The sequence below is a fragment of the Nocardia coffeae genome (assembly GCF_019890715.1).
GTDB lineage: Bacteria > Actinomycetota > Actinomycetes > Mycobacteriales > Mycobacteriaceae > Nocardia > Nocardia jiangxiensis.
In genome coordinates, this window is record NZ_JAINZY010000001.1 from 1,264,356 (window position 1) to 1,379,698 (window position 115,343).

Annotated in this window: 95 protein-coding genes, 1 tRNA gene, 1 other RNA gene and 1 pseudogene (2 of these 98 cut by a window edge); 46 read left to right on the plus strand and 52 right to left on the minus strand. The window is 67.1% G+C overall.

Going from position 1 to position 115,343, the window contains the following annotated elements:
- On the minus strand, nucleotides 1–14 hold the 5' portion of the coding sequence (locus tag K7711_RS05400) for a DUF6194 family protein (protein ID WP_222965346.1). The gene continues 448 nt to the left of window position 1, outside the view; the window shows 14 of its 462 coding nt (coding positions 1–14); its start codon is at nucleotides 12–14; its stop codon lies beyond the left edge, outside the window.
- A 184-nt stretch (nucleotides 15–198) separates the two neighbouring features.
- Between K7711_RS05400 and cyp51 the strand changes: the two genes are divergently transcribed.
- Nucleotides 199–1,551, plus strand: coding sequence for a lanosterol 14-alpha demethylase (gene cyp51 / locus K7711_RS05405; RefSeq protein WP_222965348.1), 1,353 nt, complete (start codon nucleotides 199–201; stop codon nucleotides 1,549–1,551).
- A gap of 67 nt (nucleotides 1,552–1,618) precedes the next feature.
- Here cyp51 and K7711_RS05410 read toward each other — a convergent pair whose 3' ends face one another.
- Together K7711_RS05410 and K7711_RS05415 are read right to left on the minus strand one after the other, a co-directional pair.
- The gene (locus tag K7711_RS05410) at nucleotides 1,619–2,095 is read right to left on the minus strand and encodes a glutathione peroxidase (RefSeq protein ID WP_372460116.1); all 477 of its coding nucleotides are present in this window, start codon (nucleotides 2,093–2,095) and stop codon (nucleotides 1,619–1,621) included.
- Between the two features lie 156 nt (nucleotides 2,096–2,251).
- Nucleotides 2,252–3,478, minus strand: a complete 1,227-nt coding sequence (locus tag K7711_RS05415) for a cytochrome P450 (RefSeq protein ID WP_222965353.1) — start codon at nucleotides 3,476–3,478, stop codon at nucleotides 2,252–2,254.
- Between the two features lie 253 nt (nucleotides 3,479–3,731).
- Here K7711_RS05415 and K7711_RS05420 point away from each other — a divergent pair, with 253 nt between their 5' ends.
- The 6 genes from K7711_RS05420 (at nucleotide 3,732) to K7711_RS05445 (ending at nucleotide 11,032) form a co-directional block, all read left to right on the plus strand.
- On the plus strand, nucleotides 3,732–5,372 hold the full coding sequence (locus tag K7711_RS05420) for a GMC family oxidoreductase (protein WP_222965355.1): 1,641 nt from the start codon (nucleotides 3,732–3,734) through the stop codon (nucleotides 5,370–5,372).
- A 162-nt stretch (nucleotides 5,373–5,534) separates the two neighbouring features.
- Nucleotides 5,535–6,011 carry a MarR family winged helix-turn-helix transcriptional regulator gene (locus K7711_RS05425; RefSeq protein ID WP_222965357.1) on the plus strand — a complete coding sequence of 159 codons (477 nt, stop codon included), beginning with the start codon at nucleotides 5,535–5,537 and terminating at the stop codon, nucleotides 6,009–6,011.
- Nucleotides 6,008–7,858, plus strand: coding sequence for a chloride channel protein (locus K7711_RS05430; protein ID WP_222965359.1), 1,851 nt, complete (start codon nucleotides 6,008–6,010; stop codon nucleotides 7,856–7,858). Before K7711_RS05425 ends, K7711_RS05430 begins: the two co-directional genes overlap by 4 nt.
- 362 nt (nucleotides 7,859–8,220) lie before the next feature.
- Nucleotides 8,221–9,360, plus strand: a complete 1,140-nt coding sequence (locus tag K7711_RS05435) for a transcription termination factor Rho, short form (protein WP_222965361.1) — start codon at nucleotides 8,221–8,223, stop codon at nucleotides 9,358–9,360.
- 307 nt (nucleotides 9,361–9,667) lie between these two features.
- Nucleotides 9,668–10,327 carry an LUD domain-containing protein gene (locus K7711_RS05440; RefSeq protein ID WP_222965363.1) on the plus strand — a complete coding sequence of 220 codons (660 nt, stop codon included), beginning with the start codon at nucleotides 9,668–9,670 and terminating at the stop codon, nucleotides 10,325–10,327.
- Nucleotides 10,328–10,594: 267 nt separating this feature from the next.
- On the plus strand, nucleotides 10,595–11,032 hold the full coding sequence (locus K7711_RS05445; RefSeq protein ID WP_235746571.1) for a hypothetical protein: 438 nt from the start codon (nucleotides 10,595–10,597) through the stop codon (nucleotides 11,030–11,032).
- 27 nt (nucleotides 11,033–11,059) lie between these two features.
- Here K7711_RS05445 and K7711_RS05450 read toward each other — a convergent pair whose 3' ends face one another.
- Complete coding sequence (locus K7711_RS05450) at nucleotides 11,060–12,394, minus strand: tetratricopeptide repeat protein (RefSeq protein WP_222965365.1); 1,335 nt, start codon at nucleotides 12,392–12,394, stop codon at nucleotides 11,060–11,062.
- A 24-nt stretch (nucleotides 12,395–12,418) separates the two neighbouring features.
- Nucleotides 12,419–13,750, minus strand: coding sequence for an ATP-binding protein (locus tag K7711_RS05455; protein WP_235746835.1), 1,332 nt, complete (start codon nucleotides 13,748–13,750; stop codon nucleotides 12,419–12,421).
- Between the two features lie 395 nt (nucleotides 13,751–14,145).
- On the opposite strand from K7711_RS05455, the gene K7711_RS05460 reads away from it, so the two are divergent.
- A complete protein-coding gene (locus K7711_RS05460; RefSeq protein ID WP_222965369.1) occupies nucleotides 14,146–15,486 on the plus strand; it encodes a serine hydrolase domain-containing protein in 1,341 nt (446 codons plus the stop codon).
- A 40-nt stretch (nucleotides 15,487–15,526) separates the two neighbouring features.
- Here K7711_RS05460 and K7711_RS05465 read toward each other — a convergent pair whose 3' ends face one another.
- Nucleotides 15,527–15,946 carry a nuclear transport factor 2 family protein gene (locus tag K7711_RS05465; protein ID WP_222965371.1) on the minus strand — a complete coding sequence of 140 codons (420 nt, stop codon included), beginning with the start codon at nucleotides 15,944–15,946 and terminating at the stop codon, nucleotides 15,527–15,529.
- A 90-nt stretch (nucleotides 15,947–16,036) separates the two neighbouring features.
- Between K7711_RS05465 and K7711_RS05470 the strand changes: the two genes are divergently transcribed.
- The gene (locus K7711_RS05470) at nucleotides 16,037–16,627 is read left to right on the plus strand and encodes a TetR/AcrR family transcriptional regulator (protein WP_222965373.1); all 591 of its coding nucleotides are present in this window, start codon (nucleotides 16,037–16,039) and stop codon (nucleotides 16,625–16,627) included.
- Between the two features lie 97 nt (nucleotides 16,628–16,724).
- Here the strand turns inward: K7711_RS05470 and K7711_RS05475 are convergent, their stop codons facing one another.
- Nucleotides 16,725–17,759, minus strand: a complete 1,035-nt coding sequence (locus K7711_RS05475; RefSeq protein ID WP_222965375.1) for an aspartate-semialdehyde dehydrogenase — start codon at nucleotides 17,757–17,759, stop codon at nucleotides 16,725–16,727.
- 2 nt (nucleotides 17,760–17,761) lie between these two features.
- Nucleotides 17,762–19,027, minus strand: coding sequence for an aspartate kinase (locus K7711_RS05480; RefSeq protein ID WP_040817650.1), 1,266 nt, complete (start codon nucleotides 19,025–19,027; stop codon nucleotides 17,762–17,764).
- 281 nt (nucleotides 19,028–19,308) lie between these two features.
- Here K7711_RS05480 and K7711_RS05485 point away from each other — a divergent pair, with 281 nt between their 5' ends.
- From K7711_RS05485 to K7711_RS05500, 4 genes are all read left to right on the plus strand, one after another.
- A complete protein-coding gene (locus K7711_RS05485) occupies nucleotides 19,309–19,854 on the plus strand; it encodes a MarR family winged helix-turn-helix transcriptional regulator (RefSeq protein ID WP_222965377.1) in 546 nt (181 codons plus the stop codon).
- Nucleotides 19,855–19,905: 51 nt separating this feature from the next.
- Entirely contained in the window at nucleotides 19,906–20,088 is a 183-nt protein-coding gene (locus K7711_RS05490; protein WP_222965379.1) for a DUF1918 domain-containing protein, read from the plus strand.
- 201 nt (nucleotides 20,089–20,289) lie between these two features.
- On the plus strand, nucleotides 20,290–20,748 hold the full coding sequence (locus K7711_RS05495) for an SRPBCC family protein (protein ID WP_222965381.1): 459 nt from the start codon (nucleotides 20,290–20,292) through the stop codon (nucleotides 20,746–20,748).
- A gap of 93 nt (nucleotides 20,749–20,841) precedes the next feature.
- On the plus strand, nucleotides 20,842–22,029 hold the full coding sequence (locus K7711_RS05500; RefSeq protein ID WP_235746572.1) for a low temperature requirement protein A: 1,188 nt from the start codon (nucleotides 20,842–20,844) through the stop codon (nucleotides 22,027–22,029).
- 7 nt (nucleotides 22,030–22,036) lie between these two features.
- On the opposite strand, the gene K7711_RS05505 is transcribed toward K7711_RS05500, so the two are convergent.
- From K7711_RS05505 to K7711_RS05530, 6 genes are all read right to left on the minus strand, one after another.
- Nucleotides 22,037–22,816, minus strand: coding sequence for an ion transporter (locus tag K7711_RS05505; protein ID WP_222965385.1), 780 nt, complete (start codon nucleotides 22,814–22,816; stop codon nucleotides 22,037–22,039).
- A 61-nt stretch (nucleotides 22,817–22,877) separates the two neighbouring features.
- On the minus strand, nucleotides 22,878–24,509 hold the full coding sequence (locus K7711_RS05510; protein ID WP_308014477.1) for a GMC oxidoreductase: 1,632 nt from the start codon (nucleotides 24,507–24,509) through the stop codon (nucleotides 22,878–22,880).
- A gap of 164 nt (nucleotides 24,510–24,673) precedes the next feature.
- Nucleotides 24,674–25,384: a type 1 glutamine amidotransferase gene (locus K7711_RS05515; RefSeq protein ID WP_222965386.1), complete on the minus strand. Its 711-nt coding sequence runs from the start codon at nucleotides 25,382–25,384 to the stop codon at nucleotides 24,674–24,676.
- Nucleotides 25,381–26,601 (minus strand): Mur ligase family protein, encoded by a 1,221-nt coding sequence (locus K7711_RS05520; protein WP_222966720.1) that lies wholly within the window; start codon nucleotides 26,599–26,601, stop codon nucleotides 25,381–25,383. Before K7711_RS05520 ends, K7711_RS05515 begins: the two co-directional genes overlap by 4 nt.
- A 435-nt stretch (nucleotides 26,602–27,036) precedes the next feature.
- Nucleotides 27,037–28,794, minus strand: coding sequence for a hydroxysqualene dehydroxylase (locus K7711_RS05525; protein ID WP_222965388.1), 1,758 nt, complete (start codon nucleotides 28,792–28,794; stop codon nucleotides 27,037–27,039).
- A gap of 126 nt (nucleotides 28,795–28,920) precedes the next feature.
- Nucleotides 28,921–29,928 (minus strand): EamA family transporter, encoded by a 1,008-nt coding sequence (locus K7711_RS05530; RefSeq protein WP_222965390.1) that lies wholly within the window; start codon nucleotides 29,926–29,928, stop codon nucleotides 28,921–28,923.
- Nucleotides 29,929–30,003: 75 nt separating this feature from the next.
- Between K7711_RS05530 and K7711_RS05535 the strand changes: the two genes are divergently transcribed.
- Complete coding sequence (locus tag K7711_RS05535) at nucleotides 30,004–30,972, plus strand: LysR family transcriptional regulator (protein ID WP_372460095.1); 969 nt, start codon at nucleotides 30,004–30,006, stop codon at nucleotides 30,970–30,972.
- A gap of 206 nt (nucleotides 30,973–31,178) precedes the next feature.
- On the opposite strand, the gene K7711_RS05540 is transcribed toward K7711_RS05535, so the two are convergent.
- The 3 genes from K7711_RS05540 to K7711_RS05550 all read right to left on the minus strand — a co-directional run bounded on the left by K7711_RS05540 (nucleotide 31,179) and on the right by K7711_RS05550 (nucleotide 36,698).
- A complete protein-coding gene (locus tag K7711_RS05540) occupies nucleotides 31,179–32,849 on the minus strand; it encodes a MinD/ParA family ATP-binding protein (protein WP_235746839.1) in 1,671 nt (556 codons plus the stop codon).
- Nucleotides 32,850–33,433: 584 nt separating this feature from the next.
- On the minus strand, nucleotides 33,434–35,233 hold the full coding sequence (gene leuA / locus K7711_RS05545) for a 2-isopropylmalate synthase (protein WP_222965392.1): 1,800 nt from the start codon (nucleotides 35,231–35,233) through the stop codon (nucleotides 33,434–33,436).
- Between the two features lie 349 nt (nucleotides 35,234–35,582).
- Nucleotides 35,583–36,698, minus strand: a complete 1,116-nt coding sequence (locus K7711_RS05550; RefSeq protein WP_222966726.1) for a PLP-dependent cysteine synthase family protein — start codon at nucleotides 36,696–36,698, stop codon at nucleotides 35,583–35,585.
- Nucleotides 36,699–37,042: 344 nt separating this feature from the next.
- Between K7711_RS05550 and K7711_RS05555 the strand changes: the two genes are divergently transcribed.
- Nucleotides 37,043–38,143, plus strand: a complete 1,101-nt coding sequence (locus K7711_RS05555; RefSeq protein ID WP_235746575.1) for a DUF5685 family protein — start codon at nucleotides 37,043–37,045, stop codon at nucleotides 38,141–38,143.
- A 25-nt stretch (nucleotides 38,144–38,168) separates the two neighbouring features.
- Here K7711_RS05555 and K7711_RS05560 read toward each other — a convergent pair whose 3' ends face one another.
- From K7711_RS05560 to K7711_RS05570, 3 genes are read right to left on the minus strand one after another with little or no spacing between them, the layout of a single operon-like run.
- A complete protein-coding gene (locus K7711_RS05560; protein ID WP_222965396.1) occupies nucleotides 38,169–38,807 on the minus strand; it encodes a hypothetical protein in 639 nt (212 codons plus the stop codon).
- 44 nt (nucleotides 38,808–38,851) lie between these two features.
- On the minus strand, nucleotides 38,852–39,460 hold the full coding sequence (gene recR, locus K7711_RS05565) for a recombination mediator RecR (RefSeq protein ID WP_040817631.1): 609 nt from the start codon (nucleotides 39,458–39,460) through the stop codon (nucleotides 38,852–38,854).
- A gap of 15 nt (nucleotides 39,461–39,475) precedes the next feature.
- On the minus strand, nucleotides 39,476–39,814 hold the full coding sequence (locus K7711_RS05570) for a YbaB/EbfC family nucleoid-associated protein (RefSeq protein ID WP_083895339.1): 339 nt from the start codon (nucleotides 39,812–39,814) through the stop codon (nucleotides 39,476–39,478).
- Nucleotides 39,815–39,936: 122 nt separating this feature from the next.
- On the opposite strand from K7711_RS05570, the gene K7711_RS05575 reads away from it, so the two are divergent.
- The gene (locus tag K7711_RS05575) at nucleotides 39,937–40,524 is read left to right on the plus strand and encodes a hypothetical protein (protein WP_222965398.1); all 588 of its coding nucleotides are present in this window, start codon (nucleotides 39,937–39,939) and stop codon (nucleotides 40,522–40,524) included.
- A 157-nt stretch (nucleotides 40,525–40,681) separates the two neighbouring features.
- Here K7711_RS05575 and K7711_RS05580 read toward each other — a convergent pair whose 3' ends face one another.
- The gene (locus K7711_RS05580) at nucleotides 40,682–41,116 is read right to left on the minus strand and encodes an SRPBCC family protein (RefSeq protein WP_222965400.1); all 435 of its coding nucleotides are present in this window, start codon (nucleotides 41,114–41,116) and stop codon (nucleotides 40,682–40,684) included.
- 586 nt (nucleotides 41,117–41,702) lie between these two features.
- Here K7711_RS05580 and K7711_RS05585 point away from each other — a divergent pair.
- Entirely contained in the window at nucleotides 41,703–43,133 is a 1,431-nt protein-coding gene (locus tag K7711_RS05585; RefSeq protein WP_222966728.1) for an FAD-binding oxidoreductase, read from the plus strand.
- Nucleotides 43,130–44,446 carry a class I SAM-dependent methyltransferase gene (locus K7711_RS05590; RefSeq protein ID WP_222965402.1) on the plus strand — a complete coding sequence of 439 codons (1,317 nt, stop codon included), beginning with the start codon at nucleotides 43,130–43,132 and terminating at the stop codon, nucleotides 44,444–44,446. Before K7711_RS05585 ends, K7711_RS05590 begins: the two co-directional genes overlap by 4 nt.
- 73 nt (nucleotides 44,447–44,519) lie before the next feature.
- Here K7711_RS05590 and K7711_RS05595 read toward each other — a convergent pair whose 3' ends face one another.
- The 4 genes and pseudogenes from K7711_RS05595 to K7711_RS49570 form a co-directional block, all read right to left on the minus strand.
- Entirely contained in the window at nucleotides 44,520–48,137 is a 3,618-nt protein-coding gene (locus K7711_RS05595) for a serine/threonine-protein kinase (protein ID WP_222965404.1), read from the minus strand.
- 208 nt (nucleotides 48,138–48,345) lie between these two features.
- Entirely contained in the window at nucleotides 48,346–50,490 is a 2,145-nt protein-coding gene (locus K7711_RS05600) for a 3-hydroxyacyl-CoA dehydrogenase NAD-binding domain-containing protein (RefSeq protein WP_222965406.1), read from the minus strand.
- Nucleotides 50,491–50,600: 110 nt separating this feature from the next.
- A complete protein-coding gene (locus K7711_RS05605) occupies nucleotides 50,601–51,812 on the minus strand; it encodes an acetyl-CoA C-acetyltransferase (RefSeq protein WP_040817613.1) in 1,212 nt (403 codons plus the stop codon).
- Between the two features lie 1,872 nt (nucleotides 51,813–53,684).
- Nucleotides 53,685–55,313 (minus strand): annotated as a pseudogene (locus K7711_RS49570) (DNA polymerase III subunit gamma and tau); the annotation flags it as partial.
- A gap of 909 nt (nucleotides 55,314–56,222) precedes the next feature.
- Here K7711_RS49570 and K7711_RS05615 point away from each other — a divergent pair.
- The 4 genes from K7711_RS05615 to K7711_RS05630 all read left to right on the plus strand — a co-directional run bounded on the left by K7711_RS05615 (nucleotide 56,223) and on the right by K7711_RS05630 (nucleotide 61,462).
- Nucleotides 56,223–57,050: a hypothetical protein gene (locus tag K7711_RS05615; protein ID WP_222965410.1), complete on the plus strand. Its 828-nt coding sequence runs from the start codon at nucleotides 56,223–56,225 to the stop codon at nucleotides 57,048–57,050.
- Between the two features lie 93 nt (nucleotides 57,051–57,143).
- On the plus strand, nucleotides 57,144–58,451 hold the full coding sequence (locus K7711_RS05620) for an ammonium transporter (protein WP_222965412.1): 1,308 nt from the start codon (nucleotides 57,144–57,146) through the stop codon (nucleotides 58,449–58,451).
- 69 nt (nucleotides 58,452–58,520) lie between these two features.
- On the plus strand, nucleotides 58,521–60,761 hold the full coding sequence (locus K7711_RS05625) for an MMPL family transporter (RefSeq protein WP_222965414.1): 2,241 nt from the start codon (nucleotides 58,521–58,523) through the stop codon (nucleotides 60,759–60,761).
- Complete coding sequence (locus K7711_RS05630; RefSeq protein WP_222965416.1) at nucleotides 60,758–61,462, plus strand: TetR/AcrR family transcriptional regulator; 705 nt, start codon at nucleotides 60,758–60,760, stop codon at nucleotides 61,460–61,462. Before K7711_RS05625 ends, K7711_RS05630 begins: the two co-directional genes overlap by 4 nt.
- Here K7711_RS05630 and K7711_RS05635 read toward each other — a convergent pair whose 3' ends face one another.
- On the minus strand, nucleotides 61,463–62,575 hold the full coding sequence (locus K7711_RS05635) for a neutral zinc metallopeptidase (protein ID WP_222965418.1): 1,113 nt from the start codon (nucleotides 62,573–62,575) through the stop codon (nucleotides 61,463–61,465). It lies immediately after the preceding gene.
- A gap of 57 nt (nucleotides 62,576–62,632) precedes the next feature.
- Nucleotides 62,633–63,607: a neutral zinc metallopeptidase gene (locus K7711_RS05640; RefSeq protein ID WP_222965420.1), complete on the minus strand. Its 975-nt coding sequence runs from the start codon at nucleotides 63,605–63,607 to the stop codon at nucleotides 62,633–62,635.
- 333 nt (nucleotides 63,608–63,940) lie between these two features.
- Here K7711_RS05640 and K7711_RS05645 point away from each other — a divergent pair, with 333 nt between their 5' ends.
- Together K7711_RS05645 and K7711_RS47355 are read left to right on the plus strand one after the other, a co-directional pair.
- Entirely contained in the window at nucleotides 63,941–65,563 is a 1,623-nt protein-coding gene (locus tag K7711_RS05645; protein ID WP_222965422.1) for a DUF2207 family protein, read from the plus strand.
- 79 nt (nucleotides 65,564–65,642) lie between these two features.
- On the plus strand, nucleotides 65,643–65,948 hold the full coding sequence (locus tag K7711_RS47355) for a phosphotransferase (RefSeq protein WP_372460097.1): 306 nt from the start codon (nucleotides 65,643–65,645) through the stop codon (nucleotides 65,946–65,948).
- Between the two features lie 25 nt (nucleotides 65,949–65,973).
- Here the strand turns inward: K7711_RS47355 and K7711_RS05655 are convergent, their stop codons facing one another.
- The gene (locus K7711_RS05655; protein WP_222965424.1) at nucleotides 65,974–66,525 is read right to left on the minus strand and encodes a TetR/AcrR family transcriptional regulator; all 552 of its coding nucleotides are present in this window, start codon (nucleotides 66,523–66,525) and stop codon (nucleotides 65,974–65,976) included.
- Between the two features lie 97 nt (nucleotides 66,526–66,622).
- On the opposite strand from K7711_RS05655, the gene K7711_RS05660 reads away from it, so the two are divergent.
- The gene (locus tag K7711_RS05660; protein ID WP_222965426.1) at nucleotides 66,623–67,735 is read left to right on the plus strand and encodes an FAD-dependent monooxygenase; all 1,113 of its coding nucleotides are present in this window, start codon (nucleotides 66,623–66,625) and stop codon (nucleotides 67,733–67,735) included.
- A 131-nt stretch (nucleotides 67,736–67,866) separates the two neighbouring features.
- Here K7711_RS05660 and K7711_RS05665 read toward each other — a convergent pair whose 3' ends face one another.
- A complete protein-coding gene (locus tag K7711_RS05665) occupies nucleotides 67,867–69,123 on the minus strand; it encodes an ROK family protein (RefSeq protein ID WP_222965428.1) in 1,257 nt (418 codons plus the stop codon).
- Between the two features lie 482 nt (nucleotides 69,124–69,605).
- On the opposite strand from K7711_RS05665, the gene K7711_RS05670 reads away from it, so the two are divergent.
- From K7711_RS05670 to K7711_RS05700, 7 genes are all read left to right on the plus strand, one after another.
- Nucleotides 69,606–70,373 carry a GntR family transcriptional regulator gene (locus tag K7711_RS05670; protein ID WP_222965430.1) on the plus strand — a complete coding sequence of 256 codons (768 nt, stop codon included), beginning with the start codon at nucleotides 69,606–69,608 and terminating at the stop codon, nucleotides 70,371–70,373.
- On the plus strand, nucleotides 70,374–70,601 hold the full coding sequence (locus K7711_RS05675) for a 4Fe-4S dicluster domain-containing protein (protein ID WP_153407949.1): 228 nt from the start codon (nucleotides 70,374–70,376) through the stop codon (nucleotides 70,599–70,601).
- Between the two features lie 48 nt (nucleotides 70,602–70,649).
- A complete protein-coding gene (locus tag K7711_RS05680) occupies nucleotides 70,650–72,077 on the plus strand; it encodes an ABC transporter substrate-binding protein (protein ID WP_222965431.1) in 1,428 nt (475 codons plus the stop codon).
- A complete protein-coding gene (locus K7711_RS05685) occupies nucleotides 72,074–72,976 on the plus strand; it encodes an ABC transporter permease (RefSeq protein WP_308014483.1) in 903 nt (300 codons plus the stop codon). Before K7711_RS05680 ends, K7711_RS05685 begins: the two co-directional genes overlap by 4 nt.
- Complete coding sequence (locus tag K7711_RS05690) at nucleotides 72,973–73,743, plus strand: ABC transporter ATP-binding protein (RefSeq protein ID WP_222965433.1); 771 nt, start codon at nucleotides 72,973–72,975, stop codon at nucleotides 73,741–73,743. The genes K7711_RS05685 and K7711_RS05690 overlap by 4 nt, the downstream gene beginning before the upstream one ends.
- Before the next feature lie 24 nt (nucleotides 73,744–73,767).
- The gene (locus K7711_RS05695; protein WP_222965435.1) at nucleotides 73,768–76,464 is read left to right on the plus strand and encodes a fumarate reductase/succinate dehydrogenase flavoprotein subunit; all 2,697 of its coding nucleotides are present in this window, start codon (nucleotides 73,768–73,770) and stop codon (nucleotides 76,462–76,464) included.
- Between the two features lie 196 nt (nucleotides 76,465–76,660).
- Nucleotides 76,661–77,881 carry an arylsulfotransferase family protein gene (locus K7711_RS05700; protein WP_222965437.1) on the plus strand — a complete coding sequence of 407 codons (1,221 nt, stop codon included), beginning with the start codon at nucleotides 76,661–76,663 and terminating at the stop codon, nucleotides 77,879–77,881.
- 69 nt (nucleotides 77,882–77,950) lie between these two features.
- Here the strand turns inward: K7711_RS05700 and K7711_RS05705 are convergent, their stop codons facing one another.
- From K7711_RS05705 to K7711_RS05740, 8 genes are all read right to left on the minus strand, one after another.
- Nucleotides 77,951–79,099, minus strand: a complete 1,149-nt coding sequence (locus tag K7711_RS05705) for an LLM class flavin-dependent oxidoreductase (protein WP_222965439.1) — start codon at nucleotides 79,097–79,099, stop codon at nucleotides 77,951–77,953.
- A complete protein-coding gene (locus tag K7711_RS05710) occupies nucleotides 79,096–79,902 on the minus strand; it encodes a DUF1684 domain-containing protein (protein WP_222965441.1) in 807 nt (268 codons plus the stop codon). The genes K7711_RS05705 and K7711_RS05710 overlap by 4 nt, the downstream gene beginning before the upstream one ends.
- A complete protein-coding gene (locus K7711_RS05715; RefSeq protein ID WP_222965443.1) occupies nucleotides 79,899–81,533 on the minus strand; it encodes a dipeptide ABC transporter ATP-binding protein in 1,635 nt (544 codons plus the stop codon). Before K7711_RS05715 ends, K7711_RS05710 begins: the two co-directional genes overlap by 4 nt.
- 4 nt (nucleotides 81,534–81,537) lie before the next feature.
- Nucleotides 81,538–82,428, minus strand: a complete 891-nt coding sequence (locus K7711_RS05720) for an ABC transporter permease (protein WP_222965445.1) — start codon at nucleotides 82,426–82,428, stop codon at nucleotides 81,538–81,540.
- Between the two features lie 100 nt (nucleotides 82,429–82,528).
- Entirely contained in the window at nucleotides 82,529–83,539 is a 1,011-nt protein-coding gene (locus K7711_RS05725; protein ID WP_222965447.1) for an ABC transporter permease, read from the minus strand.
- Complete coding sequence (locus K7711_RS05730; RefSeq protein ID WP_222965449.1) at nucleotides 83,536–84,609, minus strand: LLM class flavin-dependent oxidoreductase; 1,074 nt, start codon at nucleotides 84,607–84,609, stop codon at nucleotides 83,536–83,538. Before K7711_RS05730 ends, K7711_RS05725 begins: the two co-directional genes overlap by 4 nt.
- Before the next feature lie 33 nt (nucleotides 84,610–84,642).
- Nucleotides 84,643–85,392, minus strand: coding sequence for an amino acid ABC transporter ATP-binding protein (locus K7711_RS05735; RefSeq protein ID WP_222966734.1), 750 nt, complete (start codon nucleotides 85,390–85,392; stop codon nucleotides 84,643–84,645).
- Between the two features lie 74 nt (nucleotides 85,393–85,466).
- Nucleotides 85,467–86,408 carry an amino acid ABC transporter permease gene (locus K7711_RS05740; RefSeq protein ID WP_222965451.1) on the minus strand — a complete coding sequence of 314 codons (942 nt, stop codon included), beginning with the start codon at nucleotides 86,406–86,408 and terminating at the stop codon, nucleotides 85,467–85,469.
- Nucleotides 86,409–86,663: 255 nt separating this feature from the next.
- Between K7711_RS05740 and K7711_RS05745 the strand changes: the two genes are divergently transcribed.
- Entirely contained in the window at nucleotides 86,664–87,527 is an 864-nt protein-coding gene (locus K7711_RS05745) for an SDR family oxidoreductase (protein ID WP_222965453.1), read from the plus strand.
- Nucleotides 87,528–87,543: 16 nt separating this feature from the next.
- On the opposite strand, the gene K7711_RS05750 is transcribed toward K7711_RS05745, so the two are convergent.
- The gene (locus K7711_RS05750; protein WP_222965455.1) at nucleotides 87,544–88,275 is read right to left on the minus strand and encodes an LppU/SCO3897 family protein; all 732 of its coding nucleotides are present in this window, start codon (nucleotides 88,273–88,275) and stop codon (nucleotides 87,544–87,546) included.
- A 290-nt stretch (nucleotides 88,276–88,565) separates the two neighbouring features.
- Between K7711_RS05750 and K7711_RS05755 the strand changes: the two genes are divergently transcribed.
- Both K7711_RS05755 and K7711_RS05760 read left to right on the plus strand, forming a co-directional pair.
- Entirely contained in the window at nucleotides 88,566–89,192 is a 627-nt protein-coding gene (locus K7711_RS05755; RefSeq protein WP_222965457.1) for a DUF8020 domain-containing protein, read from the plus strand.
- Between the two features lie 140 nt (nucleotides 89,193–89,332).
- Nucleotides 89,333–89,980: a hypothetical protein gene (locus tag K7711_RS05760; protein WP_222965459.1), complete on the plus strand. Its 648-nt coding sequence runs from the start codon at nucleotides 89,333–89,335 to the stop codon at nucleotides 89,978–89,980.
- Nucleotides 89,981–90,116: 136 nt separating this feature from the next.
- Here K7711_RS05760 and K7711_RS05765 read toward each other — a convergent pair whose 3' ends face one another.
- From K7711_RS05765 to K7711_RS05800, 8 genes are all read right to left on the minus strand, one after another.
- Nucleotides 90,117–90,632: a flavin reductase family protein gene (locus K7711_RS05765; protein ID WP_222965461.1), complete on the minus strand. Its 516-nt coding sequence runs from the start codon at nucleotides 90,630–90,632 to the stop codon at nucleotides 90,117–90,119.
- Nucleotides 90,633–90,718: 86 nt separating this feature from the next.
- Nucleotides 90,719–91,939 carry an SfnB family sulfur acquisition oxidoreductase gene (locus tag K7711_RS05770; RefSeq protein ID WP_222965462.1) on the minus strand — a complete coding sequence of 407 codons (1,221 nt, stop codon included), beginning with the start codon at nucleotides 91,937–91,939 and terminating at the stop codon, nucleotides 90,719–90,721.
- Nucleotides 91,939–93,054, minus strand: coding sequence for a dimethylsulfone monooxygenase SfnG (gene sfnG, locus K7711_RS05775; RefSeq protein ID WP_222965464.1), 1,116 nt, complete (start codon nucleotides 93,052–93,054; stop codon nucleotides 91,939–91,941). The genes K7711_RS05770 and sfnG overlap by 1 nt, the downstream gene beginning before the upstream one ends.
- Nucleotides 93,055–93,389: 335 nt before the next feature.
- A complete protein-coding gene (locus K7711_RS05780) occupies nucleotides 93,390–94,763 on the minus strand; it encodes a styrene monooxygenase/indole monooxygenase family protein (protein WP_222965466.1) in 1,374 nt (457 codons plus the stop codon).
- A gap of 142 nt (nucleotides 94,764–94,905) precedes the next feature.
- Nucleotides 94,906–96,339 (minus strand): LLM class flavin-dependent oxidoreductase, encoded by a 1,434-nt coding sequence (locus K7711_RS05785; protein WP_222965468.1) that lies wholly within the window; start codon nucleotides 96,337–96,339, stop codon nucleotides 94,906–94,908.
- Nucleotides 96,336–97,556, minus strand: coding sequence for an acyl-CoA dehydrogenase family protein (locus K7711_RS05790; RefSeq protein ID WP_222965470.1), 1,221 nt, complete (start codon nucleotides 97,554–97,556; stop codon nucleotides 96,336–96,338). Before K7711_RS05790 ends, K7711_RS05785 begins: the two co-directional genes overlap by 4 nt.
- A gap of 125 nt (nucleotides 97,557–97,681) precedes the next feature.
- The gene (locus K7711_RS05795; RefSeq protein WP_222965472.1) at nucleotides 97,682–98,389 is read right to left on the minus strand and encodes a DUF8020 domain-containing protein; all 708 of its coding nucleotides are present in this window, start codon (nucleotides 98,387–98,389) and stop codon (nucleotides 97,682–97,684) included.
- A 256-nt stretch (nucleotides 98,390–98,645) separates the two neighbouring features.
- On the minus strand, nucleotides 98,646–99,350 hold the full coding sequence (locus tag K7711_RS05800; RefSeq protein WP_222965474.1) for a DUF8020 domain-containing protein: 705 nt from the start codon (nucleotides 99,348–99,350) through the stop codon (nucleotides 98,646–98,648).
- Between the two features lie 280 nt (nucleotides 99,351–99,630).
- On the opposite strand from K7711_RS05800, the gene K7711_RS05805 reads away from it, so the two are divergent.
- Complete coding sequence (locus K7711_RS05805) at nucleotides 99,631–100,782, plus strand: LLM class flavin-dependent oxidoreductase (protein WP_222965476.1); 1,152 nt, start codon at nucleotides 99,631–99,633, stop codon at nucleotides 100,780–100,782.
- Nucleotides 100,783–101,311: 529 nt separating this feature from the next.
- A complete protein-coding gene (locus K7711_RS05810) occupies nucleotides 101,312–102,070 on the plus strand; it encodes a hypothetical protein (protein ID WP_222965478.1) in 759 nt (252 codons plus the stop codon).
- A 3-nt stretch (nucleotides 102,071–102,073) separates the two neighbouring features.
- Here the strand turns inward: K7711_RS05810 and K7711_RS05815 are convergent, their stop codons facing one another.
- Nucleotides 102,074–102,652 carry an HhH-GPD-type base excision DNA repair protein gene (locus K7711_RS05815; RefSeq protein ID WP_222965480.1) on the minus strand — a complete coding sequence of 193 codons (579 nt, stop codon included), beginning with the start codon at nucleotides 102,650–102,652 and terminating at the stop codon, nucleotides 102,074–102,076.
- A 133-nt stretch (nucleotides 102,653–102,785) separates the two neighbouring features.
- On the opposite strand from K7711_RS05815, the gene K7711_RS05820 reads away from it, so the two are divergent.
- Complete coding sequence (locus K7711_RS05820; protein ID WP_222966736.1) at nucleotides 102,786–103,607, plus strand: methyltransferase domain-containing protein; 822 nt, start codon at nucleotides 102,786–102,788, stop codon at nucleotides 103,605–103,607.
- A 202-nt stretch (nucleotides 103,608–103,809) separates the two neighbouring features.
- Here the strand turns inward: K7711_RS05820 and K7711_RS05825 are convergent, their stop codons facing one another.
- Both K7711_RS05825 and ffs read right to left on the minus strand, forming a co-directional pair.
- Nucleotides 103,810–105,087, minus strand: a complete 1,278-nt coding sequence (locus K7711_RS05825) for an aspartate aminotransferase type Ic (RefSeq protein ID WP_222965482.1) — start codon at nucleotides 105,085–105,087, stop codon at nucleotides 103,810–103,812.
- Nucleotides 105,088–105,221: 134 nt separating this feature from the next.
- An RNA gene (ffs, locus tag K7711_RS05830) (signal recognition particle sRNA small type) lies at nucleotides 105,222–105,316 on the minus strand.
- A gap of 138 nt (nucleotides 105,317–105,454) precedes the next feature.
- On the opposite strand from ffs, the gene K7711_RS05835 reads away from it, so the two are divergent.
- Both K7711_RS05835 and K7711_RS05840 read left to right on the plus strand, forming a co-directional pair.
- Nucleotides 105,455–106,459, plus strand: coding sequence for a hypothetical protein (locus K7711_RS05835; RefSeq protein WP_222965484.1), 1,005 nt, complete (start codon nucleotides 105,455–105,457; stop codon nucleotides 106,457–106,459).
- A gap of 64 nt (nucleotides 106,460–106,523) precedes the next feature.
- A tRNA-Ser gene (locus K7711_RS05840) sits at nucleotides 106,524–106,611 on the plus strand.
- A gap of 177 nt (nucleotides 106,612–106,788) precedes the next feature.
- Here K7711_RS05840 and K7711_RS05845 read toward each other — a convergent pair.
- A complete protein-coding gene (locus K7711_RS05845) occupies nucleotides 106,789–108,198 on the minus strand; it encodes a WS/DGAT domain-containing protein (protein ID WP_222965486.1) in 1,410 nt (469 codons plus the stop codon).
- 120 nt (nucleotides 108,199–108,318) lie between these two features.
- On the opposite strand from K7711_RS05845, the gene qcrB reads away from it, so the two are divergent.
- Nucleotides 108,319–109,962, plus strand: a complete 1,644-nt coding sequence (qcrB, locus tag K7711_RS05850; RefSeq protein ID WP_222965488.1) for a cytochrome bc1 complex cytochrome b subunit — start codon at nucleotides 108,319–108,321, stop codon at nucleotides 109,960–109,962.
- 65 nt (nucleotides 109,963–110,027) lie between these two features.
- On the opposite strand, the gene K7711_RS05855 is transcribed toward qcrB, so the two are convergent.
- Complete coding sequence (locus tag K7711_RS05855; protein WP_040817468.1) at nucleotides 110,028–110,237, minus strand: DUF397 domain-containing protein; 210 nt, start codon at nucleotides 110,235–110,237, stop codon at nucleotides 110,028–110,030.
- Between the two features lie 397 nt (nucleotides 110,238–110,634).
- Here K7711_RS05855 and K7711_RS05860 point away from each other — a divergent pair, with 397 nt between their 5' ends.
- The 3 genes from K7711_RS05860 to K7711_RS05870 are packed head-to-tail and all read left to right on the plus strand — an operon-like array spanning nucleotide 110,635 to nucleotide 112,939.
- The gene (locus K7711_RS05860; RefSeq protein ID WP_222965490.1) at nucleotides 110,635–111,105 is read left to right on the plus strand and encodes a DUF309 domain-containing protein; all 471 of its coding nucleotides are present in this window, start codon (nucleotides 110,635–110,637) and stop codon (nucleotides 111,103–111,105) included.
- Nucleotides 111,106–111,107: 2 nt separating this feature from the next.
- On the plus strand, nucleotides 111,108–112,028 hold the full coding sequence (gene gluQRS, locus K7711_RS05865) for a tRNA glutamyl-Q(34) synthetase GluQRS (RefSeq protein ID WP_222965492.1): 921 nt from the start codon (nucleotides 111,108–111,110) through the stop codon (nucleotides 112,026–112,028).
- A 50-nt stretch (nucleotides 112,029–112,078) separates the two neighbouring features.
- Entirely contained in the window at nucleotides 112,079–112,939 is an 861-nt protein-coding gene (locus tag K7711_RS05870; RefSeq protein ID WP_222965494.1) for an RDD family protein, read from the plus strand.
- Nucleotides 112,940–113,017: 78 nt separating this feature from the next.
- On the opposite strand, the gene K7711_RS05875 is transcribed toward K7711_RS05870, so the two are convergent.
- Nucleotides 113,018–113,518: a DUF4190 domain-containing protein gene (locus K7711_RS05875; RefSeq protein ID WP_222965496.1), complete on the minus strand. Its 501-nt coding sequence runs from the start codon at nucleotides 113,516–113,518 to the stop codon at nucleotides 113,018–113,020.
- A gap of 49 nt (nucleotides 113,519–113,567) precedes the next feature.
- On the opposite strand from K7711_RS05875, the gene K7711_RS05880 reads away from it, so the two are divergent.
- Both K7711_RS05880 and K7711_RS05885 read left to right on the plus strand, forming a co-directional pair.
- Nucleotides 113,568–114,341 (plus strand): queuosine precursor transporter, encoded by a 774-nt coding sequence (locus K7711_RS05880; RefSeq protein WP_222965498.1) that lies wholly within the window; start codon nucleotides 113,568–113,570, stop codon nucleotides 114,339–114,341.
- Nucleotides 114,342–114,626: 285 nt separating this feature from the next.
- Nucleotides 114,627–115,343: the 5' portion of a Fic family protein gene (locus K7711_RS05885; RefSeq protein WP_222965500.1), read on the plus strand. Its footprint extends 465 nt past the window's final position; 717 of the gene's 1,182 nt are visible here — the first part of the coding sequence; the start codon lies at nucleotides 114,627–114,629; the stop codon falls past the right edge of the window.

A 115,343-nucleotide genomic window follows, 5' to 3' on the forward strand; every position in this document is an offset into this window, starting at 1 on the left:
CCATCCGGAGTCATACCTTTGACCCTGCCATTGAGGTTCCCAGTGAGGATTCGGCGCTAGATACCCAGGAAAAACAACCCTGAAAGATCAAAGCGGCTCGCGGCGATCCGAGCCGGGGTTGTCCCGCTCACAGTTCTGTAGTAGCGTCCAGACACGTGTCCATGAGGATGGGCTCGGTACGTCGGAAGGGTGTTGACGATGACGTTGGTCAAGCCGCGGCAGGTGTCCGGTGGCGAGCATGAACACGGGCATCTCGAGGAGTTCCGCACCGACCCGATCGCCCTGATGCGGCGCGTGCGCTCGGAGTGCGGGGATGTCGGATCGTTCCGGCTCGCGGACAAGCACGTCATCCTGCTGTCGGGGTCCGAGGCGAACGAATTCTTCTTCCGCTCCAGCGATACCGACCTCGACCAGGGTGCGGCCTACCCGTTCATGAAGCCGATCTTCGGCGAGGGCGTGGTCTTCGATGCGAGCCCCGAACGCCGCAAGGAGATGCTGCACAATCAGGCCCTGCGCGGTGAACATATGCGCGGCCACGCGGAAACCATTGCGCGCGAAGTGAATGCGATCGTCGAGCGGTGGGACGACGAGGGCGAGATCGACCTGCTGGAGTTCTTCGCCGAGCTGACCATCTACACCTCCTCGGCGTGCCTGATCGGCAAGAAGTTCCGCAACGAACTCGACGGCCGCTTCGCGCATCTGTACCACGAACTCGAGCAGGGCACCGACGCCCTGTGCTACGTCGATCCCTACGCCCCGATCGACAGCTTCCGCCGCCGCGACGAGGCGCGCGCACAACTGGTCGAGCTGGTGCAGGGCATCATGGACGGCCGGATCGCGAATCCGCCTGAGGGCAAAGAGGATCGGGACATGCTCGACGTCCTGGTCTCGATCAAGGACGAGGAGGGCAATCTGCGCTTCTCGGCCAGCGAGATCACCGGCATCTTCATCTCGATGATGTTCGCCGGACACCACACCACCTCGGGCACCGCGGCGTGGACGGTCATCGAACTGCTGCGCCACCCCGAACACCTCGACCGCGTGGTCACCGAACTCGACGAGCTCTACGCCGACGGCAAGGACGTGAGTTTCCATGCGCTGCGCCAGATTCCGCAGCTCGAGGCGACGCTGAAGGAGACGCTGCGGCTGCACCCGCCGCTGATCATCCTGATGCGCGTGGCCCGCGACGAATTCGACGTGTGCGGAAACCTCATCGCCCCGGGCGATCTGGTGGCCGCGACCCCGGCGGTGTCCAACCGGATCGCCGAGGACTTCCCGAATCCGGACGACTTCGATCCGGGCCGCTACATCGACCCGAACCAGCAGGATCTGATCAATCGCTGGACCTGGATCCCGTTCGGCGCGGGCCGCCACCGCTGCGTGGGTGCGGCGTTCGCGACCATGCAGTTGCAGGCGATCTTCTCGATCCTGTTGCGGGACTGGGAATTCGAGATGGCCCAGCCCTCGGACAGCTACCGCAACGACCATTCCAAGATGGTCGTGCAGCTCCAGCAGCCCTGCGCGGTGCGCTACCGCCGCCGACGTCGCTGACGCGCACAACTGAAACGACAGCGGGCCACACCGAATCCGGTGTGGCCCGCGCTGTATTTACTGAACGTTACTGCGGCAGAACAGCTTCGATCGCCGACACGACCGCAGGATCCTTCGGCTCGGTCCGCGGCCGGAACCGGCCCACGATCTTGCCCTGCGCATCGACGAGGAACTTCTCGAAGTTCCACTGGATATCACCGGCCTCGCCCTCGGCATCGGCGGTCTGCACCAGCTCCTGATACAGCGGATGCCGCGCCTCGCCATTGACGTCGGCCTTCTCCAACAGCGGAAAATCGACCCCGTAGGTGGTGGAGCAGAACTCGGCGATCTCCTCGGCCGTACCGGGCTCCTGACCCATGAACTGGTTACACGGCACGCCGACCACGCTGAATCCGCGCGGACCGTAGGTCTGCTGGAGTTCGACCAGGCCCGTGTACTGCGGGGTCAGCCCGCACTTCGAGGCCACGTTGACGACCAGCAGCGCCTTGCCCCCGGCCAGTGCGGCCAAGGTGGTGGGCTCGTCGGCAAGGGTTTTGACGGAAATCTCTCGAATGCTCACAACACCCGAGGCTACCTGCGGATCACCCCGTTCCGCCGAGTACGCGAACCCCCGACCACAGACATCCCCGCTGAATACGCCCCGTTCCGCCAGCCTCGGACAACGCCGACGCCGCGAACAGCCGCAGCGAAGCGGAGGCCATCAATACCGCACAGCCCAATGTTTGATTCCGTTGATCCAACCGGACCGCAGACGCACCGGTTCCTCGACTTCCCGCAGCTCCGGCATGGTGTCGGCGATCGCGTTGAACATCAGATCGATCTCCAGCCGGGCCAGATTCGCCCCGACGCAGTAGTGCGTGCCGGTCCCGCCGAAACCCAGATGCGGATTCGGGTCGCGCAGGATGTCGAAGGTGAACGGATCAGCGAAGGCGGATTCGTCGAAATTGGCTGAGCTGTAGAACAATCCGAGCCGCTGACCGGCGGCGATCCGCTGACCGGCCAGCTCCACGTCGTGGGTCGCGGTGCGCTGGAACACGCTGACCGGAGTCGCCCAGCGCACGATCTCGTCGGGCGCGGTGACCGGACGCTGCTCCCGGTACAGCTCCCACTGCTCGGGATGATCCACGAACGCCTTCATCCCGTGCGTGATCGCGTTGCGGGTGGTCTCGTTCCCCGCGACGGTCAGCAGCATCATGAAGAATCCGAATTCGTCCGAACTCAACGACTCCCCGTCGACATCGGCCGTGACGAGCCGGCTGACGATGTCGTCGAGCGGATGCCCCCGCCGCTGATCGGCCATGCCGTACGCGTAGCCGATCAGCTCCACGGTGGCCAGCTTGCCGTCGCGGTACTCCGGATCGTCGGCGCTGAGCAGCTCGTTGGACCAGGTGAACAGCTTGAACCGGTCCTCCTGCGGCACTCCGAGCAGTTCGGCGATGGCCTGCAGCGGCAGCTCGCACGCCACCTGCTGTACGAAATCACCGCCGCCGAGTTGTTTGGCGGCGTGCACGATGCGCTCGGCACGCTCGGTCAGCACCGCTCGCAGGTTCTCGACCGCGCGCGGGGTGAATCCCTGGGAGATGATCCGGCGCAGTTTGGTGTGCCGCGGCGGATCCATGTTCAGCATCAGCGAGGTGTTCGCCACCTCGCGCTCCTCGGGCGTGCCGTTCGGGTCGATCCGGATGAGCGCACCGTTGGCCTGCGAGGAGTAGGTCTCCGGATGACGCGAGATCTCCCGGATGTCCTCGTGACGGCTCACCACCCAGTAGCCGCCGTCGTCGAACGGGGCCGCGTATTCCGGCGACTGGGCGTTCCACCAGACCGGGGCCGTGCGCCGGAGTTCGGCGAACTCCGCGACGGGGCTGCGCACTTCCCACAGGGCCGGGTCGGTGAAGTCGAATCCCGCCGGAATCGAAGGCTCGGGCATGGCCCCTCCTCACCGTTCGCGACCGCGCGAACCGGGGTGGAAATGTAACGAGTTCTACGATTGAAGCACTTCGCGGGCCTTCTTCGCAGGCATCCGGGCAGGTTTCCCCAACAGTGATCACGCTCCCCGGATCGATCCCGTCTCGATGAATTCGACAAACCGGATCTTCACCGGAACTAGAACTTGTTCTACAGTGGCCTCAGGCGGGTGCCCTGATATGCCCACGACTACTTCGAGGATGAGGTAACGAACCATGACCGACTCTCCGCACAGCGCGGGAACCAGCGAGGCCGATTACATCGTCGTGGGCGCGGGCAGCTCCGGTGCCGTGGTCGCGAGCCGCCTGGCCGAGAACGGCGCTCGCGTGATCCTGCTGGAGGCCGGGCGCAAGGACAACACCCGACTGGTGACCAGCCCGGGCATGATCACGATGGTGCACACCGTCCCCCAGCTCAAGCATCGGGTGACCTGGAGTCAGTACTCGATTCCGCAGAAGTACGCCAATGATCGCAAGGTCCCGATGACCCGCGGCAAGGTGCTCGGCGGCTCCAGCTCGGTCAACGGCATGCTGTTCGTGCGCGGCAACCGGGCCAACTTCGACTCCTGGGCGGCCGAGGGCTGTGCGGGCTGGGAGTACGAGAACGTCCTGGCCGCATACAAGAAGCTGGAGAACTGGGAGGAGGGCGCGAGCGAGTACCGCGGTTCGGGTGGCCCCATCCAGGTCACCCGGCAGCAGGATCTGACCCCGATCTCGCAGCAGTTCATGCAGGCCGCATCGGAGACCCTGGACGTCCCGCGCATCGCCGACTACAACGGCGAATCGCAGGAGGGCATCAGCATCTTCCAGCAGAGCGTGCGAAACGGCTTGCGCTACAGCTCTTCTCGCGGATTCATCACCGAGCGGCCGAATTCGAACCTGACCGTGCTGACCCATACCCACGTGGCGCGGGTGGTGATCGAGAAGGGCCGGGCGACCGGTGTCGAGGTCATCGACAAGAACGGCAGCCGCCGGATCATCCGTGCCGCCAAGGAGGTCGTGATCTCCGGCGGCGTGATGGCCTCGGCACAGATCCTGATGCTCTCCGGCATCGGCCCGGCCGGGCACCTGCGCGATGTCGGCATCGACGTCAATGCCGATCTGCCGGTCGGCCAAAACCTGCACGACCACTTGTTCGTGCCGATGACGTTCGTCTCGAAGAAGGCCATCCACCACGGCACCCCGGCCTATTTCGCCCGCGGCATCATGCGCGAGCTGATGAAACCGGGCAGTTCCTGGATGGGCCGCACGGTGTTCGAGGTGGCCGGATTCGTCAAGACCAAGTTCGCCACCGGCGATGTGCCCGATATGCAGATCCACGCCCTGCCCTGGAGCTATCCGGTGCCGAACCAGGACGAGGACAAGCTGCACATGGTGGACAAGCGCTCCGCGCTCACCGTGTTCCCGACGCTCATCTACCCGAAGAGCCGCGGTGAGGTGCGGCTGGCCTCGAACGATCCGCTGGCCTCGCCGCTGATCGACCCGGGCTACCTGTCCGATTCGGCCGATACCGAATTCCTGATCGAGGCCATCCGGCTGATCCGCGAGATCATGGCGAACAAGACCATCGCCGGGGACATCACCGAGGAGTACTCGCCCGGCCGGGACCTGATGGACGAGACCGCGCTGCGCGCCGAGCTGCCCAACCGCATCCACTCGGTGTACCACCCGGTCGGCACCTGCCGGATGGGTGTGGACGAGCGCGCGGTCGTGGATCCGACGCTGAAGGTCAACGGCATCGAGGGTCTGCGCGTCGCGGACGCCTCGATCATGCCGAGCATCACCGGCGGCAACACCAACGCCCCGTGCTACATGATCGGCGAGATGGCGGCCCAGTTCATCACCGCCGGAAAGTAATTCGCGCAACCACGGACCCGGGCCCGCACTACTCGCGAGCCCGGGTCCGCTGCTGTCTGCCGGACGAATGCACGCCGGTGGCCGACCCCGCACACGTGTGACTACCCGCACAATCCGGCAACTTTCCTTGACCGAACATTTGCTGTTGGCAACTCTTGTTGAGTGCAAGTTGACGAGGAACCAGCTGGCGAACCGCGCCCGGACGTGGCGGCGTTGGAGATCCTGACGCGGACTCTGGTCGGAATCGCCTGGGACAGCGCACATGTCGCCCCACCCGGAGTCACCTTCCCGCAGATGCGGCTGCTGCTGGTTCTGCAAACCCTGGGCCGGGTGCCGTGCTCACGTCTGGCAACGGCGCTGGGCGTCAACGCCTCGTCGGTGACCCGGCTGGCGGACAAGCTCGAGAGCCGCGGCTTTCTGAGTCGCGGCGCCGATGCGCACAACCGCAGCGTGGTCACCGTCGAGGTGACCGAGGCGGGTCAGCAGGTCGTGGACGAGGTGCTCGAAGCCCGCCACGCCGCATTCCGCACCATCCTCGATCAGCTGCCCGAGGAGAAACGGCAGTCGGTCACGGCGGCCGCGCACGATCTGGTGCGTGCCGCCGCCGAGACCTCGGTGAGTCTGGTGGGTGCGTTGTGAATTTCCGGCAAGGTTCCGCACGTCGCGCGACGCGCGAGCACGCGGCGCATCTGGGCGACTTCAACGTCAGACCGCGGATGCTGGCGATCGCCGGTCTGGCGATCCCGGTCGGCGCGGCCGCGGCGCTGGCGGCCTACGGACTGCTGAAGCTGATCGGGCTGATCACGAATCTCGTGTTCTACCAACGCATCAGCACCGAGATGGTCGCGCCCGGCGCACAGCATCACCCGTGGTGGCTGGTCCTGATCGCACCGATCCTCGGCGGTCTGATCATCGGGTTCATGGCCCGCTACGGATCGGAGAAGATCCGCGGCCACGGCATGCCCGAGGCGATCGAGGCCATTCTCACCGGCGGCAGCCGGGTGGCTCCGCGCGTCGCGATCCTCAAACCGGTGTCCTCGGCGATCAGCATCGGTTCGGGTGGGCCGTTCGGCGCCGAAGGACCGATCATCATGACCGGCGGCGCGATCGGCTCGATCCTTGCACAGCTGCTGAAACTGACCGCCGACGAACGCAAGGCCCTGCTGGTGGCCGGCGCGGCGGGCGGCATGGCCGCCACCTTCAACGCGCCGCTGGCCTCGATTCTGCTCGCGGTGGAACTGCTGCTGTTCGAATGGCGGCCGCGCAGTTTCGTTCCCGTGGCCACGGCGGTCGTGATCGCCACGATGTGCCGCTGGCTGCTGCTGGGCAACAGCCCGGTGTTCGCCGTGCCCACATCGGCCACCACACCCGGCGCGCTGGCCGACGGCCTGGCCCTGATTCCCGGCGTCACCGGCGGTCTGCTGGCCATCGCCGCGACCGCGCTGGTCTATCTCGCCGAGGACGGTTTCGGGCGGCTGCCGGTGCACTGGATGTGGTGGCCCGCGATCGGCGGAGTGATCATCGGCGTGGGCGGTCTGATCGAACCGCGTGCGCTCGGTGTGGGATACGACGTCATCGACCAGTTGCTCACCGGGCGGGGCACGGTCTCGCTGATCATCGGAATCCTGGTGGTCAAGACGCTGATCTGGTCGATCTCGCTGGGGTCGGGCACATCCGGCGGCGTGCTCGCGCCGGTGTTCATGATCGGTGCGGCACTGGGTGCGGCCGAGGGCGGTCTGCTGCCGCACGTCACCGCCGGGCTCTGGGCGATGTGCGGTCTGGCCGCGGTGGTCGGCGGCGTGATGCGCTCGCCGCTGACCGGCATCGTGTTCACCTGCGAGCTGACCCACGCCTGGAACGATCTGATGCCGCTGGTGGTGGCCTCGGTCTCGGCCTACGCGGTGTCGGTGCTGCTGCTCAAACGTTCGGTGCTGACCGAGAAGATCGCTCGCCGGCGGCTGCATCTGACCCGCGAATACACCACCGATCCACTGGAGACGTTCTTCGCCTACGAGGTGATGCACACCGATCCGGTGGTGCTCGCGGCCGACGATCCGATCGAGGAAGCGTTGCCGCGCACCCGTTTCGCGACGTTGTATCCGGTGCTCGACCCATCCGAGCAACTGGTCGGCGTCACCACTCGCAACCGGCTGGCATCGTGTGCGGACGGGAACGTCGGGGCGGCAGCGGTACCCGCGCTCGCGGTCGTGCATCCGGACGACACCCTGCGCGAGGTGGCCAACAAACTGGCCACCGCCGATGTCACCTACGCGCCGGTGGTCGATCGCGGCAGACCCACGCGCCTGCTCGGGGTGATCGCGTTCGAACAGCTGCTGCACGCCCGTCGCCGGGATCTGCACGAGGAACATCACCGCGAACGAGTGCTGACACTGCGTGATCAGCGTCCCACCTCGCGTCGTCGCCCACCCCGCTTCCGGCACACCGCGCCGGAGCGGACCGCCAACTCCGCGACGTCGAATACCTAACGGCTGCAAGGCAATACAACCACACCCCGATTCGAAGGGCCCGGACTCGAAACATCGCGAGTCCGGGCCCTTCGTCGTTCCCGCGATCCGATCCGCCACACCGGGAACAACGACGGACCATTGCGTGTTGTGCAGGGTGCGGCTATGGTTGGCATCGTTCGCAGCTTGTGGATGTAGGTGGACACGGTCCCTCCCACAAGAATTCTCGACCCCCGCACCCTCACCGAATTCATGCCGATCGGAACGCATACCGATCCGCCACATTCGAACCGGTACGGGCTCTCTCGGCGAAGCGCTGCCCGCACGATGCGTGCATCGGCCGCCACCAGACCACGCATTCCTTCCTTCAGGAGTAGAAGACCATGAAAGACAACACGACTCATACCCAGGAGCCGGGCACATCGGTGACCGGCATCCTCGACATCACCGGAAATCACGCGGCATTGCGGGTCGAAGGCTATCTGCCCGGCCCGAACGACATCCACGTCCCGCCGCGCCTGATCCGCGAATACGACCTGCGCCGCGGCGACACCGTCAGCGGAACCGCGGGCCCGATGCGCGAGGGCGCCAAATTCGCCCCGCTCACCGGCATCGATCGAATCAACGGCCTGCCGCCCGACAATGCCCGGCGGCGTCCGCATTTCGCCGATCTGACCCCGATCTATCCACAGGATCGCCTGCGCCTCGAGACCGAGCCGCACGAGATGACCACGCGGATAACGGATCTGATCATGCCGATCGGCAAGGGCCAGCGAGCCCTGATCGTCGCACCGCCCAAGGCGGGCAAAACCTCTGTGCTGCAATCGATTGCACACGGCATCGCGAAGAATCACCCGGAATGTCAGCTGATGCTGGTACTCGTGGGCGAACGTCCGGAGGAGGTCACCGACCTGTCCCGCGCGGTGCCCGCCGACATCGCCGCGGCCACGTTCGACCTGCCCGCCCGCGATCACATCGCCCTGGCCGAACTGGCCATCGAACATTCCAAACGTCTCGTCGAAACCGGCCGCGACGTCGTCGTGCTGCTGGATTCGCTGACCCGGCTGGCGCGCGCCTACAACCTCGCGGCCGCGGGATCGGGCCGCATCCTGTCCGGCGGCGTGGACGCCGGAGCCCTGGCCCCGCCGAAGAAGTTCCTCGGCGCTGCCCGCAATATCGAGAACGGCGGATCGCTCACCATCATCGCCACCACCCTGGTCGAAACCGGTTCGACCGCTGACACCGTCATCTTCGAGGAGTACAAGAGCACCGGTAACGCCGAGCTCAAACTCGACCGGCACATCGCCGATCGACGCACCTTCCCCGCGGTCGACATCGAGCGCTCCAGCACCCGCAAGGAGGAGCTGCTGCTGACCCCGGACGAACTCGTCGCGACCCGTTCGCTGCGCCAGACCCTCGCCGGACGCGATCCGGGCCAGGCCGTCGACCTGTTGCTGACCGGCCTGCGGCAGACCGAGACGAACACCGAATTCCTCACCCAGATCCGCGCCGCCGCGCACTGATCGCGACCAGCGGATTCAGGTACACCAGCATTTCGGAACCGATCCGCCGAGCGTCCCTCGGGCAAACGCGTCGCCCCTCCCGGGTAGCCTGTGGGCAAGATCTTCACCAGAGCGCCCGCCCACACGGGTGTGCGCCCAGCACCACCCGCTCAGCTCTTCACGCCCCGGATCCCGGTGCAGCAGGATGCTGCGCAGCCGGTCAGAAAGGGGGCCGCCACATGCGCACGGCGCTCGTCATCCGTGGCACCGATCCGCAGTCCACGCCCAGCGATACGACCGGCCGATGCGCCCCTGGTGGGTGCCGCTGATGTCACGGGAGGAATTCCTGCGCCGAGTCCGCGACGGCCTCAAGGCGCTGCCCGACGACGATCGCACCGTCACCCTCTTCCCCGGCAATCGGCGCGGCATGGCCGATCTCTCCCCCGCCGACAGCACGGTCGTCGAACTGTTCGTCGAACGTCTCGAACACCACGGCGCACGCATCGCCCGGGTGAGCGAATCCGGAATTCCCGAGGCCGTGGACGCGGCCCTGCGCGCCCAGCGGGCCACCACCGTCGTCGCACCGCACGGCCTGCCCGAGGAGTGGCTCGAGCTCTGGGCGAAGAACCAGGACAATCAGATCCTGACCGACGACTCCCACTTCACCAGCACCGAACTGGACGACGCCGACGCGATGGTGACGACCTGCGCCGGCGCGGTCGCCGACGCCGGCGCGGTAGTGCTGGACGGCGGACCCGGTCAGGGGTTCCGCGATCGCACCCTCGCGCCCCAATGCCATATCTGCGTGGTCCGCACCGCGCAGATCGATTCCTCGCTGCCCGACGTGCTCGACAAGCTCGACGCCCGCCGCCCGATCACCTGGTGTGGCGGGCCCACCGCGCCTGCGGATGCCAAGAACCGCAATCACGGCCGTCATCGCCAGCGGCAGCTGATCGTGCTCATCGTGGACTCCCCCGAACTTCCCTGACCCGGCTTGCCCTGGGGTGACAGGCTCGGGCGGGCGTATCCGTTGCTCCCTTGTGATCTTGGTCCTCGGCACGTCGCCGTACCCTGGGGAATGATGGGTGATGACGACGCCGACTAGATTGGGAGCGACGATGGAAACTGCGGTCGTCTTCGCGCTGGCCTGCCTGGTGTATTGGTGGGGCCTGCTCTAACTCGAACGGGCCCGCTGCCGCGACACTTCTACTACACTGCATAGTAGAACTATCGGCCCTGCCGACGGGAGCAGCCCATGATCGAATCCACGACCCGGCGGCCCGGTTCGGCGCTGTCCGCGCCGACAACTCTGCGCCTGGTCACCGCGATCTTCACCGTCGCACTGCTCGTACACGCCGCCGACCATCTGCGCCGCGGGATGAGCACCGTCTCGCCCCTGGTGATGACGCTCGGCTTCATCCAACTGGTCCTGGCACTGGCGACGGTCGCCCTGGTCGTCCTGCGCCACCGCTGGGCCCCCACCGCCGCCATGGTCGTCGGCTTCGCCAGCGCCGCCGGATTCCTCGTTGTCCACCTGCTACCGGATTGGTTCGGCCCGCTCAGCGACAGTTTCATCAACCCGCCCGCGTCGGCGAACGTCACCGGATTCTCCTGGTTCGCAGCGCTGTTCGAAATCGCGGCCGACCTGGCCTTCGGTATCGCCGCCGTTCGGGCCCGTCACAGCTGGCCCTGAGTCCGGCCCCGAGCGGCAGAGCCGACCTCAGGCGATACGACGCAGGATGATCCCGAGGGCCAGCAGCGCGGGCTCCGCCACGCTGAGGAATACGCGCAGCCCGGTCGCGACACCCAGCACGCACATGAGCATTCCGACGCCGAACACCACCAGTCGCAGGGCCGTGGGCGGACTCGACCACGCCGCCCGCAGCACGAACCGCCACCGGCGCCGCGGCACCACACCCAGCCACCACAGCGAAACCACCACGATCAGCCCCAGCCCGATCGCGCCGAGATCTCGGCCCACCGTCCCCAGCCGTCTCGAATCGGACGTCGTCGAAGAATTTGCAGCGCTGTGCGTCGACGGGGCCGTGGTTGTCGTCGGATTACCCTGCCCACCAGGCGCATTCGTCATCACGAGGTTCCCCGGAGCCGGTGCCACCGAGGTTTCCGGACCGGTCCCGGCCGAAATGGCGACATCGGGACTCGATGGCGGTGCGGCGGCCGGAACCTCGGTAGCCGATTGTGCAGCAGGCACCCCGGAACCTACCGGAACCAATTGTGGCGCAGGGGAATCATGCCACTCGCGGACAGCCTGCGCCTGGCTCGAATCCAGCGGGACAGCGGTTTGCGGACCATGGAATTCACCGATGATCAGCGCCACGAAGGCAACCACGACGAGCACCCAGTGCATGCGGCGGATCGCGTGCCGGATGACCGTCGCGACGTTGGTGCGCACCAGATTTCCCAAGCCGGGATCCATGGTTGCGGCGTTCAGGACACCGCGCAGGGCGCTGCGCAGACGACGGCCGTTGAGTTCGACGATCGCGAGATCGTGGACCGCATAGGCACTCTCGGGTTCCAGACGCAGTGCCGTGTGATACGCCTCGGCTGCGGGCCCCTGCCGGAACCGGTTGCCGCAGTGTCCCATTCGGCGCAGGATCGAACCCCGCGCGACGTGGATGTCGGCCTCGTCGGGGTCGAGTTCCACGGCCCGATCGATGGCCGCCAACGCCTCGGGCAGATGGCCGCATTCGCGCAGCACGATCGCCAGAATCCGGTGGTTCTCGGCGAATTCGGGTCCCAGCGCCACCACCTGTCGGGCCACCTGCTGCGCGTGCCGGCGCCCGGCGTCGCCCGTGTTGAGCAGCGCCAGGGCGTGAATGCGCATGGCGAACTGGTTGCGCGGCTGGATCCGCAGAGCCGCGGCGCTCTGGTCGGCGGCCTCGCGATACCGCTGATCCAGATAGGCCGCCTGTGCGAGATAGGTTGCGGCCTCGGCATTATCGGGTTCGGCGGCCAGTACCGCGGCCAGTTGCTCCCGGGCCTCGCTCAGCCGACGCAGCTCGATGAGGACCTTCGCCCGCTCGAGATCAGCCATGATCGCGCCGGTGATCCCGGCGGCTCACCGGAGCTTCTTCTCGCGCATGTACTTGGCAAGTTCGTCGTAGGTGCCGTCGTTGTTGGCGAATTCCACGACGTTGCGGGCGGATTCGAACCAGGCCCCCGCGCTGGGCTTGACCTGCGCGAGCGCGCCCTCGATATCGCGCATGGTGACCGGACGCACGGTCCCGCTGCGAATCGAGTCGGCCATGGCCAGCTGGGTCGCCGAGGTGCACACGTGCGCCAGATCCGCCCCGGAGAAACCGTCGGTGCGCTTGGCGATCGCGGCCAGATCGATGCCGCTGACCGGGCGATCCTTCAGGTGGTGCCGCAGAATCGCGCGACGCGCCTCGCGGTCGGGCAGGGTCACCAGGATCATCCGGTCGAAGCGGCCGGGGCGGCGCAGCGCGACGTCGATATCCCACGGATGGTTCGTCGCGCCCAGCAGATACACGCCGTCGTTGTCGGCGGTGGCCGAATCCATCTCGGTGAGCAGCTGATTCACCACCGTGCGCATGGTCGCCGAACCCGACATCTGACTTCGCTTGTGCCCCAGCGCATCCACCTCGTCGATGAACAGCACGCACGGTGCGTTGCGCCGGGCGACCTCGAAGACCTGATGCAGATTGCGTTCGCTCGAGCCGGTGTAGATGTCGAGGATGTCGGCGATCTCGATCGGGTAGAAGTTCGCGCCCAGCTCACCGGCGACCGCCGCGGCGATGAACGTCTTGCCGCATCCCGGCGGCCCGTACAGCAACAGTCCGCCGCGCGCGCTGGTGCCGAATGCCTTGGCCAGATCCGGATTCCGCAGCGGACCCAGCAGCGACAGCTCGAGCTGCTGCTTGACGTTCTCCATCCCGCCCACATCGGCCAGCGCGACGCTCGGGCGCTCGAACAGCCCGACATCGCCCTCGGCGTGGGCGACCGGCTCACCGTCTTCGTTCAGGGACAGCTCGGCGTCGGCGCGTTCGCCCTCGTCCACGAAGGCCGGAGCGATGATGTCGCCGACCTCGCGCTCGGCCGCGGCCCAGTCGAAGTGGGCGGGCGGTGCGGGGTCCGGTGTGGTCTCCTCGGCGCTCGTCTCGTTCGCGCTCGTCTCGTCCGCGACGCTGCCCGACGGTGTGCCGGGAATTTGCCCGGATTGCGTTTTCGCCTGCGCCGTACCGGCACCCGCGGCGAGTGCGGCGGTACAGCGTTGCAGCAGTTCGAGCACCACGGCATTTCCGGGATCGATACCGAGCGCGGCGGCGCAGTGCGGAAGTGCCTCGGCGTGCCGCGATCGGTCCGCGAGCAACTCGATCACCCGGATCCGCACCGGCAGCAGTTCCGGATTGGTCTCGAGTATGCGCAGCATCTCGCTCAGAACCGGATCGTCGGTCACAACTCCCCCTCGCTCGGCAGACTCCTGCGATGCTATCCCGTGGCACCACGGCATGACCAGGCGTTATGCCTGATCGGTCGGCCTGCGGCAGTATGCGCTAGCTCACATCCCCGAACCCGGAATAGATCCCGTCCCAGCGCGGTTGACCCCTATTGCCGATGCCGGGACAGCCCCGGGCCGCACAATTCGTCGCTACGAGCGACCACTCGCCGAGAGGCGCATGTTGGGCATCGGCACCCTGGTTCGCGAGGCTGGCGTGGCGTTCGCGAACGTGTTGCAGTAGTGCTGCAGAACGAACGCCGCCGGATTCCTCGGAACCGGCGGCGTTCTGCGTTCCGGGTCGCCGGTCAACCGCTAGCCTCACAACCATGTGCCGCATTCTGGGGTGGTTTGCGACGATTGCGATCCTGGCGACGATCGGTGTAGCGCCCGGATACGCCCACGCGACGACCGATACCCAACTCCACTGCGGGGTGAGCTCCGGGCGGGACTTCCCGCGGGCCACCCCCGAACAGGCCGGATTCGATCCAGCCAGACTGTCCGACGCACTCGCCTTCGCGATGAGCCGAAACCGCCTGAACGTCCAGGTCTTCCGGCACAACTGTCTCGTGGGCGCCGCCCCGGCCGGCGACGGGTCCGGCCGCACCCCGTGGAACGTCTGGAGCGTCACCAAGAGCGTGGTGTCGCTGATCGTCGGAATCGCTTCGGACAAGGGGAAACTCGACCTGAGCGCACCCATCGGCCGCTATCTGCCGCCCGGTCTGGGCGATGCGGAACATCGCTCGATCACCGTCACCGATCTGCTCACCGAAACCTCCGGGCTGCACGTGGGCGCGGTGAACGAGGGCGCCACCGGCGTCATCCCGATCGACCCCGACAGCGCGGTGCAGGCGCTGGGCGTGCCGTTCGACACTCCGCCCGGTACCGCGTTCGCGTACAGCCAGCGCAATGTGGATCTGCTGACCTATATCGTGGAACTTGCTGTGCGGGAACCACTTCAGCAGTTCGCCCAGCGCGAGCTGTTCGACCCGCTGGGCATCGAACGCGACGACTACTACTGGGCGCGGGACCGCTCCGGACACACCTACGGCTATGCGCATCTGCTGATTCCGCCCGATGATCTGGCCAAACTCGGTCTGCTGCTGAATAATTCGGGCCGGTGGGGCAACCGGCAGATCGTTTCCGCCAACTATCTGCACACCGCGCGGCGGCCCTCGGCGACCAATCCCTGTTACGGATATCTGTTCTGGGTCGGTCCCGGATGTGCGGAGGTGCCCCGATTCCTGCCCGGCAGTTATCAGATGTCCGGCATCGGGTTGCAGGACGTGTTCGTCGTTCCGAACCTGGATCTGACGGTGGAGTGGACCGGAGCGTTCGGCAATCACAGCACCGAGGGGCTGCCCGGCACCCTGCAGAACATGGGTGAGCTGTCCCACGAGTTCTTCCGCAAGCTGCTCGCGGCCTTCGTTCATCCGCCGATCCCCGATCCGGGACCCTACGTGGAGCCGCCGCTGCCGTTGGATCCGCGCGCGTACTTCGACCCGAACATCACCCTGGCCCTGTTCGGTATCGGACCCGATGCCTATCCGGGCTGTAATGTGCTGTCCTGCTTGAACACTCCGCTGCGGCCACCGTTCTCCGACGCGCCGCCCGGCTGCGTGATCCTGACCTGCCTCGGACCCGATCCGCGTACGCCCGGCATCCGCTGACCGCCCTGTCCGGCGCGATGACCGGACAGGGCGGCGGATCTCACTGCTCGACCAGGGCCACGAGCCGTCCGGTGTCCATGTAGTCGCGGAACAGCACGATCTGCCCGTCCCGGACGCGAACGATGTTGACCGAGGTCCGCCCGCGCGAGCGCACGCCGTCGGGCCGGGTCATGTCGACCTCGTTCTCCACGAAGAACAGTTCCGGATCCGAGGTCTCGTACACCTCCGGATAGACCCCGTGCACCTGGAGGCGGGTCAGATTCGACCAACGCTGGGCGAGATGTTCGCGAACGGCCTCCCGGCCCTCGAGTCGTTCGGGCATGCCGGGAACGGTCCACGGAATTTCGAACACCACGTCCGGGGCCAGTACGTCGGCGAAGGCGTCGGCGTCGGGTGTGCCCAGGCCGGTGAACAACTGCTCGACCACCGAGCGTGGTGTGAGGTCCTGATCTGCTGTCATGATTACCCCTAAAGAATCGGAACGTATGCCCCGTTTATGATCCGGAACGCACGCCCCGTTTGTCAATGGCGTTCCGGGTAGACTCGCGCCGTGACCGAAACACAGGCGAAGGCGGCCACGACCTCCGGGACGGGCCGCGCACTGCGCGCCGACGCCCGCCGCAACCGTGAACGCGTATTGGCCGCGGCCCAGGAGGCATTCGCCGCCGAGGGCATCTCGGTCCCGCTGGACGAGATCGCCCGGCGTGCCGGAGTCGGCCCCGGCACGGTCTATCGGCATTTCCCCACCAAGGAGGCGCTGTTCCACGCGGCGATGCTGGACCGCGTCGAACGGATGGTCGCGCACGCGAGCGCCCTGGCCGACGCCGCGGATCCCGGCCGCGCCTTCTACGACTACCTGGACGTGATGGTCGTCGAGGCCGGGGTCAAACGCGACCTCGCCGAGGCGGTCGGCGGCCACGAGAGCCTCGAAAACCCGGGCCCCACAGTCGAACTGCTCGCCGCCATCGACGTCCTGCTGCGCCGCGCCCAGGGCGCCGGCGCAACCCGCGCGGACATCGATATCGACGACCTCATGCGAATTCTCAAGGGCGGCTTCCTGGCCACCCACACCACCGGCGCGAACGCCGAACAACGCCGCCGCACCTTCGCCGTCCTGTTCGACGGCCTGCGCCCTCGCTGAACCGGGGCGGACCGCACGAACCGCGACCCGGTCCCGAATGCCGAACGGGCCGTGGGATTCCCATCAGGAATCCCACGGCCCGTTGCGAGCGATCGACTCAGCGGTCGGCGAGCAGAACCTCGGCGATCTGAATCGTGTTGAGCGCCGCGCCCTTTCGGAGGTTGTCACCGGAGACGAACAGGGCCAGGCCGCGGCCGTCCGGGACGCCCGGGTCCTGGCGGATGCGGCCGACGAGAGATTCGTCGACACCGGCGGCCTGCAAGGGGGTGGGCACCTCGACCAACTTCACGCCGGGGGCGTCGGCCAGGAGTTTGCGGGCCTCCTCGACCGACAGCGACCGGGCGAACTCGGCATTGATCGACAGCGAGTGACCGCTGAAAACCGGCACGCGCACACAGGTGCCGCTCACCAGCAGCTCGGGAAGGCCGAGGATCTTGCGGCTCTCGTTGCGCAGCTTCTGATCCTCGTCGGTCTCCCCGGAGCCGTCGTCCACCAGCGAACCGGCCAGCGGCAGCACGTTGAACGCGATCGGCGCGACGTACTTGTTCGGCGCGGGGAACTCCACGGCCGAACCGTCGTGGGTGAGTTTCTCGGCGTCGTCGATCACCGCACGCGCCTGCGAGGCCAGCTCGTCCACACCGGCCAGCCCGCTGCCGGAGACGGCCTGATAGGTCGACACGATCAGGCGCTGCAGGCCCGCGGCGTCGTGCAGCGGCTTGAGCACCGGCATCGCGGCCATGGTCGTGCAGTTGGGGTTGGCGATGATGCCCTTGACCAGGTTGCGGGTCCGCTCCGGGTTGACCTCGCTGACCACCAGCGGCACCTCGGGATCCTTGCGCCAGGCCGAGGAATTGTCGATGACGGTCACCCCGGCCGCGGCGAACCGCGGCGCCTGCACCCGCGACATGGTGGCGCCGGCCGAGAACAACGCGATGTCCAGGCCACTGGGATCGGCGGTCTCGGCATCCTCGACCACGATCTCACCGTCGCGCCACGGCAGCGTCTTGCCCGCCGACCGCGAGGACGCGAAGAAGCGCACCTCGTCGGCGGGGAAGTTCCGCTCCTGCAACAGTTTTCGCATGACGGCGCCGACCTGTCCGGTCGCGCCGACGACTCCTACGCGTACACCCATGCTTACCGCCCCGTTCCCGCGTGCACGACCGCGACCTCGTCGCCGCCGAGATCGAAGGCCCGGTGCAGCACCTGCACGGCCTGGTCCAGTTCGTCGTCCTTGACCAGCACCGAGATCCGGATCTCCGAGGTGGAGATGAGGTCGATGTTGATTCCCGCGTCGGCCAGCGCCTCACAGAAGGTCGCGGTGACGCCCGGGTGACTCTTCATACCGGCGCCGACCAGCGACACCTTGCCGATGTGATCGTCGTAGAGAACCTGGGAGAAGCCGATCTCGCTCTGCCGGTTGGTGAGCATCTCCACCGCGCGGGCGCTGTCGGTCTTGGGCATGGTGAAGGTGATGTCGGTCTTGCCGGTCTCCACCTTCGAGATGTTCTGCAGGACCATATCGATGTTGATCTCGGCATCGGCGACCGCGCGGAACACCTTGGCGGCGTAGCCCGGTTCGTCCGGTATCGCGACGACGGTCACCTTGGCCTCGCTGCGGTCGTGCGCGACGCCGGTGAGGATTGCTTGCTCCAAGGGGATGTCCTCCATCGATCCGTAAACGTAGGTGCCCGGCTTGTCGGTGTAGGACGAGCGCACATGCACGGGCACGTTGTAACTGCGCGCGTACTCCACACAACGCAGCATCAGCACTTTGGAACCGCAGGCCGCCATCTCCAGCATCTCCTCGTAGGAGACCTGTTCCAGGCGCTGCGCGTCCGAGACGATCCGCGGGTCGGCGGTGAACACGCCGTCCACGTCGGTGTAGATCTCACACACGTCGGCCTCGAGCGCCGCGGCCAGCGCGACCGCGGTGGTGTCCGAGCCGCCGCGACCGAGCGTGGTCACGTCCTTGCTGTCCTGGGACACGCCCTGGAAGCCGGCGACCAGCACGATCGTGCCCTCGTCCAACGCCTCACGCAGGCGCGACGGGGTCACGTCGATGATCTTCGCCTTACCGTGCGCACCGGTCGTGATGACGCCTGCCTGTGAGCCGGTGAACGAACGCGCTTCGGCGCCCAGCGAATGAATCGCCATGGCCACCAGTGCGTTCGAGATGCGCTCACCCGAGGTCAGCAGCATGTCCATCTCGCGCGCCGGTGCGGCGGGCGAGACCTGCTGCGCCAGGTCCATCAACTCATCGGTGGTATCGCCCATCGCCGAGCAGACCACGACCACGTCGTGGCCCTGCTTCTTCGTCTCGACGATCCGCTCAGCGACGCGCCGGATGCGCTCGGCGGTGGCCACCGAGGATCCTCCGTACTTCTGGACGACGAGAGCCACGAGGGATCCTCCAAAATCGACTTACTTGCTGTTACCAGCACCCCACAGTACCGACTCGAGCCAGGAAGTTAACGGGACACCGCCGATCCGACGCAGCGGTCGAGACGCCGTCCGTGCATCGAATCGGGCGGTCAGCGGCGCGCGACATGCCTGAATGACCTCGCGGCCCCGGCGCTGAGAAGCCAGGAATGTCACATTATCCGCGTCGAGGTTTGAAGCGGCATTAGTTGTGTCACACAACAGTTGCACGAGTAAGGCGACGAGACGGGAGTGCAGCGCCGATGACACGACATGCCACCGCAACAGCAACCGATCCGGGGCGGCAACTCTCGATCGCCGCACAGCGCAACGCCACCGACGCGGTGATGCTGCATCAGGCCGTAGCCGACCGGCTGGGACTGCACGTTACCGATCTGCGCTGTCTCAACCTGTTGCGCCTGGGCGGCCCGGCCACTCCCGGCGAACTCGCCGCCCGCACCGGACTGACCACCGGAGCGGTCACCCGGATGATCGACCGACTGATCAAGAGCGGCTTCGTCAGCCGAGCACACGACGAACACGATCGCCGCCGGGTGATCATCTCGCTGTCCGCGGCCCGCACCGCCGAGATCGCCCGGCACTACGAGCCGCTGGCCCGTGAATTCGGCAGGGTCATGGGTGAATACAGCGCCGAACAACTCGAATTGATACTGGGCGTGTTCGATCGGCTGCACGACACGTCCCTGCGGGTGACGGCCATGCTCCGGGAAGCGGGCTGGACAGCCGCTTCGGCAGAGCCACCGGAGTACCCCCGAAAGGGTCGCACCCCACGCGATCGGGTAATCTGAAACGTTCATATACCTTGTGACGTTCATCACGTCCGACGGATAATTCGAATCATGCAGGCAAAGGTCGGAGATCGATTATCTGTGCACAGCCACATGGTCGGGATGCCGGATCGGATGGGCGAAATCCTCGAGGTACGCGGGGCCGATGGCGCGCCGCCGTACATCGTCCGATTCGACGACGGCCACGAGAGCCTGGTGTTCCCCGGCCCTGACTGGGTCGTTCAGCACCACTGAGCACAACTCGCGCACCCCGTACCGCACAGCCGGGCTGCGCCACCGACCGAACCGACGCGAGCGGCGGACGCTTCCGGCGGTTCGATAGCCAGCTGTGCATACTGGACGGTCTGTGACATCCGAAGCCCGCGCCATGGTTGACGACCGCATGTGACCACGGAGACAATCGTGCGAGTATTTCGGGGGGTGGAGGGCAAGGCTATGCGCACGAAGACCGACCACCGATTCATCGTCGATGTCGATCCAGACCAAGTGATGGAGGCACTGCTCGCGGTCGAGCGGATCCCCGACTGGTCCCCCTCGCACAAGGATGTGCGCGTGGCAACCCACGACGCGTACGGGCGCCCACAGCGTGTGTACGCCACGGTGAGCCCGATGGGCAACTCCGACCGACAAGTGCTCGAATACGACTGCACCAGCGAACGCGTCTCCTGGAAGGTCGTCGAGAGCGGTGCGGGCGGCGGCGGTAAGGGCTGGTTCGAACTCGAACAGTCCCCAGAGGGCACCGAGGTCTGGTACCACTCCGAGGTCTATCTGCCGATTCCGGTTCCGGGCATCCTGATGAAACGCAGTTTGGCCAAGGTCAACGAGGAAGCGGTTCAGAATCTCATCGAGTTCATCGAGAAGTTCCAGTTCGGTGAGAACTACGAGGTGAGCTGACTTCCCATCGCGCCCGGAGGATTCGGGCGACATGGTCGATGACCTGTCACGATGGTGCTCATGATTCGCGTGACTCGCGGCAGAGTATCCCGCATGCAGGCCGTCACCGAGCAGTCCTCGGTGACGCAGCTGGAACTGTTCTTCGACCTGGTGCTGGTCTTCGCCTTCACCCAGGTCGACGAGTTGGCCGCCCACGAGGCCACCGCACTGAACATGCTGCGCGCCTTCCTGGTGCTGGCCATCATGTGGTGGGTCTGGATCGCCTACGCCTGGCTCGGCAACGTCGTGAAGGCCGACGAGGGCATCGCCCGGCTCGCGATGTTCGGGGCGATGGGTGCGGCGTTGATCGTGGCCATCACCATCCCCGAGGCGTTCCACGATATGCCCGGCGGCTGGTACGGACCGCTGGTCTTCGCCCTGGCGTACCTGTTCATCCGGCTGGTGCACCTGGTGATGTTCTGGTGCGCGAGTGCGCAGGACCCGCAGTTGCGCGGACAGGTGACGCGCTGGGCGGTCGGGTCGATCACGATCGGTACGACACTGCTGATCATCGCGGCGCTCAACCACGGGACCGCGCAACTGTGGCTGTGGATCGCGGCCGTCGCCGGCGATATGGCCTGGACCCTGTTCTCCGGCAACGAATGGCGGGTCAACTCGACCTCGCACTTCGCCGAGCGGCACGGCCTGATCGTCATCATCGCGCTGGGCGAATCGGTCGTCTCCATCGGCGTCGGCGTGGCCGGGCTGCCGATCTCCTGGCCCATCACGGTGGGATCGATTCTGGGACTTGCCGTTTCGGGTCTGCTGTGGTGGGCGTACTTCGACGTCGGCGCGGCCGTGGTGGAGGAGCACCTGGCCCGCGCGAGCGGACAGCAGCAGATCAAGATCGCCCGAAACTGCTACACCTACTGGCATTTCCCGATGGTCGTCGCGATCATCGCGATGTCGCTGGGTCTGAAGAACGTGCTCGAGTATGTCGGCGGGGCCGAGGAACACACGTTGCACGATGCGCTGCACGGGATTCCGCTGTTCGCGCTGTACGGGGGTGCGGCCGGATATCTGCTCGCACTGGTCGGATTCCGGCACTACGCGACGAGAGTCGTGCTGTGGCCGCGCCTGGCGGCGGCGGTGGTCGTTCTCGCGCTCATCCCGCTGGCCTCGATCCTGCCCGCGATGGCCGCGCTCGCGCTGCTGTGCGCGGTACTCGGTGTGCTGATCGCTTGGGAGACAGTGCGTTACGCGGAACCGCGCGATGCCGTGCGGCACGGCACAGCGCACTGAACCGAAATTACTCCGCTTTGTTGTCCACCGTCTCCTCGACGCGCACGCCCTCGTGCACCGCGCGACGCATCTGATGGACGTTCTCGCGCAACACATCTCCCACCAGTTCGTCGGTGCGCGGATCGGCCAGCACCTGGAACACGATGCGGAAACTGGTGCTGGCGATACCGCGGATGATGTCCTCGTGGAACGGCAGGTAGCGCACCCGCCCCAGCGCCGGATCCTTCTCGATCAGATCCAGGATCATCTCGTCCATCTCGGCGCGATTCTCCTCGAGCGCCAAGGCGATGTTGCGGGTGTACTGGCCGACGCGCAGCACCTCGGAGACCTCCTCGAGCACCGCCATCGTCACCGGGCGCTTGATCGCCTCCACGATCGCGTTCAGCGCCCGATTCACGATCGCCACGGTGACCCGGTCGCCGAGCGCGCGATCGGCCACGCGCAGCAGCCGGACCAGCAACACCAGGACCCGCACCACATGGGAGTCGGCGAAATACGTTGCGGTCGCGGGGATCAGGCACAGGATCTCGTACCAGTACAGGAACGGATAGTTCCAGGACCAGTCCTCGCGCCGCCAGCGCCACAGGAATTCCAGCGCGAAGATGCCGCAGGTCGCGTAGTCCGCGATGACGATCGGCTGCACCGCCGGATGCGGCACCGGCAGGATGTCCACCCAGAAGATCAGCGCCGCCGAGACCAACGCCACGACGAGCATGAGGTAATCGGTCCACAGAACCGGTGGTTTGCGCGGATACTCCTGCGCCGACACGACGATGTTCTTCGGCACAACGGACCCCTTCTGGCGGCGAAATGATCCCGCCGAGACTAACCCGTCGGTGTCCGGGGAATCAGTGACCTGCGCGAATGATGTTCTCGATATTGCGTTCGGCCAGCGCAGAAATGGTCAACGACGGATTCACCGTACCGGTGCTGCCCGGCACCGCCGCGCCGTCCATCACGTACAGCCCGCGATGCCCGATCACCCGGCCGTAGTTGTCGGTGGCTCGGCCCAGCACCGCGCCACCGAGCGGGTGCGCGGTGAATACGGCGTTCGCGTCGTAGCCCAGAGCGGTGTACTCGACCATCGAACCGCCGCGTTCGGCGATGCGGTGATCGACCGCGCGAGCGGCCGCGGTGACCCGATCCTGCGCCTGCTTGGGCCAGCGCAGCCCGACCGCGTCGCGGGCCTTGTCATAGCCGAAGCGGGCCCGGGTCGGATCGAAGACCAGACCGAGCGAGGCCAGTGCACCGGTCTCCACCGGAATGCCCGGGATGTACCAGCTCTCCAGGCTCAGCGGCATCCCGGAGTCGTCGAAGATGCGGCTGGCGCTGGGCACGCCCGTGCCCAGCCCGCACAGCGAACTCTCGCCGCGGGCGAGCACCACGTCGCCGTTGGTGCCCCAGCCGTCGCCGATGTGCTCGTTCAGGTGCGGCAGCGCGCCGGTGGCCTGAGCGCGCACCAGCAGTTCGGAGGTGCCCACCGAACCCGCGCCCAGGAACAGCCGATCGCAGGTGAGGGTGCGTCTGCGCAGGACCGCACCGGTCGGGTCGATCTTGGTGACGGTCACCGCATAGCGGCCGCCGGATTCCTGGGCGATGGACTCGACCCGGTGCCCGGCGAACACCTTCGACTTACCGGACGCCTGCGCGTATTTCAGATAGTTCTGGTTGAGATCGAACTTCGCGCCGTTGGAGTTGCCCAGGTTACTGCGGGCGGCAGTGGCCGAAGCCTTGGATCTCCCGGCCAGTTCGGCGCGCAGGACATCCCAGGTGAAGACCGAGTCGTTGCGTATAGGGGTGTATCCGGCCTTGCGCGCCTGGGCATCCCAGCATCGCGAATGGGTGAACGGCGCGGAGTTGTAGATGTCCCCGGGCATCGTGTCCAACCGCAGCATCTGCCGCACCCGCGGATAGTAGACCCGATCCATCTCATCGAAAGCGACTGTGCCGCGGAAGATCTGGTCGAAGAATCGACGTTCGGGCGCAATCATCGCGCCGGTGTACACCACTGAACCGCCGCCGACCGCCGCACCGCGCCACACGTCGATACCGTCGAACGAGGTCACGTCCAGCACGCCGCCGAAATCCGCGAAATGCATGGGCACCTTGGTGACCCCGGTGAATTCGGTGCGATGCCAGAAACCACGCCCGTCGGGCAGGTCGTCGCCGGTGAAGATCTCCCGGTGCGGATCGTTGGGCCAGCGCGAACCGCGTTCGAGCACGGTGTTGGTGACTCCGGCCTGGGCCAGGCGCAGCGCGGTGATCGACGCGCCGAAACCGGAGCCGACGATGATCGCCTCGGTGTGATCCGGCGGATCGGGAAGTGGCGCAAAGATTTCCGAAACCCAGTGCCGGAACAGATCGTCCCATATCGGCCCGGCTGACGCGCGAGTGGAACCACTCACGCCCGCGGTGGCAGAGCCCGCCGCCCCCAGCAGCATCGCCGCACCCGCAGCCTTCATGAACGCACGCCTGTACACGCGGCCACCTCCTCATCACGCATGGCCGCGCGCGAGATTACCCGCTCAGAGAGGTTGCCTCAACTGAACGATCTTCCCGCCCTTGACATCTAGTGCAATCGGCCGCAATGAGCTACTCTCTTCGGCCGGTTGTGCAGAGCGGCGATCGCCGAGGACCGGAGCGCCTAGACGCGCAGGCGTTCTCGGCGGAGCTGATCGACCTCGGGAAGGTCCAGCGGCGCGAGTTCGTCCACACCGAGCGCGTGGCGCAGCAGGTGGTCGGCGAGTTCGGGATTGCGGGCCAGCGCGGGGCCGTGCATGTAGGTGCCGATGACCGAACCCTGGACCACGCCCTCGAGGCCGTCGCCCACGCCGTTGCCGACGCCGCGAGTGACGCGGGCCAGTCCGGTGGCGGCGGGACCCAGAGTTGTTCCGCCACGGTGGTTTTCGAATCCGGTCAGCGGCTCGGACAGGCCCGGGATCAGCGGGACGGTGGCCACCTCGCCGATCGCGCGCTCGGCCCGGGGCGAGGTGGTGAGGTCGAACATGCCGACGCCGTCGACGCGCTCGCCGCCGGAGGTCTCGTACCAGTGACCCAGCACCTGGATGGCCGCGCAGATCGCCAGCACCGGCGCACCGCGCTCGGCCGCGGCCTGCATGCCCGGATAACGCTGCAGGTGGCGGGTGGCCAGTCGCTGCGCGGAATCCTCGGCCCCGCCGAGCAGGTAGACGTCCAGGGAGTCCGGAACCGGGTCGTTCAGGGTGATCTCGACGATCTCTGCGTCGTAGCCGCGCATCCGCAGCCGCTGCCGCAGCACGACCGCATTGCCGCCGTCACCGTAGGTGCCCATCACATCGGGCAGCACCAGCCCGATCCGCACGGTCGACTCGCTCATCCCTGGGCCTCCAGATCGCGGTTCAGATCGCGGAACGCGGTGTAATTGGCCAGCACCTCGACCTGCCCCGGCGGACAGGAAGCAATGGCGCGCAACGGATTCGACACCGTGGTGTGCTCCACACCGGCATAGGTCAGGCGGACCGCCAGATCGGTGGCGCGCTCACCCGCGGCCACCACCTGGGTGCCCTCGAAATGTTCGAAACGCACGTCCCACAGCCAGGACAGATCCTCGCCGTCGGGCACCTGGCCGTTCACCGCGATCACCAAACCCGTTGCGGCAGGGTCGATCATGGACAACGCCTCCTGCCAGCCCGCCGGATTCTTGGCCAGCAGCAGGCGCGCGTCGTGGTCGCCCACCCGGACGGTGCGGTAGCGGCCCGCGATCTCGCGCACCGTCGCGGCGGCGTCGGCCGCGGTCTGCGGCGCGACGCCCAGCGCGACCGCCGCGGCCACCGCCTGCGCGGCGTTGCCGCGATTGGCCCGCCCCGGAAGGGCAAGGTGCAGAGGGATTTTCACACCGTCGGGACCGAGCAGATGTTCCTCGTCGACCCACCAGTCCGGCTCCGGACGCCGGAAATCCGCGCCGGTGCTGCGCCAGTGCGCACCCTCCCACACGATCGGCTCACCACTGCGCGGACAGCTGGTGGCGTCCACCGCCCAGCCGCTGCCCGCGGCCACCCACACTACATTCGGGTGGTCGTAGGCGATCGAGGTGATCAGGACGTCGTCACAGTTGGCGATGAGGACCGCGTCGGGATGCCGGGCCATGCCGGCGCGCAACTTGCGCTCGATCATATTGATCTCGCCGACCCGGTCCAGCTGATCGCGGCTCAGATTCAACAGCACCACCGCCGCCGGATTCAGCGCATCGCTGACATGCGGCAGATGCAGCTCGTCGACCTCGATGGCGGCGACCGGCGCGTCACGATGGGCGTTGAGTGCGGCGACGATGCCCGCATCCATGTTCGCGCCGTCGGCCTGCGTGGCCACCGGCCCCAGCACACCCAGCGCCGCCGCGGTCATCCGGGTGGTGGTCGATTTGCCATTGGTGCCGGTCACCAGCACCGTGCGCCGACCGCGCCCCAGCTGCGTCATGATCGTCGGATCGATCTGCAGGGCGATCAGCCCGCCGATCATCGACCCTTTACCGCGCCCGGCCCGCTGCGAGGCCCAGGCCGCAGCCGCCGCCGCACGCAACGCGACCCGTCCGCGCATCGAGATGTCTGCCACCCCGCGAGTTTATTGCCCGGCGGGCTCGCCGCACTTCCCGGGAGCGCCATCACGGGTAGCGACGTGGGTCACAGTCCACTGCCGCCGGGCGATCCGGCACGCGTGGCGGCCTCGCACCGGCCGCATGATCACACCGTCGAGCAACGAATCCGGACTCGGCCGAGCGGACGGACGATGCCGCGCTCCCGGCAGCAGAATCGCCGCCCGCGGCGGGCCGAACGCAATGATCGGCTGCGGCGCCACCAGCGGAACTCGGGCGAATCAGCGTATCGAGGCGATTACCGCACACCGCACCAGGCGACCTCGGCAGTGTCTGGCCTGCGGTCGGGGTGAATCCACCTGAGCTGCAGCAGTATCCAGCCAGAATTCTGATCGCGTACCGGATCCGGCAAGGGCGGGTCCGACATCGGATACACCGGATCAGGCCGGTGTGTCGAAGACGTTCGGTTGTCCCGCGGCGTAGCGGGCGGCGTCCATTTGGCGGAAGGGTTCGAGTTCGGGAGCTCGGTAGAGCGGAAAGAGCTTGCAGCGCGGGGTATTCGAGCCGACGGTGTCCAGAAGAGCGTTCACGGCTCGGCGGGCGGATTCGCAAGCGCCTTCCATGGTGGCCAGGTCGATCGTGGTGCGCACGTAATCGCCTGCGAGGAAAAGGTTCTCCAGCGCACCGTGTGGTTGCGGGCGAGCGGACCAGGAGCCGACGGTGTTGATCAGCAGCGGGTCGGCATTCGTATTGTGTTGGCGCGCAGCGTCCCAGGTGACGCCGGAGTCCAGGAACCACGAATGCAGATCGGCATCGGGCAGGGCCGTCTTACCGCCCAGATGCGCCTGGATCTGCGCCCAGACCTCCCGCGCGACCTCCTCGTGGGTGCACTCGCGGGCCGGTTTGCCGTACAGGATTCCCGGGGTGTTCCAATTCGAGACGTCCACCGACAGGCAGTCCTGGACGGTGCCGTCTCCGTAGCCGGAAAGCGATGTGCGCGACCAGAATTGGTTCTGCGCGATGGAGGTCAGCGACCACGGCGAGTCGACGTAGGCGACGTGACCGCGGGCGATCCGCGTCGGGCGTCGCAGGTAGAACTGGATTCCGGACATCCAGTCGACCACCAGCCGGTCCATCGCGGCCAACTCCGGTTGCACCGCGAGGATATCGGACGTCCAGAACTGCCGGGCCACGTCGGCGGGCACGGCCATCACGAAATGATCTGCCTCGACGGCACTTTCGCGTCCGGCCGGATCGGCCACCCTAGCTCCGGAGATCCGGCGGTCGCGCACTTCGAGCCGTCGCAACCGCGCGGTCACGAACCGGACCCCGAGCTCACCCAGCCGCCGCGTCCACGGCTCGATCCAGACCTGCGAGGTCGGCCCGTTCAGCAGCCGGTCCAGCGGGCCGTCGTTGCCGATCTGGAGTGGGTTGCCCAGGAACTGCTCGCCCATCGAGCCGATCGTGCGGGTACTGGCGTGATCATCCTTGGCCGCAACCAGCAGCGTGGTCAGCGTACGAGACATCAACACTCGAAATTCCGGCGAATGTCGTTGCGCGCCGATGAAATCACGCCAGGCGATGTCCTCCCACTGCCCGGTCCGCCGAGCGTCACTGCTGGTCATGAAGACCAGCAGCCGTTCGGCGAAATACGCCGCGTCACTCATCGGCAGCTTCGCCGAGGTCGCGATCACCGAGGACAGACTCTGCCGGAAATCATCCGGATTCGACCACGACTTGCCGAGTCCCATCGGCACGATGGTGTCCGGTCCGCCGCTGCGCGAGAAACGCGCCTCGGACGCCGCGACGAGATTGTCCCAGACGCCATTCGCGTTGCCCGCGAACGGAATTCGCCGCATAGTGTCCGGGATGTGGTGATAGAAACCGGGAAAGAACCGGAATCCGTGTTCCCCGGGCAGATCCGGACGCCCGCCCCGCGCGCTGCCGGGCACCGCGATACTGCGCGCCTTACCGCCCAACGCCCGCGGCTCGTACACGGTGACCTCGAACCCACGCTCGGCCAGTTCGTGCGCCGCCGTCATACCGGCCACCCCGCCACCGAACACCGCGACCCGTCGCCCGGTCGTCGCCGCCGCGGGAACCGCTCGCACACTCAGCGCACTCGCCGTCAACGCACCTGCCAGGGCCGTCCCACGAAGAACCGATCTCCGCGAAACCTTCCCGTACTGCTCAACCATCGTTCCGGACCTCCACGCCGCGCAACACTGTAAGCGGTCATACCGCTTCGTGCGTGGACGGGCGGAACATCGCCGATCACGACCCCGATTGCCGAGATTTCGCTCACATCGTGCGCGGCAGGCGCGTCAGCCGACGGCGCGCACATCCTCGGGCACCGGCTCCTCGGCTCCGGCCGGGCGCTCACGGAGAGCCGGCGCGGCATCGCTCGCGCTCGTCTCGGCCACGGTGTGCGACGCGGTTGCGCGTGCCCGGCCGCCCGAGGTCACCGCGAACGCGCCGGCTATCACGATCACGCCGCCGACCAGTGACAACGCCGTGGGACGTTCGCCGAGGAAAATCCACGAGGAGGTGATGCCCACCACCGGCACCATCAGCGACAGCGGGGCGACCACGCCCGCGGGATAGCGGCTCATGAGATAGGTCCACAGTCCCGTGGCGACCACCGTGGCGAGCAGGACCGTGTAGGCCAGGGCTGCCAGCGCGGGCCAGCCGGTAGCCGAGAACGCTGCCAGCAGGGCGTGCGCGTCCGCGGTCGGCCCCTCGGTCAGGAAGGACAGGGCGAACAGCGGGATCGGCGGGATCACCGCCATCCACAGGCTCAGGTGCAGCGGATCGACCTTCTCGCCGGACTTCCCGCCCGCGGCGGCCAAGCGGGAACCGATATTGCCCAACGCCCAACCCAAACCGGAGGCCAAGGTCAGCAGCACCGGCAGCAGGGCCGCGTGCCGAGCCCGGTCCCAGCCGATCAGCGCCATCCCGAGAACCGCCGTCACCAGACCGAGAACCTGTGTGGCCCTCAGCCTTTCGCGCAGGAACAGCGCTCCCAGCAGCACCGTGAACGGCGCCGAGGATTGCGCCACCAGCGAGGCCAGCCCGGTCGGCATACCCGCCCGCATCGCGATGAACAGGAAGGCGTACTGCGCCGCCCCGAAGCCCAGGCCGTACAGCAGCAACCAGCGCAGCGGCACCCGCGGGCGCGGCACCAGCAGCACGACCGCGACGGCGATGACGACGAACCGCAGCCCGGCGAAGAACAGCGGCGGAAAATGTTCCACCCCGATGTGCAGAGCCAGGAAATTCAATCCCCACAACAAGACGACGGCCAAGCCGAGCAGGCGATCACGGTTAGTCACATCGTCAAGCATGCGAAGGCCAAAGAATAAGAACAATCGAATATTTATGCATGGATAATGTAGTAGAACTTACCTATGCCGAATCCGGTGCCGCTGTCCGTCGACCGACTGCGCATCCTGCGCGAACTCGCCGATCGCGGCACGGTCGCGGGCGTCGCCGCGGCGTTGTCGATGACGCCCTCGGCGGTCTCGCAGCAGCTGAAGGTGCTCGCCAGGGAGGCCGGTGTGCCGCTGCTGGAGCCCGACGGGCGGCGGGTGCGACTGACCGATGCCGGACATGCGCTGGTCGTGCGCGCCGACGAGGTGCTGGCCGCGATGGACCGCGCCGACGCCGAGATGGCGCTGTACCGGGGCGCATCACACGGCCGGGTGCGGGTGTCGATGTTCCCGTCCGGGGCCGCGCTGCTGCTGCCGCGGGTGCTCACCGTGCTCGCGGACAGCCGCGTGGACATCGCCGCCAGCGACGAGGACGTGCCACCGTTCGAGGTCCCGCGCCTGCTCGCCGACTACGACGTGGTGCTGACCAATCGGGACGAGCACGCACCGTCGGTCGCCGGACCGCGGGTGCACGCCGAGGCGCTGCTGCGCGAGCCGATCGATATCGTCGTGGCCCCCGGCCATCACCTGGCCGGTCGAGAATCGGTCACCGCCGAGGAGCTCGCCGAGGAGACCTGGCTGAGCGAACGCGGCGGCTTCCCCGTCGACGACGTGCTGCGCACGATCGCCACCGTCACCGGCGTCCAACCGCGAATTACCCAGCGCCTCAACGACTTCAGAGTCATCGAAGAACTCGTCGCAGCAGACCACGGCGTAGCCCTGATGCCCCGATACTCCGTCCGGCACCCCGGCCTGGCGGTGCTACGCCTCTCCGGCGTCCGAGCCGGTCGCATGTACGACCTGGCCACCCGCCCGCACGCCGCCCGCCGACCGGCCATTGCCGCGGTCCTGGCCGCATTCCGCACTGCCGCAGACGAAGTCGTCGCTGCGGTCACTCCCCGGACAGCCCCTGCAATTGCACACGCCGACGACGCTGCACACCACTGAGTGCGACACCCCCGGTCACCGGCAGCCGTATTCGCGGTGCCGCATTGACCGGCTTGCCCCGGACTCGCCACGGAACCACAGGCGGACAGCATCGGAATCCGTTGCAGCTCAGATGCGATCAATGCATTGCGCGATAACGGCAGTAACCGCTTGTGCGGCACCGCAATTCGCCGAAGTTGGGCGAGATGCGGTGCCGCAGAGCGGAACTAGCGGCCGTACGGGTCGCGACCGTACTGGTCCGGGATGCCGTACTGGCCGGTTGGAGGACCGGAGTACGGAGGGTTCTCGGGGTACGGGGGGTTCTGCGGGCCCGGATAGTGCGATTGGACCGGCTGGAAAGCGGGGGTGGGGATGTTGTACGCGAAATCGTCGGCGACCATGGCGGCCAGTTCGAGCAGTGCCATCCGGGTCGGTTTGCTGACGAGTTCCAGATCGATCTCCGCGCCCTCGGCGAGGTGATCGTCGAACGGCACCACCTGTACCGCGCGGGTGCGGTCCAGGAACAGTTTGCGCAGCTGATCGAGGTCGACCGTGGAAGCGCCGCGGCGAGAGGCGTTGACCACCACCACGGTTCGCTCCACCAGCTTGTTGTAGCCGTGGTGCTCGAGCCAGTCGAGCGTGGCCGAGGCGCTGCGCGCACCGTCGATGGCCGGGGAGGTCACCAGGATCAGCGAGCTGGCCATATCCAGTACACCGGACATCGCCGAATGCATCAGACCGGTACCGCAGTCGGTCAGGATGATGTTGTAGAACTGCTGCAGGATGTTGATCGCGCGCCGGTAGTCCGCCTCGCTGAACGCCTCCGAGACAGCCGGATCCTGTTCACTGGCAAGCACTTCCAGGCGGCTCGGCGCCTGGGAGGTGTGCGCCCGCACATCCGAGTAGCGGCTGATGCGCTGATCCTCCAGCAGGTTGCGCACCGTGGACCGGGTCTGCCGCGGCACCCGATGGGCCAGCGTGCCGAGGTCCGGGTTGGCATCGATGGCGATGACGCGGTCACCGCGCACGGAGGCGAAAGTGGAGCCGAGGCCGACCGTTGTCGTGGTCTTGCCGACGCCACCCTTCAGCGACAGGATCGCGATCCGATAATCGCCGCGCACCGGCTGATTCACCCGCTCGGTCATCTCGCGGAACAGCACGTCCGCCGAGGACTCACCCGGATTGATCGCACCGCCGGACATCTTGTGCACCGCACGACGCCAGCCGCCGCGTGGTGAACGCCGGGCCCGCTTGAGCAGATTCAGATCGTTGACCGACTGACCGCCCGGACCCAGCTGACCGAGCTGCGGCATCGGCTGCGGCTGGAATCCCGGCTGCTGCTGCGGCGGCTGATGCTGTTGCTGCACAGGATGATTCGGCTGACTCAGCGGACCGTTCTGCCAACCGGCGTTCGCGTTCTGCGGCGGCTGTTGCTGCGGCGGCTGATATTGCGGCTGCGGCGGCTGATACATCTGCGGCTGCGGCGGTGGCGGCGGCGCCCAGCTGTGCGGCTCCTGAGCGAACTGCGCCGGATCCTGACCTGCGGGAGACTGTTCGGGGCCCTGCGGCTCCTCGTCGAACGTCCGCCGGACCATACCGTCGCTGCCGATTTCCTGCCGAACCTCGCCGTACGGCGTTTCCTGGCGCACCTCACCGTAATTCGGTGCGGGCGGCTCGGTGAAATTGTGCGGCGGCATCTCGGGGAACGGCTGTTGCTGCGGCACGCCGAAGTTCGGCGGCGCGAACGAGGTCGGCTCGCCCGGACCGCCGGGCGGCGCGAACGGACCGCCGTGCTCGGGTGCCGAGAAGTTGCCCGGCGGCGGGAAACCGGCATCGGGCGGGAACTGCCCGGCTCCCGGTGGGCCGTACTGCATTTGCGGCGGGGGGAACCCGCCCATCTGCGGCGGCGCACCCGGAGGTGCGAACGGGCCCTGCTGTTCCTGGCCGAACGGCGGCCCGGGAACGAACTGGTGCGGCTCGGCTCCGAAGTTCTGCTCCGGAGCGAACTGCCCGTCCGGACCGGGCGGCGGGCCCGTCGGGAAAGGTGGCTGCTCGTCCATCGAGTCCGGCACGGGCGGGAAGATCCCCGATGCCTGCTCCTGGTCAGGTGCCGAATCGTGGTCGCCCGGCTCGGATCCGGTATCGGCGCTCACGGCGTCTTCGTCCGCCGTCGCGTCCTCGTGCGCCGCTGCCGTTTTCGGGTCGTCCTGCTCGGTGGCTGTATCCGTGCCTTGGCCTTGCAGCCAAGCCGGTGAGTTCGAGTTGTCGTTGGTCGTCACGTATCCCCCATCTGCTCGGGAGTTTTCGAGCAGTGAGCTCGGCGCTGATGCTGTTCAACGCTAGCACGCTGTCCGGATGCTCGTAGTGCCACAGAGCAGGTGACACCTCATGCGACGGGGAGTTGTCCACATGTGGACAACTCCCCGTACGACAACTACCGCGACGCGCCGGAATCACTGCCCGACACGCGGTTCCGCGCGAACTACTTCCGCTCGCGACGCGACCGGTTGACCGCCGAGACGACCGCCCGCAGCGAGGCCGTGGTGATGGAGGTCGCGATGCCGACGCCCCAGCTCACCGAATCCCCGATCGCGCATTCGACATACGCCGCGGCCTGTGCGTCGTCACCGGAGGACATGGCGTGCTCGGAGTAGTCCAGCACCCGCACGTCGTAACCGATCGTGGCCAGCGCGTCGACGAAGGCCGCGAGCGGACCGTTGCCCGTGCCGGCGATCTCCTGTTCGACGCCGTCCACCTTGACCACCGCGGAGATGGCATCGGTCCCGGTGTCGGTCTCGGCGGCGGTGACCTTCTGCCGCATCCGCTCCAGCGGCAGGATCGGGTTCAGGTACTCCTCGGCGAAGACGTCCCACATCTCCTTCGGGCTGACCTCGCCGCCCTCGCCGTCGGTGATCTTCTGGATCGCCTGGGAGAACTCGATCTGCAGCCGCCGCGGCAGCGCCAGCCCGTGATCGGTCTTCATGATGTAGGCCACACCGCCCTTGCCGGACTGCGAGTTGACCCGGATCACGGCCTCGTAGGTGCGCCCGACGTCCTTCGGGTCGATCGGCAGGTACGGCACCTCCCAGGTGATGTCCGCGATATCCGAACCCGCCGCGTCGGCGGTGGCCTTCATCGCGTCCAGACCCTTGTTGATCGCGTCCTGATGGCTACCCGAGAACGCGGTGTACACCAGATCGCCGCCGTACGGATGACGCTCGTGCACCGGCAGCTGATTGCAGTACTCGACCGTCCGGCGGATCTCATCGATGCTGGAGAAGTCGATCTGCGGGTCGACGCCGCGGGAGAACATGTTCATCCCCAGCGTGACCAGGCAGACGTTGCCGGTGCGCTCACCGTTGCCGAACAGGCAGCCCTCGATCCGATCCGCACCGGCCATATAGCCCAGCTCGGCCGCGGCCACGCCGGTGCCGCGGTCGTTGTGCGGGTGCAGGGACAGCACGATCGACTCGCGACGGGCCAGATTGCGGCTCATCCACTCGATGGAATCGGCGTAGACGTTCGGCGTCGCCATCTCCACGGTCGCGGGCAGGTTGACGATCAGCGGCTTGTCGGGGGTGGGCGCGATGATCTCCGAGACCGCGTCGCACACCTGCTTGGCGTACTCCAGCTCGGTGCCGGTGTAGGACTCCGGGCTGTACTCGTACCGCCAGTTGGTGTCGGGGTAGTTCTGCTCGATCTGCTTGCACAGCGTGGCCGCGTCGGTGGCGATCTTCTGCACGGCCGCGCGGTCGGCGCGGAAGACGACCTTGCGCTGCAGGATCGAGGTCGAGTTGTAGAAGTGCACGATCACGTTGACCGCGCCGCGGCACGCCTCGAAGGTGCGCTCGATCAGTTCGGGACGGCACTGGGTCAGCACCTGGATGCTGACGTCGTCGGGGATCGCGTTCTCCTCGATGATCTCCCGGACGAAATCGAAATCGGTCTGGCTTGCCGACGGGAAGCCGACCTCGATCTCCTTGTAACCCATCCGCACCAGCAGATCGAACATCCGGCGCTTGCGGGCCGGGCTCATCGGATCGATGAGCGCCTGGTTGCCGTCGCGCAGATCCACCGCACACCAGCCGGGCGCGCGGTCGATGACCTTGTTCGGCCAGGTGCGGTTGGGCAGCGTGATCTGCTCGACCTCCTCGGCGAAGGGGCGATACCGGAAGGTCGGCATCGAGGAGTTCTTCTGTACGTTCCACGCGGGCTGGTCGGCCGGAGCGGGCTTGGACGGCGCGGTGATGGTGCGCGCTACGAAGGCGTCAGCGGATGGCATGCAATTCTCCGTGAAGTGTGGGTTGGTGTATCCCAGGGAAATGGGTCGACCGGCACAGCTGAACCCCGCGACGGGAGCCGGTCCGTGTCAGACCCCGTCGCGGCGGCCGAGGAGGAGTGCCCGCTGCATGATGTGGGCAGTATATACGGCCTCCGCCTCGCTCCGGCGGGGCCGGGGCCCCCGAGGGCCGATGTCTTCCCTCCCTCCGCTCCCCCGCTTCGCTCCTGGCGCTCCACTCAGTCCAGAATCGACCCGGGCCCCGGCCTTGGTGTCGGCGTTCTCCGAGGCGGGTGGAACTCGGTGTTCCTACGGAGTGACTCGCTCGTGTCGGCCATGTTGTCCGTGCCGGTCAGGCGGACAACTCACCCGTGGTCAGGAAATCGCGTAATCGTGCCTGGTAGGGCTCGATATCGAGGCCCTGGTCGGCGAGCCAGTCCGGGGCGTAGTACTTGTCGATGTAGCGGTCGCCGGGGTCACAGATCAGGCCGACGACGCTGCCCTCGCGCCCCTTGCGCGCGAGCTCGGACATGATGTGGAACGCCGCCCAGAGGCCGGTTCCGGTGGACGCGCCGGCCTTGCGGCCGATCACCTCCTCGAGCACGTGGATCGCGGCGATGGCGGCGGCGTCCGGGACGTGGATCATCCGGTCGATGGCCGAGGCGACGAAACTGGGTTCCACGCGCTGTCGGCCGATGCCCTCGATGCGCGAGCAGATCTCCGTGGTGACCTCGGCGTCGTCGTCACGCCAGCCCGGGAAGAAGGCCGAGTTGTCCGGATCGGCCACGCACAGGCCGGTCGAGCGGCCGGTGTAGCGGATGTAGCGGGCGATCGTCGCCGAGGTGCCGCCGGTGCCCGCCGTCGCGACCACCCAGGCCGGATCCGGGAAACGTTCCTGAGCCATCTGGTCGAAGATGGATTCGGCGATGTTGTTGTTGCCGCGCCAGTCGGTGGCGCGCTCGGCATAGGTGAACTGGTCCATGTAGTGCCCGCCGCGCTCGAGGGCCAGCCGCGCCGCGACCTCGTAGACCGCATTCGCACTGTCGACGAAATGACAAGTGCCACCATGGAATTCGATCAGCCGCACCTTTTCCCGACTGGTCCCGCGGGCCATCACGGCGATGAACGGCACCCCGATCAGCCGCGCGAAGTACGCCTCGGACACCGCGGTCGACCCGCTGGACGCCTCGATCACCGGCCGATCCGGGCGCACCCAACCACTGCACAGCGCGTGCAGGAACAGCGACCGCGCCAGCCGATGTTTCAGCGATCCGGTCGGATGGGTGGACTCGTCCTTCAGATACAGATCCACCCCGGGCAGCGCGGGCAGCGGCACTCGCAGCAGATGCGTATCGGAGGACCGCCGCGCATCGGCCCGAACCTTGGCTATCGCTTCGGCCAGCCACCGCCGGCGCTCGGGATCGTAGCGATTGATATCCACCGTGCCCGGTTCCGCGGACGTCGTCATAAGCACCTCCAGGCTGAGTACCTGCGACATTACACAGCGAATCCTCGCCGCCACCGACCCGAGGGGAGCAGCACGAATCGCCGCGCCGGCAGATCAGCCTGCCCGTAAACTCAAGCGCGACAACCACCTCAGGCCACCTGAGGTCCGCCCACCCCGAACAACGCCAACTCCGAGGGCCGTGGCCCGGGTCGATTCTGGACTGACCGGAGCGGAGGAGCGAAGCGGGGGAGCGGAGGGAGGGAAGAATCGGCCCTTCGGGGGCCGCGGCCCGCCGGAGCGAAGCGGAGGCAGAAGATACAGTGTTCGGCATCATCCGCCCGTGTAGGCACCGGTTGGGCGAAGAGTTGAGTTCCGCGTGGATGGCGCAGCTGTGCGGCCTGTGTCTGGCGCTACGCGACGACCACGGTCAGGCCGCGCGCATGGCCACCAATTACGACGGTCTGATCATTTCCGCGCTGGTCGACGCGCAGGCGCCGGCCACCACCAGGCGATCGGCCGGGCCGTGCCCGCTGCGCGCCATGCGCACCGCGGACGTCGCCACCGGTGACAGTGTGCGGCTGGCCGCGACCGTCTCCCTGGTCCTGGCCGCGGCGAAGGTGCGCGATCACGTCGAGGACGGTGACGGCGTCGCGGGGACCGCGGGCATCCGTCCGGCGGCGCGCCGGATCGCCCAGCGCTGGGCGCGACAAGGCGCGGAAACCGGTGCGGGCCTGGGCTTCGACACCGCGGTCCTGCTGGAGGCGGTGGATCGGCAGATCGCCGTCGAATCGGCCGCCGGACCGCAGACCACCCTGCTCGAACTCACCGAGCCGACCGAGGCCGCCACCGCCGCGGCCTTCGGGCACACCGCGCTGCTGGCCGGGCGTCCCGGAAACGAGGCCGCGCTCACCGAGGCGGGCCGGTTGTTCGGCCGCGTCGCGCATCTGGTCGACGCCGTGGAGGATCTGCACGAGGATCTCGCGCATGGCAAATGGAATCCCTTGGCGGCCACCGGAACTCCCGCACAGGAGACACACCGGCTGTGCACCGATGCCCTGCTCGGCATCGAATTGGCCCTGGCCGAAGTCGAATTCACCGACGGACGACTGGTCCATCGCCTGCTGACCAAGGAATTGGGCCGCTCGATCCGCCGCACGTTCGGGCATTCCGGCCACGAGAGCTGCCGCGTCGATCACCGGACCGACCAGAAGATCACCAGCCGACGCTGGCGTCGCGGCGGCGGATATGGACCGCCCCCACCCGGATACGGTTATCCCCCACAGGGTTACGGCGGCTATCCCCCGCCCGGCTACGGCTACGGCCCTCCGCCCCGCCGCCGCAGCGGCTTCTGCCTGCCCTTCTGCGAGGGCGTCATCTGCTGCGAATGCTGTCGCTGCGAGGAAGAGTGCTGCTGCTGCGCGTGCGAGGGCTGCGACTGCTGCGGAGAAAGCTGCTGCGACTGCTGAATCCTGTTGCGTCAGCGCAGAGATCTCAGAGGTCGACTTTGTCCCAGGCGAGTGCCTCGAGCCGGGTCCGGTCGCCGACGGTCCAGTCCCAGATCAGGTCCGCGACGCGATCGGCTCCGGTCAGGCGGGTGCCGAAATGCTTGTCGGGGGAACCGTCGCGATACTCCAGGATGTAGCTGTCCGGGTCGTCGCGGAAGGTTTGGATGTAGACCTCGGGCTCGCGTTCCACGATGAGGTAGGGGCCCGGTTCGGAAAGCCCCGGAATCCATTGGTGCACAAGGGATTCTGTCAGGTAGGGGAATTCGCCCGCGCCGCCGTGGGTGACGGTCACCGGGATGTGCCCGGCCGGATCGATCAACCAGGCCAGCTGCGGGTCGTACACCGCGTAGTCGCGCGGAGTGGCCAGTTCGAACAGCAGTGCGCGCACGTGCCCGATCGCGTCGTACGGACTCGCCACGTGCAGTGTGCCGCCGTGCGCGTCGATCGGCGCGACGCTCAGGAAGCTGTCCTGTTCGGGCAGCTCCTCGTTGCGCCGATTCACCTCTGCGGCGATCTGCGCCGCCACGTCGGATCCCGGCCTGCCCTGCTGGGCGGTCAGATAGGCGTCGGCCTCGGCGGGCGTGGCCGCGGCGCCGGACGGCAACAGAATGTGGTCGTAGCTCACGACTGGTGAGGCTACGTGGTCCGGCGCCGGACGACGCCTCGGCCTCAGAGCGCGCGTCGTCCGGACAGGGCGCGGCCTAGAGTCAGCTCGTCGGCGAATTCCAGATCGCCGCCCATGGGCAGGCCCGAGGCCAGCCGGGTCACCGACAGGCCCGGGAAATCGCGCATCATCCGCACCAGGTAGGTGGCCGTCGCCTCACCCTCGGTATTGGGATCGGTGGCGATGATCACCTCGGTGACATCCACCCCGTCGACCTGATTTCCGATGCGCGACAACAGTTCCCGAATGCGCAGCTGATCGGGTCCGATTCCGGACAACGGATCCAGCGCACCCCCGAGCACGTGGTAGCGACCGCGGAACTCGCGGGTGCGCTCGATCGCCTGAACGTCCTTGGGCTCCTCGACCACGCAGATCATGGTGCGGTCGCGACGCGGATCGGCACAGATGCGGCACGTCTCCCCATCGGAGACGGTCCCGCAGATCGAGCAGAACCGCACCCCGTCGCGCACCTTCTGCAGCGCGGCCTGCAACCGGTCGATCTCCGGCGGCTCGACCGAGAGCAGATGAAAGGCTATGCGCTGCGCGCTCTTCGGACCGACGCCGGGCAGTTTGCCCAGCTCGTCGATCAGATCCTGAACCGGACCCTCGTACACCTGCGCCGTCCCCCGTCAGAAGGGCAGGCCGGGAATGCCGCCGCCGCCCATCCCGCCGGCCAGCGGGCCCAACTTCTCCGCGGCCAGTTGCTGCGCGTTGGCCATCGCCGTATTGAGCGCGCCGACGAGCAGATCCTGCAACGTCTCCACGTCCTCGGGGTCCACGACCTTCGGATCGATCTGCAGCGAGGTCACCTCACCGGTCGCCTTGATCGTCACCTTGACCAGACCGCCACCGGCCTCACCGGGCACCTCGGCCGCGGCGATCTCCTCCTGGGCGGCCATCACGGCCTGCTGCATCTGCTGCGCCTGCGCGAGCAACGCCTGCATATCTACCTGTTCACCGGGTTGCACGAGGTTGTCCTCTCTGCGGGAGTAAGTGGGCTCCAGCGTAGTCACGGTTCGGTCTACCGCCCTACCGGCATGGTGCCGGCCACTTACCATCGAGATGGTCGGTTGTACGGGTGGAGGTTGCGATGAGGATGACCGGTGAGCGTTGGCGTAAGTCCCTCGCACAGTTCCTGGCCCCGGCGGGCCTGCTCGCGGTGATGACCGTGGTCCCGGTGACGGTCGCGGCGCCCGACGCGCAGGCCGACACCAGTTTCGGCGGCGGCTGCGTGCTCTACCCGAACAACCCTGCGGCGACGGTGGATTCGCTGCGCAACAGCTGTTCGATCGAACAGCAGGTGCAGATCTTCGCCGCCGCCCAGCGCGGCGAGGCACCCCACGGCGTCACCAACGGCTGGGTGACGAGTCCGCAGTTCATGCAGGTCGTCGCGCCGCCGTTCTGGATCGGCAAGACGTTCGACACCGGCCCCGACGGCGGCACCCTGATGAACCGCATCACCGGCGCGAACATCCCCGGCTGGCCCGCCAACGTCTATTCCGGGCCCGCCATCACCGACCAGCGCCCGGCCTGGCTCCTGGACTACGGCCCGTCCATCACCCCGCAGATCCTGGACGAGATCCGCGAGGTCACCCCGAACGTGTGGTTCGGCTATTCGTGGTGGCGCGGGCATTTCCAGACCACGCTGCTGCTGACGTTCGTCCTCACCTACCCTTGACGTCCTCCCCGCCTGAAGGCGGGGGATTCCGGTCTATGCGGCTCAGGCCGCGTTCCCGGTGGGCTCCTGCGTCGCGCGAAAACAGAACCCGGCACACCTCGTTCCACCAACCCTGGACAACGCCGACCTGTTTGCGGCGCGGAGGCCGAAATACAGCTCAGCCCAGTTCGGTCTTCAGGTTCTCCAGCACCTGGGCCTGGATCTTCTTGAGCCCCAACGGCGCGAAGATGCCCTCGAAGAATCCCGGGACGCCGCCCGCGCCCTTCCAGCTCGTGCGAACGGTGACCAGCGAGCCCGAGCCCGAGGGCGTCACGGTCCAGGTCGTCACCATGGTGGAATTCGAATCCCGTTCGGTCACCATGGAATCGGAGACCGAGATCGTGGCGTGCACGTTGCGCGAACGCTTCTGAGTGGCCTGCAGGGTCCAGTCGACGACGGTTCCGGCGCCCTTACCGCCCTCGATCACCTTGTAGTCGTGGTAGTTCGAGGTCAGGATGCGCGGGCGGACCGTCTCGTAATCCGCGATCGCGTCGAGCGTGCGCTGCGGATCTGCCGGAACGACGATCGAACTGGATGCGCTGACCTGTCCCACAATGAGCTCCTTCATTCGAGTCCGCGGAGGCGACTGCCGCCGAGACATGCTACGCCGCGATCGGCCCGCGCCGGAGTATCGGAGTTGCCCGAATCACCCTGGATACGGCGACAGCTATCGGCTCGTCGACACGACGATGAACCACATCGGCTTTCCGACCCGCTCACCCCGGCCATCCCCAGCAAACCGGACAGCCGTCATCGAGAAGGCGTTCCGGCCGGAACGAGCATCGGCGCGAGTCGAACACGCGCCGCGAGCATCCGCGTGGCATCCGGGCGATCCGTCATCGGCCGAATGATGCGGAACGCATTCTCCGCATATGCCTCGTAGCTCGGTATTTCCGGCTGCGCTGTGATCACTGTCGCAAAGTCGCCGACCGGCGCGGCGGCGCAGTCCCGCGCATCGCGGTGCGTCCGGCCGCCAGTTGTTTCCGACCGGAACTATGACGACTACCAGTGCATACGCCGACGCGAGCGAACCGGGCGAGCAACATCGACGCAATGTGACAGCCTGGGAAAAATTCAGGTTTCGGGGCACCCTCCCGGTAGCCCCCTGAACCCTTGCGCGATAGCGTCTGGGTGTGGCAGTGAGTCTGTTGGGGAAGGCCGGCCGCGCGCCGGCCGCACGCGAGTCAGGTTTTGCCGCGCACCGTGCAGGAGTCGATCGTCTGCTCGCCAGCTATCGCGCGATCCCCCGGGACGCGAACGTCCGGCTGGCCAAGAAGACCTCGAATCTGTTCCGTGCGAGGGCCAAGTCCAACGCGCCCGGATTGGACGTCTCCGGTCTGACGCAGGTGATCTCCGTGGACCCGTCGGCCAAGACGGCCGACGTCGCGGGAATGACCACGTACGAGGACCTGGTCGCCGCGACGCTACCGTACGGGCTGGTCCCGATGGTGGTGCCGCAGCTCAAGACGATCACCCTGGGTGGCGCGGTCACCGGCCTGGGCATCGAGTCCACGTCATTCCGCAGCGGCCTGCCGCACGAATCGGTCCTGGAGATCGACGTGTTGACCGGCGCCGGTGAGATTCTCACCGCGACGCCCGACGGCGAGCATGCCGAGCTGTTCCGCGGTTTTCCCAATTCCTATGGGACGCTGGGTTATTCGACGCGACTGAAGATCGAGCTGGAATCCGTGCTGCCCTATGTGGCGCTGCGGCACGTGCGATTCCACGATCTGGGCGAACTCCAGTCCACGATGACGCGGATCATCGCCGACCGGTCCTACGACGGCGAGCGGGTCGACTATCTCGACGGCGTGGTGTTCACCGCGCAGGAGAGCTATCTGGTGCTGGGGCGGCAGACCGACGAACCCGGCCCCGTCAGCGACTACACCGGAATGGACATCTTCTACCGCTCCATCCAGCACGATTCGGATCGGCCCAAACGCGACCGCCTGACCATTCACGATTACATCTGGCGCTGGGACACCGACTGGTTCTGGTGCTCACGCGCATTCGGCACGCAGAATCCGCGCATTCGCCGGATGTGGCCCAAGCAGTACCGCCGATCCAGCTTCTACTGGAAGCTGATCGCGCTGGACCACAAATACGATATCGCCGACAAACTCGAAGCGCGCAAAGGCAATCCGCCGCAGGAGCGCGTCGTGCAGGATATCGAGGTGCCGATCGAGCGCACCGCGGAATTCGTGCAGTGGTTCCTGGACGAGATACCGATCGAGCCGCTGTGGTTGTGCCCGTTGCGTCTTCGTGACGGCGCATCCGGCACCCGGCCGTGGCCGTTGTATCCGCTCGAACCCGAACGCGCCTATGTGAACGTGGGATTCTGGTCCGCTGTGCCGACCGTTCCCGGTCAGCCCGAGGGCGCGGCGAATCGCGCCATCGAGAACAAGGTCTCCGAACTGGACGGCCACAAGTCGCTGTACTCGGATTCCTACTACGGTAAGGACGAGTTCGCCGAACTCTACGGCGGCGAGATCTATACCGAACTCAAAAAGCGATATGACCCAGATCAGCGTTTGCTGGACTTGTATTCGAAGGCGGTGCAACGCAAGTGACCACATTCAGGGACCGTTCCGATGTTTTCGCGGAGCTGGGAACCAAGCTCAGCATCGCCGAGATCTTCGAAACCTTGGTCGACGGCGAGGTTCCGATCCGCTTCTCCGCACATGACGGCAGCAGCACCGGGCCGAAGGATTCGACATTCGGTCTGGAAATCCTCAACCCGCGCGGTATCAACTACATCGCCACCGCCCCGGGCGATCTCGGCATGGCCCGCGCGTACATCGCCGGTGACATGACCGCCGACGGCATCCATCCGGGCGATCCGTACGAAATCCTGCGCGCGATGGGCGATCTGAAGTTCCGGCGGCCCTCGGCGCTGGCGCTGGTGACGATCGCCCGCTCGCTCGGCTGGGATGCGCTCAAGCCGATCGCGCCGCCGCCGCAGGAGACGGTGCCGCGCTGGCGGCGCATCGCGATGGAAGGTCTGCGGCATTCCAAGACGCGCGACGCGGAATCGATCCACCACCACTACGACGTCTCCAACACCTTCTACGAATACGTTCTCGGCCCGTCCATGACGTACACCTGTGCGTGCTACGAGGACGAGGGCAAGACACTCGAGCAGGCGCAGGAGAACAAGTACCGCCTGGTCTTCGACAAGCTGAACCTGAAGGCGGGCGACCGGCTGCTCGACATCGGTTGCGGCTGGGGCGGAATGGTGCGTTACGCGGCCAAGCGCGGCGTGCGGGTGATCGGCGCGACGCTGTCCGCGGAGCAGGCCGAGTGGGGTCAGAAGAAGGTCGTCGAGGAGGGTCTGTCGGATCTGGCCGAGGTGCGCCACTCCGACTACCGCGACGTGCGCGAATCCAATTTCGACGCGCTGTCCTCGATCGGCCTGACCGAACACATCGGTGTGCAGAACTACCCGGCGTACTTCGGTTTCATCAAGAGCAAGCTGCGCGATGGCGGGTTGTTCCTCAACCACACCATCACCCGTCCGGACAATACCCGCACCACCCGGGCCGGGGATTTCATCGACCGCTACGTCTTTCCCGACGGTGAGTTGATCGGCTCGGGTCGCATCATCTCCGACATCCAGAACACCGGACTGGAAGTGGTGCACGAGGAGAATCTGCGTCCGCACTACGCGCTGACTCTCGCCGAATGGTGCAAGAACCTGGTCGCGAACTGGGATGCCTGCGTCGAAGAGGTCGGCGAGGGCACCGCGAAGGTCTGGGGCCTGTACATGGCGGGCAGCCGACTCGGCTTCGAGCGCAACGTGGTTCAGCTGCATCAGGTCCTGGGGATGAAGCTGGGCCCGAACGAGACCTGGGACGTCCCGCTGCGTCCCTGGTGGAACGCCTGATCCTCGTCACAACCGATACGGGCCGTCGCCCTGGTGGAGTACATCCGCCGGCGGCGGCCCGAGTCGATTCCGGCTACAGCGAGTCCAGGAATCGGTGAGTCTCCTCGGTGACCTCGGAATGCTCTGTGCCCAAGAGCATTTCGTTGCGCATGGCGTGCAGGAGTGAGAACACTCCCGGCCCGGCATCCAGAAGTGGCCTGCGCCAGCCCAATTCGGCGCAACGGACCACGGCGGGAGTGAGGATGGCGATGGATTCGCCGGTCCAGCCCGCGGCCGAGAGACATTCGGCCAGCAGCAGCGCCACGTCCAATTCTGCACGGGGACGCTGTTGTTCGGCGATCCGGCTGTAGAGCGCGCGGGCTCGTTTGACGGCCGAATCATCCACGCCGAGTGGGGCGAAATCGGCATTGCCGAAGTACGGGTCGTAACCTCGCGACGGATCGAGGCCGCCGTGTGCGGCGGTGCGGGCCAGTAGTGCGCGCACCGCGGCGATCTCCTCGGCCTCGGCGGTCAGCGCGGCGGTCCCGCTCAGGTGCCGGATCGGCCGTAATCCCGGATCTCCCAACGGGGTCGGCGCATCCAGGGCCAGGCCGAGCCGCAGTTGTTCGGCTCGGATGTGCGCGCCCAGCCGCGGCAGTCTGCGGTCGGCGGCGAACCGGGCCCCTTCGGCCAGCCGCGCGACCGCGGTCTCGGTATCGCCGAGCGCGGACTTCACCCGCGAGCCCACCACGAATGTGGTGATCATGAAATCCGCGGGCCCCACCCGGGCGACCAGTTGATGACTCTCGTCGAGCAGTTCATCGGCGGCATCGAGGTCACCGGCCCGGTACCGCACCTCGCCCAGCAGTGCCGCGGCCGCGCGCACCGCATGCGAACGCGGACCCGAGCGATTCCGGGCGACCTGCCACGCCTGCTCGCAACACCGTGTGGCCGTGTCGATATCGAGTTGCTCGTAGCCGGCCGCCGCGAGATTCAACAGCCCGAGCACCTCGCCCAGCGGTTCCTTGGATCGCGCGTGGTACGAAGCCGCCCACTCCTGCATCTCGCGCACGCCGTCGTAGTCGAAATCGCACAGCCGCACGTACGACATGAGATTCGCGGCGGTGGACACGGTCCACGCGGGCAGCTCGTCGGCAGCGGCCAGGGTGTCCGAAACCCGTTCCGCCACACCGTCGGTGCGGTCGCGGGCGACCATATCGGCGGCGGCCAGCACATCCGCCTCGCAGCGCTGGCGCATGGTGTCGGCGTCGTTCGTCGAGGTGCGGGCCAACATACTGCTCACCCGGCCCAGAGCGGTGCGCGCGGCGCTGGACTGCTGCAGATTGATATTGGCCCGCGCCAGCGCCAGCATCAGTTTCGAACGCGTCGCGACCTGCTGCACCGGAAGTTTGGACACCGAACCGAGCAGAGTGGCCAGTTTCGAGGTGTCGATCAGATCCATCCCGCCGCTCTCGAGCAGATCCAGTGCCAACTTCAGATCGGTCGCGGCCAGGGCGTGATCCACCGATTTGCGCAGCAGCTGATGCTCGGCGTACCAGCGAGAAGCCTTGCGGTGCAGACTCTTCGACGCACCGGGCGATTCGCGCTCCAGGCGGGCGCGCAGTTGTTCGGCGAACAGCGGTTGCAATCGGAACCAGCCGGGATCGTGACCCAGTCGGCGCACGAACAGCTCGCGACGGCACGCCTCCTCGAGCAGTTCCTCGGCGTCGGCCTCCCCGCTGACCGCGGCGGCCAGCGATCCGCACACCTTCTCCGTCGCCGAGAGCGACATCAGGAACGCCAACATCCGAGGTTCGAGGGTGTCCAGGACGTTCTCGGCCAGATATTCGCCGATCGGCTCGTTGCGCTCGGACAGATGGCCGATCAGCTGATCGGTGTCGACCTCCGACACCGCGTCGCCCGAATCGCCCTTTCCGGCCGTCTGCGTGCGAGCCCGCAGCGACAGGCTCACCAGCGCGATCGCCGCGGGCCAGCCGTCGGTGGCCCGGCCGATCCGCTCCAGCTGCGCATCGGTCAACTCGAATCCGTTGCGCTCCACCAGAATCTGCCGTATCTCGGACTGCGTGAGCCGCAGCTCCGCGGTGCCGATCTCAACCAGTTCGTCCCGCACCCGCAGCCGGCTCAGCGGCAGACCCGACCGCTCGCGCGTGGTCACCACGAACCGCAGATGATGACATCCGTTGTCCAGCAACGCATCCATCGCACGCTGAGCTCCGGCGTCGGTGATCCGGTGCCAGTCCTCGATGACCACCACCACCGTCCGGCCACCGGCGTGGATCTCATCGATCAGCGTCGATATGGCATACGGCACCGCCTCGTCCGACCGCTCCTCGAGCACCTGCTCCAGCCCGGCCCCGATATCCGGGCACACTCGCCGGATGGCGCGCACCAGATGGGCGAGCAGCCACACCTCGTTGTCGTCGTCGCGATCGATGCCTATCCACGCCACCGCATTTCCGTGCTCGACGAGTTCGGCCTGCCACTGCGTGGCCAGCGTGCTCTTGCCGAAACCGGCCGGGCCGTGCACGACCGCCAGCCGCCGTCGGCCACCGGCCCGCAGGATGGCCAGCAGACGCGACCGCGGCACCGGTTCGCGAGTAGGCGTCGGCGGACGGAATTTCGTTGCGGCGGTAGGCGGTAACGCCCCGACAGGATTCAGCGCCCCGTCCGAGCGCAGCGTCAGCGCGGTGCGCGGACCGCTGGACAGCACACCCGTGCGCGAAGGCATGTTCTCCAGCGCGCTGGGCAGATCCGGATCGGGCCCCGAATCCAGCAGCGCCATCTCGTCGGCGGGCTGCCCGTGATCGTGCTGTGCCGCGCGCAGCAGCTCACCGAACGCCAGCGCCGAGACCGGGCGCTCGGCCGGATCCGTCGACATGGCCTGCTCGATCGAGGCGGCCACATCGGCCGGAATGTCCTGCGCGCGCAGATCCGGCACCGGCTGGGTGGTGATCCGCAGGAACTGCGCGACGATCTTCTCCCCGGACTGCCGCTCGTACGCCGCATGTCCGGTGAGCAGCGCGAACAACGTCGCACCCAATCCGTAGACGTCCGAGAGCACCGTGGCCTCCTCGCCCTTGAGCACCTCGGGCGCGGTGAACGCGGGCGAGCCGGTGATCATGGCGGTGGAGGTCCGGAAACCGCCCGGAATCCGGGCGATGCCGAAGTCGGTCAGCTGCGGTTCGCCGTAGCGGCTCAACAGCACATTGGCGGGTTTCACATCGCGATGCAGCACTCCCACCCGGTGCGCACTCTCGATCGCCCCGGCCAGTTTCACCCCGACGCGCAACGTATCGGCCCAGCTCAACGGCCCGCTGTCGCGTACCAGCTGTTCGAGCGAACCGTGCACGGCATACGGCATCACCAGACACGGCAATCCACTCGCCGTGACGTCCACCTGCAGCACGTCGACGATGTTGGGATGGCCGGACAACCGGCCCATCGCATGTTCCTCACGCAGGAAACGTTCGCGGCTCTCCGCATCGATCTCCGAGGACAGCACCTTCACCGCGACGGTGCGGCTCAACGTCTCCTGGACACAGCGAAATACGACCCCGAAGCCCCCGCGGCCGATCTCCTCGGCGTCGGACAAGCCGATGGCTGCCAGCTCCTCGGCGATGTTCACCGGTTGATACTGCTGTGTGTCCGACTCCGAGGGAGTACCGCGGACCTTGTCCCTGCGTGCATTCATAGGACCGTCCTCGATGCCTGCGCTGAGTCCAACGTAGCTCGCCGCGGCGGCGCGCGTCCGCAATTCCACCTCTCGCGCGCCCCGCCCGAACAAACCCCCAGGGCAACGATTCACCCACCGACGACGACGGCCCGGACCACCGCGTCAACGGGGATCCGGGCCGTACGTGGGAACTCCCGGCGGCTGGTCACCGCCGGAACTCACCCGATCAGCGCAGCGAGGCGGGGGCCTGGAAGCGGTCGCCGTACTTGGCGGCCAGCTCGTCGGCGCGAGCCACGAAGGCCGCCTGTCCACCCGGGTAGCCGACGATGAACTGGTGCACACCACCGGTCCAGGCCGGGAAACCGATACCGAAGATCGAGCCGATGTTCGCATCCGCGGTGGTGATCAGCACACCCTCGTCGAAGCACTTCTGGGTCTCGATCGCCTCGGCGAACAGCATCCGGTCGATCAGGTCCTGGAAAGCAACCTTGTCCTCGGTGCTGGTCTTGAAGTGCTCACGCAGCCCGTTCCACAGAGCCAGACGCTTGCCGTCCTCGTCGTACTCGTAGAAACCGGCCTTCTCGAGGCGGCCCGGACGACCCTCGGCGACCATGTAGTCGATGACGTCCAGCGCCGGGTGCCGCGTGGTACCCATCGTGGTGTCACCGGCCTGCGCGGCCTCCTCGGTCTCCTTGGCGATCTTCTGCATGAGCTTGAGGTTCAGCTCGTCCGAGAGCTGCAACGGCGCGGCCGGGTAGCCCGCCTGCAGACCGGCCTGCTCGATCGTCTGCGGCTCGATGCCCTCGAGCAGCATCGCGATCGCCTCGTTGACGAACGTGCCGATCACGCGCGAGGTGAAGAAGCCGCGGCTGTCGTTCACCACGATCGGGGTCTTGCGGATCGCCAGGGTGTAGTCGAACACCCGGGCCAGCGCCTCGTCCGAGGTCTTCTCGCCGCGGATGATCTCCACCAGCGGCATCTTGTCGACCGGGGAGAAGAAGTGGATGCCGATGAAGTCCTGCTCGCGCTTGACGCCCGCGGCCAGACCGGTGATCGGCAGGGTCGAGGTGTTCGAACCCAGCAGCGCGTCGGGCTCGACGATGTCCTCGATCTCCTGGAACACCTTGTGCTTGAGCTCGGTGTTCTCGAAGACGGCCTCGATCACGAAGTCGACGCCCGCCAGATCCTTGGCATCCGCGGTCGGGTGGATGCGATCCAGCAGCGTCTTGGACTTCTCCTCGGTGGTCTTACCGCGCGAGAGGGCCTTGGCCTCCAGCTTCTCCGAGTAGTTCTTGCCGCGGTCGGCCGCCTCCTGCGAGACGTCCTTCAGCACGACCTCGAAACCGGCCTTGGCCGAGACGTAGGCGATGCCCGCGCCCATCATGCCCGCGCCCAGCACGCCGACCTTGCGGATCTCACGCTTGGGCACGTCCTTGGGACGCGAACCGCCGTTGTTGATCGACTGCAGGTCGAAGAAGAACGCCTGGATCATGTTCTTCGCGACCGGGCCGGTCAGCAGGTTGACGAAGTAGCGCGACTCGATCAGCGAGGCGTTGTCGAAGTCGACCTGGGCGCCCTCGATCGCGGCGGACATGATGTTCTTCGGCGCCGGCATGTTCGCGCCCTTGAGCTGCTTGCGCAGGTTGGCCGGGAAGGCCGGCAGGTTGGCGGCCAGCGCGGGGCTGGACGGGGTGCCGCCGGGGATCTTGTAACCCTTGACATCCCAGGGCTGCACGCCCTTGTCCGGGTTGGCCTTGATCCACGCCTTGGCGGCCGGAACCAGCTCCTCGACGGTGCCGACGACCTCGTCGACCAGGCCGATGCCCTTGGCCTTGTTCGCGTCGAACTCGTTGCCCTGCAGCAGGATCTGCAGCAGCGCGGTCTGCAGGCCGAACTTGCGCACGGTGCGGGTGACACCGCCGCCGGCGGGCAGCAGACCCAGCTTCACCTCGGGCAGGCCGAGCTTGAGGCCCTTGACGTCGGCGGCGATGCGGTAGTGGGTGGCCAGGGTGATCTCAAGGCCGCCACCCAGGGCGGCGCCGTTGATCGCGGACACGACCGGCTTGCCCAGCTGCTCGAGCCGGCGCAGCGCACCCTTGATGACGGTGAGCTCCTCCATGATGGCGGGCGCGTCGTCCGGGCCGGTCTGCATCATGTTCTTGAGGTCACCACCGGCGAAGAAGGTCTTCTTCGCCGAGGTGATGACGACACCGGTGATGTCGTCCTTCTCCGCCTCGAGCCGGTCCACGGTGGCCGACATCGAGGTCTTGTAGAGCTCGTTCATCGTGTTGGCGCCCTGGTTCGGGTCGTCCATGGTCAGCACGACGATGCCGTCGGCGTCCTTCTCCCAGGCAATCATGTTGTCGGTCATAGTTTTTGGTGTCTCCTGAAGGAAGTCTGAATTGAATAGCGGCGCTTCCGAGGGCCTACGTGGTTACGCAAGCTGCCTCCTTCGGCCCGCCGGTACGCGCCGCGGTCGGGTTAGACGCGCTCGATGATGGTGGCCACGCCCATGCCGCCGCCGATGCACAGGGTCACCAGGGCGTAGCGGGCGTTGCGGCGCTCCAGCTCGTCGACCATGGTGCCGGTGATCATCGCGCCGGTGGCGCCCAGCGGGTGGCCCATGGCGATGGCGCCACCGTTGACGTTCAGCTTCTCGTTCGGGATGTTCAGGTCCTTCTGGAACTTCAGCACGACCGAGGCGAAGGCTTCGTTGATCTCGAACAGGTCGATGTCGTCGACGCTCAGACCGGCCTTGGCGAGAGCCTTGTGCGCGGCCGGGGTCGGGCCGGTCAGCATGATGGTCGCGTCGGCACCCGAGGTGGCGGTCGCGACGACGCGAGCGCGCGGGGTCAGGCCGGAAGCCTTACCGGCCTCCTCCGAGCCGACCAGCACCACTGCGGCGCCGTCGACGATGCCCGAGCTGTTGCCGCCGTGGTGGACGTGCTCGATCTTCTCCACGGAGTGGTACCGCTGCTGCGCCACCGCGTCGAAGCCGCCCATCTCACCGATCGTGGCGAAGGAGGGCTTGAGCTTGGCCAGATCCTCGACGGTGGTGCCGGGACGCATGTGCTCGTCACGGTCCAGCACGGTCAGGCCGTTCATGTCCTTGACCGGCACGACCGACTTGGCGAAGTAGCCGCCGGTCCAGGCCGCGGCCGCGCGCTCCTGGGACTGCACGGCGTAGCTGTCCACGATGTCGCGGGAGAAGCCCTCGATCGTGGCGATCAGGTCGGCCGAGATGCCCTGCGGGACAATGTAGTTCTGGTAGCTGGTCCACGGGTCGGCGAACATGGCGCCACCGTCGGAGCCCATCGGCACGCGGGACATCGACTCGACGCCACCGGCGATGACGAGGTCGTCGAAACCGGAGCGGACCTTCTGCGCGGCCAGGTTGACGGCCTCGAGGCCCGAGGCGCAGAAGCGGTTGATCTGGATGCCGCCGACGGTGTCGGGCAGGCCGGCGGTGAGCACGGTGGTGCGGGCGATGTCCGCACCCTGGTCACCGATCGGCGAGACGACACCGAGGATGATGTCCGAGATGCGATCCTCGTCGAGGTTCGGGAAGCGGTTGCGCAGCTCCTTCACCAGACCGGTCGTGAGATCGATCGGCTTGACCGAGTGCAGCGAGCCCTTCTTGTTGCGGCCACGCGGGGTGCGGATGGCCTCGAAAATGTAGGCCTCTGTGGTCATAACGGAGTTTTTCCTTCCTTACGGTGCCCCGACACCGCACAGTGCGGCATCGCTGCAGGTAACCTCGCCGACCGGCCCTGTGACCGACCGCTCTAGTTGTCAGGCGACGCTCCCGGGACCCTGCGTTCGCACGCAGGCCGTGATGCCCCGGTTCCGTCGTATAACGCTGTACAAACGTCGGCACGCATCGGCCCCACTGACTCCCGGGCGCCCGTACACCTGGGCATACCATAGAACCTCGGAGCGCCGATGCTGACGACCACCCGTTCATAGTACAGCCGGATGCGAACTCCGGTTAACTTAAGGTCGTCGGGAGGGTGTCTGTCAAGCCTCCAGCCGAGTCGCGCCCAGTTCGGCGCTCAACAGCTCCAAGGCCACCTCATCGGGGTCGCGGCGATCCTGCTGCGGGACCGGATGCACCGACTCCGCGAGCATCTCCTGCTCCTCCTCCGGCGTAGACGCAGGTGGGACACCGTCATAACCTACCGGCGAGTAGTCTACGGGCCCCGGGTCGTCGGGGAGATCGGGCCCGTCCGGCAGCGGAATATCGTCATCCGGCGGCGCCGGAGCGTCACTCGCGGGGGTGGCGCGATTCACCGAGCCGCCACCGGAACGCTCACCCGAGTCCCCGCCCGAGGCACGCGACGCACGCGGGGTCGCACCCGTTTCGGGAGCCGCACCACGAGCCTGGCTGGGCCGGGTGAACTTCGGCGGCTCGGCCGATCGTGCCGGAGCGCCGCGCCCCGCCGCGGGCTGCGGTCGAGCGGGCGCCTCGGGCCGCGCGGCACCGGACGATGCACCCGCAACCTCCCACCGCACCTCGTACCGCCGCCCGAGCACCGCATGGATCGCGGACTGCACGGCCTCGACATATTTCGGATTCGCCAATCGCTGCGCCAGCGGCGCGTGCTGATGAGCCAGCACGACCGTGTCACCCTCGAGCCGCGCCACCGAGGCGCCGGACAGCAGCGCATGCACGGCCGCACCGAATTCCCGCACCTTGGCGCGAATCTCGGGCCACGCGGCGTCGACCTCGCGCAGCACGTCGCCACCGGCGGCCGCGGGCGCTTCGTCGGCAGCCTGCGAATAGTCGGAATCCGCTGCGCTGGAATCGGATTCACTCGGCGATGCGGAAACGGGAGCGCCATCATCGGCAGCGGCTGCCCGGGTGTTCGCGGGTGGCGCACCTACCGGCCCGGAATCCTCGATCGGTGACTGCTCGGACATCGGCGCGTCGTGCGCCGACGCGCCCTCGGTCACCTGCGACGGCTGGTCGGCGGGTCCGGTCGACGATGCACGTGAGCCCTGGGACGTTCCGCCCATCTGCGGCCCGGTTGCCGGACCATCAGCCTCCCGTGATGCCGCGTGGGCCGATGACGCCGCAATGGGCTCATCCGTCGCGGCTCGGGACTGTTGTGCCCGAGACTGTTGCGGGGCGTCGGCGGCGGCATCGGACCGGGCAGCCTGCGGCGCGGGAGTAGACGGCTCGGCTGCGGAACGTTCCGGGGAGGTCGGGCCGGGAGCCACCGGACTCGACTCGGATTCCGCATCCATCGTCGAATCACCTTGTGGCGCATCAGATTCAGTGCCTGCTACACCCGGAGCGAATGCGAACGCAGCCGGTTCCGGAGAAGCCGAATAGCTCGAATCATCCTGCAGTGCAGGGGATTCCGAATCCGATTGGATATCCGGCCGCAACTCGGCGTCAGCCGGGCGCGCAGGCGCATCGCTCGTGGACGCACCCTCCGCGTGATCGCCGGTCGAGGACTGCTCGGCGCGCTGTCGTTCGCCGGAAGACGCTCGAATGGGTGCATCGGCAGACTGCACTGCCGCGCGCTCCGCCGGATCGCCGCTGGTGGACGACTGGGAGGTGGCGTTGTCGGCAGGCTGCTGCCCGGACCGCTGCACATTTCCCGGGGCGCGCTCCCTCGACGAAGCTTGCGAATCACCGCTGCCAGGCTGCTCGGCGGGCATCGTCGACGCTGCCCCGGACGCATCGTCCGGTACCGGCTCTCGCGAGGGGCTCGCCGGTGCGATATCCGGGTTCTGTTGGGCGCGAGACGATTCGGGGCCGGACGACTGAGCGCGCTGAGCCGGATGCGGGCGCTGCTCGGGCGCTTGCCGAGCGGGCGGCGCGGTATCCGGCGTCGGCGAGTCCTTGGGCGCGTTCGGCGATCCACCGCCCCGGTTGTCACGGATGGCGGCCAGCGCCTCGGCGCCACGGCGACGCGGCGAGCCCGATTGTGGACGTTCGGCCGGAGCACGGCCGGACGGTTCGCTCTCCTCGGCCGGAGCCGCAGCGCGGGCAGGCGCCTGAGCCGCACTCGGCGCGGGAGCGACCACGCCGCCTGCCATCTGACGCTCCAGGCGCTCCAGACGTTGCAGGGTGGCCGATTCGGAGTCCGAGGCGATCGGCAGCAGCATGCGGGCGCAGATGACCTCCAGCAGCAGGCGGGGAGCGGTCGCGCCGCGCATCTCACCCAGGCCCTCGTGTAGCAGTTCCGCGTAGCGGGTCAGGGCGGCGGGGCCCAGGCGCTGAGCCTGATCACGCATCCGCTCCAGCACATCGCCCGGCCCGGTGACCAGATTGCGGTCGGCGGCGTCGGGGACCGCGCGCAGCAGGATCAGATCGCGCAGCCGTTCCAGCAGATCGCCGGCAAACCGGCGCGGATCGTGCCCGGCCTCCACCACGCGGTCCACCGTGCCGAACAACGCCGCGCCGTCGTCGACGGCCAGCGCCTCGATCGCATCGTCGATCAGCGCGATATCGGTGACGCCCAGCAACGCCAACGCCCGGGGATAGGTCACGCCCTCCGGCCCCGCACCCGCGAGCAACTGGTCCAGCACGCTCAGGCTGTCTCGCGGCGAACCGCCACCGGCCCGGATGACCAGCGGATAGACCGCCTCCTCGACCGGCACGCCCTCCTGCTCGCAGATCGTGCCGAGCAGTCCGCGCATGGTCGCGGGCGGCAGCAGCCGGAACGGATAGTGATGGGTGCGCGAACGAATGGTCGGCAGCACCTTGTCCGGTTCGGTGGTGGCGAAGACGAAGATCAGGTGGGCGGGCGGCTCCTCCACGATCTTGAGCAGGGCATTGAACCCCGCCGTGGTGACCATGTGCGCCTCGTCCACGATGAACACCCGATACCGCGACTCGGCGGGCGCGTAGAACGCCCGGTCGCGCAGCTCGCGAGTGTCGTCCACACCACCGTGACTGGCCGCGTCGAGCTCGATGACGTCCAGATTCCCCGGACCACCCGGCCCCAGCGCCACACAGGACGAGCACACCCCGCACGGCCGCGAGGTCGGCCCTTCGACGCAGTTGAGCGAACGCGCCAGAATGCGCGCCGAGGACGTCTTACCGCACCCGCGCGGACCCGAGAACAGATAGGCATGACTGATCCGCCCAGTGTCGAGCGCAGTACTCAGCGGCTCGGTGACATGCTCCTGCCCAACCACCTCTGCGAATGTTGCCGGTCGATACTTCCGGTACAGAGCCACGGCCCGAGGGTACCGGCGACCACCGACAGCAGAAATTTTTGGCCTCCGCTTCGCTCCGGCGGGCCGCGGCCCCCGAAGGGCCGATTCTTCCCTCCCTCCGCTCCCCCGCTTCGCTCCTCCGCTCCGGTCAGTCCAGAATCGACCCGGGCCACGGCCTTCGGAGCTGGCGTTACCCCGGGTGGACGGGCCTAGGTGAGGCGGAGTGAATCACCAGGCCAGAATCGACCCGGGCCACGGCCTTCGGAGCTGGCGTTCCCCCGGGTGGACGGGCCTGGGTGAGCTGGAGTGAATCGCCAGGCCGGAATCGACCCGGGCCATGGCCTTGGAGTTGACGTTATTCGGGGCGGACGGGCCTGAACTGGGCTTGGCCTTCTCCTCTGTGACTCACTGGCTGCGCGGCTCCTCGAGGCGGCCGCGTGAGGCGGGCGATCTTTGCGCAACACTCCCGAAGCTGACAGCGGCGTTCCTTCGACTTGCCGGTCCCGAGCCGGGCGGCTTTCGGGTGGTTCCACCCGAAGGTCGGGCTCGGGGAGCTAATCATTCCTTCAGCTTGTTCGTGAGCCGGGCAGTGGAACCGTGTGACGGACGGCGGCGCGAAGAAATTCGAAATGCAATCAATCGCTGTCGTATCGATGAACTCGAAACGGTATCGATCGGAGGTAACAAACTGTACACCTGTTTTAATCGGACAACACATACATAACGATCGAGTAAACCGATTGGCATTCAAGGCAATTGGCTGGCTAACGTGGACCACGGCAACTTCGGTAGCCAAACCTTCATCAGGTTGGTGGTCCCGGCCGGTCCCTCATCCCGACCGGGGCACAACCTGGCAATCCACAGTACGCATCGGGAGTCCTCCCATCTCCGCGTCGCGCTCCCGCCAACGTCCCGGAGGAAATATCCACCGTGCAGTCGTGTGACACCACCGCCGCCGCGTGGCTCTCACATACCGAATTCGCCGGGAACAGCGCGGCCACGGGCCTACTGAGCAGGGCGATCAGTCCTTCGGATTTCGCCCTCAACCGCGATTCGCTACCTGTCTCGGCCGCCGCCGACCCGCACACCGCCGCGGCGATCCTGGAACTCCTCGACCGCGGTCAGGTGCCGACGCCCGCCGCCGTGCGCACCCTCATCGTGCAGAACCAGATGCGCGCCGAGGCCGAACGCATCGAACGCCTCGGCCGCCGCGCACAGCGCAATGTCGAAGAATTCGGGCGAGTACTGGCAACCCTGACCCAGAAATACTGGGACGACCACGGCCACGGCCCGACCCGCCGCGACATCCTGCAGACCGAACCGGTCATGCACCTCATCGTCGAACATGTCGGCGATATCGCGCCGTCGGCCGTGAAACACCTCTGGCTGATCGAGCGGGTGCAGCGCGCCGGGTGGATCGCATTCGACGCGACGCCCCGATCGCTGTGCGCGGCGCGGCGTTTCCATTCGGCCAAATACGGCAACCGGGTCTCGCTGCGACCGGTCAATACCATCGGCACGATCGTGGCCGCGTACCTCGAGGACTATCGGACCGAGCAGGGCCGCCCGCCGCGCTGGTCGGTGCTCGCGCACGAATTGCGCGACGACCGCGGCCGCCGGGTGTTCAACGACACCGCCGACGCACGAACCCAGCAGCAGTGGCTGCACACCGCCGGATGGCTGGCTCTGGACGAGGATCTGCCGGTGCCCGGCCCCCGCGGCCGCCGCGCACTGGCCCGCCGCGCCCGTCGCGGATAACTTCCATCTGGACGCGCCTGGCCACCCGACAGGCCGGGAGATAGGCATTCGGTAACTTCCATGCAGCGCTTCACGCGCGTGGAAGGAGTCCCCATGTCCTCGACCCTCGACCCCGCTACCACCGCCTGGCTATTGGCCAGCACCGCGCTCGTTCTGCTCATGACACCCGGCCTGGCCGTGTTCTACGGCGGCATGGTGCGCTCGACCGGCGTACTGAACATGCTGATGATGAGCTTCATCTCGATCCCGCTCGTGACGGTGACGTGGCTGTTGTTCGGCTACACCCTGGCATTCGGCCCCGACGCGGGCGGCGGCGTGATCGGCACACTCGCGCACACCGCGATGTCCGGCATCAGCCCGTCCACGGTGCGCGGCGGCGTACCGGAACTGCTGTACGCCACCTTCGAGCTGACCTTCGCCATCCTGACCGCGGCGCTGGTCAGCGGCGCGATCGCGGACCGCGCGAAGTTCTCCGCGTGGATGGTGTTCGTCCCGCTGTGGACGCTGCTGGTGTTCGCGCCGGTCGCGCACTGGGTGTGGGGTCCGCACGGCTGGCTCGCCTCGTTCGGCACACTCGATTTCGCGGGCGGGCTCGTGGTCGAGATCGCTTCCGGTGCTTCGGCATTGGCCCTGGCTCTGGTGCTCGGGCCGCGAATCGGCTTCAAGATCGACGCGATGCGCCCGCACAATCTGCCGTTCGTGCTGCTGGGCGCGGGCCTGCTGTGGTTCGGCTGGTTCGGCTTCAATGCCGGATCGGCCTTCCGGGTCGACGGAATCGCCGCGGCGGCCTTCCTCAACACTCTCGTCGCGGGCTGCCTGGGCATGCTGGGATGGCTTGTGGTGGAACGGATTCGCGACGGCCGACCGACCACCTTCGGTGCGGCCTCGGGTGCGGTGGCCGGTCTGGTCGCGATCACCCCGTCCTGCGGTTCGGTGACCACCCTCGGCGGCGTGATCGTGGGATTGGTTGCGGGCGTTGTGTGTTCGTTCGCGGTCGGGTGGAAATTCCGTGCCGGATACGACGATTCGCTCGACGTGGTGGGCGTGCACTTCGCGGGCGGTATCGTCGGCACGCTGTTGATCGGCCTGCTGGCCAGCCGGGTGATGACCGGCGGTCCGCGCGGGCTGTTCTACGGCGGCGGCCTGACCCAGCTGGGCAAGCAGGCGCTCGGGGTGGTCGTGGTCGCGGCGTGGGCCTTCGCCATCTCGTACGCCCTGGGCAAGATCATCGATCGCGTCATGGGCTTCCGGATCAGCAAGGAAGAGGAGGCCGGCGGCATCGACTTCGCCCTGCACGCGGAGACCGCGTACGCCGAGGGCGTGCACGGACACGCCCCGCGCGGGCTGTTCGGCCACGGTCCACAGGGCCAGCACGGCCAGCATGGTGATCGAGATCACTAACCCCTTGCGCACGAGTGAGGTAACAGCGTTAGGCTAACGCTGTTACCTCACCGTGGACTGGGGGCTCCCATGTTGACCCGAATCGCACAATTCTCGACCCGATTCCCGCGAGCGGTGCTACTCGCCGCACTCGCGCTGGCCGTGTTCTGCGGTCTGTTCGGCGCGTCGGTCACCTCGCACCTCGAGGCCGGTGGCTTCACCTCCGACGACGCCGAATCCTCCCGCGCCGCGCAACTGCTGGCGCAGGACTTCGACGGCGCACAGCCGAACTTCGTCCTGCTGGTCGATGCCGATCAGGGCGTGGACGCTCCGGACGCACGCACCACGGGCGCGCGGATCGTCGACACCCTGAAGTCCCGCGACGACGTGGTCGGGGTGCGGTCGTACTGGACCAGTCCCGGACCGGTCGCCTCGGCCCTGCGCAGCACCAACGGGCACGAGGCACTGGTTCTGGCCTATCTGAAGGGCGGCGACGACGTCGCGCAGAAGACCGCCGGAACCATCGCGGCGCAATTCGCGGACGCCGGGCCCGGAATCACCGTCCGAGCGGGGGGCGAGACGGCGGTCTACCACGATGCGAACAAGCAGATCACCAGGGACCTCACCGTCGCCGAGGGCGTGGCGGTGCCGCTGACCGCGATCGTGCTCACCCTGGTCTTCGGCAGTGTGATCGCCGCGTCCCTGCCGCTGGCGGTCGGCCTGTTCGCGATCGCCAGCGCGATGGCGATCCTGCGCGGATTCACCCTGTTCACCGACGTATCGATCTACGCGCTGAACATGACCACCGCGCTGGGGCTGGCGCTGGCGATCGACTACAGCCTGTTCATCGTCAGTCGCTACCGCGAGGAGCTGCGCGGCGGACGCGCCCATCGCGACGCGGCCGTGCGCGCGGTGCAGACCGCGGGACGCACCGTGCTGTTCTCGGCGCTCACGGTGGCGCTGGCGATGGCCGTGCTCAGCGTGTTCAACCTGTACTTCCTCAAATCCTTCGCCTATGCGGGCGTCGCGGTGGTGGTGGCCGCGGCGGCGGCATCGATCGTGCTGCTGCCGGCCGCGCTGGTCCTGCTAGGCGACCGGGTGAACGCCCTGGACGCTCGCGCCGGGGTGCGACGGCTGCTGCGGCGGCCCGCACCCGTGCCCGTCGCGGCGGAAGGGTCGCGGTGGTATCGCACCGTGAATTGGGTGATGCGACACGCGATTCCGGTGGCGCTGGTGATCATCGTGGTGTTGCTCGCGCTCGGATCCCCGTTCCTGGGCGTGAAATTCGGATATCCGGACGATCGGGTGATGCCCGTCGGCACCAGCAGCCGCGCGGTCGGCGACGCGTTGCGCAGCGACTTCCCGAGCGTCAATGCCGGGAACGGGACGACTGTCGTGTTGCACGGCTATTCGGGCGATGTGAGTTCCTATGCGACGGCACTGTCCAAGGTGGACGGCGTCTCCGCGGTGCTGTCCGACGCCGGGGTGTACATCTCCGGCGGCCGAATGGCCGCGACGCCACCGGGTATGGCCAACGCGTCGGGCCAATACCTCACCGTCGCTTCGACGATCGATCCGTACTCCGTGGCCGGACAGCAGCAACTGCGCACGCTGCGGGCGGTACCCGCGCCCGCGCCGACACTGTTCGGCGGGATGGCCGAAATCGATGCGGACGGACTGCATTCGCTCGGCGCGCGACTGCCGTTGGCGATCGCACTCATCGCGCTGGCCACCTTCGTGGTGCTGTTCCTGTTCACCGGCAGTGTGGTGATACCGCTGAAGGCGGTGGTCATCAACGCCCTCTCGCTGACCGCGATGTTCGGCATGATGGTGTGGATCTTCCAGGACGGACATCTGTCGAATCTGTTGGGCTTCACCACGACCGGCTTCCTGACACCGACGATGCCGCTGCTGATGTTCTGCCTGGCATTCGGCATGTCGATGGACTACGAGGTGTTCCTGCTCTCGCGGATCCGGGAGGCCTGGCTCGCCTCCGACCGCACCGCGGCGGACAACACGCGGTCGGTGGCCCTGGGCGTCGCGCACACCGGGCGCATCGTCACCGCGGCCGCAGTGCTGATGGCTATCGTGTTGGGGGCCATGATCTCCGCGAAGGTGTCGTTCCTGCAGATGTTCGGCCTCGGTCTGACCCTGACCGTGCTCGCCGACGCCACCGTCATTCGCGGACTGCTGGTGCCCGCGCTGATGCGGCTGCTGGGCACCGCCAACTGGTGGGCGCCCGCACCGCTGCGCCGCCTGCACGAAAGATTCGGATTCCATGAGGAATCCACGCCGCCCGCCTCCGAGCCCGAACTGGTGATGCATCCGTGACGTCCTCCCGGCGGCCGCGTTCGGCCCGCGGATCCGGCGCGCGGTTACGCGAGGAGATTCTCGACGCGACCCGAGAACTCCTCGCGCGCACCGGAAATGCCGAGGCGGTCTCCATCCGGGAAGTGAGCAAGCTGGTCGGGGTGAGCGCGCCCTCGATCTACCGGCACTTCGCCGACAAGGACGCGCTCATCGACGCCGCGGTGGCGCAGGTCTTCGAAAACCTGGACGCCGCAATGGGTTCGGCTACCGATCCGACGCGCTCACCGATCACCCGGCTGCGCGATCAGGGCATGGCCTATGTGCGATTCGCCCTGGACAATCCCGAGCAGTACCGCCTGGCCTTCGTACCCACCGGCGAGCACGGGCCCAGTGCGGTGGACAAGGTGCTGGGCAGCGGCGCGGTCGTGCGGTTCACCGCAACCGTCCGGGAGGCAATGGATTCCGGCACGATCGCCGAGGGCGATACGCTGCCGGTCGTCCTGGAACTGTGGGCCGCGGCGCACGGCATCGCCTCGCTGCTGATCGCCAAACCCGCACTGCCGTGGGGTGATGTGGACACGATGATCGATCGCGTCCTGGGCGCGGCATGCCTGGGGCACGCGGTCCTGGACATCATCGGCTGCGATCCGGTTCCCGAACCGGACGAGGGCGCGCGCTGGCTGGCCGAACTGCGTCGCGCACAACGCGATTCCGATACCTGATCAGCTCACTTCGCTCGATGGTGCGGTCCAGGTATTGCACCGCCACACCCGGTTGTACTTCTCCCCGACGTTCACGAACCAATCGCCGTAATGTCGGCCGACGCCGTGATCGTGCATACCGGTCTGCTGCGACTCGTCACCGCGGGTGTACTGATCCCGCTGCATGAACACGGCCTGGTCGTTGGTGAAAAGTCCGGCGTAGAGCGAGGATCCGACGAACATGCCCGCGAAGCACTGCGCCTCGAGTTCGGTCCGGCGGGACAGTTCGAGGCCCTTGTCCGATCCGGCGCCCGCATCCTCGCGCTCCTGCGCCTGCCGGTCCATGATCCCGGTCAGCGCCTGGATGTGGTGGCCGTATTCGTGGGCGAAGACTTCCAGGTAGACGTACCAGCGGCTGCCGTAAGCATCGGTCTGGATGGTGTCCAGCGGCATGTAGATCGTGTCGTTCGCACTGCAGAAGTACGCGGCGAAATTTCCCGAACTGCTACACGGCGAGGACGCGTCGGCGGAATGCGCGGGAGCCGCCACCCGCGGGCTGTGGAACGGCAGATTCTGCGCTTGCAGCATCGGTTGCCACATCTTGCCCAAGCAGGTGGAGGCGGCATCGAAGAAGGCGGTCGCGGCAGCCGAATTCGCGGCCCACTGCGGGAGGCTGCAGCGGATGTTGATCAGACCGTTGTTCCGATTCGCGAACAGCTGATTGGTCGCCGTCGCCGCGACCGGGGTGGGTCCGGCGGCAGCCGTGGTTGTGGGTGCCGCCAGAGCGGTCCGGCTCGCCGTCACGTTTCGCGATGACGTTGCGGTCTCGGATGACGCTGCGGCCGTGGTTGTTTCGTCGGTCGTCGACGGGTAGCTGTAGCTCGGGGTGATACCGGAAGCGTTGGTGGATTCGTTGTCGCGTTCGGCCATCGTGGCGAACACCACCAGCGAAGCGACCATGCCGAACACGAACAGCACCGCGATCACCGCGATGATCGCGCCACCTGCGCCACCCGAGGAGGGCGGCCCACCGTGGTACCCGGCAGGCGGCAGTGGCGGCGGCGGTCGACGCGGGTATCCGGCGGGCGGCAGCGGCGCACCGTACGGCGGCCGTGGACCGGGTGGTGGCCTCATGCCGGGATTGTTGCCGTATCCCGGTGGCGGACCGCCGTATCCGGGACGCATCCGCAGTCAGCTCACCTGGCTCGACGAAGCGGTGTAGGTATTGCACCGAGCAGTGTTGTTCCGGTCGTAGCCGAGACTGAACCAGTCGCCCGAATGCTGGTTCGTGCCGTGATCGCGCATGTCGGAATCGTCGTCGCCGCGGGAGTACGCGTCCTTGCGCGCCATGGTGATCTGCGACGAGGTCAGCGATCCGCCCCCGGCACTCGCGGCCAGATACATGCCGTCGAAACACTGTGCCTGCAACTCGATCCGCCGCGAGACCTCCATTCCCTTGGAGGTCTCCACACCCGCGTCGTACTCGTCCTCGTGCGCCTTGCTCAGGATGCCGGCCTCCTGCTGGACGTGATGTCCGTACTCGTGCGCGAAGACCGAAAGATAACGCTCCCAACGATTTCCGATCACATCGGTCTGGATGTGGTCCAACGGGATGTAGATGGTCTGATTCACGTTGCAGTAGAAGGCGGCGAAGTTGCTCGTACTGCCGGTGCAGGGCGTGCTGAGTCCGGTCGTGCTCGCGGTGACGCTCAGCACCGGCGGGTTGAACGGCAGATTCGCCTTGGCCAGCACCGGTTTCCAGGCCGTGGCCAGACATGCGGCGGCGCTTTCGAAGAATTTGCGCGCCTGGTCGACCTGGGTGCTCCAGCTCGCGTAGGGGCAATTCGCCTGGCTCAGTGCCGTTCCCGGATCGGCCAGTACGGGATTGTTGCCGGTCTCGGCGACACCGGGCGTCGTCGTCGAGGTGGGGTACGTGGTGTAAGGACCGGCCACGGAGGTGGTGGTGTGGTCGATCGCGGTGTACAGCCCGAGCCGGACCAGTGCACCGGCGACGACCACAACGACCACGGCGATGAGTGCGCCGATCGCTCCACCGCGCCCACCGCCGGGCGGACGACCGGGCGGCGGACCGTACGGCATGCGGCCCATCGGCGGACCATAGGGCGCGGGGCGAACCCCGGCCGGGCCGTAGGGACGCGGCGGCATCTGACCGCCGTATCCCGGCGGGCGCGGGGGCGCGGCGTAGCCCGGCTGCTGGGGATAACCCGGCCGGGGGCCGTAGTGCGGACCGGGCTGTTGGGGATAACCAGGCTGCTGTGGATAAACAGGCTGTTGGGGATAGCCGGGCTGCTGTGGATAACTCGGGTTGCGTCCGTATCCCGGCTGGTTCCCCGGCTGCGGACCGCGTGGTCCGGCCGGACCACCGGGCGTACCAGGACCGTTCCCATAGGGTGGTCGGCTCACTCCCCCACGCCCCCGTCTCTCGGTCAACTGATTAGCTGATGCCGAAGAATACCAAGCTGTCTATGCTGTTGCCCCATGCTGATTTTTCGGGGGGGCGCTCTCGGCGCCTTGATGCTGGTTCTGGCCGGGATGCTGATAACAGCACCCGCCGCGCAGGCACAGGCACCGGCCGAGGGCGTGGCGATCCGGGCCGATGTGAAACTCAGCAGGGACGGGAACCTGGAGGTCGCCGAGAAGGTGACCGTTCCCCAGGGCGGGAAGTTCCAGATGGCGCTGCCGCTGCGAGTTGCCCTGGGCGACAAGGGCGGTGAGCGCCGATTCAAGGTCAGCGACATCTCCAGCACCGGGCCCGGTTCGGCCAAGGTGAGCGGTGAACTGTTCACCGTGGACGCCCCGGCGGGGACGTCCTCGTTCAAGTACACCGTGCACAACACGGTCAGCGATGCGCCGGGCACGCAGATCTTCCGCTGGACCGGCGTCCTCCAGTCCGATGTGGCCTCCTTCGATGCCACGCTGATCAGCCCCAGCTATCGGATGGGCATCATCGACTGCAAGGTCGGCCCGCAGGCGAGCGCGCACACCTGCGATGCGAGTGTCGAGCCCGACGGTGTGATGATGTTGCACGAGAAAGGCTTACACAAGGGCGACATCGTCGACGTCACCCTGCAGTTGCCGCCCGGGACGGTACCCGCCAACGCCGACATCACCGACGGAAGCTCGCGCGGACCGTTCTCGGTCACCGCGCCGGTACTGATCGCCTTCGGCGTACTGATCGTGGCGCTCATCGCGTTGGCCGGATACGTGCTGTGGTCGCGTCGCCAGGACGCAGCGGCCCTGGGGGGCACCGAGGTCGTGGATCCGGTGCAGCGCAAGGGAAGTAAGGCACAGTTCGTCTCGCCCGACGGTGTGCTGCCGGGCGAGGCCGGTCTGTTGCTCGACAATTCCGTCGACGCCGCCGATCTCGCCTCGACCGTCGTGGATCTGGCTGTGCGCCGGTACATCTGGGTCGCGCCGGTCAGCGATTCGGACTGGCGCATCACCCGCCTGAATCCGGCCGACGAGCAGTTGCGCGAGTTCGAGCGGGAGATCTACCGGGCCATCCTGCCCGAGGGAGCCGAATCGGTGCTGCTGTCGGAGCTGCGCGGTCGCGCCTCCGGCGAATCCGCCCGCGCGGCACTGCGGGCCGACGCCCTGGCACACGGCATCCTGGTCGACCGCAAACGCCGCGGCCTGACATTCTGGCTGGGCGTGATCCTCCTGTTCGTCGGCCTGGCCGCGACCGTCGGATTGGCGATCTCGGGCGGATACGCGCTGGTCGGCATCGCCATCGGCCTCGGTGGCCTGGCCACGCTGCTGCTGCCCGCGTATCTCCCGGCCCGCACGCCCGCCGGACGCACCCTGGCCGGACGGGTGCGCGGCCTGCAACGGGGACTCGAAACGATGCAGGTGGAGCTGGTGCCGCCGGCCGAGCGCGAGCAGGTGTTCTCGCGCGGGCTGCCGTACACGGTCATCGGCGCGCGCTCCGACAACTGGATCCGCACCTTCCGCGAGATCGATCTGTCCGCCGATCGCGAACCGGGCCTGTACTGGTTCGGCGGATTCGAGCAGGATCGGGATCTGAGCCGATTCGCCGGGCATTTCCCGTATTTCATCACCGCCGTCGAGGGCCTGTTCGCCACGAACGGCGCCGCACGATGATGCCGGTGTCCGGTCCACCGCAATCGCCCGTGGTGGAACCGGCCGAATCGACCCGACGACATGGTCTTCGGACCATCAGGTGCTGGATGTTCCTGCGGCCGTGCGACTCCTGTCCGACATCCCGGCGGCGGACCGGGAGGTCGTGTGCCACGGCGATCCGTGCGCGCCGAACACTCTGATCGGTGAGGACGGCCGCTGGACGGCCCATGTCGACCTCGGCACGCTCGGCGTCGCGGATCGCTGGGCCGATCTCGCGGTGGCCACCTGGAGCCTGGACTGGAATTACGGTCCCGGTTGGGAACCGGCGTTCTTCGACGCCTACGGGTGCGATCTCGATGCGTCGCGGATGGCCTACTACCGGCTGCTGTGGGATCTCGGGCCCTGATCGAGCCCGCCGCGGCCCGCGGCGCTCAGCGGGCGCGTAAACCTTCCAGGACGATATCCATTGTGCGGCAGGCAGTTTCGCCGTAGGACTCGGCCGGGAAGACGAAGACCTGCAGTGTCATCAGGGCGGCGATGTCCCGGGAGGTGACCTCGGCGCGCAGTTCGCCGGACGCCTGGGCCCGCGTGGTCATGTCCTCGACGTGGGCGGCGATGCGGCCGCGCACCTCGGTCAGCGCGGGATCGCTGCGGATGTCGGCGTGCAGCGTCGGCTCGATGGCCGCGGCCAGCGCGCCCAGCCTCATCTCGGCGCATTCGCGCAGGAATCGGCACAGCGTGGCCCAGGCACTCTCCTCGTCCCGGATGGCCGTGGCCGCCAGATCCGCCAGACCGGACAGGTAGGAGTGTGCGGCCGCGGTGATCAGCGCGCCGCGATCGGGAAATCGGCGATACAGCGTGCCGACGCCGACGCCCGCGCGGTCGGCGATCTCCTTCATCGACACCTCGACGCCCTGCTCCCGAAAGATGACCTGCGCGGCCGCCAGGATCTGGTCGTGGTTACTGCGCGCATCGGCTCGCACTCCGCACACCTCCGAAACAAGTGGACGATTTTCTTCCGCTTAGTGTACCGTGGATTAAGCGGACGATACTCGTCCACTTAATGCGGAGGTTTCCGATATGAACAAGAGCGTGCTGATCTCCGGCGCTGGAGTGGCCGGTTCGACATTGGCGTATTGGCTTGCGCGAGAAGGATTCACGGTGACCGTCGCGGAGCGCGCGGCTGGGCAGCGCTCCAGCGGCAACCCGGTCGACGTCAAGGGCCCCGCGCTCGAGGTGGTCGAGCAGATGGGGATCGCCCCCAGGCTGCGAGCCGCCGCGACGGCGGTGCGGCGGATCGCCTTCCTCGACGGGGCGGGGAACGAGCGGGCATCGATGAACTTGAACTCGATACAGGGTTCGGCCGACGGTCGCGAAATCGAGATCGCCCGAGCCGATCTCGCCGCGGCGCTGCTCGCTACCGCGCAGGACGAGGCCGAGATCCGCTGGAACGACACGATCACCGGGCTCACCCAGCGCGCGGACGGGGTCGAGGTCACCTTCGAACACGGTGCGCCCGCCCGGTTCGATCTGGTCGTCGGGGCGGACGGACTGCACTCGGGCGTGCGGCGGCTGACCTTCGGACCCGAGCAGGAGTTCATCCGGCACATGGGCATGTTCGTGGCCACCCTGCCGGTGGACCGCACCCTCGCCGGTGCTCACGCCGTGGCCATGTACAACGCGCCCGGCCGATCCTTCAGCGTGCATCCGGCACACGGAATTCCGTTGGCGGCGTTCATCTTCCGGCACGCACCGGTACCCGGCTTCGATCCCCGCGATCCCGCCGCGCACAAGCGCCTGGTCACCGAGACGTACCGCGGCCGGCTGGGCATGTTCGAGGATTTCCTCGACCAGGTCGCCGACGCCGAGGACATGTACTTCGACTCGGTCAGCCAGGTCCGCCTGCCGTCCTGGACGAACGGCCGCGTCAGCCTGATCGGCGACGCCGCGTCGAGCCTGTCCCTGTTCGGCGACGGCTCCACCCTCGCCATCGCCGCCGCACACACCCTCGCCGAGGAACTCGCCCGCACCCCCGACGACCAGTCCGCGGCCCTACGCCGCTACGAACGCCGCCACCGCACCCTGGTGAAGCCCAAACAACGCGGCTTCATCCTCGCGAGCCAACTGCTCGTCCCCCGATCCCGCACGGCAATAGTCCTGCGCAACACCGCAGTCCGCGCCTTCGCTCACTGAGCCCAGCACCATGAAGTCACACCGAAGACGCCCGCACCGCAACTCACCTGGGTTCCGACCACCCCGAACAACGCCAACTCCGAGGCCGTGGCCCGGGTCGATTCTGGACTGAGTGGAGCGGAGGCCAGATATTACTGCCTGGTTGCGCGGCGCATTGCCGAGAGCGGATCGGCGTAGAAGACGCTGAGGGAGGTTACCGCGGCGGCGTGTTCCTGGACTCGGCCGCCGAAGCGGCTGATGCGCAGGTCGGCGGGTGGGAGGTTGGTGTTCTCCGCGAATGCCTGTGCCACGCGGTCTATTCCGGGGCGGTAGCCGGTGAATGCCTGGCCGCCCAGGACCACTCGGTCCGGGTTGAACATGTCGCGGATGAGAGCTGCTGTGCGGCCGAGGATTTCGGCGCGTTCGTCGAGCATCTCGCGCGCGGCGTCGGATCCGGAGTCGGCGGCGCGGTACAGGTCGGCGATCACCGGGCGACGCGGAGCCTCGCGACGGGGCACGATTCCGGCGCGCACGGCGCGGCCGAGGATCGCGGCCTCGCCGATGGTGGCCTCCAAGCAGCCACGACGGCCGCAGGCGCATTCGATATCGGAGCCGGTGGGCAGGTGCGCGATGGAACCGGGGCCGCTGGCCGGGGTGTGCACCCGATCGTGCAGGGTGACCGCGACCCCGGCGGTCTCCCGCGCGTAGATGTACAGGCTGCTGCCGGGGCGCTGCTGTTCACCGGGCGTGAGCAGCAGTTCCGCCGCCGCCATCGCCTCCACGTGCGCGGATATCGAAACCGGCAGATCGAGCACGGTGGCGAAGACCGCGGCGACCGGTGCGGCCTGCCAGCCCAGGCGCGGATGATCGACCAGTCCGGCGGCCGGATCGACCCGTCCGGCCAGCGCGACGCCGGTCCACAGCGGACGACGACGCGGCAGCCGATCCAGGAACGCCTTGGCACTGCGGGCGATGATGGTCAGCGCGGCATCCTGGCCGACCTGCGGGGTGGCGATATCCAACCCGCCGAGAATGCGTCCGGACAGATCCGCGGCGACGATCCGGGTCACCGTGGCCCCGATGTGCACGCCCAGCGTGGCGAAGGTGTCGGTATCGACCTCGAACGGAATGCGCGGACGTCCGACCGCCCCCGACGCGGTCAGATCGGCCCGCTCACGCAGCAGTCCGGTCGAAAGCAGCGCGGACACTTGACGATTGACCGTCGCGATGCTGGAACCCGTTGTCTGCGCGGCGGAGTCGCGGAAGATCGGACCGCGCGTCGCGGCACGCAGCACGGCGGCGGCGGGGTTGTCGGAGATACGCAGTTCGGGCGGTACCGCCGGACGCGCTGATACGACCCGGACGGGGGCGGTGGTGGTCGACGGTCGCTCGATGGTGGGGATCGTCATTTCGAATCCTTGTTGAAAAGCCCGCACGGGCGATGTTCGGCAACGACAACAAGGCAGTGAGAAGGGCCCGGACAGAACGCGACCGGCCGTCACGAACGAGCAGAAGCGGTTCTCAGCTGCGCGGCCGAGGGCAACACAGTTCGCGTTGCCGCGGCAGCCGCACACCGAGCGCAACGGTCACATAGGTGACCTGAGCGGCGTTCGGTCGGCTGGGGAACATGGTTGAGAACGTTATCATCCCATGTGTCATGGACGCCAGACCAAGCGGTCTGCATGCATTCTGCTCAGCCGGATTCCAATATCTCGGCCCGGTCGCCGGGGTGGCGCAATGGCCGAAATCACTCCCGTTTCGGCAGGCTGCCGCGATCGATGTGCGGCGCATTACCCACCGGCGCACGCACCCGGCCCGGACATCCGCCCGGGGACGCGCCGATATCCGCTTATTCTCGGAAACCGCAGGTCACAGGCGGAAGGAGGACGAGATGACGCCGCAACAGACCCCGCCGCACACCCCGATCCGCCGTGCCGATCGCGCCCGTCAGGTGGCCGACGTGCTGCGGCAGCAGATCCACGCGCAGACCTTCGCGCACACCCTGCCCAGCGAGGGTGAGCTCGCCGCCGAATTCGCGGTCTCGCGCAACACCGTGCGCGATGCCCTCGCACTGCTCAAGGACGAGGGCCTCATCGAACGCGCGCCGAAGGTGGGCACCCACATCGCGCAGCGCAAATACGAGCACGGGCTGGACGCGCTGCGCGGACTGAAGGAGACCCTGCGCGGTCACGGCGAGGTCCGCAACGACGTGCGGGTGATCACCTGGGTGACCCCGCCCCCGGCCGTCGCGCGCCGGCTGGACCTGAATCCGGGCGAACAGGCCGTGTACATCGAGCGGCTGCGTTATCTCGGCGATCTGCCGCTGAGCCTGGACCTGACCTATCTCGCGCCGGATATCGGCGCCGAGGTGATCACCCGCGAGCTGGAGACCAACGACGTGTTCGCCCTCATCGAGGAAATCGGCGGCGGCGCACTGGGTTCGGCCGATCTGGTGCTCGAGGCGATCACCGCGGACCCGCATTCCGCGGCCGCGTTGCAGATGCCCGAGGGCGGCGCGCTGCTGCTCCTGGAACGACTGACCCGGCTCGACGACGGCCGCCCGGTGGACCTCGAGTACATCCGGTTGCGCGGGGATCGAATCACCATGCGCGGCAGCCTCGTCCGGCCCGCGGAAAGCAGCGATTGGAGGCTGATCTGAATGGCCCTGGTGAACCAGCGCACAGACGTCCCGGTGACCATCGACGAATCACTGTGTATTCAGGGGTGCACCCTGTGTGTCGAGATCTGCCCGCTCGACTCGCTGGCGATCAACCCGGACAACGGCAAGGCATACATGCACGTGGACGAGTGTTGGTACTGCGGCCCGTGCGCGGCCCGCTGTCCCACCGGCGCCGTCACCGTCAACATGCCCTTCCTGCTGCGCTGATCCGCGCACCGAAATCGCCACTGCGCGAATAGCATTCCGAGGTCTTCGATGAAATACCGTCCTGCCCGCCTGATCGCGGGCTTATCAGCCGTGGCCCTGATCGCCGCGGGCTGCTCACTCGAGTCGGCCACGTCCGGGAATACCGTCCGGGTCGTGGTGGGCTATCAATCCAAGACCATCAATACCGTCACCGCCGGAACGCTGCTGCGTGCCAAGGGATTTCTCGAACAGCGCCTGGCGCGGCTGACCGCGACGGGCGGGCCGAAGTATCAGGTCGAATGGCAGGATTACGACACCGGCGCACCGATCACCGCGCAGATGGTCGCGGAGAAGATCGATATCGGCTCGATGGGCGATTATCCGCTGTTGATCAATGGTTCGCGGACCCAGGCGAGCGAGCGATCCCGCACCGAATTGGTGTCGGTCACCGGGTTTCAGCCCAAAGGCTCACTCAATATGGTTGTGGTTCCGCCGAATTCGCCGATCCGCGAGCTGAAGGAACTGGCCGGGAAGAAGGTCTCGGCGAGTGTCGGGTCGGCCGGTGACGGAACGCTGCGCCAGGGCCTGACCCGAGCCGGGATCGATCCGAAATCGGGTGTGCAGATTCTCAATCAGCAGCCGCAGATCGGCGCTTCTGCGCTGGATTCCGTTCAGGTGCAGGCACTTTCGCAGTTCGTCGCCTGGCCCGGACTGCTGGTGTTCCAGAACAAGGCCCAATTGCTCTACGACGGCGCGGAATTGAATGTGCCGACGTTCCACGGGGTCGTCGCACGGCGGGACTACGCGAAACAGCATCCGGAGGTGCTCGACGCATTCCTGCAGGCACAGCTGGACGCGACCGACTTCCTGCACACGAAGCCGGTCGAGGCCGCCGAGACGGTGTCCCACGACACCGGACTGCCGGCGGAAGTGGTGTACCTCTACAACGGCCCCGGCGGGACCACGTTCGACACTCCACTGAAACCGCAGCTCATCCAGGCTTTGAAGGGTGACATTCCGTATCTGAAGTCGATCGGTGATTTCGCGGATCTGGACGTGAACGGATTCGTCGACGACGCGCCACTGCGGAAGGCGTTCGGCGAGCGGGGCGTCGACTACGACAAGGCGGTCGCGAACTTCACCGATCCCGCGCCGGTCACGGGCACCGATCCGGTCGCGAACCGGCCGGTCACCGATCCCGCTCTGGCCGGGGAGATCTGGTTCGACGGGCAGGACACGACCCAGCCCGCCGCCGATCCGACGAGCCTGCTGCGTGCGGTGAAAACCGCTCGGGCGCAGGGCCGGAAGGTGCGTGCGGCCTACGTTCCCGACGCCGAGTTGGGTACGCGCTGGTTCGCCGACAAGGCGCTGTGGGTACGCGACGGGCAGACCTACCTGCCGTTCACCACACCCGCCGCGGTACAGCGTTATCTGAGTGGACATCCCGCCGGCGTTCAGCTGTCCTACGACCAGGCGATCGGCGAGGTGCAGCCGTGAACGCCCCGGTCTCCGCTCGTCTCGACGCACCCGGCGGTGGGCACGACATCATCGTGGCGACACCGTCGGCGGTCGCGACCGAATCCGACGAGGGCGCATCGGGGCGTGGCGAAGGCGGCCGGGTGTGGCGTTCGCGGGCGATCCGGCTCGTGTCCGTCGTCACGGCTATCGTCGTCTGGCAGGTGTTGACCGCCAACCACATTCGCCTCTGGGTACGTTTCGACACGCTGCCCACGGTCACCCAGATCGTGCACGCGTTCGGGCATCAGCTCGGCACCGGAACCTACTGGCTGGATCTGGGGCAATCGGTGATCCGGATCCTGAGCGGGTTCGTTCTCGCCGCGCTCGCCGGCGTGGCATCCGGTGTGGCCCTGGGACGTTCACGCCTGTTCTCCGATATTTTCGGACCGCTGACCGAGCTGGCCCGGCCCATCCCGGCGATCGCGATCGTGCCGGTGGCCATTCTACTGTTCCCCACCGACGAGGCCGGAATCGTGTTCATCACCTTCCTGGCCGCGTATTTCCCGATCATGGTCAGCACCCGGCACGCGGTGCGGGCACTGCCGGTGATCTGGGAGGATTCGGTGCGCACCCTCGGCGGCAGCCGGTGGGACGTCCTGCTTCGGGTCGTGCTGCCCGGCAGTCTGCCCGGGGTGTTCGGCGGGCTGTCGGTGGGGATCGGGGTGGCCTGGATCTGCGTGGTCTCGGCCGAAATGATCTCGGGCCGACTGGGTGTGGGCTATCGCACCTGGCAGGCGTACACGATCGTGGACTATCCGGGAGTGTTCGTCGGCATCATCACCATCGGGATGCTGGGCTTCGCGACGTCGGCGGCGGTGGAGCTGCTGGGCCGCCGCGCCACCGCCTGGCTGCCCCGGGCAGGAGCGGAGGCGAAATGAGCGAATCCCGCGGTACCGCAATGGGTCTCCAGCTGGATCGGGTCGAGCTGCGCTATTCCGGAACGCCGGTGATCAGTGAGCTGACCCTGGATATCGCACCGGGAGAGATCCTCGTGCTGACCGGGCCGTCCGGTTGCGGTAAATCGACCGTCCTGCGAGCGCTGGCAGGTCTGCTGCCCGCGCGTTCGGGTCGCGTCCTGGCCGATGGCGAACCGGTCACCGGCCCGTCCAGGGATCGCGCAATGGTGTTCCAGGACAACGCATTACTGCCCTGGCGCACGGTGCGCTCGAATATCGAACTGGCCCTGCGGCTGCGCGGCGAACCTCGGGCCGGGCGACGGATGCGCGCCGAACGGTGGATCGAGGAGGTCGGCCTGACCGGATTCGGGAAGTATCTGCCCAAGGACCTGTCCGGCGGTATGCGCCAGCGTGTGCAACTCGCCCGCGGCCTGGCCGGCGCACCCCGCGCGGTGCTGATGGACGAACCGTTCGGCGCACTGGACGCGCCCACCCGGGCCACCATGCAGCGCCTGCTCGTGGACACCTGGCGAGCACATCCGACCACCGTCGTATTCGTCACGCACGACGTGGACGAGGCGCTGCTGCTGGGCGATCGGATCGCCGTACTCGACCGGGCCGCCCGCCCGGTGCGGGCACTGCTGGACATTCCCCGGCCCCGCGATCCGGACGTCGACCGCACCCGGGTGCGCACCGAAATCCTCGCCGCCCTGGATCGTTCGGACGATCTGGCCGCCGCCCATCCCTGACCATCGCCGCTTGGAGCACCGCTGATGAAGATTCCCGACTTGGCCGACACCGTCCGGCTCGACTGCGATGTCCTGGTGATCGGCGGCGGCACCGCCGGAACCATGGCCGCACTCACCGCGGCGGAAAACGGCGCGAACGTGCTGCTGCTGGAGAAGGCGCACGTGCGGCACTCCGGTGCGCTGGCGATGGGGATGGACGGGGTCAACAATGCCGTGGTTCCCGGTAAGGCCGAACCGGAGGACTACGTCGCCGAGATCACCCGGGCCAACGACGGAATCGTCAACCAGCGCACCATCTATCAGACCGCGACCCGCGGTTTCGCCATGGTGCAGCGGCTCGAACGATACGGAGTGAAATTCGAGAAGGACGCCTACGGCGAATACGCGGTGCGGCGGGTGCATCGCTCCGGGTCCTACGTCCTGCCGATGCCCGAGGGCAAGGACGTCAAGAAGGCGCTGTATCGCGTACTGCGGCAACGCAAGATGCGCGAGAAGATCCGGATCGAGAACCGGCTGATGCCGGTGCGGGTGCTCACCGACGGCGGGCGCGCGGTCGGTGCGGCCGCATTGAACACGCGCACCGGGGAATTCGTCGCCGTCGGCGCGAAGGCGGTGATCCTGGCGACCGGACCGTGCGGACGGCTGGGTCTGCCGGCCTCGGGATATCTGTATGGCACGTACGAGAATCCGACCAATGCCGGTGACGGGTATTCGATGGCCTATCACGCGGGCGCGGAGCTCTCGGGTATCGAATGTTTCCAGATCAACCCGCTGATCAAGGATTACAACGGTCCGGCGTGTGCGTATGTCGCCAATCCGTTCGGCGGCTATCAGGTGAATGCCGGCGGTGAGCGGTTCGTGGACTCGGACTACTGGTCCGGGCAGATGATGAGCGAGGTCAAGCACGAGATCGAGTCCGCCCGGGGGCCGATCTATCTGAAGGTCTCGCACCTGCCCGACGAGACGCTCACCGCGCTGGAAGGGATTCTGCACACCACCGAGCGGCCCACCCGCGGCACCTTCCACGCCAACCGCGGTCACGACTACCGGACCCACGACATCGAGATGCACATCTCCGAGATCGGTTTGTGCAGTGGGCATTCCGCGTCCGGCGTCTGGGTGGACGAGCATGCCCGCACGACCGTGCCCGGACTGTACGCGGCCGGGGATCTGGCCTGCGTCCCGCACAACTACATGATCGGCGCGTTCGTCTACGGCGATCTGGCCGGGGAGCACGCGGCGAGTACTCGCGCTGATATCGCTGCGCCGCAGGAACTTCCGGCCGGTCAGCTGGCCGACGCTCACGAACTGGTGTACCGGCCGCTGCGCGATCCGGACGGTCCGCCGCAGCAACAGGTGGAGTACAAACTCCGCCGCTTCGTCAACGACTATGTGGCGCCGCCGAAAACGGCGACGAAGCTGTCCCTGGCGATCGAGACGTTCGACCGGATGAGCCGGGAGATCGCCGAGATGGGCGCGACCACCCCGCACGAGCTGATGCGTTGTGCGGAGGTGAGTTTCATCCGCGACTGCGCCGAGATGGCGGCGCGCTCCTCGCTGACCCGCACCGAATCCCGCTGGGGTCTCTACCACGAGCGCGCCGATCTGCCCGAGCGCGACGACGAGCAATGGCACTACCACCTGAATCTGCGCAAGGGCGCGGACGGGGCGATGGAATTCCTGAAACGCCCTGTCGCACCGTATTTCGTGCCGGTGCCCGAACTCGCCGGACGATTCAGCGGATCACAGGTCGCCGAATCCGTGACACAACCAGGTCTGATCACCGGCCCGCCCCGCACGGCCGCGACGGACGCGAGCGTCGCACGGGCGCACACCGCGGCGATCGATACCGACACCGCCGCCGAGGTCGCGCCCGCCATCGCGCAGTTGCTCGGTCTGGACGCGCCCTCGCTCACCGAATTGCGCTCCTTCCTGGCCGATGCCGACCCTCGCGTGCGTGCCACCGCGGTCTCGGTCCTGACCGAGGGCACACCGGACGGATTCGCCGACGCCCTGATCGCCGCGCTCGCCGATCCGGCCGCCGCGGTCCGTGCCGCCGCCCTGGCCGGACTTCGGGAGCTGGTCGAAATCCTGCCTGCCACCACAGGTCTGGCCGAACATGCCGGGTCACCGGATCCGCTCGTGCGGGCCGGTGTGGTGGATCTGCTGCGGGCGCTGCGAGCGGGTTCGGCCGAACTGTTCGGCAAGGCCGTGGTGGACGAGGATCACCGCGTGCGGATCGAAGGTGTGCGCGCCCTGGTCTCGATCGACGACTGGACCGCCCTGGCCGCCACCGCACACGACGAGAACCGCGAGGTCCGCATCGCCGCCGCCCAGGGCCTGGCCACCGTCGGACAGGGCGGCGCGGACACCGTGCGCGACCTGGCCGCGGACCGCGATCCCCTGGTCCGCGCCGCCGCCCTGGCCGCGCTGTCCCGACTCGGCGACCCCGCCGACGCCCCCGTCCTCACCACCGCCCTCACCGATTCGGCCTGGCAGATCCGCGAGGGCGCGGTCCGCGGCTGGACCGCCCTGGGTCCCGACCTGGCCGCGGACCCCCTGCGCACCGTCCTGTCCGACCCGCACCCCGACGTCCGCAAGGCCGCGGTCCTCACCCTCGGTCTCTGGCCCGACAACGCCGCCGCCCGCGACGCACTCCGCCAGGCCGTCGACGATTCCGACGCCGACGTGCGGGCATATGCCCGTCGCGCCCTGGGCTGACCCGGCATTCCGCGTCGCGGACCTGCCGTGGCAGGGCATGCTCGACCGTGGGCCGTTAGCGGGTCGACACACCGGAACATGCTGTGCAGGTTCGGGGTCCGCTCATCGTCGGCCTACGCTGCGTGTCACAGAGTGACCACAGAAACAGGGGGTACTCTCCCGCCCGCATCCATTCATTAGCCTGGCTAGGAATCATATGATACGGAATTCGCACCATATCCGACGCGGCGCCGCCGCTCTGGCCGCGGCCGCCGTCGGCCTCGGGACCGCACTCGCTCCGTCGGCCGCCGCTGCGCCACTGCCGAGTGTGCCGGTGGGCGCGCTGAATTACACGGTCGATGTGAACAAGCCCGGCGCGAGTCCGGGATACATCTACTACACCAGCGGTGTCAGTGCGGCCGCGCTGGTGCCGGGGCTCGGGCAGGCGCTGTCGAATGTGCCGCAGGCCGCACCCGGCAACGTGGTGATGGACAAATCCGGTCACGAGGTCTGGCGGTACACCCCGCCCAAGGGCCAGGACGTGTCGAACTTCCGGACCCAGACCTATCAGGGCAAGCGGGTGCTGACCTGGTGGCAGGGCAGCACCGTCGGCGGGCACGGCACGGGCACCGACCACATCGCCGACGAACACGGCCACGTCATCGAAACGCTCAGTGCCGGAGACGGTTTGAATTCGGATGTGCACGAGTTCCGGCTGACCCCCGACGGCCGCGCGCTGATCACCGCGTACCGGGAGGTCGACGCGGATCTCAGTGCGATCGGCGGCCCCAAGAACGGCAAGATGTACGACACCGTCGCCTCGGTGGTCGACGTCGCCACCAAGAAGGTGCTGTTCCAGTGGAGTGCGGCCCAGCACGTCCCGCTCACCGACACCACCGCGAGCACCTCCTCACCGGGTTCCGCGGTCTACGACCCGTTCCACATGAATTCGATCGCGCTGGATCCCCAGGGGAATCTGGTCATCTCGATGCGCGACACCTCCGCGGTGTACGACGTCGACATCCACACCGGGAAGATCCGCTGGCAGCTCGGCGGTAAGCATTCCACCCTCGCCCTGGGTCCGGGCGTGCAGTTCGCCTTCCAGCACGACGCCGAATTCGACGGCCCCGATACGATCCGGCTGTTCAACGACAATTCCAGCGGTCAGCAGACGCTGGGCGTGTCGAGTGTGCAGTGGATCCACGTGGACCCCGCGGCACATCGGGCGACGTTGGTGCGCAACCAGATTCACCCGAGCAACCTGGTCGCTCCGGCGATGGGCAACGCGCAGGGCCTGCCGGGCGGCAATACGCTGGTGGGCTGGGGTATGGCCCCGCACATCTCGGAGTTCACTCGCTCCGGCGCGCTGGTCTACGACGTCGCGCTGCCGATGGGCACCTACCGCGCCTACCTCGAGGACTGGGCTCCCACGAAATAGCCCCTGGCGCAGGCGTTTCCGCCGCCCGTCACCGATGCGTGGCGGGCGGCTCCGCGTTGCGCCCGGGGATCAGGCCGCGCGCACGTGCGACAACCCCCACTCCTGCGCGAGCAGGCGGTGCGAGGTGAGCCGGTCCTCCTGACGGTGGGTGACGCTGGTGATCACGAGCTCGTCCGCGCCGGTCAGCTGCTGGAGCGCGGTCAGGCGGGCGGTCACCTCGGCGGGGGTGCCGGCGAACTGCGTGGTGATCCGATCCCGCACCAGACGTTGTTGCTGCTCGGACAGCGGCTGCGCGGTATCGGGGTCCTGATATTCGGCCGCGCCCGCACCACTGCGGATGCTGTACACCCAGTGCCCGTAGGTGGAGGCGAGATGTTCGGCCGTCGCATGATCCGGCGCGACGACGACGTCCGCGGACACCACCAGATACGGCTTCGGGTAGCGGGCAGAGGGTCGGAACGATTCCCGGTATGCCGCAACGGTTTCCAGAATCGTGCCCGGGGAGACATGGTAGTTCGCCGCGAAGGGCAGTCCCAGCCGTCCGGCCAGCCGCGCGCTCTCCCCGCCACTGCTGCCGAACAACCACAGTTCGATCTGCGCGTCCTCACCCGGAACAGCGTGCAGCACAACGCCTTCGCTGGATCGATACCCGCTGTCCAGGAAGGCGCGAATCTGCTCTACCTGTTCGGTGTAGTCCAGCGGACGTGCACCGGGCAGCGTCAGCGCCCGCAGCCCGGCCTGGAGACGAACGGTGTCCAGCAACTGTCCCGGGCTGAACGGCGGCGGGATCACCACCCCGTCGCGCACCTGGATGGGCCGTTCGGGGGCGTGCACGGGTGGCACGCCCGCCGAACGAATCTGATCGGCGCGATGTCCCGACCGGCCCAGACCGAGATCCAGGCGGCCCGGATACAGCGCATCGATCGTCCCGAACGCCTCCACCACCGAGGCCGACGCGTGATGCCCCAGCTGCACCGCCGCCGAGCCCACCCGGATCGTCTCGGTGGCCGCCGCGATCAGCCCGATCAACGTCACCGGTGACGAACTCGCCACCCGCACGAAATGATGTTCCGCCACCCAGAACCGCCGATACCCCCACGCCTCGGCGCGCTGGGCCAACTCGATCGTGTTCCGAATCGCTTGGCGCGGTGTGGATCCCGCACTGACCGGAGACAGGTCCAGAACCGACAGCGGGACGCGCCCGCCCGAGACCGTCACGACCGCACCTCCCGCCGCGGATCGCGCTCGCCCGCTTCGACGGCCACGCCGAGCCGGTTCTCCGGCGGCGCGACCGGGCAGGTCGCGTAATCGGTGAAGGCGCAGGGCAGATTCTGTGCGCGATTGAAGTCCAGCCGCACCGAATTGTCGGACCCGGGCGTCCCGATCGGCAGCAACCGGGCGCCGGGATAGGTGCTCACACCGCTGGTGCCATCGGTGAACAGCAGTCGCAGACCGGTTTTCGGGTCGCCGAAGGCCACGACCGTATGCTCCGCCCCGCCGAGGGTGAAGCGCACGGTGCCCGCCGCCGGATGATGGTGTTCCAGCCCCTCGACCACCGCACCCGTGGTGACGGTGCGGGCGGTGCCGTAGGGAGTGAATTCGCCCGCGGCCACCCAGCGCGAATCCGGTGCGAAGGCGGGAATCTCGGTGAACGCTGCCAGAGCGGGGGCAGCCGGATCGTGGATGCGCAGCGCGAACTGCCCGGTGCGGCGGATCACCTCGACGACGCGGTCGCCGACGCGCACCTCGATGCCGGGCGCGCCCTCCCCCGGGGTCAGCGTGGTGCGGCCGGTGAGCGCCAGCCCGTCCAGAACATATCCGTCGCTGGAATCGGCTGTCACCACCACGGTTTCACCGTCGACGCGCCAGCGGCCGGGCAGACTCTCGAGGTTCTCCTCGGCCTCGCCCAGCCAGTGCAATCCGGTCAGGCTCAACCAGCCCAGCGGCTCCCGGGCCCACGCCTCGCGTTCGGCATGCCAAGCACGCCACTGCTGTTCGAATTCGGTGATCGCCGTGGTCATGGGACAGGTACTCCTTCACGGTGGGTGAGCTTCTCGGACGAGTCCCGTCCGCCCGGGACGGCCGAGAGCAGCTCGCGGGTGTATTCGTGTGCCGGTTGGTCGAACAGTGCTGCGGTACGCGCTGTTTCGACGATGCGACCGGCTCGCATCACCGCGACACGGTCACTGACCCGCCGCACCACGGCCAGGTCGTGGGAGATGAACAGGTAGCTCAGTGACAGTTCGCTTTGCAGGCGTTCGAGCAGTTCGAGGATCTGCGCCTGCACCGAGACGTCCAGCGCGGAAACCGGTTCGTCGAGCACCACGAGTTCCGGGCGCAGGGCCAGCGCACGGGCGATCGCCACCCGCTGACGCTGCCCGCCGGACAGCTCGGCGGGCAGCCGATCCCGGTGGTCCGGCGGTAGGGCCACCTGCTCGAGCAGTTCGCCGACCTGCTCGCGCCGCGTCCGCCGATCGCCGATTCCGAAGGCCCGCAACGGTTCCGCGATACTCTGCCCGATGCTCAGCTTGGGATTCAGCGACGCGTACGGATTCTGATAGACGACCTGGACCCGTCGCCGGAACTCGCGCAGCCGTGCACCGCGCAGCCCGCCGACCTCCCGGCCGTCGAAGGTGATCGTGCCCGCATCGGGTCGTTCGAGCAGCGTCAGGATTCGAGCGGAGGTGCTCTTGCCGGAGCCGGATTCACCTACCAGCGCGAGGGTTTCGCCGCGATCGATGTACATCGTGACGTCGTCGACAGCGGTGAGCCTGCCGTGCGCACCGGTCCGGAAGGTACGGCGAAGTCCGGTGGCCGACAGCAGCGGCGTCGCGGCTCGAGGTCGGAACGGTCGGGTCGGCGCGTCCAGTGTCGGGACCGAATCCAGTAGCCGCCGTGTGTATTCGTGCCGGGGATTGCCGAGAACCTCAGCGGTATCCCCGAATTCGACGATCTCACCGCGACGCATCACCACGATGCGGTCCGCGCGGTCGGCCGCGACGCCCAGATCGTGGGTGATCAGCAGGACCGCGGTACCGGATTCGGCGGTGCGTGCGGCGAGATGGTCCAGGATGCGGCGCTGCACGGTGACGTCCAGCGCACTGGTCGGCTCGTCGGCGATCACCAGCTCCGGGCCGCAGGCCAGGGCGATGCCGATCAGCACCCGCTGACGCTGCCCGCCCGAGAGGTCCTGCGGATATTGGCGCGCACGCAGCTCCGGGCGATCCAGTCCGGCCGCGGCGAGAATCTCCACCGCTCGCGCTCGCGCCGTACGGCGGTCCGCGCGGCCGTGGATGCGCAAGGCTTCGGCCACCTGATCGCCGATGCGCAGCACCGGATTCAGCGAGACGCCCGGATCCTGTGGCACCAACCCGATCCGCGCGCCACGGATGGCGCGCAGATATCTCGGGGAGGCGTCATCGATCCGTTCGCCCGCGAAGGTGATCCGGCCGCCGGTCACCGTGCCGCCGCCGAGCAATCCGATCACCGCATGCGCGAAAGTCGATTTGCCCGAACCGGATTCACCGACCAAGGCGACGGTCTCCCCCTGCGAGACCGTCAGCGAAGCACCGGCGACGGCGACGACCGGCCCGCCGCTGCCGGAGTATTCCACCCGCAGATCCTGTACCCGCAACAATGTTTCGTCGCTCATGCCGTCACTCCGTCTTTCCCCAGATACTGCCCAGCCGCTGCGCGGACAGGACGACCGCGACGATGACCAGTCCGGGGAACGTCGTCATCCACCACGCGGTGGCCAGGTAGTCGCGGCCGTCGGCGATCAGCGATCCCCATTCCGGCGTCGGCGGGCGCGCACCGTAGCCGAGGAAACTCAGCGAGGACACCGCCAGGACGGCGACCCCGAATTCCACCGCCACCAGCGCGGCGACCGGCGCGTACGCATTGCGCAGCACATGCCGCACCAGCACGCCGGGCCAGCGCACACCGGCGGCGAAGGCCGCCTCCACGTACGGCGCGCGGCGCACGCGGACCACCTCGGCCCGCATCACCCGGGCGAAGGTGGGGACCAGCGCGACACCGACCGCGATCGCGACGTTGCGGGTCCCGAAGCCAAGGGCGGTGACCAGCACCAGTGCGCTGAGCAGCTCCGGAATCGACAGCAGCACATCGACCAGCCGCATGATCGCGGCGTCGACCCGGCCGCCGATCGCCCCGGCGAGCAGACCCAGCAGCGAGCCCGCGAGCAACCCGATCAGCACCGCGAAAACTGTTGCGGTGACCGATAGTTCGGTGGCGTGCACCACGCGGGTATACAGATCACGCCCCAGATTGTCGGTACCGAACCAGTGCCGCGCGCTGGGTCCGCGCAATTTCTCCGCCGGAACGCCGCGCAGCGGATCGGCTCCGGCGAACAGCGACGGAACCACCGCCCAGCCGAGCACGAAAAGCAGCACGATCGATGGCAGCGCCACCGGCCGACCGGAGGTCAGCAGTGCGCACGCGTCCGGAGCGAACCGCCGCACCGGACGCGGCTCGACATCCGCTTCATCGGACCGGAAAACCGTTGTGCCGCTGAGTCCTTCGCTCATATTTGCACCTCGCTGACGCTCCGCCTCGACGTCTGCGGCCAAGACCCCGGCACGTTGCTCCCACAAGCGCGATGCGCACCGGGTCGACTCGCTCGTGAACTCATCCGGATATTTCCTGCCGTTCGGTCTCCGCTTGGTTGTCGCCGGAATTCCGTGGCTCATTCGTGCGCACACGCCGGAACTCCTGTCGCACACGGGGATCCACGATCGGCTGAATCAGGTCGACCACGAGATTGACCACCGCGAAGGCCAGTGCGGTCAGCATCACCACGCCCTGTACGACCGGAATGTCCTCGGCGAGTACGGCGGTCTGGGTCAACCGGCCGATTCCGGCGCGCGAGAACACCGTCTCCACGACCACCGATCCGGCCAATACCGTGCCGACCCAGACGCCGGACACGGCCAGCGCCGGGGCCAGCGCGGGTCGCAGCACATGATGTATCTGCACCCACCAGCGCGAGGCGCCCTTGGCGAACGCCACCTCGACGAAGGGTTGTCGCCACACCCCGACCAGACCGGTGTACAGGACCTGGGCGATGACCGCGCCGACCGGGATGGCCAGGGTCACCGCGGGCAGCACGGTCCCCGCGAATCCGGTGCCGCCGAACGCCGGAACCAGTCGCAGCCGGAACGAGAACAGTTGCAGCAGAAGTAATCCCACCCAGAAAGTGGGCGCGGACGCACCGATCGGCGGTAGCGCGGTCAGTAGCCTGCGCAGCCAACGCTGTTCGGTGTAGGCCGCGGCCAGCGCGAGGGCGGTGCCGAAGACCAGCGCCAGCACCAGTGCCAGTGCCGCCAGCGCCAGCGTCGAGGGCAGTGCCTGGCCGAGCGCGGCGGTGACACTCTGACCAGTACTCAGCGAATGCCCCAGATCGCCGTGCAGCGCATGCTCGAGCGCGGTCCAATACTGTTGCCACACCGGCTTGTCCAGTCCGTACCGCGCCCGCAGCTCGGCCACGGCCGCCGGATCCACCTGCACCCCCGGATTCGCCCCGATCGCGAGTTGCACCGGATCGGCGGGCAGCAGATACAGCACACCGAAGGTGACGGTGAACGCCGCCCACAGCACACCGATCGCCTGCAACACCCGCAAGGCGACATATCGGGTCATCGAGCCGCCTCCTCGGCGAGATACCGCTGAGCACCCAGTGGTCGACTCACGATCCTCTCCCGCAGAATCGGCGCGACCTCGGCCTGGAACAGCTCGAGGCTCGCGCGATGCTGTGCGGCGGTGAGCCCGTCGCTGTCGGCGCTGAGGTGGATCGCCTCGTGCCCGAATCGCTCGTGATAGCGCAATACCTTGTCCACCACCTGTTGCGGGCTGCCGATCAGCGCGGAGCTGCGTTCGACGAAATCCTCGACGGTCTCGAAGACGATCGGGAGGCCGTGCGCACGCGCGACCTTCTGGCGCGCGGCGAAGATCGGCCGGTACGCCCGCAGCGCGTCCTGCGAATCGCGGGTCACGTAGAACCCGGCGGTCCCGGCGCCGACCAGCGCCTCGGCCGGATCGTGGCCGTGTGCGGCCCAGCGCTGCCGGTAGTGCGCGATCAGTTCGGCATACGGTTCGATGGGATTGGTGACATTGGCCGAGAACAGCGGATCACCGTGCAGGGCAGCCAATTCCACCGATTCGCGACTGGTGGCGCTGCCGTGCCAGATCCGCAGCCGCGACTGCAGCGGCCGGGGCAGCGCCTTCGCCTCGGTCAGCGAGGGCCGGAATTTACCTGCCCAGGTGACGCTTTCGCTGTCCCACAACCGGCGGAACAGCTCGTACCCCTCGCGGTTGCGCTCCCACTGATCCTGGGGCGTGACGTGGAACAGCTTCGCCTGCGCCGCACCGTTTCCCTTGCCGATGACGAGTTCGAGCCGCCCGCCCGAGAGGTTGTCCAGCGTCGAATAGTCCTCGAAGGCCCGCACCGGATCCAGCAGGCTCAAGGTGGTGACCCCGGTGAACAGCGCGATATGCGAGGTCACCGCGGCGATATGACTCAGCACCACCGGCGGTGCGGCCGAGATGAACGGATCCTCGTGCCGCTCACCGACCGCGAAGCCGTCGTACCCGAGCTCCTCGGCCAGCCGTGCACCCTCGACCACCCTGCGCAGGCGCTGCGCCGGGGTCTCGGTCGTGCCGGTCACCGGATCGGGCTGATGGGTGATGAGGGTCAGCAGCAGGAACTTCATGCGTGGCGGACCTCCGCGAGTGGGCCGATGGCGTCAGAGAACATGGGCGAGAAAGGCTTTCGTGCGCGGATGCTTCGGCTGGTCCAGCACCTGCGCGGGCGAGCCCTGCTCGACGATCCGGCCGTCGTCCATCAGCACCACGGTGTCGGCGACCTCGCGGGCGAATCCGATCTCGTGGGTGACGATCACCAGCGTGGAGCCGTCGCGGGCCAGACCGCGGATCACGTCGAGCACCTCGCCGACCAGTTCCGGATCCAGCGCGGAGGTGGGCTCGTCGAACAGCACCACGCGCGGGCGCAGGGCCAGCGCTCGCGCGATCGCCACCCGCTGCTGCTGCCCGCCGGACAGCCGGCGCGGATATTCCTGCGCCTTGTCCGCGAGCCCGACCCGGTCGAGCAGCTCGGCGGCCTCGGCCCGCGCCTGCGCACGCGGTCTGCGCTGCGCGGAAACCGGCGCCAGCGCAACGTTTTCCAGCACGGTCAGATGCGGGAACAGGTTGAAGTTCTGGAAGACGAAGCCGATCCTCGACCGCTGCCGCAGGATTTCGCGTTCGTTCAGCTCGCGCAGCACCGCACCCTTGCGGCGGTATCCGACCAGCTCGCCGCTCACCCGAACAGTGCCGGCGTCGACCTTCTCCAGATGGTTGATGGTGCGCAGCAGCGTCGACTTGCCCGAGCCCGAGGGCCCCAGGATCACCGTCACCTCCCCGGGGCGCACCGCCAGATCGATCCCGCGCAGCACCTCGTGCGGACCGAAATGCTTACGGACACCGCGTAATTCCACGGCATATCCACTCTCGGACTTCGCGGATGGGTCCGGCCGATCCGCCACTGCGCGTGCGGCGTCCACGTCTTCGGTCACTGCCGCTCCCCCGTGATCTCGTCGATCTTCGCGCGGACCCGCTGCCACGGCGTCGGCGGCAGATCCCGCTGACTGCCCTTCGCGAAATGCCGTTCGATGTAGTACTGCACCACGCTCAGCACGCTGGTGAGCACGATGTACCAGACGGTGGCCACCATGAGCAGCGGCACCACCCGGCCGTTGCGGCCGTAGATCACCTGGACCTGGTAGAACAGCTCCGCGATGGCCATCACCGAGACGATCGAGGTGCCCTTGAACAGGCTGATCACCTCGTTGGCGGCATTGGGCAGAATGCCCCGCATCGCCTGTGGCGCAACGATGGTGAAGAACTGCCGACGCCACGGCAGCCCGAGCGATTTGGCCGCCTCCAACTGTCCCGGATCCACCGAGATTATTCCGGCGCGGATGATCTCGGCCGAATAGGCCCCCTGGTGCAATGCCAACCCGATCACCGCCGCGGTGAACCCGCTGATCACGCCGTTCACGTCGAAGGTGAAAAAGGCCGGGCCGAACGGGATTCCGATCGCCATCCGCTTGTACAGGTAGGCGATGTTGAACCAGAACAGCAGTTGCACGATCAGCGGAATCGATCGGAACGCCCACACGTAGGCCCACGCGATCACCTGCAGCACAGGGATTCTCGACAATCGTGCGACCGCGACCCAGACGCCGAGCAGGAAGCCGAACAGCGTTCCCCAGAAGGTCAGTTCGAGGGTGACCCGCATCGCGGACAGTACGGACGTCGCGGTGAAGTACCGCGCGAAGGTCGGCCAGTCCCAGCCCGGATTGGTGATCAGACCGTGCGCGAACTGCGCGACCACGATCAGGGCCAGCGCGGCGACGAGCCAGCGCCACGGATGCCAGGTGCGCGCGACCGGCAGGGCCCCCTCATCGGCCTCCGGTACCGGCGGACTGTCGACAGCGGTCACCGTGCTCATGAACTCCTCCAGCGATCCCGGCGGTAGCGCTCGCACCCGGCGGCGGCGAGGCCGCTTCCTCGAAGCTAGAACAGCGGCGTCCGGCTGTCGGTACTCCTGCTCACCGTGAATTGAACTGTTGGCGGGCGCTTCCTCGGGCGCTTCCTCGGGCGAGCCCAAGGGGCATAATTTTCTATGTACACTGTTGTTCGCAATGAGCTAGCGTGAACTCCTTCGCAGAACCACGCTGTTCGGACAAGCCGGAGGGAGTCCGTCATGAAAGACCTGAACGGCCGCCTGTGCCTGATCACCGGCGCGGCCAGCGGCATCGGGCGCGCGACCGCCGTGGCGGCGGCGCGGCGGGGGATGCGCCTGTTCCTCACCGATATCGCCGAGGACGGGCTGAACGAGACGGTCGCGCAGATTCGCGCCGCGGGCGGCGAGGTACTCGACGCGCAGGCCCTGGACATCGCCGACTACGAGGCGGTGCGGGCCTGGGCCGAGCGGATCCACGAGCGGTATCCGAGCCTGGACGTCGTGATGAACATCGCGGGCATCGCCATCTGGGGCACCGTGGAGAACCTCGAGCACCAGCACTGGAAGTCCGTGGTCGAGGTCAATCTGATGGGCCCGATCCACGTCATCGAGAACTTCCTGCCGCCGATGGTGCGCGCCGGGCACGGCGGACATCTGGTCAACGTGTCCTCGGCCGCTGGGCTGCTCGCCCTGCCCTGGCACGCGGCCTACAGCGCCAGCAAATTCGGCCTACGCGGCATCTCCGAGGTGCTGCGATTCGATCTGGAGCGGCATCACATCGGGGTGAGCCTGGTCGTCCCGGGCGCGGTGCGCACACCACTGGTCGGCACGGTGCGGGTGGTCGGCGTCGACCGGGACGACCCTCGGGTCAAGCGGCTGACCGGAGTGTTCGAAGGACATGCCGCGAGCCCGGAACGGGTGGCCGAGCGGATCCTGTCCGGCGTCGAGCACAACCGCTATCTGGTGCACACCTCGGCGGATATCCGGATCGGCTACTGGTTCGCCCGCAAATTCGCCCTGCCGTACGAGATCGCGATGCGGCTGGCCAACCGGCAGTTCAGCCGGTTGCTCGATGCTCAGCGGCGAACTCCGGTGTCGCACTGAACAATTCGCGGGTGAATCACATCTGGGCCAGGCAGACGACGAACTTGCGCTGCTTGTAGACCACGCCGTGGTTCGCGTCGGTGCAGGTGTTCACATCCGCGGTATTGCGGTTGATCGCCTGCACCCGCATCGTCCCCGGGGCCGCGTCGGTGCAGTCGGCCGGAGTCGCGGTATTGCCCGAGACCGCCATGCAGCGACCGACCTCCCAGTCGGTGTCCAGGCAGAGCGTGTCCTTCGCGCCGCCGGGCAGCGTCTGGGACACCGAACGATCCGAATCGGTCGGGCACTGCCCGCCCGAACTCGCCTTGCTGTTCACCCGATAGTTGGAATTCGAACTGCCACAAGAGGTTTTGGTCAGCGAACCGTCCGAGCCGACCCCGGCCACACAGTCGCCCGCGCTGACCGGGTCCACGGCGTCGCGCTGATTCGCGCCGTTGTTGGTCGGCGGCGCGGAGGTCGGCGTCGGCGCGGCCGAGGAGGCGGCGGCCAGCGGCGGCAGCGGCGCGATGGTGGACTTGGCCGTGCCCGGCGTCTTGGCGACGGCCGTCTTCGACGCGTGCGACGCCTTGGTCGTGGTGGTGGTGGCCGCGGTCGTCGGCACCGAGGTCTGTGAGGCGCTGGCGTCGGCGGCGTTCACGTGATGGCCGCCCACCGACAGTGCAGCGAAGATCAGGCACGCCATCGCCAATCCGGAAGCGATTACGAAGCCCACCAGGATGATTCCGGCGTGGACACGACGACGCGGCACGAAACCGTCCTCCAGAGCTGTAACACTTCGAACCCGTATCGCGAGATTCCAAGTTTGAACACACGTGTTTTGCGATCACACAGTGCATACACCACCTACGATGGCCTGCGCGAATTGTGAAGTTGCATATTTTTACTCAGAACCCGCATGCACCTTTACATATAACAATTGAATAACGATGCCGAACGGCCTCTCGTGTATAGCCATGTCTGCCAACAAGCTTCGGACCCGGTACAGTCATTCGCCGTCCGGCTGCACATGCCGGCGGTAGGCTCCGATAGGAAATCTGTATGAAGTTCGGCAAGTTCGCCGCAACCGCGTTTCTCGCGGTTGCGACGGTGGGCATCGCCGCGGGGACCGCGACCGCGAGCCCATCGGTACCCCATTCCCCCGCAGTGGCCAAACAGACCACCGCCTCCGGTGTCGATCACGGCGTCGCTTATCACTCGGTCCTGTCGGACCTGTCGCACAAGCTGACCACCGACGTCGACAAGGGCCGCTTCGAGCTGGCCGCCAACGGCACCGAGGTCGATCTGAAGAACACTGACGGCACCGCCCTCGCCAAGGTGCCGCTGGCGTTCCGGATCAACGGCGGCACAGTGCATCTCGCGCAGCAGATCAGCTCGGACGGCCACCGGCTCGTGCTGGAGCCCAAGGCCCCGAGCGCCAAGGACGTCGGCGAGATGCAGCCGGTCAGCTCGATGGCCCGGCTGATGGCCGAGGTCAACAAGAACATCGTCGGCATGGTGATCGGCGGCGTGATCGGCGGCCTGATCGGCGCCGTGTGCGGCTTCTTCTTCCTGAGCTGGCTCACCGGGCCCGTCGGCCTGCTGATCGGCGCGATCGGCGGCGGATACGCCATGGGCGGGCAGCCGTTCATGGACGCGTTCACCGCGGTGCTGTCCGGCAAGCCCTGACCTCACCCCACGAGCCCGCGATCTCGACACGAGGTCGCGGGCTCTGTGCTGGGACGTTGCGCGCCCGAATATTTCGTGGCTCAATGCGAAGGGGCGGCCCCTACCGGTCGCCTGTCCGCATCGACCTGAGGGTTGCGCTGATGACCGGGCACGGGCACGACTGGATCCCCACCGCGGATCCGGCGATGGTCGAACTGCGGGATCCGTTGTCGCAGCGGGCAGTCGGGATCGTCCGCCCCGACGAGGCCGAACTGCCCGGGGATTTCCTGATCGAGCTGGAAACCCTGGTGTTCCAGTGGGAGGACACCACCACGCAGGCTTCGGCCGACGCCTATCTCGCGCTGCGTGGCGCACAGGAGCGGATCACCATCCTGCGCGGGTTGAGCTGGCTGTGCGCCCTGTGGGCGGTGGTCTGCGAAACCAGGCTCGGCAAATCTGCAGACAACATTATTCGCGATCTGGACTACCGCGGCGGTCGGCGCGTCATCCGCAACGCCGACCAGGCACGTCTCTGGGAAAGCCTCACGCAGCGAGTGCGTCTGGGCGCCCTCGCGGCGTTGACCGAGGATCCCCGGGCGGTCGCGGCCTACCGTGTGGCCTGCACCGAACCTGCCGGCATCGCCGCGGACCTGATCCGGCACACCCTCATTCACCTCGACGGATTCAGTCAGGACATGCAGCGGCACGGCCTGAGTGCGCGGGGACTCGCGGCCGGCGTCGTCACCAATACCCGGGCGGATGCGGGACCGCGCGAACGCCTGTGTTTCCGGCCGGCGCATTCGTTCTGATCCGGCCGCACGAGACGGAATTCCCTACCACACGCCGGTTTACAGTTCCCGAGAAAACAATTTCCCACCTGTGGGCATGCGCCCGCACACGTGATCGATCTCACCGCCGACACGAAGGCCGACACGCCAGGTCAGCTCACCCGGCGGCGCGCAATTCCTCGGTGTGCAGGCGCCGGTATCGACTGTCGTGGAAGACCAGCGGATCGACATCGGCGCGGGTGGCCAGACGCTGGATGTGCACCAGCACAACCTGGTGATCCCCCGCCGGCACCTGCGCGTGCACGGTGCCCTCGATCCACGCGGACGCGCCCTCGACGAATACCGCATGCCCCGTCCCGCGATGCAGCCCCACTCCCGCGAACCGATCACCCGTGCGGGACCCGAACGACCGCGCCGCAGCCTGCTGATCGGTGCCCAGCAGACTCAGCCCCAGATGACTGGCCTGCGACAACAGCGGCCACGTCGAGGAGCTGTTCTGCACACAGAACGACACCAGCGGCGGATCGAGCGATACCGGCACGAACGTACTCACCGCCAATCCGTAACGCGCACCGTCGATTTCGGCACACACCGTGACCACGCCACTGGGGAATGCTGCGAAGGCGCTGCGCAAACCGGCGGCGTCGGCGGGAATCTCCTGCAGTTCGGACATGGGGTACCTCTCTGAACGAAAAACTCGCGGCTGCGGTTCGCCTTTCGGGCGCCGCAAACCCCGCCGGAGCGAAGCGGAGGCCATAGTTACAGCACTCCGTGTGAGGGCGGCGGGGTGTCGTGCAACAGCGCGCGGCCCAGGTGCTGGTATTTCCAGCGCACCGGGTCGTGCAACGTGTGGGTGCGGGCGTTGCGCCAGAAGTGGTCCAGATTGAGATCCAATGCGGCACTGCGGGTTCCGCTGACCTCGAACAGTGCGGCAGACACCTCGGTCGCGGCGCGGTCGGCGAGGATCTTGGCCGCCGCGACCGCGAGCGAGGCCCGCGCGACGACGTCCTGTCCCGGATCCGGACTCGCGGTGGCGGCATCCACGGCCAGTCCGGCCGCGGTCAGCGTCGCCTCGGCAGCGGTCACCGACACGGCCAGCTCACCGATGCGTTGAATCACCAGCGGATCATCGATGGCGCGTTCGACCTGCGCCTCGAACCACGGACGGCTGCGGGTGCGCACGAATTCGGTTGCGGCGCTCAAGGCTCCGCGCGCGATACCGGTATCGATGGCCACGTGCAGCAACTGCGCGAACGCCCCGTATCCGGTCGGCGCACGCACCGCCGCGTCCCGCGCGACCAGCTGCTCGGCCTGCACCCGCACCCCGTCGAATCGCACCGTGCCACTTCCGGTCGTGCGCTGCCCCAACGCATTCCAGTCGTCGACGATCTCGACTCCGGGGCTGCTCGCGGGCAGGAAGGCCACGTACTCCCCCGGCCCCAGTCCGGTACGTTTCCCGGGATCCTCCAGCCGGGCCAGCACCGCGAGAATTCCCGCGAAAGGTGAACCGGTGCAGTAATACTTGGTTCCATCGACGCGCAGTTCCGGCCCGTCCGGACGCAGCGTGGTCGCCACCTCCGCAACCGTCGCGCCACCACGCTCGGACTGGGCGTTGGCTATCTGCGCGCCATCGAGCACCTGCGCGAAATAGCGCTGCTGCTGTTCCGGCGGTCCGGCCAGCCGCAGCAAATTCAGGTAGACGAAATGGCTGTGCGGAATCTGCGCGATATTCGGGTCCGCGACCGCGAGAGTCCGGACCACCTCGGCCAATTCACTCGGCAGCAGATCCGCACCGCCGAACGCGGCGGGCACGGTGACGGCCAGTAATCCACTGGCCGCCAACCGCTCCACCTCGCCATAGGGCAACTGCCGCAGGCGATCCCGCTCGGCAGCGGTGACGGCGAACTCCGCCGCCAGATCCCGCGCCACCTGCCGGGCGTGCCCGGCGGAGGTGATGCGTTGTGCTGCTGTGGCGGTCATCAGCCCGCCACAGCCGCCGGACGGCGCTGCGCCTCGAGTTCGCGCACCAGCGGCAGCACCCGCTGCCCGAAGTACTCGATCTCCTCCTGGAAGTGCAGGAATCCACCCAGAATCAGATCGACGCCGCGATCGCGGTAGGCCACGATCCGCTCGGCGATCTGCTCCGGCGTACCGATCAGCCCGGTCCGGAAACCGTCGTTGTACTGCACCAGATCCTCGAAGGTGGAATCGGCCCACATACCCTTGCGGTCCCCGGTCGAGGCCCCGGCCTGCTGCACCGCGTCCCGGAAACCCTCCACCGCGGGCTTGTTCGCCTTGGCGATGATCTCGCGCAGGGTGTCGTGGGCTTCCTTCTCGGTGTCGCGGGCGATGATGAATCCGTTGAGCCCGAACTTCACCTCGCGATCGTGCGCACGCGCCACGTTGCGCAGATCGTCCAATTGTTCGGTGACACCGTCGAAATCCTTGCCGTTGGAGAAGTACCAGTCGGCGAAACGTCCGCCGTTGCGGCGGGCAGCGCTCGAGTTACCACCTTGGAACAGTTCGGGATTCGGCCGCTCCGGGGTGTTCAGCGGTTTGGGCTTGAGCGTGAAATCGCGAATCCGGTAGAAGTCGCCGCCGTAATCCACCGCGTCCTCGGTCCAGATCTTGCGAATCACTTCGAGGAATTCCGCACTGCGCCGGTACCGTTCGTCGTGTTCGAGCCACGGCTCGCCCAGCGCCTTGAACTCTCCGGCGAACCAGCCCGAGACCACGTTGATCGCGAATCGCCCGTTGGACAGGTGATCCGCCGTCGCGCCGAATTTCGCCAGCACCGCCGGATGCCACAGCCCCGGATGTATTGCGGCGATGACCTTCAGCCGTTCGGTCGCCCCCAGCAGCGCGAGGCTGAACGAGGTCGACTCGTGCTGGAATTCCGCGCCGTAGGAGGCGGTGTAGCGCACCTGGGACAGCGCGTACTCGAAACCGTTGTTCTCCGCGGTGCGGGCCAGCTTCTTGTTGTACTCGAAATCCCACGACGTGCGCTGCTCGATATCACTGGTGACCAGCCCGCCACTGACATTGGGCACCCAGTAGGCGAATCGAGTCTGCTCGGCAATCTTTTCGGTACTCACTCCTGCTCCCAGTGGTGTCGGCCGGATCCTGCGCCCTCGTTGACCGGGCACCTCACGTGCCCTTCACTTCAGCACCGCGAGCTACCCGGCACGAGGTTTTGAATCAGCAGTATTTTTGGCAGTATTTTTGGCCTCCGCTTCGCTCCGGCGGGGTCGGGGCCCCCGAAGGGCCGATTCTTCCCTCCCTCCGCTCCCCCGCTTCGCTCCTCCGCTCCGCTCAGTCCAGAACCGACCCGGGCCCCGACCTTTGGGGTTGGCGTTACCAAGGTGGGCGGAACCGGGTGAACTGCGGTGTTTTGGAATAGATCGCGGAAGGTGTTGCGGAGTTGAGTGCGCTAGACCTGGACCGCTGCCGCGCTGTACTGCGAACGCTCGAAGCGGCCCGCCGGGGCGAACTTGGCCAGGACCTCGTCGGCCTTGGCGCCGGTGACCTGCTCGATGTAGGCGTCGGCCGCGGCCACCGAGTCGATGTCGAGGAAGGGTTGCGGGCGGTGCAGCAGGGAGACCAGTGCGGAGGCGAACTTCTCGTCCACCGCGGCGGCGGGGAAGAAGCGGTTGCTGATGTCGGCGAGTTCCGGATCGCTCAGGAACAGCCGGGTCGCCTTCGCCGCCGCGTCCGAGCGCAAGCGCAGGAAGTCCTCGTACTGCGTCTCGAGCCAGGCCCGATCGAATGCACCCTCGTGGGCCGCCGCGGCCGCGACCAGGCGCTGTGCCTGGATCAGTCCGCTCTGCGCACCCTGTCCGGCGACCGGGTCGTACGCGACGGCGGTATCGCCGATCGCGACCACCAGATGTCCGTTCGCCGTCGCGCCGACGGCCTTGCGGACCACCGGGCGCACCGCACCCTTCAGCCAGGACTTGGGATCCTCCTCGATCACCCGGGTGGACAGCACCTCGGGCAGATCCCAGTCGATGTAGTCGCGGTAGATCTCCTTGACGATCTTGTGCGCCGAGGCGGCGGAATCGGCTGCGCCGAAACGCTTGTCCCAGTCACTGCCGGGCCGGGCCCAGCCCAGGAAGGCCCACGACGGACCCACATCCTTGTGCAGATACGGCCCCCACCACGCCTCACCCTGCTCGGCGAAGATCGAGAACAGGCTGTGCGCACCGCCCGCCGTGCTGCGGTGGGCGAAAACCTCGGGGCCGTAACCCAATCCGGTGAGGGTGACGGTCAGCAGCTTGCGCTGCGGCTCGGCGTACACGGTGCGGTCGGTATCGATCGCGAACAGATCCGACAGACCGCCGCGCCCGGTGGCGACCAGGGTCAGATCGTTGTCGGCCGCGATCGCGTCCAGCTTCTCCGGGGTCACCTCCGCCACGACGAATCGCCCGCCGCGCTCCTGGAACGCGGTCAGCCGCTCGTCGGCCTTGAGCCGGGTGTCCACCGCGATGCCGACGAAACCGTCGAAAGTGCCGTCGAATCCGATCAATTCGGCATTCTCCGGTCCGGCGAAACGCACACTGAGCCCGGTGTGATTGGGGGCGCGGTCGGCGTAGGTGTCCAGGCCCAGGGCGGCCTCGGCCGCCTGGGCCTCGCCGAAGCCCAGGGCGGTGCCGGTGGCGGGGACGTCATCGCGCAGGCTCCGCTGATCGCGATCGCTGTGGATGGTGACCTGGAAACCCGCGTCCAACAGGCCCAGCGCGGCGGTGACGCCGGTCTGCCCGGCCCCGATGATTGCTGCGGTTCGAGACGAATTGTGTTCAGTCATAAGGAAATTCTGCAATCGAGCCGGTGGGCGGCAGAGTGTTGTAATCACCGAGAACCAATCTGTGGAACCCGTTTCCTTCATTCTCGGTCACCACGAAAAGGCCCGAATTGTGAAATCCTCAATTTCACAATTCGGGCCGGACTCAGGACTGTGCGCCGACCGACAGATCCGGACGTCGCACCGATGCCCGATAGGCGGTGGATCCGTTGCCGCCCAGACGATAACGCGCGCCACGATGCTCCTGCGGCAGCCGATCACCCGCACCGAACAACGCATTGCGCAACGTGCCCGGCACATACTCCGTGGGATAGGCGCCGCGTTCGGTCAGCACCGGAATCACATGTTGCACAACGTCTTCGAAACTTCCCGGGGTAATCGCATAGGCGAGGTTGAACCCGTCCACATCGGTCTGGTCGACCCACTCCTGCAACCGGTCCGCCACCGACTCGCCCGATCCCACGAAGACCGGCCCCATCCCGCCGATACCGGCCCAGCGCGCGATATCACGCACCGTCCATTCGCGGCCGTCGTCGTCGAACTCCTGGAAGGCCGACACCGCAGACTGGATGGCATTGCTGTGCACCTGGCCGATCGGATCGTCCAGATCGTATTCGGACAGATCTATCCCCATCCATCCCGACATGAACACCAGCCCGCCCTCGACGCTCGCGTACTCCAGGTATTCCCGGTGCTTACGTTCGGCGGCCTCCTCGGTGGCATCGGTGATGATGGTGGCCAGCGCGTAGATCCGCGCCGAGTACGGATCGCGCCCGGCCTCCCGCAACGCCTCCCGAATGCGCGATACCGTCTGCCCCAGAACGCGTTTCGACGGCGCGGCGACGAAGATCGCCTCGGCGTTCTCCGCGGCGAACCGGGTACCGCGCGCCGAGGCGCCGGCCTGATAGATCACCGGCGTGCGCTGCGGCGAGGGCTCGGACAGGTGGATTCCCGGAACCGTGTAATGCGTCCCGTAGTGCCCGATGTGGTGCACCTTGTCGGGATCCACGTAGATCCCGGCGTCGGCGTCGCGCACCACCGCGTCCTCCTCCCAGGAACCCTCCCACAGCTTGTAGAGCACCTCGAGGTATTCGTCGGCCCGGTCGTAACGATCGTCGTGGTCGAGTTGATCCGCCTCGCCGAAATTCCTTGCGGCCGAGGGCAGATAGCCGGTCACCACATTCCAGCCCAGCCGTCCGCCGGTGAGATGATCCAGCGTGGACAGCCGCCGGGCGAACGGATACGGATGTTCGAAACCGGTCCCGGTCGTGATGCCGAAGCCGAGATGCGTTGTGACAGCGGCCATCGCCGAGACCAGCAGCAGCGGATCGGACAGCGGGATCTGCGCGCCCTGACGCAGCGCGGCGGTGTCGTCACCGCCGTACACGTCGTAGGTGCCCAGGACGTCGGCGATGAAGATGCCGTCGAATCGCCCGCGCTCGAGCAGTTTCGCCAGCTCGGTCCAGTAGCTCAGTTCGGTGTACCGATGCGACTGATCCTTCGGATGACGCCACAGCCCCGGGGATTGGTGCGCAACGCAATTCATGTCGAAGGCGTTGAGCCGGATCCGCCGGGTCACTTGCCGGACTCCTGCGGCCCCCGCGCGCCCGCACTCCAGGCGAACGGCAGTGCTGTGCCGTTGAGCAGGTGATCGCCGATGGCGCGGGCCTTCTGGATCGCCGGATTGTGCACTGAGATGGTCCGGGCGTTGCGCCAGTGCCGATCCAGCCGCAGTCGCTCGGACACGATGGACGCACCGCCGACCTCGAACAGCCTGGTGGTGGCCGCGAGCACGATATCGATCACGCCCAGTTGCGCCTGTGCGGACGCGAGTTCCAGTGCGACCAGGGCGTTCTCATCGCTCGCGCCCGAATCCAGCACCTCGTCCAGACGGTCTGCGACGGCCAGCACGGTGGCGCGCGCGGTGAACGCCGCGGCGGAGAGCTGACCGATCACCTGCTGCACCAGCGGATCCTCGCGCGGCAGATCCGCGGCGGCGTGGGTGTACGTGCGCGTGCGTTCGGTCACCCAGGTGCGCACGTCGAGTTCGGCGCGCTGGGCGATACCCGCCAGCACCGCGAGCTGCACCAGTTGCAGATAGGCGGTGGCGTAGGTCGCCCCGGGCCCGCCGTATCCCGGTCCGAGAATCCGGTCCTCGGCCACCGCGACGTTCTCGAATTCGGTTGTGCCGCTGGCGGTCAGCCGCTGGCCGAAACCGTCCCAGTCGTCGTGCTGCCGCACCCCCTCGGCCCCGGCGTCGACGAGTATCGATACCCGCTCACCGGCCTTGTCCGCCGCCACCAGGATGTGATCGGCGTACAGCGACCCCGTGCTGTAGTACTTGACGCCGTTCAACCGCCAGCCCGACCCGTCCGGGGTCAGTGCGGTCCGATACCGATCGACCGCGCCCACACCGGGTTCGGTGATCGCGTTGCCGACCAGCGTCCCGTCCGCCACCGCCCGCAACCACTGCCGGCTCGCGGCGGACGGCTGGGCCAGCAGCTGATCTTCCACGAAGGAGAAGTGCACCCGAAGTGCCTGCGGCAGATTGGATTCCGCTGCGGCCAGATCGATCAGCAAGCCGAACAGCTGACGCGCGCTCGCACCGTAGCCGCCGAATTCGACGGGCACTCGCAGCGCACCGAACTTCACCTCGCGCAGCCAGCCCACCTCCTCGTACGGCAGGCGGCGGTCGATCTCGCGCTGCAGCGCTCCGGCCGCGATCCGGTCGAAGACGGGCGCGAAGATCTCGGTGAGCTCGCGATCGGTGGTGGGGCGTGAGGCGGTGGAGGTCATATCCGAACGATCGCCCGAACCCGGATTTCGCTCACGGTTTAGGCGCAGCGGGATCGAAACACCACCGCTGCGAACGCCGCAGGGCCCCGCCCGGCGATTCCGGACGGGGCCCTGCGGATTCGAAATTACTTGGCCGGGGTGAACGGCGCGTTGATCGTCTGGAAGTACTGCACCGCAGCCGCGATCGCGACCGGGGCGGTGACCAGCAGCTGACCCGCCAGGGTGCCCAGGGCGCCGACGGCGATGATGCCACCGAAGCAACCGATCACCGCTGCGGGCAGGAACGCACCGAACAGACCGACGATCGCGGCCGCGGACACGGTCGCACCCGCGATACCGCCGAGCACGCAGCCCACGGCTCCACCGGTCAGACCGCCGACCAGGGTGCCGACGGTGGCACCGGTGGCGATGGTGTCCTTCATACGGTTCCAGGCCGCCTGCTCACGGTCGTACGGGGTCTTCCACGGCGCGGTGTTCTGGTACGGCAGATCGACCGGCTTGTAGACCGCGTGCTGCATGTCGAACTGCGGGGTCAGGGTGGCGGTGTGATCCGCGATGTTCGCCGCGATCGGGAACTCGAACTCATCGACGCGGAACTTCAGTTCCGTTCCGGCAACGGTCTTTCCGTTGGCAGCCTTGATCTTGAAGACGCCGTTCTCGACGTCCATCGAACCGGCATCGGTCTTCACGATCGAAGCGGTCGGAGTCGTCCACGCCTTGTAGTTGATCGCTTCCGGCGCGCTCTGCGACGGTGCAGCGTTGGCAGCCCCGGCGGTAACGCCGAGGGCGGTTGTCACGAGAGCCGCGACCACCGCGAACTTCCTCATCTTCACTTTGATATTTCCCTCATCATCAAGCAACAGGACTGAGGCGCTGCAACGCCTCGGCATTCGGGCAAATCCACCTATTCGGACGAACCCACCCGGCACGGAATCCGTGAGTCAGCCACGCACAGGCCCACTCCGGACCCGTTCCCATCCGGGTCTGCATTCCCGGGTGGGAGCGGTGTCCCCCCGGTGCGATAGCACCGGGTCCGATTCACCGATCGTGTCGTCGTTGCGCTCGACGGCGACGCGATAACGGCGAACGTTACTTTGCCGGAGTGAACGGCGCGTTGATCGTTGTGAAATATTGAATGGCCGCGGCAACTGCCACCGGCGCGGTCACCAGCAATTGTCCGGCGAGAGTGCCCAGCGCACCGACGGCGATGATGCCACCGAGGCAGCCGACAGCAGCGGCCGGAATGAACGCACCGAAAAGACCCACGATCGCCGCAGCCGCCACGGTCGCACCCGCGATTCCGCCGAGCAAGCAACCCACGGCCCCGCCGGTCAGACCGCCGACCAGGGTGCCGATGGTGGCGCCGGCACTGATGGTGCTGGTCAACCGGTTCCACGCCGCCAGCTCACGGTCGTACGGAGTCTTGAACGGCGCGGTGTTCTGATACGGCAGATCCACCGGCTTGTACACCGCGTGCTGCAGATCGAACTGCGGAGTCAGCGTCGCGGTCCGACCGGCGATATCCGCGGCGATCGGAAAGACGAAATCATCTACGCGGAAAGACAATTGGGTTCCGGCCAAGGTCTTGCCATTGGCAGCCTTGATCGCGAATACGCCGTCGTGCACATCCAGCGATCCGGCATCGGTGGAGATGATCGTCGAATTCTCGGTGGTGGTCGCCTTGTAGTCGACCACGCCGTCGGATCCGCCGGACGTGGCCGAAGCCACGCCGGACGATAATCCCAGCGTCGTGATGACCAGAGCCGCGACCACCGCGGCCTTGTTGATTTTCATGGTGTTTCCCTCATCATCGAATCGCGACGCCGTGTGGCGGTGGCCACATCCATGACGGGCGTCGCGAGATATCGGCGGAGTTCGCCGAAGAACAGCCGCTCGCACGCACTGCGAACGACTGGCTGCAAGCCTGAAACAACTGCCGGTGTTCGAACCAGGTTAAGAAACACCCAGATTCCAACCGGTGACTCCCGAACCCGCCCCGCGCAGTATCGGATGTTGGATCGCCGACCGTTCGGCGTCGACCGCCCGTGCTCCATCCTGAAAGGGTTGCGCTCGAATGAGCTTGAATTTCCACTGGTTCCTGCCCACCTACGGCGATTCCCGCAACCTGGTCGCGGGCGGTCACGGCACCGCCATGTCGGGCGATCGGCCCGCGTCGCTGCGCTATCTCAATCAGATCGCCGGGGCCGCGGAGGAAAACGGTTTCGAGGCGGTGCTCACCCCGACCGGGGCCTGGTGCGAGGACGCCTGGCTCACCACGGCCATGCTGGTGGAGACGACCGAGACGCTGAAATTCCTGGTCGCCTTCCGTCCCGGCGTGGTCAGCCCGACCCTGGCCGCGCAGATGGCCGGAACCTTCCAGCGTCACTCGCGCGGGCGGCTGCTGCTCAACGTCGTCACCGGCGGTGAACCGCACGAACAGCAGGCATACGGCGACTTCCTGGACAAGGAACAGCGTTACGAGCGCACCGGGGAATTCCTGCACATCGTGCGCGAGCTGTGGGGCGCTCGCGAGCCGATCAGCTTCGAGGGCAAACACCTCCAGGTCCGCAACGCGCTGCTCAACAACCATCCGGACCCGATCCCGCCGGTGTTCTTCGGTGGCTCGTCGGCGCCCGCGGGCCCGATCGCCGCGCAGTACGCGGACACCTATCTGACCTGGGGTGAGCCGCTGTTCGCGGTGAGCAAGAAACTCGAGTGGATCCGTCGCCTGGCGGTGGACCACGGCCGCAAACTCGACTACGGCCTACGCATTCACGTCATCTCCCGGGACACCTCCGAACAGGCCTGGGCCGAGGCGGACCGGTTGCTCGAGGCGGTCGATCCCGCGGATATCGAACGCGTCCAAGCGAATCTGGCCAAGAGCGAGTCCGAGGGACAGCGCCGGATGCTGGATCTGCACGGCGGTGCCACCGACCGGCTGGAGATCGCGCCGAACCTGTGGGCCGGCGTCGGGCTGGTGCGCGGCGGAGCCGGCACCGCACTGGTCGGATCGCACGAAGAGGTCGCCGAGCGGCTGATCGAATATTCGCGCCTGGGGATCACGCAGTTCATCCTCTCGGGTTATCCCCATGTGGAGGAGGCGTACTGGTTCGGCGAAGGTGTGCTGCCGATCCTGGAGCGCCGCGGTCTGTGGAAGCACCCCACACGCCGGGTGCGTCCCGTGGCGACCACCCCGTTCGCCACGGCGGCGGCCAGCAGCAGCTGAGTCGCGCACGGATATCACAGCGGCGGCCGTCCCATCCCGGGCGGCCGCCGCTGTCGTATCCGCGGCTCGCGGGATAGGTGAGTTCATGACACGATACCGCATATCCGATGCCATTCTCAGAATTGGGAACATTCGAATTCGGTAGCATGTCGATAAACGACTTCGCCGAGCCGTGAATACTGTCTGCTCGATCACAAGAATTCGAATTCAGCAGCAGTTGCGTCGCCCGGGCCGACCATGTTCGGCAACCTGCGGGCAGGCGAAATTCGTTGATCTTCAACGTGATTCAACCCAGTCACCAGCAAATCCACACATTCCGAAACGAAAAGATTTTACTGTGCGCGGAGTCTCTCTGGGATTCGAACCACGTTGCCTCGGCAGGAGAACCGAACTACCGTGAACGAGGCAATGGCCGCCGTCGCTCATTGTCACGAACCATTGAGATGAACACGCATCGCACCATTCACGAGATGGCATATCGCACCACTGGATCGCGATATCCGCGCTGCGGAAAATTACGACTGGAACAATGACCTCTTCGACACCCTGGCATGTTCACGACGACTCGGAAAACCTCCCCGCGCCGCCGATCCGGCACACCCGCCTTGTGACACAACGAATTTCGACCGTCCGCGCCGACAAAGGCTATGTGGCCGCGGCCGTCGCGGCGGCGCTCACCCTCATCCTGATGTTCCAGCCGTGGCTGACCGCCTCGGGTCCGAACGGACGGCTACGTTCGGATGCGCTCGGCCGAATCGACGGCGCGACAAGGGGTTACACCGATTGGCTGACGACCGGCTACACCCAGCCCAGCATCAGCGGCGTCTGGGCTGTCCTGGCCGCACTCGCGGCGGTGGTGACCATCTCCGCCGTCCTGATGTACCTGCGCATCCGCACCGACGCACTGTCCTATCTGGTACTCGGCGCATCCCTGGCCACCGCGATGTTCGTCCTGGCCGACCTGCTCTACCTCAGCGGCAAGGCTCCCGAACTACGCTCTATGGTCCAGGGCAACAACGGATTCGGCGACGGCCTCGGCAGCCTGCTGGGCATGTTCCTGGGCAACGGCACCTCCCGATACGGCACCCATCAGGTGGCCAGCGCGGGCCTGGACCCCGCGGCAATGCTCTGCGGCGCAGCCGCATTCGGCGGCGCGGTAGCCGCGATCGCCTCGGGCGCACGCAAACACACCTGGTACACGATGCGGCTGGTGGCGCCGCGGCCGCGAGCGGCCGCACTGCCCGCACCCGAGGTGCGCAACGAGCGCACCGTCATCACGGTCGGCTGACGCTCACGCCTTCTTCTTCGCGGCCGCCTTCTGTTCCTTCTTGAAGGCCCGCACCTCGAGCAACGTCTCCCCGTCCACGATGTCGGCCGCCGACCGCCGCGAATTCTTCTCCGAATACGCCCCGGCGGCCTTCTCCCACCCGCTCGGCCGCACCCCGAGCTGTTTACCCAGCAGCGCGAGGAAGATCCGGGCCTTCTGATCGCCGTACCCGGGCAGATCCTTCAACCGGCGCAGCACCTCCGCGCCGTTCGGATCTGCCTGGGTCCAGATCCGTTCGGTATGCCCGTCGTAGTTCTCGATGACGTACCGAGCCAGATCCTGCGCCCGCCGCGCCATCGACCGCCCGTACCGGTGAATCGCGGGCGGCGTGGCCGCCAACTCCTCGAACTCCGCCGGATCGGCCTGCGCGATCTTGTGAATGTCGAATCCACCCATCCGCTCGGCGAGCTTGCGCGGCCCGCGAAACGCGTGTTCCAGCGGATACTGCTGGTCGAGCATCATGCCGACCAACAGCGCGAACGGATCCGCCGAGAGAAGCTGATCCGCTTCGGGTTCCTGTGCGAGACACAGCTGAGGGGCCATCAGGCCATTATGACGCCTCCGAAATCGAAACCGGCGAGTAGCCGGGTGCGCCGCGTAGGCTCGGCGCATGCCTGACACTCTGGTGATACCCCCCACAGTGGACAAGGCGCCGAAAGACAGAACGGCAAGTTATATGGCGCCCACACACAGCACCACGCATTCCGCCCGTCGCCCGGATCGATTCGATCGCGAGGGGCACGATCAACTCATCGACGTCCGCGATCTACAGGCCGCCCTGCCCGGTATCGCGCGGCTGCGCTCGTGGGCCCACGAGGCCCTGGCCCTGCAGCCTGGCGAGAGCGCGGTCGACATCGGTTCCGGCACCGGTTCGGAGGTCCTGGCCTTCGCCGAGGCGGTCGGCCCGGACGGCAACGCCGTCGGCGTCGAACCCGACCCGAATCTGCTCGCCGCCGCGGAACGCAGTGCCGCCGAGTCGAGCTCGCACGCGCGATTCGTCACCGGCGACGCGTACGGCCTGCCCTTCGGCGCGGGATCGTTCGACGTGGCCCTGTGCGAACGCGTCTTCCAGCACCTGACCGCACCCACGCGCGCGACCGCCGAGATCGCCCGGGTACTGCGCCCCGGCGGCCGGGTCGTGGTGACCGACAGCGATTGGGGCACCGCGATCGTGCATCCGGGCGACCGGAAGGTGGTGCACGAGGTGATCGAGACGCTGATCGGCAACACCACCAACCCGTTCGCCGGACGTCGCCTGCACGGACAGTTGCAGCAGGCCGGGCTGATCGTCGACGAGGTCGGCTCGCATGCACTGGTGCAGGACGCCGGGATCGGCGCGGGTGCGCTGGTCGCGCGGATCTCCGCGATGGCCGTGGCACGCGGCGTGATCACCGAACAGCAGCGCGAGCAGTTGCTGGCGGATCTGCAGGCGGGCGCGGAGTCCGGTGACATCCACCTGTCGGTGACCATGTTCGCGGTGCTGGCCCACAAACGCTGAGTCTTTGGCCTCCGCTTCGCTCCGGCGGGTTCGCGGCCCCTGAGTCTCGTCGTTCGGCCCCGTGTCGGGCACTCGTTCCTCGCACCCGCCACGCGTCCGAACGACGAGACGGGCCGCGAACTTTGGCGTTGGCGTTGTATCGGGTATCGGAACGGGGTAGCGAGTACCGGTCTTCGGTCTCACTACCCCGTTCGCCTCGGATCTACAGCAGTTTCTCCGTGGCGGCGAGCAGCACGCAGGTGGCCAGGCCGTCCATCGCCTTCTCCAGATCACCCAGCGGCGGGAAGCTCGGCGCGATGCGAATGTTCTTGTCGTCCGGGTCTTTTCCGTACGGGAAGGCCGAACCCGCCGGGGTGAGCGCGATTCCGGCGGCCTTCGCCAGCGCGACGACCCGCGCGGCGGTGCCCTCGAGCACGTCGAGGCTGATGAAGTAGCCGCCCTTGGGCTCGGTCCACGACGCGATCTTCGACGCGCCCAGACGATCCTCCAGAATCCGCAGCACCAGAGCAAATTTCGGCTCCAGGATCGCGCGGTGCTTCTGCATGTGCGCGCGCACGCCGTCGGCGTCGCCGAAGAACCTCACGTGCCGCAGCTGGTTGATCTTGTCCGGGCCGATGCTCTTCTTCCCGGCGTGTTTCAGGTACCAGTCCAGGTTGGCGGTCGAGCCGCCCAGGAAGCTCACCCCGCTACCGGCGAAGGTGATCTTCGAGGTGGAGGCGAATACGTAGGGGCGGTTGGGGTTTCCGGCCGCGGCGGCCAGGCCCAGCACATCCAGCGAGGGTTCGGTGGTGTCGGTCAGTGGGTGCACCGCGTACGCGTTGTCCCAGAAAAGCCGGAAGTCCGGCGCCGCTGGCATCGAAACCAGTTCCCGGACAACCTCTTCGGAGAAGGTGACACCGGTCGGGTTGGCGTAGTTCGGCACCGCCCACAGGCCCTTGATCTGCGGGTCGGCGGCCACCAGCTCGGCGATGGCGTGCACGTCCGGGCCGTCGGGGCCGATCGCGATCGGGATCATCTCCACACCGAGCGCCTGCGTCATCGCGAAGTGCCGGTCGTATCCCGGGCTCGGGCACAGGAATTTGACCACCGGCTCGTCCACCCAGCGGCGCTGCGAATCGGCGGTGCCGTACAGCAGGGCGAAGGTCAGCACGTCGTGCATCAGCTCGAGGCTGGAGTTGTTTCCGGCCAGCAGATTGGCCACCGGAATGCCCAGCAGATCACCGAAGATCGCACGCAACTCCGGAAGTCCTTGCTGGCCACCGTAATTGCGCAGGTCGGTCCCGGCGGCATCGCGAAATTCGTTGCCGGGCAGGGCGAGCAGGTCCAGCGACAGGTCGAGCTGCTCCGGCGAGGGCTTACCGCGGGTGAGATCCAGTGTCAGCTTCTCGGTCTCGAGCTTCGCGTAGTTCGCGGTCTGCGTCTCGTGTTCGGACACGAGTTCCGCATGGCTCATCAAACCGATCTGCGTTTGCCGGGGCATCACTCAACAGCCTTTCCAAGCAGCGTGGGGATTGTTCTCGGACGCGGCCCGCGCCGGTCCAGCAGTCCACGTTACTAGGGTTTGCTACGGGGAGTGCGCCATATCGGGGCCTCGTTGGACCGGACCGGCGAGTAATAAGGGGACCCCGCGCACCCGGCAGAGCCCGTTGACCCTTGCTGCCTTCCGGCCCTGGGGGAGTTCACAGGATGCGCGCCGCGCGGGATCCGTTGGCCAGTGTAGCGGTCCGCCGGGATTCGGTCCGCATGCGCCCCCGCCAAACGCGGGAGACGCGGGAGCGGTGGAGTCGCTACGATCTGTCCGACGTTCCGAGGGGGCTTCGGCTACCACACCCGGAGGGAAGGAAAATATGACGGACAACACTCCGCCACAGGACGAGCCGCCCAACGACTCCAATCAATGGTGGTCCACACCGGCCAGCACCGGTTCGAGCACACCGCTCACCGGCACCGACCCGACCATCATGGGCGGCAGCCAGGGCTACGGCGCCTCGGGTTACACCCAGCAGCCGTACAACCCGCAGGCGTACAACCCGCAGCCCTACGCCCAGTCGGCGTCGCAGCCGACCGCGATCCCGCAGCCGCCTTCGCAGCCGACGCCGCAACCCGTCGCCCAGCCGCAGATGGGCTACACCGGGCAGCAGCAACAGCCGCAGTTCACCGGCGGCTATCCGCAGCAGCCGTCCTTCGCGCCGCGTCCGCCGCAGAAGAGCAATGCCGCGCTGTGGGTCATCGGCGGTGTGGTGGGTCTGGTGGTCGTCATCGGTGTCGTCATCGGCATCGTGGCCGTGGCCGGCGGCGACGACAGCTCCAACTCGGTCCTCGGCAAGAACAAGGTCGACGGCGACTACAGCATGTCCAGCGTCACCAACGCGTGCAGCCTGGTCGACCTGACGGTGCTGAGCAAGTGGGCGCCCACGGCCAAACCCAACCCGACGCACACCGAGCGCGCACCCGACAGCAGCATCGGCGGCGGTTCGCTGGATTGCGACGGCTCGTACGAGGGCGCGGGCAAGTACAGCACCGACAGCTCCCAGCTGTCCCTGGACGTCGAGTTCCAGAGCAAGTACGGCTCGCCCGACTACAACATGTGGAAGGACACCGACACCAAGACCACCGGCAGCGGTCGCAGCTCGGGTGACATCACCGGTATCGGTCAGCAGGCCTACTACGCGATCGAGCAGCGGAACTACTCCAGTTTCAACGTGCTCAACTACACCTGCGCGGCGATGGACTCCAACGTCTCGGTGAAGATCGAGCTGCGCATCGACGCCGACAGCGCCCCCAGCACGGAGGACGCCGGAACCACCTGCAAGGACCAGCTCAAGAAGGTCCTCACGGGCCTGCACAAATGACTCCGAACCCCCTCCGACAGGCCGGTTTGGTGCGCCGAGGGGGTCAACCGGTATATTGCTGACCGGAGGATTCGCCTAGTGGCCTATGGCGCTCGCCTGGAACGCGGGTTGGGTTAACGCCCTCAGGGGTTCAAATCCCCTATCCTCCGCCAGGAACTCCCTGGTCGGAAGCCGTACGTCGGCATCCGACCAGGGAGTTTTCCCATTCACTGGGCTCTTTTCCCATTCACGAGGCTGGGGGTCGCGTCCCGCGCCGCTTTCTACACGGCCGGTGTGACTACCGCGCGCGGTGTGGACGGATCCTGCGCATCGGACGCTCCGGCTGCGAATCAAGAGCGCAGGGCCGCCACGGTCTCGGTGAGGGCGGTGTCGAGGAGGGCAGTGTAGGTGTCGATGTCCGGGATGACGTCGGGGTCGGCGTGGATCGAGACGGTTACCGTGTTGCCGAGGCCGTGGATGCCGTGAGTCAGGTGCATCACCGTCCCCAGGGCGGGGAATCCGGCGGTCCAGCGGACGGGGGCGGTGGCGAAGGTCAGGTCGGCGGGGCCGCGGTTGACGCTGGAGATGACGGTGTGGCCGGAGAGGGCTTCGGGGGTGAGGTCGAGGGGGTATCCGGCGATGTCGCGGCGCAGTACGGGGGCGGGGATCACCTCGGTGACCGCGTTGCGGGCGGTCATGAGGGGGTGCAGGGCGCGAGTTCGGCGGGCGGCGAGGTCGGCTGCGATGCGGTCGGCGCGGCGGTGGGGGTCGGGTTCGTGCGCCGGCAGTTCGATGGCGAGGTCGACATAGTTGTTGCGCGGGTGGGTCCGACGTCGCCGGAAGGTGAGCCTCGTCGGCTGCGCGTCGGCCGCGGGCAGGGCCATCGAGACCTGCGCGCCGAGAAGCACATTCGGTTCGCCGTGGTCGGCCAGGTAGCGGGACAGGGCCTGGGATATCGCCGTTGCGGCCACCACGGTCACGGTGTGGCCGGGGACACGCAGATCCTCGCGGACGAGCATGCGGATCGCGTGGGAACTCGGCGCAGGCGGGTGGTTCATCCGGGTCAGCGGAAAATCTGTTGCAGGCGAGGGAATTTCGCCCTGATGGGTGAGCGCTTCGAGTTCCCGCCGGGCCCGTTCGGCACCCAGTCCGCGACTCACCGTGCGGGCCAACGCAACCGGCATCCCTAGCAGCGCAACGGCTTCCACCGGCCGGAGTACCACTCTGCACGCCGATCTGATCGGCGCAATGCTGGATTCCGCGACATCCAACTGCTGCCGAGCCGAGCCCGGTCCGGGGGCGTCACCCCACAGCGCCCGCGCGATCTCGGCCGAACGACGTCCGTCGGCCAGCGCGTGCGAAAGCTGAAGTACCGCAACCAGTGCGGGCACATCGCCACCCGGCGCATCTCGAATGCCGCGAAACAGGTGCAGGCGCCAGGGATGCTCGTCGGCTCGAACGCCATGTGACAGCATTTCCTCCACTGCCGCAATGACATTCGACCAGATCGGGGCACCCAGGACAGGTTCGGAGATCTGCGAGGCCGACACCGCACACGGCACCCACTCCGGATACGCGAACCGATGTTCCCGCAGCCGCACACACAGATCGGGGATGTTCGCGGCACGCCCCAGCACCTCGTCCGCCAACTGCTCGAACGAATGTCCGGCATCGGTGAAGCAGTACAGCAGGAACAGATCGTTGACCGTCCGGCGGGACAGCCAGTATCTCGTCGCATCCTGCGGCGCCAGCGAGTTCACCCGACGACGATATCCAAGTGCCGATTTCGGCCGAAAAAGCCCATCGATCTCGACATCCCGAAGTGCTACGCTCTGTAGTAGAAGCATAACCAATCTCTCTCCCGGGGCGGGGTGACTGCCATGGCAGTACGAGAAGGGCGCATCGGCCGAACACTCGCTGCGCAGGCCGATTCGGCGGATCAGCGATATCGGGCGGCGAATTTCGCGAAACGTTCCATCAACAAGGTCTTTCCGACGCACTGGTCGTTCCTGCTCGGCGAGATCGCGCTCTACAGCTTCATCATTCTGCTGCTGTCGGGCATCTATCTGACCCTGTTCTTCGACCCGTCGATGACCGAGGTGGTCTATCACGGCGCCTATCAGCCACTGCGCGGCGTCGCCATGTCACGCGCCTACGAATCGGCGCTCAACATCAGTTTCGACGTGCGCGGCGGATTGTTCGTGCGGCAGGTACACCATTGGGCCGCACTACTTTTCACCGCCTCGATGATCGTGCACCTGTGCCGCATCTTCTTCACCGGCGCGTTCCGCAAACCGCGCGAGGCCAATTGGGTGATCGGCGCACTGCTGCTGATCCTGGCCATGTTCGAGGGCTTCTTCGGCTATTCGCTGCCCGACGATCTGCTGTCCGGCACGGGCCTGCGCGCCGCGTTCGCGGGCATCACCATGAGCACCCCGGTGGTCGGAACCTGGTTGCACTGGTTGATGTTCGGCGGCGATTTCCCGGGCACGATCATCATTCCGCGTCTGTACATCGCGCACGTACTGCTGCTGCCCGGCATCATGCTAGCGCTCATCGCAGCCCACGTGGCGCTGGTCTGGTATCAGAAACACACCCAGTTCCCCGGACCCGCACGCACCGAACGCAATGTCGTCGGCGCGCGCATCGTCCCGGTGTTCGCCGCGGATCAGGGCGCGTTCTTCATGTTCACCCTCGGCATCGTCGCACTGATGGGCGGCATGCTGCAGATCAATCCGATCTGGAACATGGGGCCCTACAACCCGTCTCAGGTCTCGGCGGGCACCCAGCCGGATTTCTACATGATGTGGACCGACGGATTCCTGCGGCTGTTCCCGGCCTGGGAGATGTACCCGTTCGGGCACACCGTTCCGGGACCGTTCGCGGTCGCGGTGATGATGGGCGTGGTCTTCGGGCTGCTGATCGGCTATCCGTGGATCGAGAAACGCCTGAGCCGGGATCACGCGCGGCACAATCTGCTGCAACGTCCGCGCGACGTCCCGGTGCGCACCGCGATCGGCGCGATGGCGTTGACGTTCTATCTGGTCCTCACCCTCGCCTGCGTCAACGACATCATCGCCCTGAAATTCGACATTTCCCTCAACGCGACCACCTGGGCCTTCCGCATCGGCCTGCTGATCGCGCCGCCGCTGGCCTACCTGCTCGCCTACCGGATGTGCATCGCCCTGCAGCGCAGCGATCGCGCGGTGCTCGAGCACGGTATCGAGACCGGAATCGTGCGCCGGCTGCCGCACGGTGAATACATCGAGATCCATCAGCCGCTGGGCCCGGTCGACGAACACGGACATCCGATTCCGCTGGAATATCAGGGAGCGGCCATTCCGAAGAAAATGAACCGATTGGGTCTTTCCGGCAAACCGGGCCCGGGGAGCTTCCTGCGCGCCGACCCGCAGGTAGAGGCCGCACAACTGGAGGCGGCCGACCGCAATCGAGAACACGAGCAACTCGCGGTGCTGCGAAGCCGCATCGGTCCGCACTCCGGAAAGCCCGGGAACGGGGACTGATCCGCACACGCGAAGGCCCCGAGCCGCACGGCCCGGGGCCTGATGTGTCGATTACTATCGGCCGGTCAGGCTCGCCCCGACAGCCGATCCGTCACCCCCGCGACGAACGCATCCCATTCGCCGGGGGTGAACCCCAACACCGGACCGTGGCCGTGATCCTTGGTGTCCCGCAGGGCGACATTGCCGTCGCCGAGGAACGCCACCTCGACACAGTTTCCGTCGGGACCACTGTGTCTGCTCTTGAACCACACGGCATCGGTCGTATCAACCTTCACGGCACTTACTCCTTCACTGCTTCGAGCCTGAGAATTAGCTGATTTCATTCGTTCCGACAGCGGGATCACCTCGAAAAGACGGAAAACCCCGTTACTACGCCTGCGTGGCGCAGTCTGCACACTGCATGACTCGCGGTGCGTGTCCACTTTCCGCACCTTGCGGGGGCTCGCCCCCTTGAGCACACTAGCAGGTTTCCGCAATGTTGCGCTGGCCTCTTTTCGAATCCAACCATGCATATCTTCCCAGACCGGAACCATCATTATTGTTTGCGCAATTATAGCTAGCAAATATTTCTCGAGTCGGGCAAACATTATTAGGTACATAATTCGACGGACGTTCCGCCACGCCGATCCGCCCGGACCGGCACCCGCCGCCGGCACGGTGGATCATGGAGCCGTGGTGCGACGCGATCGAGACGATGCCGGACATGCCCGCAATGCCCGACCCCGCGACCGTTTCGGGCGCCCGCTACCGCTTGGCAGCCCCGGTGTCGAGCGGATTCCGGACGATCTCGAGCTGCCCCCGAACGAGACGCTGGACTACGCACAGCGACTCCTGGACGACGGTCTGGCCTTCAACGCACATGAGGTCCTGGAGGCCGCATGGAAGTCCGGACCGTTCGCCGAAAGGATGCTGTGGCAGGGACTGGCCCAATACGCGGTCGGGCTGACGCACATCCAGCGCGGAAATCCGAAGGGTGCGAGGACACTGCTCGAGCGGGCCGTGGGGCGGCTGGACGCCGCGGAGCCGTTGCCGTACGACGTCGACGGACCAGGTCTGCGCACCCATGCCGAGCGTCTGCTGACCGATCTGGCCGCCGGACGCGAGATTCCCGAGGATGACCTGATTCCTCGTCTACGGGGCTGAACATGGACGCACACCGCGGCGCGGGCCGATTCGCCCCGAGCCCCTCGGGCGATCTGCATCTGGGCAACCTGCGCACCGCACTGCTGGCCTGGCTGTTCGCCCGGTCCACCGGACGCGCCTTCGACATCCGGATCGAGGATCTGGACCGCGTACGCCCCGGCGCGGACGAACGTCAACTGGCCGATCTGGCCGCACTCGGCCTGGACTGGGACGGGCCGGTGGTCCGGCAGTCCGAGCGGCTCACGCTGCACCACGCCGCCATCGACCGCCTCACCGCGGCCGGGCTGACCTACGAATGTTATTGCACCCGAAGGGAAATCCAGCAGGCCGCAGCCGCGCCGCACGGTCCGATGGGCGCGTATCCGGGCACCTGCCGCGACCTGTCCGAGGCCGAACGCACCGCCCGGCGCGCCGGCGGGCGTCCCGCCGCACTGCGATTGCGCTCGCGGACAACCGAGTTCGAGATCGTCGACGGACTGCGCGGGCGGTATCGCGGCGTCGTGGACGATTTCGTCCTGCGCCGCGGCGACGACACCCCGGCCTACAACCTCGCGGTCGTGGTCGACGACGCCGATCAGGGTATCGATCAGGTGGTCCGCGGCGACGATCTGCTGCCCTCCACACCGCGCCAGGCCTATCTGGCCACTCTGCTCGGCGCGAATGTGCCACGGTACGCACACGTTCCACTGGTGCTCAATCAGGACGGCAAACGATTGGCCAAGCGTGACGGCGCGGTCACGCTTGCCGATCGGCGCGCGCTCGGCGAATCACCGCAACAGGTATTCGCACTGCTCGCGGACTCGCTGGGATTTCGGGCAAACCACCCGCACGAGTTGCTCGAGCAATTCGCGCCCGCCGTGTTGCCCACCACACCATGGATCCTCGCGTCTGGTGATGTGGTGGAACCGAGCCGGAATCCGTAACGTACGCCGAGTCCGAAGCCACGACCACATCTACGAGGACTACACGAAATATGACAAGCGGTGGGTACGACCCCAACCAATACCCCCAGGGCGGCCAGCCGTACGGTCAGCCATACCCGCAGGCCGGTCAGCAGCCCTACCCGGGCCAGCCGGACTACGGGCAGCAGCAGCCGTACGGCCAGCAACCGTACCCGCAGGGGGGACAGCCGTATCCGCAGGGGGCACCGCAGGACCCTTACGGACAACAACAGCCGCAGCAGCCGTACGGACAACAGACCGGCGGCCAGCAGCAGCCTTACGGACAGCAGACCGGCGGACAGCCGTATCCGCAGCAGGACCCTTACGGGCAGCAGCAGGGCTACGGTCAGCAGCCGGGTTACGGACAGCAGCCGGGTTACGGTCAGCAGCCCGGCTACGGCGCACCGGGTGCGCCCGGTTTTCCGGGGATGCCGGGCGTTCCGGGACTGCCGCCGGGGGCGCAGCCCGCTGAACTGGGCATCCGGATCGGCGCCCGGCTGATCGACATGGTCATCGTGTCCATCCCGGGGTACCTGTTCTTCTTCCTCATCCAGATGTCGATGGGCATGTCCTTCGGCGCTCAGCTGGTCGGCGGGTTGCTGTTCGGCCTGGTCGGCGCACTGTACTTCCCGGTGATGGAGGCCACGCAGGGCTTCACCCTCGGGAAGAAGATCCTCGGTCTGCGGACCCTGGGCCCCAACGGTGCGCCGAAGCCGGATTTCCAGCAGGCGCTCATCCGCAACATCTACGCGATCTGCAACCTGCTGTGGTGCATCGGATCGATCGCCGCGCTGGTCATCATCATCGTCATGATGGTCACCATCGAGCAGTCCCCGATCAAGCAGGGCTGGCACGACCGGATCGCCGGCGGCACCCAGGTGATCAAGGGCTGAGGCCGAACACTCGCAGCACCACGAAATACCGAGGGGCGCACCCGATCACGGGTGCGCCCCTCGTCGTTCTCCCGGCACTCAATAGGTGTTCGACGAAGTGTTCGCGATGATGACGAAGACGATGACGAAGTACGCGACGACCAGGACGATGATGCCGACCCCGATCCAGATCCCGGCCAGCGCCATCCCGCGACCGTCCTGATTGCGCTCCTTGATCTGATTCAGCGCGATGAACCCCAGGATCACTCCGACGATCGAGGTGACACCGCAGGTCGCGAGCCCGGCGAGGGAGGTGACCAGCGAGGCGATGGCCATCCCGTTCGAGCTGCGCACGGGCGGATAACCACCGTAGGGCTGATAGCCGAGCGCGGGCGGATAAGGCTGCGGGGCGGGCTGGATCGGCGGCTGGGGATAACTCGGATACGACTGCGCCTGCGGTGGCGGCGCGGCCGGATACTGCGGAGCCGAGTTGTAGGACGGCGGAGGCGGCGGCGCCGATGGCTGGCCCCCCGACTCCGACGACACACCCTCGCCGCCGTACTGCTTCCACCACTCGTCGGAATCGCCGGGATTCGTCATTCGTCCAGCCTATTCGAAGGCGCCCGACTCCCGGTATCGTCAGTACCTCGTGAGCGAAACAAGACAAACGCCGGAAATCGACGAGTCTGGGCGCCCCGCGGCCGAGCACGCGTCGTTCGCGCGAGCCGTGGGGAGTCCCTACACCTTGATCGTGGTGGTTTTCACCACCACACTGATGATTTCGAACATCTGCGCCACCAAGGGCGTGCAATTCTTCGGCGGGCAGCATCTCTCGCTCGGACCGCTGGAGATCCTGCCGATCACCACCGACGGCGCGTTCTTCCTGTTCCCCCTGGCCTACGTCATCGGCGACATCCTCAGCGAGGTCTACGGCTTCAAGGCCGCCCGCCGCACCATCTACTACGGCTTCGGCATGCTGGCGCTGATGGTGCTGTGCTTCTGGATCGCCATCGGCCTGCCCGCGGCCGACTTCTACAGCAACCAGGACGCCTTCCGCACCGTCGCCGGGACCACCCCGCAGTTGGTCGCCGCGGGTCTGGCCGGATACGTCATCGGCCAGTTCCTGAACTCGGTGACGCTGGTCCTGATCAAGGAACGCACCAAGGAGAAGCACCTGTGGGCCCGCCTGCTGGGCTCCACCGTCGCCGGCGAATTCGGCGACACGCTGGTCTTCTGCTCCATCGCCGCCACCGCCATCGGCATCAACACCTGGGGCGCATTCCTGAATTACGTTCTGGTGGGCTTCATCTGGAAGACCCTCTGCGAGGTCATCGTCATGCCGATCAGCTACCGCTGCATCGCCTACCTGAAGAAGCGCGAACCTAGCTACGGCCCGCTGGACCGCCCCGCCCTGTACAGCTGATCAGGATCCCGCGTGCGGTAATCCACTCAGGTTCAATATATTTCGGACACCCGAGCGATCGGGTGTCCGAATGATGTTGCGCCACTGAGTTCTCGGCCTCGTCGACTCCGAGGCACATGTGACCACCCGACATCGATCCCGGCCCGAATACACGGACCGCCGGCCTCGTCCCCGCTGTCACAGTGTTGCGCTTCAGGGCGAAAATCAGTCCGAAAAGCAACAGAAGTATCCATTCACTTGCGATGTACGCCAGAAAAGCAACAGAAGTGGGCATACACTTTCATTGTGCACCCCGAAATGTTCGCTGACAGCCCCACGGGTTTCCTTGTACCCATCAATGGGACGGACCAGCGGTGGGGAGCCTGGTCTCATGTCGCCTTCGTCCCGGAACCGCTACCCATCGAGACTCCCGAGCTGAGCACGGCAACGTTCAACGCGGTCGCGAACGCTCGAGCCGCCCTTGCTGCACTGGACGCATCCGCACGGCAGCTGCCCAACCCGGCATTGCTGCGCCAGCCGACACTACGACAGGAGGCACAAAGCACCTCCGCACTGGAAGGAACCTACGCACCGCTGGAGGAGGTGCTGGGAGTGGATGCCGACGAGCGTCCGGCCGATGCGGCGATGCGGGAGGTCTTCAACTACGTCATCGCGGCCGAGCACGCGTTCGGTTGGGTCGACGACGGACGGCCACTCACCATCGGGTTGCTCGAGTCGATGCAGGGAATCCTGGTCGACGGCACATCCGCCGATACCCGCCAAGCCGGACGTATCCGAACCTCACAGGTGGTGATCGGTAGCCACCGTGGCGCGCACGTACGCGATGCTCGGTTCATTCCGCCACCGCCCGGCATCGATCTCGAAGGCCGGGTTCGAGACTGCATCGATTGGCTCATGCACCCGAGTGATGCGATCGATCCCCTGGTGCGAGCGGGGATGGCGCACTATCAGTTCGAAACCCTGCATCCGTTCAACGACGGCAACGGGCGTATCGGTCGCTTG

What these genes read in the sequence shown, in the direction of transcription:
- K7711_RS05760 (WP_222965459.1), top strand. Translation starts at nt 89,333, where the DNA reads ATGACCGGGCACGGGCACGACTGGATCCCCACCGCGGATCCGGCGATG.
- K7711_RS05820 (WP_222966736.1), top strand. Translation starts at nt 102,786, where the DNA reads ATGGCGCCCACACACAGCACCACGCATTCCGCCCGTCGCCCGGATCGA.
- K7711_RS05675 (WP_153407949.1), top strand. Translation starts at nt 70,374, where the DNA reads ATGGCCCTGGTGAACCAGCGCACAGACGTCCCGGTGACCATCGACGAA.
- K7711_RS05550 (WP_222966726.1), bottom strand. Translation starts at nt 36,698, where the DNA reads ATGACGACGTCCGCGGAACCGGGCACGGTGGATATCAATCGCTACGAT.
- K7711_RS05755 (WP_222965457.1), top strand. Translation starts at nt 88,566, where the DNA reads ATGAAGTTCGGCAAGTTCGCCGCAACCGCGTTTCTCGCGGTTGCGACG.
- K7711_RS05625 (WP_222965414.1), top strand. Translation starts at nt 58,521, where the DNA reads ATGTTGACCCGAATCGCACAATTCTCGACCCGATTCCCGCGAGCGGTG.
- K7711_RS05600 (WP_222965406.1), bottom strand. Translation starts at nt 50,490, where the DNA reads ATGACCGACAACATGATTGCCTGGGAGAAGGACGCCGACGGCATCGTC.
- cyp51 (WP_222965348.1), top strand. Translation starts at nt 199, where the DNA reads ATGACGTTGGTCAAGCCGCGGCAGGTGTCCGGTGGCGAGCATGAACAC.
- K7711_RS05635 (WP_222965418.1), bottom strand. Translation starts at nt 62,575, where the DNA reads ATGAGGCCACCACCCGGTCCACGGCCGCCGTACGGTGCGCCGCTGCCG.
- K7711_RS05435 (WP_222965361.1), top strand. Translation starts at nt 8,221, where the DNA reads ATGAAAGACAACACGACTCATACCCAGGAGCCGGGCACATCGGTGACC.
- K7711_RS05790 (WP_222965470.1), bottom strand. Translation starts at nt 97,556, where the DNA reads ATGACCTCCACCGCCTCACGCCCCACCACCGATCGCGAGCTCACCGAG.
- leuA (WP_222965392.1), bottom strand. Translation starts at nt 35,233, where the DNA reads ATGCCATCCGCTGACGCCTTCGTAGCGCGCACCATCACCGCGCCGTCC.
- K7711_RS05780 (WP_222965466.1), bottom strand. Translation starts at nt 94,763, where the DNA reads ATGACTGAACACAATTCGTCTCGAACCGCAGCAATCATCGGGGCCGGG.
- K7711_RS05710 (WP_222965441.1), bottom strand. Translation starts at nt 79,902, where the DNA reads ATGACCACGGCGATCACCGAATTCGAACAGCAGTGGCGTGCTTGGCAT.
- K7711_RS05715 (WP_222965443.1), bottom strand. Translation starts at nt 81,533, where the DNA reads ATGAGCGACGAAACATTGTTGCGGGTACAGGATCTGCGGGTGGAATAC.
- K7711_RS05595 (WP_222965404.1), bottom strand. Translation starts at nt 48,137, where the DNA reads ATGAATGCACGCAGGGACAAGGTCCGCGGTACTCCCTCGGAGTCGGAC.
- K7711_RS05730 (WP_222965449.1), bottom strand. Translation starts at nt 84,609, where the DNA reads ATGAAGTTCCTGCTGCTGACCCTCATCACCCATCAGCCCGATCCGGTG.
- gluQRS (WP_222965492.1), top strand. Translation starts at nt 111,108, where the DNA reads ATGGACGCACACCGCGGCGCGGGCCGATTCGCCCCGAGCCCCTCGGGC.
- K7711_RS05700 (WP_222965437.1), top strand. Translation starts at nt 76,661, where the DNA reads ATGATACGGAATTCGCACCATATCCGACGCGGCGCCGCCGCTCTGGCC.
- K7711_RS05835 (WP_222965484.1), top strand. Translation starts at nt 105,455, where the DNA reads ATGACGGACAACACTCCGCCACAGGACGAGCCGCCCAACGACTCCAAT.
- K7711_RS05620 (WP_222965412.1), top strand. Translation starts at nt 57,144, where the DNA reads ATGTCCTCGACCCTCGACCCCGCTACCACCGCCTGGCTATTGGCCAGC.
- K7711_RS05665 (WP_222965428.1), bottom strand. Translation starts at nt 69,123, where the DNA reads ATGACGATCCCCACCATCGAGCGACCGTCGACCACCACCGCCCCCGTC.
- K7711_RS05420 (WP_222965355.1), top strand. Translation starts at nt 3,732, where the DNA reads ATGACCGACTCTCCGCACAGCGCGGGAACCAGCGAGGCCGATTACATC.
- K7711_RS05415 (WP_222965353.1), bottom strand. Translation starts at nt 3,478, where the DNA reads ATGCCCGAGCCTTCGATTCCGGCGGGATTCGACTTCACCGACCCGGCC.
- K7711_RS05680 (WP_222965431.1), top strand. Translation starts at nt 70,650, where the DNA reads ATGAAATACCGTCCTGCCCGCCTGATCGCGGGCTTATCAGCCGTGGCC.
- K7711_RS05520 (WP_222966720.1), bottom strand. Translation starts at nt 26,601, where the DNA reads ATGCGCGGACGGGTCGCGTTGCGTGCGGCGGCGGCTGCGGCCTGGGCC.
- K7711_RS05500 (WP_235746572.1), top strand. Translation starts at nt 20,842, where the DNA reads ATGCAGGCCGTCACCGAGCAGTCCTCGGTGACGCAGCTGGAACTGTTC.
- K7711_RS05745 (WP_222965453.1), top strand. Translation starts at nt 86,664, where the DNA reads ATGAAAGACCTGAACGGCCGCCTGTGCCTGATCACCGGCGCGGCCAGC.
- K7711_RS05640 (WP_222965420.1), bottom strand. Translation starts at nt 63,607, where the DNA reads ATGCCGCCGCGTCCCTACGGCCCGGCCGGGGTTCGCCCCGCGCCCTAT.
- qcrB (WP_222965488.1), top strand. Translation starts at nt 108,319, where the DNA reads ATGGCAGTACGAGAAGGGCGCATCGGCCGAACACTCGCTGCGCAGGCC.
- K7711_RS05525 (WP_222965388.1), bottom strand. Translation starts at nt 28,794, where the DNA reads ATGGTTGAGCAGTACGGGAAGGTTTCGCGGAGATCGGTTCTTCGTGGG.
- K7711_RS05475 (WP_222965375.1), bottom strand. Translation starts at nt 17,759, where the DNA reads ATGGGTGTACGCGTAGGAGTCGTCGGCGCGACCGGACAGGTCGGCGCC.
- K7711_RS05450 (WP_222965365.1), bottom strand. Translation starts at nt 12,394, where the DNA reads ATGGCTGATCTCGAGCGGGCGAAGGTCCTCATCGAGCTGCGTCGGCTG.
- K7711_RS05690 (WP_222965433.1), top strand. Translation starts at nt 72,973, where the DNA reads ATGAGCGAATCCCGCGGTACCGCAATGGGTCTCCAGCTGGATCGGGTC.
- K7711_RS05725 (WP_222965447.1), bottom strand. Translation starts at nt 83,539, where the DNA reads ATGACCCGATATGTCGCCTTGCGGGTGTTGCAGGCGATCGGTGTGCTG.
- K7711_RS05720 (WP_222965445.1), bottom strand. Translation starts at nt 82,428, where the DNA reads ATGAGCGAAGGACTCAGCGGCACAACGGTTTTCCGGTCCGATGAAGCG.
- K7711_RS05805 (WP_222965476.1), top strand. Translation starts at nt 99,631, where the DNA reads ATGAGCTTGAATTTCCACTGGTTCCTGCCCACCTACGGCGATTCCCGC.
- K7711_RS05765 (WP_222965461.1), bottom strand. Translation starts at nt 90,632, where the DNA reads ATGTCCGAACTGCAGGAGATTCCCGCCGACGCCGCCGGTTTGCGCAGC.
- K7711_RS05485 (WP_222965377.1), top strand. Translation starts at nt 19,309, where the DNA reads ATGACACGACATGCCACCGCAACAGCAACCGATCCGGGGCGGCAACTC.
- K7711_RS05660 (WP_222965426.1), top strand. Translation starts at nt 66,623, where the DNA reads ATGAACAAGAGCGTGCTGATCTCCGGCGCTGGAGTGGCCGGTTCGACA.
- K7711_RS05460 (WP_222965369.1), top strand. Translation starts at nt 14,146, where the DNA reads ATGTGCCGCATTCTGGGGTGGTTTGCGACGATTGCGATCCTGGCGACG.
- K7711_RS05825 (WP_222965482.1), bottom strand. Translation starts at nt 105,087, where the DNA reads ATGCCCCGGCAAACGCAGATCGGTTTGATGAGCCATGCGGAACTCGTG.
- K7711_RS05455 (WP_235746835.1), bottom strand. Translation starts at nt 13,750, where the DNA reads ATGCTGCGCATACTCGAGACCAATCCGGAACTGCTGCCGGTGCGGATC.
- K7711_RS05815 (WP_222965480.1), bottom strand. Translation starts at nt 102,652, where the DNA reads ATGGCCCCTCAGCTGTGTCTCGCACAGGAACCCGAAGCGGATCAGCTT.
- K7711_RS05875 (WP_222965496.1), bottom strand. Translation starts at nt 113,518, where the DNA reads ATGACGAATCCCGGCGATTCCGACGAGTGGTGGAAGCAGTACGGCGGC.
- K7711_RS05810 (WP_222965478.1), top strand. Translation starts at nt 101,312, where the DNA reads ATGACCTCTTCGACACCCTGGCATGTTCACGACGACTCGGAAAACCTC.
- K7711_RS05645 (WP_222965422.1), top strand. Translation starts at nt 63,941, where the DNA reads ATGCTGATTTTTCGGGGGGGCGCTCTCGGCGCCTTGATGCTGGTTCTG.
- K7711_RS05445 (WP_235746571.1), top strand. Translation starts at nt 10,595, where the DNA reads ATGATCGAATCCACGACCCGGCGGCCCGGTTCGGCGCTGTCCGCGCCG.
- K7711_RS05605 (WP_040817613.1), bottom strand. Translation starts at nt 51,812, where the DNA reads ATGACCACAGAGGCCTACATTTTCGAGGCCATCCGCACCCCGCGTGGC.
- K7711_RS05870 (WP_222965494.1), top strand. Translation starts at nt 112,079, where the DNA reads ATGACAAGCGGTGGGTACGACCCCAACCAATACCCCCAGGGCGGCCAG.
- K7711_RS05695 (WP_222965435.1), top strand. Translation starts at nt 73,768, where the DNA reads ATGAAGATTCCCGACTTGGCCGACACCGTCCGGCTCGACTGCGATGTC.
- K7711_RS05770 (WP_222965462.1), bottom strand. Translation starts at nt 91,939, where the DNA reads ATGACCGCCACAGCAGCACAACGCATCACCTCCGCCGGGCACGCCCGG.
- K7711_RS05800 (WP_222965474.1), bottom strand. Translation starts at nt 99,350, where the DNA reads ATGAAAATCAACAAGGCCGCGGTGGTCGCGGCTCTGGTCATCACGACG.
- K7711_RS05740 (WP_222965451.1), bottom strand. Translation starts at nt 86,408, where the DNA reads ATGAGCACGGTGACCGCTGTCGACAGTCCGCCGGTACCGGAGGCCGAT.
- K7711_RS05575 (WP_222965398.1), top strand. Translation starts at nt 39,937, where the DNA reads ATGAGGATGACCGGTGAGCGTTGGCGTAAGTCCCTCGCACAGTTCCTG.
- K7711_RS05535 (WP_372460095.1), top strand. Translation starts at nt 30,004, where the DNA reads ATGCCGAATCCGGTGCCGCTGTCCGTCGACCGACTGCGCATCCTGCGC.
- K7711_RS05495 (WP_222965381.1), top strand. Translation starts at nt 20,290, where the DNA reads ATGCGCACGAAGACCGACCACCGATTCATCGTCGATGTCGATCCAGAC.
- K7711_RS05465 (WP_222965371.1), bottom strand. Translation starts at nt 15,946, where the DNA reads ATGACAGCAGATCAGGACCTCACACCACGCTCGGTGGTCGAGCAGTTG.
- K7711_RS05515 (WP_222965386.1), bottom strand. Translation starts at nt 25,384, where the DNA reads ATGAGCGAGTCGACCGTGCGGATCGGGCTGGTGCTGCCCGATGTGATG.
- K7711_RS05490 (WP_222965379.1), top strand. Translation starts at nt 19,906, where the DNA reads ATGCAGGCAAAGGTCGGAGATCGATTATCTGTGCACAGCCACATGGTC.
- K7711_RS05540 (WP_235746839.1), bottom strand. Translation starts at nt 32,849, where the DNA reads ATGGGCGGGTTCCCCCCGCCGCAAATGCAGTACGGCCCACCGGGAGCC.
- K7711_RS05670 (WP_222965430.1), top strand. Translation starts at nt 69,606, where the DNA reads ATGACGCCGCAACAGACCCCGCCGCACACCCCGATCCGCCGTGCCGAT.
- K7711_RS05440 (WP_222965363.1), top strand. Translation starts at nt 9,668, where the DNA reads ATGTCACGGGAGGAATTCCTGCGCCGAGTCCGCGACGGCCTCAAGGCG.